The sequence below is a fragment of the Paenarthrobacter nitroguajacolicus genome (genome assembly GCF_031455195.1).
GTDB classification, from domain to species: domain Bacteria; phylum Actinomycetota; class Actinomycetes; order Actinomycetales; family Micrococcaceae; genus Arthrobacter; species Arthrobacter nitroguajacolicus_D.
This window is the reverse complement of sequence record NZ_JAVDSH010000002.1, coordinates 1-112,541: the sequence shown is the minus strand read 5'-3', so window position 1 is coordinate 112,541 and position 112,541 is coordinate 1. Positions and strand designations below refer to the sequence as shown.

Here is a 112,541-nt window from a genome sequence, read left to right as displayed (position 1 = left end):
GGCATCGTTGGCTTCCATCACCCTGGCGTTGTCCACTGCGGCCTCGAGCTACGCGGAAGTCGAGCAGGGCAACACCCAGCGCTTCACCTATTAGGAACCGCCAAGCCCGAACAACGCAGTGCTGTGCACTCCTGTGGGGCCGGATGTCTTCCCCCTTATCCATCCGGCCCTACAGGTCATGGCGGCCCTGCAGGTCATGGCGCGTCTGGTTCGTCCTCAGTGGGCGTCGCTTCCTTTAGGGCTCCAGGGTGCCCTGGTGGAACCTCAGGCGCCATTGGCCGCGGTCCAGCATCCAGATCGAGCTGCGGAGGGCCGAGCCCGTGTGGGCGTAGCTGCGGTAGTTCAGCAAGATGGTGGTGTCACCGAGGCGGTCGGCGCTCAAGAGCTCCAGCTCTCCCGGTTCGCCGGGGTCCTCCTCCAACGCCACCATCATGGCGTCCCGCGTCCAAAACCGGCCCGAGCTGCCAATTTCGGCGAAGTCCGGATGCAGCAGCACTCCGATCCTGCCAATGTCCGCCCTTACGTCAGGTCTCAGCAGTTCCCGTTCCAGGGAAAGTACAGTTTCTTCCGGCGAGAGCTCCGGGGCCGATGCATCATCTTCCAGTTCGCTGAAAAGATCAGCTTGGCCGAAGATGCCTGCCTCTCCGAAGAGCGTCGGTTCGAAGTGAGGTCGGGAACTCCGGGAGGGCGCGGCAACAGCGCTCGGGGACGAGGCCGTCGCAGCGGCTGCCCTGCTGGTGGTAACCGTCGCGGAGCTTGCTGCAGTCCCGATCGACGTGGTCCCGGAGGTCCCGGAACCTGCGGTTACTTTTTCGTCCTGCCCCTGGGCTCCGACCCCGGGAAGTTGTCCTTCGCGCCGGCTACCCTGGGGGTCCCCGCCAGTGGCTGACTGGTCTTTGGCCCCTGGGAAACCTGGCCCGACCCGGGGCGCGACGCCCTGCTGATAGGCCGTGGCCACAGCCCGGGCCCGCTCATCGGCCGCTTCGTTGAGATCGTGTCCTGCGTGGCCCTTGACCCACTCGAAGGTGTATTTGCGGCCAATGATCGCCTGGTCAATATCCTTGAGGAGGTCGACGTTGAGGACCGGCTTGCCGTCTGCCTTCCGCCAGCCCTTGCGCTTCCAGCCCGGCATCCATTTGGTGATGCAGTTGATGACGTACTGGCTATCGCACAGGATCAGCAGTTCCTCGTGGGGAACATGCGCGGTGGAGCGGAACAGGTCCAGCACTGCCATGAGCTCGCCTTGGTTGTTGGTGCCGTGGGGCCACCCTCCCGCGCGCCAACAGGAGTCGTCAACGTACCAGGCCCAACCGGCCGGCCCAGGATTGCCGAGGGCGGACCCATCGGCGGCAGCAATAATCGTCATACCGTTAATCCTGCCAGAACCCACAGACACTGAAACCGTGGTAGGCAGCAAAACGGCGGCCCGCACCAGAAGGTGCGGACCGCCGTCGTTAGCTCTGAAACGTGATGTTCAGCGAGGGGGCTTAGAAGCCGCCCATGCCGCCCATGTCGTCGCCGCCCGGAGCCGGAGCGTTCTTCTCGGGCTTGTCAGCCACTACAGCCTCGGTGGTCAGGAACAGACCAGCGATGGAAGCAGCGTTCTGGAGAGCCGAGCGGGTGACCTTTACGGGGTCGTTGACGCCGGCAGCCAGAAGGTCTTCGTAGACGCCCGTGGCAGCGTTCAGGCCGTGGCCGGAAGGCAGGCCGCGAACCTTGTCGACGACAACGCCCGGCTCGAGGCCAGCGTTGAACGCGATCTGCTTCAGCGGAGCGTCGATGGCAACCTTGACGATGTTGGCACCGGTTGCCTCGTCACCCTGCAGGGTGAGGTTGGCGAATGCCTTGGCGCCTGCCTGGATGAGGGCAACGCCACCACCGGCAACGATGCCTTCTTCAACAGCAGCCTTGGCGTTGCGGACTGCGTCCTCAATGCGGTGCTTGCGTTCCTTAAGCTCAACTTCGGTTGCGGCACCGGCCTTGATGACTGCAACGCCACCGGCCAGCTTGGCCAAGCGCTCCTGCAGCTTCTCGCGGTCGTAGTCGGAGTCGGAGTTCTCGATCTCGGCACGGATCTGGGCCACGCGGCCTGCGATCTGCTCGGCGTCGCCGGCACCTTCAACGATGGTGGTCTCGTCCTTGGTGACAACAACCTTGCGGGCGGTGCCGAGGAGTTCCAGGCCAGCGTTTTCGAGCTTGAGGCCAACTTCTTCGGAGATGACCTGGCCGCCGGTGAGGATGGCGATGTCGGCCAGCTGCGCCTTGCGGCGGTCACCGAAGCCCGGAGCCTTGACGGCGACGGACTTGAAGGTGCCACGGATCTTGTTGACGATCAGGGTGGCCAGGGCCTCGCCCTCGATGTCTTCGGCGATGATCAGCAGCGGCTTGTTGGACTGCATGACCTTCTCCAGAACCGTGACGAGTTCCTTCACGTTGGAGATCTTGGAGTTGACGATCAGGATGTACGGGTCTTCGAGGACCGTTTCCTGGCGCTCTGCGTCGGTGACGAAGTAAGCGGAGATGTAGCCCTTGTCGAAGCGCATGCCCTCGGTGAGCTCGAGCTCCAAGCCGAAGGTGTTGGATTCCTCGACCGTGATGACGCCTTCCTTGCCCACCTTGTCCAGGGCTTCGGCGATCAGGCTGCCGATTTCCGGGTCACCGGCGGAGATGGAAGCCGTGGCTGCGATCTCTTCCTTGGTTTCGATTTCCTTGGCGGAAGCCAGCAGTTCGTTGATGACTGCTTCAACAGCCTTCTCGATGCCGCGCTTGAGGGACAGCGGGTCGGCGCCCGCGGCAACGTTGCGCAGGCCTTCCTTCACCAGTGCCTGTGCGAGGACGGTTGCAGTGGTCGTACCATCGCCAGCGACGTCATCCGTCTTCTTGGCAACTTCCTTGACCAGTTCTGCACCGATCTTCTCGTAAGGGTCGTCCAGCTCGATCTCCTTGGCGATGGAAACGCCATCGTTGGTGATCGTGGGGGCGCCCCACTTCTTTTCGAGGACGACGTTGCGTCCACGCGGGCCGAGGGTGACCTTAACGGCGTCAGCGAGGATGTTCAGGCCCCGCTCGAGGCCGCGGCGTGCCTCTTCATCAAATGCAATGATCTTGGCCATAACGGCGGTAGTCCTTTCGGGACAGTCGTTAAGAAGGTACCTGTCAGATGCGGTGCCCGCGACGGACGGTCCTTTGCTTGCGGCCTATGTATGCCCCGCGCTCCGAACCTCACCACACCAAGGTTTTTCTTGATCCTCCAGCGATCCGGCAGCCGTTCGGGACCGGCGTAAGCCGAGCCATACTTAGCAGTCGAACCGTAGGAGTGCTAAATCAATAATTAGCACTCGACCGGGGAGAGTGCAAGCAGGAATGCGTCTTTGCGACGGAAACCAAGGGGGTTTCAGCCATGAGCTGAGCCGATGAAGTGCCAGCCTCCAGCGAAGCTAGGCGACGTGCACTCCTTCTGCCTGCGGCCCTTTCTGGCCCTCCCCCAATTCAAATTCCACCCGCTGGCCCTCCTCGAGGGCCCGGAAGCCATCCATCTGGATGGCAGACCAGTGTACAAAGACGTCGTCGCCGGACTCATCAACAGTGATGAAGCCGTAGCCTTTTTCGGCGTTGAACCATTTGACGGTTCCCAATGCCATGATGCCCACACTTTCGCAGTAGCCAAGACCGGTTGCCGGGATCTCCGTACCGGAATCAATCCACTGTAACCACAGTCACTATCACGGCGCTGCCGGTGAGGGGCAGGGCGTCTGTTTTGTTATTGAGGCTTAACCGAGTTGGGGCTTGGGAGTGCTTCTACAGCGGTCCGCTACTGGTATCCGGGGCCGGCAACAACCACCAGGGGCTGCTGGATCTCCGGGGATTCCACGATCGACTGGATGCGCAGCAGGGCACCCAACGCCTCGGCGTTGGCCTTCTGCGCAGGACTGTTGTAGAAGATCACGGACGTCTGCTGCGGCAGGCCGCCCCAGTTGCCAACCGTGCTCAGCGGCCATCCATCGCCCTCTACCAGGCCAGCCACCCGGCCTGCCAGGCCAGCCGTGCCAGCGCCGTTGTAAACCGCAACCGGGGTGGTTTTGTCCACCGCAGCCGAGAACGGGGTCTCCGACGGAACGTTGGACGGTGAAGCCTCCGGGCTCGGTCCGCCGGAAGCTGCGGGAGCTGATTCGCTGGGCGCCACAGACGGTGAGGCATCAGTCTGCTGGGGCGCCGGCGTCGAGACGTTCGAGGAAGCGCTGGGGCCCACAACACCGAGGTTTGGAAGGATCAAGAACGCCACCAGGCCGAGCACCAGAGCGACGGCTCCAACGGTGAGGACCGGCCACAAGGTGGGGCGGGCAGTCTCCTGGGCGTCGCGGTGAACGCCCTGGCGATTGGTGTTCTGCGGAACCTGGTCGAATTCATCCCTGGCATATTTGGTCATGGTGAAGCGTTGTCCTTGCTGGTTGCTGCTGACAGATCAGCCTGGCGATTTACGCGTCGGACCCCAAGCGACGTGCCGTCCGCGCACGTTGGCGGGACGTACGTAGTCTACGCAATCTCTTGACGAGCATGGGATCGTGGGCCAACGCGTCCTCGGTATCGATCAGCGCATTCAGGATCTGGTAGTAATGGGTGGCGGAGAGATCGAACAGCTCGCGGATAGCCTGTTCCTTGGCCCCGGCGTACTTCCACCACTGCCGTTCAAGTGCCAGCATTTGCTGGTCCCGCTCACTCAGTGGGGATTCGCTACGGGTTTCAGCCGCGAGGTCCTCAAGCGAAAAACCTGTCGCCTGCGGCGCCATAGGTTCCGGTGCTGGTTCCGCCACGGCACACTCCTTCGACGCTTGGTGGGAAATTGTCCTACCCCTATGTTACGGGCGAATAACAACGCTGTCATTCGCCCCGGTTGGCGGACGCGGGGGACAATGGCGTGATGACTGGCGAGGATGCACTGTTTGAACTTGAACCGGCGGGCGTGGCGGATACCAACTTTGCCGGACTGATTGACAGCCCGTTGGAGGAGCTCATGGCGCCTGACTGGGCGGACGCCTTGCGGCCCGTAGAAGACCAACTGCGCGCCGCCCTCGCGTTCGTCGCCGGCCAGGCCGCCAATGGAAGCCAGGTCCTCCCGGCGGCTGACAATCTCCTGCGCGCCTTCAAACAACCGCTCGCCGACGTCAAAGTACTCATACTCGGCCAGGACCCGTACCCAACCCCCGGACACGCCGTCGGCCTTTCCTTTGCCGTTTCACGGAGCACGCGCCCCATCCCGCGGAGCCTCGCCAATATCTACCGCGAACTTCACGACGACCTCGGCCTGCCACCGCGGGTCCATGGCGACCTCAGCGCCTGGACCAGCCAAGGTGTCCTTCTGCTGAACCGTGTCCTTAGCGTTGAAGCGGGAAATGCCGGCTCCCATCGCGGCAAGGGCTGGGAGGACATTACGACGGCGGCTGTCACCGCCGTCGCCGACCGAACCACCGGCGCCGGGCAGCAACGCCCACTGGTGGCTATCCTGTGGGGGAAAGACGCCGAGGGCGTGGTGCCGCTGCTCAAGGGAGCGCCGTCGGTCGTATCGGTCCACCCCAGCCCACTGTCGGCGTCGCGGGGCTTCTTTGGCTCCAAGCCGTTCAGCCGGGCCAATGAACTTCTGACACAGCAGGGAGCCGAGCCGATCTACTGGGAACTGCCGGTCCTGTGACCCTCCTCCACGAACCGTCGCCTTTTCCCGCGCGGGACGTGAACGAGCGCGTAACGTTCGACTCGCACCCAGCAGACGTCCAGCGCATTAGCTTAGGCTTGCCTATATGGCCGCTCTCCCCGTCACCTCGTCCGCTACCCGCAATACCCGCCCACAGGTCAACCTGACCGTGCTCAGGAAAGAACTCCTTTCCCCACACATGGTCCGGATTGTGGCCGGTGGGCCAGGTTTCAGCGATTACGCAAACAACGACTACGTGGACCGCTACGTCAAAATCGTTTTTCCCCAGCCGGGCGTCGACTACGACTTCCCGCTGGACCTCTGGACCATCCGCGAGACCATGCCGCGCGAGCAATGGCCGCACACCCGGACCTACACCATCCGGTGGGTCGACGTGGCGGCCCAGGAGTTGGCGATCGACTTTGTTGTCCACGGCGACGAGGGACTCGCCGGCCCGTGGGCTGCAGCAGCCGAACCAGGCGAAACGCTGGTCTTCACGGGCCCTGGCGGTGGATTCAATCCCAACCCCGACGCCGACTGGTATCTTTTCGCGGGCGACGACGCCGCCATCCCAGCGGTTGCCGCATCCGTGGAGGCCCTTGCCCCTGACGCGCGCGGCGTTGCCTACTTGGAGGTGGATAGCGAGGCGGACATCCTACCGATCGCAGCGCCGGCTGGACTGGAACTGCACTGGCTGCTGCGCCGCGGCGTACCTGCCGGATCCAGCGACCTCCTGCTGGAGGCACTGAGGAACACCCAGTGGCTGCCCGGCCAGGTGGACGTCTTCGCCCACGGCGAGCGGGGCTACATGAAGGGCCTCCGGGAGATCTTCTTCGTCCAGCGCGGCCTGGAACGTTCGCAGGTTTCTTTGTCCGGATACTGGGCACAGGGGCGTGTCGAAGAGGTCTTCCAAGCTGAGAAGAAGCTACCCGTAGGGAAGATCTAGCAACTCGAGTTTGCGTACAAGTAATGCCCTTAAGAAACCTTCTTAAGGGCATTACCTGTACTGGAACTCCGGAGGTCAGCGCCGGCGCACCCTGCGGCGTTCATTGCTGGACAGGCCCTTTGTGAGCGGCCTGGCCAGGTTGTCGCCCAGCACGATGCCCGCGGCCACACCCAGCACAATCGCTCCGGCATTGAGCATCCCGCCCGCGCCGGCCAGGAAGTCGCCCCCTTCTACTGTGAGGGCATACATCGAACGGAAGATCGTCAGGCCCGGCAGCAGGATCAGCGCCGCGGGCACAGCGACGACCAGCTGGGGGGCGCCCAGTTTCAGCGCTACGACACGCGCAAGCAAGCCGATGATCACCGCCGCGACAGCAGGCGACAAACGATCGCCAAGACCAGCTTGGCCGACCCCCCACAAAACGAAGAAGCCCACTATGCCGACTGCCGCCGTCGGAATCAGCAAACGCGTTTGGGTTTGCTCCGTGACGCCGATGGCAACCACCGCGACGGCGATGAGGACGGCGCGGCCCCACAGCGGATACGCGTCGGGGAATGTTTGCGTGACATCCAGGACGGCGCTGCCCATCAGGGTTCCCACCACGACAGCGACGCCGATACCTGCCACGATCGCACCAAAGGTGAGCAGCGTGGAGAGGAACCGACCCGCAGCCGTGACCGGGAAGCCGTTGATGGCATCCTGTACCGCCGAAACCAGCCGGCCCGTTGGCAGCAGCAGAAGGATTCCGCCCGCCACCACAATGGAAGGAGCGATGTCCACACCTGCCCAGCGGAGCATCAAGGCAATGAAGGTGACAAGAAACGCGCACGCCATGGTGTTGAAGAAGTCCGCCGTCCTCCACCTGGCCAGTTGTCGGGAAAGCAGGCTGATCAGGATGTTGGAGCAGAAGGCCACTGCTGATGCGCCCAGCCCACCGCCCAAGACGCCAACGAAGACAGCTGCGAAGATACCGAACGCAATAGTCACCATCCATCGAGGGAAGGGCTTGGCGCTGCGGATAATCTCGTTCAACCGGCGCACGGCTTCGTCGCGGCCCACTCCCCCGGCCACGATGTCGGTGACCAGTTGGTGCACCTGCGCCAAGCCTGCGTAGTTGTTTGTCCAGGAGCGCACCACGCGGAGGAGCGTGATGGGCGTCTGGTCCTTGGGCGCATAGTTGATGGCCACCGACTGGTTGGTGATGTCCACTTCAACGTTCTTCAGGCCCAGGGCAGCCGTGACGGCGATCATGCTCGTCTCGACTTCCAAGGCACCAGCGCCGTATCGGAACATGACTTCAGCAAGGTGCAAGGCGAAGTCGATGGTCTTGCGGGCGGATGCATCAACACCAACCACCTGGATGGTGGGGTTGGCATAGGGGCTGCCCGCCAGCCGGTCCACGATGTTCATGGGCGCCGTCGGCGGGCTATCGCCTTGCACCAGGCGCATAAGCATGCGTTTGGCGTTGACGTTCTGCCGGACCTGCGACGGCCTAAGCGGCTGGGTCTTGGGCAAGCCGTCCGTGTGGGGCCTGCTACCGGACCCCTCGGGGCGTTCAGTCACGCGGTGATCCTCCCCTGCGCTTGTGTGATTAGTGGTTCCTCCGGAGTCTTCCTACGACCGGCAATTTCTCAAGTGGCAATCTTCCCAGTACTGTCTGGGCGGCTCCTGCAAGCTTCCTGGCCAGGCGGTAGGCGTTGAACGTGAGCGGGTTCACCGGTGCCACGAAGTCGCCAATCAGCTGGACCACCTCGCCGCCAAACCCCTTTTTGAATTCATACCCACCGTGACCGGTGTCGTCCTGGCCTTGGATGCCGAACGTGCCATAGAAGTTGTAACGCGAGTACCCGTTGTTGAGCGCGTGGAGCATCATGCCCCAGTACAGGGACGTAGCGCCGTTGAAATAGATGTAGTCCTGCACGGTGCCGCCGATGACGCACGTCAGTTCGTCGCCGGAGCACGCGAAGTGGATGGCCGCCACCGTAGCCACCCCCACGGAATCGGGGAAACGCTCGATGTCCTTGAGGCTGCGCTCGTAGCTGTCCACGAGGTCCTGGACCACCTTGACGCGGTTGGCCTTCTTCTTGCTGCCGGTCTCCTCGACCTCGCGTTTCAGTTCGGCCAGGGTCTTGGATTCAGCTTCGAGTCGCTCGGTGATGGACGCGCGGTACTCGGGAATGTTGATCTTGGCCATCATGAGCTTGGTGAACTCATCAGAGGTGTTCCGGAGGAGTTGCTCGTAGTACTCCCGTTCGCGGTACGTGAAGCCCTTCTCGTCGCCGGCGGTGCTCAGCGCATTGTAGAAGTCGTCCAGCGTCTCCAGCGTGGCCTGTTCCAGGTAGACGCCGTTCTTCTCGGCCTTCCGGATGGCCTTGCGCGTGCGGTAGTTCATGCCCATGATGAGCTCTTCGGAGTCCGCGAACCCATCGAGCTGCTTGATGAACATCCAGTTGATGTTGGCGAAGTTCATGTCGAAGCCCTGGTGTTGGAAGCCCAAGCCCTCAAGTTCCTTGAGCAGCGGGCGGTTGTCCTCAACCTCCGGGTGCTCGGCGCCGTCTTCGTCACGGGCGATGTAACGAAGGTTCGGCGAGATCCGGAGTTCGGCCGCCTTCTTCGAGGCGGCATGCTTCTTCAACTGCTCGACGGCGAAGCGAACCACGGCGGGGTCGCTGTAGTCCATCAGTGGTCCCTTGGCGCAGTCTGCGGTCTTGTAGCCAAAGCGGTTGGACGTGTAGACGAGCTTCCCCGCCGCAATGAGGCTCCCGCCGCGGGTTACACCGAAGAGTTCGACCTCCTGGCCACGTGCGCGTTGGAAACGCGTCAGGTCCATGGACTGGATGAAGCTCCCCTGCGGGTGTCCCTTGGCAAACGTCTCGAAATCAGCGTCACTGAGAATCACGAATTCCATGTCGGTTCCAGCCTCGATCGGAGTCAAAGAAATTACCTCACCTAGATTAGATTTGCGCCCGTTGGTGGCCGGGGCGGGCCTGTGGTTGGCTTGCTGGCTGGGGCTGTCCGTCAGTAGAACTGACCACCGGTGCGCATGGTTTCGAGCCTTCGGAACACCTTCTCCGCACCCTTGAGCCACAGCGTGTAGCGGACAGGGCCCAGCACGAGGTCGTAGCAGCCCACGAAGTCCGTGACGGTCTTGGTGAAGCTTGTCTTGAAAGATCCCAGGCCGTAGAGCGGGTGGCTCTTGTCCTTGATCCTGGCAGCAGGGGGCGTGCCACAAAAGTCGTATTCCACGCAGCCGAGCTCCTGCATGCGCTGGATCGCCGCCCACTGGACCAAGTGCGAGTCGCCATACTGTTTGCGGTTCTGCGTGGAACCGCCATCCTTGTAGGTTGCCTTGGAACCGTAGTTGATGACGAAAGCGCCAACGCTGGGCGCGCCGTCCTCGTAGACGAAGAAGAAGTGTCCCTGGCCCCGGCTGCAAAACTCTTCCCAGAACGTGGCGTAGTACTCGTAGCTTCGCAAGGGCATGGCGCCTTTGGCGTTCATGGTGTTCTGCATCAGGGCGTAGAGCTTCCTGTAGCTGTCCTCGCCCGGCTCCGCCTCCACAACTTCGCAGCCCTCGCGCTCCGCCCTTCGGACAGCGTTGCGGGCGCGGGACGAGATGCTGCGCAGCACCTCGTTGGCCGGGGCGGAGATGTCCAACAGCGCAGTGGAATCGTTGGATTGGATGTTCGGGGCCTTAACCAGGCCAGCGGCCCGCAGTTGGGCAGCCACCTCAGGTGAGTCCACGACGTCAGGCTCTATCTTGATGGTGAAGACGTTCATCTTCTGTTCCCGCGCCAACGCCGCCACCGCCCTGAGCATGGGCTCGATCTCATCCGCCGACGCAGCGTCCGGGCCCTTGATCAGGTACCAGAGCCGTCCCAGTACAGGGAACTTCTTCTCCAGCAGCAGGTTGTAACTGGAGTAGCCGGCGGCCTCTATCACCAGGCGGCGGACCAGCCAGCCGTTGCCATCCTTGACTGCGGCGTAGGCGTCCGACTGCAGCATGTTGCCGCCGTTCGGATTGGCCGTGACGTGCTTGTCCCAGTTATCGGTTTCCTCGGCGGTGGCAAAGCGGGCAGTAAATTCTCGCAAGGTGGCCGTGTCCAATCTCAGGGTTTTGGTGCAGTGTTCAAAAGCGTGATGCGCATGCGGACATGCAGCCCCAAGTCTATCGGGCCGAGAAAAATCGTCAGGTTCCGCACTACAACCGGATCTGATCCGCGCTTTCCAACCTGATGGCCTTCGGCGCTTTCCCGAGTTCGCGCTGGCCGCTGGCCAGACGGTCCGCGTTCACCAACCGGCTGAGGCTGAGCCCGGTCAAATCCGCGATCTCCCCAATGGGAACCTGGAATGTCCGGAACGGACCCAACGGTGGCGGTTCACCTTCCAGGAGACGCTGGTCAATTGCCCTCTTCAGCTCCACCTTGCCCAGCAGCGGAGACTGGTCCAAAACGAACCCGACGGCGGCGAGCTTGGCATCGCTGGTCCACGCCGCGATCTTCCAGAATTTCCGTGGAACCTGGACACCCCGGTACGGAGGATCGTCATCAAGCAAGACCGGCCCGGTAAACACACTGAGCTTGGCGTCGTAGGCGTCGGCATGTCCCAGCACATGGTCCTCCAGGCCGACCCAGAGTTCCTTGCCTTGGTTGAAGTCGTCTACCTGTGGCGCTGCATTGGTGAAGGAAAAGGTGGCCTGATTCGCTTTCTTGGCCGTTGCAGCGTCACCCCAGACGGGGTCCAAACGCCGCACCAAATGCCCGCGATCGAAGGCGTTGTTCTTGTAGACGTCCGGACCGGCCTGCTGTTCCCGGGGAATCCTGTCATCGAAATGCCAGGTCCCCTCCCGGGCCAGTGGGTTCAGTTCCTTGCCGTTGATGTTGACCCCCACGATCGCCGCGAGCTTCCGGGAAGCCCGGAAACGCACGGAGAAGTGGATGTAGTCCAAAAGAATCGTCGTTGCCGACGGACTGGGCAGTTCAAGGCGTGCCCGCAAAAAATCCCTGTCGTATCCCCCGCTCATGGATACAGCATGGCACTAGGGACTGACAGTAAACAGACTCAGCATTCGACGACGTTGACGGCCAGGCCGCCCATCGCTGTTTCCTTGTACTTGTGGGACATGTCCTTGCCTGTCTCACGCATGGTCACGATCACCTCGTCCAACGAGACCCGGTGCGTCCCATCACCCCACAACGCCATCTTCGCCGCGTTGATCGCCTTCGCCGCAGCAATCGCGTTCCGCTCAATACACGGAATCTGCACCAACCCGCCAATCGGATCACACGTCAGCCCCAGGTTATGTTCCATCGCGATCTCCGCCGCGTTCTCCACCTGACCCGGGGAACCACCCATCACCTCAGCCAAACCCGCAGCAGCCATCGACGACGCCGACCCCACCTCGCCCTGACACCCCACCTCAGCACCCGAAATCGAGGCCTGCTCCTTATACAACACACCCACCGCACCGGCAGCGAGCAGGAACTTCACCACCACATCATCCCGGTCCTGCTGGGTGGCCTTGTCCATGCCCGGGGCGTAATTCAACGCGTAATACAACACCGCCGGAATAATACCCGCCGCACCATTGGTCGGAGCCGTCACCACCCGGCCGCCCGAAGCGTTCTCCTCATTGACCGCCAACGCGATCAGGTTCACCCACTCCTGCCAATACTTCGGATCGTTCCGGTCCTTGTCCTCCTTCAGGAGCCGCTCCAACCAGTCCGGTGCACGACGCTTCACCTTCAAACCACCCGGCAACACACCCTCACGCTTCAACGAGGTCTCAACACAGGCCTCCATCACCTGCCAGATATGCAAAAGACCCTCCCGGATCCCCTCCTCGGACCGGGACGCCCGCTCGTTGATGAACATGATGTCGCTGATCCCCAACCCCTTGGACGCGCACCTGCCCAACAACTCCGCCGCCGTCCTAAACGGCAACGGCAACTCCTTCTTGGACTCCTCCAACTCAGCCTGAGCCGCGTTCTCCTCACCCTCACGGACAATGAACCCACCACCGACCGAAAAGAACGTCGCCTCCTTCAGCACATTGCCCCCGGCATCGGACACAGCAAACCGCATCCCATTCGTATGCCGCGGCAACACCGTCAACGGATGAAGAACCATATCCTCCACCGCATACGGCAACTCCACGCCGCCACCCGAGGCCCCCGCCAGGTTCAACACACCGGTCTCAGCGATCGCCGCAAGCCGCTCCTCCACTTCCTCGGGAAGGATCAACTCCGGGTGGAACCCCTCCAACCCCAGCAACGTCGCCGTCATGGTCCCATGCCCACGACCCGTCGCAGCCAACGACCCATACAGGTCCACCCGCAACGACGCCACCGAATCCAGGACACCAGCGTCCCGCAACTCACCAGCGAACACCGCCCCAGCCCGCATCGGCCCCACCGTGTGGGAACTCGACGGACCAATGCCTACAGAGAACAGATCGAAAACACCAACAGCCATAGCCGTGATTCCTTCATAAAACTTGAGATGTCCCGGCAGATGGTCCTGCCGGATGGCCACTCCCGCTTGTGGCGGGCGGCGACCGAAGCACGACGCCGGATGGCCCCCAAAGGCGGCAACCCGGCGTCGCGAATTATTCAGTTACTACGAACCACGCTACGCCCACTGGGCTTGCGTGGCGGGATCCCTAGGACAGGTCTCCACCATTCTTGGAGGCGTATTCCTCGGCGGAGAGCAGCGGGCCGTCCTCAGTGGCGGCCACCTTGAACAGCCAGCCAGCGCCGTAGGGGTCGTTGTTGATGAGCGCGGGGTCGGAAACAACGGCGTCGTTGGTTTCCGTGACCTCGCCGGTGACGGGCGAGTACAGGTCGGAGACCGATTTGGTGGACTCGACTTCGCCACAGGTTTCGCCTGCGGTGACGGTGGAACCTACCTCGGGCAGGTCAACGTAGACAATGTCGCCCAGGGCGTCGGTGGCAACCTCGGAGATACCAACAGACACCGAGTTCCCTTCGCCGCGGGAAACCCACTCGTGCTCGTCGGAGTACTGAAGTTCGGGCGCTACTTTGGGCATTCTGTTTCCTAACGTGTGGTGAACGAAAAACTGGCTACTTTTGACGCTTGTAGAACGGCAGGGCTACGACTTCGAAGGGCTCGGCCTTGCCGCGCAGGTCGATGTCCAGCGCAGTTCCAACTTCGGCAAACTCGACGTCGACATACGCCAACGCTACCGGGTAGCCGAGCGTCGGGCTGGGTTGGCCGGAGGTCACCTCGCCAACAACAACCCCGTCCTTCAAGACCGGGTAGTGGCTGCGGCCAGCGCGGCGGCCGAGGCCCTTAAGGCCTACGAGCTTGCGGCCGCTGGTGGAACCGGCACCCTCTGCCTTCAAGGCAGCCAACGCTTCCTTGCCAACGAAGTCGCCTTCCTTGGACAGCGCAACGACGGGCCCGAGTCCCGCGGCGAAGGGGTTGCCTTCACGGGAAAGTTCGTTGCCGTAGAGGGGCATGCCTGCTTCGAGGCGGAGGGAGTCACGGGATGCGAGGCCGGCCGGGATGAGCTCGCCTTCCTCCGCGACGGCGGCAATGGCCTGCCACAGGGCTGCGGCGGATTCGTTGGGCACGAAGATCTCGAAGCCGTCCTCGCCGGTGTAGCCGGTGCGTGCCAGGAGCAGGTCCTGGCCGCTCCCTGCGACCAGGAAGGTCACCTCGACGGCGGCGTAGTACTTCAGTTCCGTCACCAAAGAGTGCTGCTCCGCAGGCACCAGGCGCAGAAGGATTGCTTCGGCGAGGGGACCCTGGACGGCGATGAGTGACGTCTTGGAGGAGGCATCCTCAACAACGACATCGAATCCGGCGGACCGCTCCTGAAGGGCGTCAGCCACTACCTTCGCGTTGCCCGCGTTGGGGACTACAAGGAACTTGTCCTCGCCTTCTTCGGGTGAGGGGCGTCGGTAGGTGATGAGGTCGTCGATGATGCCGCCGTCTTCCTGGCAAATCAGCGAGTACTTGGCCTTACCGATGGCCATGGCGGAGATTTTGCCCACCAGTGCGTAGTCGAGGAAAGCGGCGGCCTCAGGCCCGGTGACCCAGACTTCGCCCATGTGGGAGAGGTCGAACAGGCCGGCGGACTTGCGGACGGCGTGGTGCTCGGCCAGCTCCGAGGAGTACTTGAGCGGCATTTGCCAGCCGCCAAAGTCGGTGAAGGAGGCGCCGAGTTTCTTGTGCTCTTCAAAGAGCGCGGTGTAGTTCTCAGTCATTTGCAGGAACCCCTTAGTTCTCGAAGGCTTCGATGGGCGGGCAGGAGCAGACCAGGTTGCGGTCGCCGGCTGCGCCGTCGATGCGGCCCACGGGCGGGAAGTACTTGTCCTGCTTCAGGTGGTGGACCGGGAAGGCGGCCTGCTCGCGCGGGTAGGCACGATCCCAGTCGGAATTCACGACGGCGGCAGCCGTGTGGGGTGCCCGGCGAAGCGGGGAGTCCTGCACGGAGAAGTCGCCGTGGGCAACCTGGTCGATTTCCTTGCGGATGGTGATCATGGCTTCGATGAAGCGATCGATCTCCACCAGGTCCTCGGACTCGGTGGGCTCCACCATCAGTGTGCCCGCAACCGGGAAGGCCAGGGTGGGGGCGTGGAAGCCGAAGTCGATGAGGCGTTTGGCCACGTCCTCGGCAGTGACGCCCGTCTTGGCGGTGAGTTCGCGGAGGTCCAGGATGCACTCGTGGGCTACGAGTCCACCTTCACCGGTGTAGAGCACGGGGAAGTGCTCGTTGAGGCGCGATGCGATGTAGTTCGCAGCAAGCAGCGCGGACTTGGTGGCTTCGGTGAGGCCTTGGCCGCCCATGAGCTTCACGTAAGCCCACGAGATCGGGAGGACACCGGCGGAACCGAACCGGGAAGCCGAGATCGGGACGTCGTTGCCTTCAGTCCAGGAAGCGGCATCGCCCGGCATGAACGGGGCGAGGTGTGCCTTGGCCGCGACCGGGCCAACACCCGGTCCGCCGCCGCCGTGCGGGATGCAGAAGGTCTTGTGCAGGTTCAGGTGGGACACGTCGCCGCCGAACTTGCCCGGCTGCGCGAGCCCGACGAGTGCGTTGAGGTTGGCGCCGTCGATGTACACCTGGCCGCCGGCCTCGTGGATGGCATCGCAGACTTCGCGCACGTCGGCGTCGTAAACACCGTGGGTAGAGGGGTAGGTGATCATGATGGCCGAGAGCGCGTCCCGGTGGGCTTCGATCTTGTTCTTGAGGTCTACGTGGTCGATGGTGCCGTCAGGAGCGGTCGCCACCACCACGACCTTCATGCCGGCCAGCACTGCCGACGCGGCGTTAGTGCCGTGGGCGGAAGCAGGAATCAGGCAGACGTTGCGCTGATCATCACCGTTGGAGAGGTGGTAGCCGCGGATGGCCAGCAGGCCCGCGAGCTCGCCCTGGGAACCGGCGTTGGGCTGGATGGAGACCTGGTCGTAGCCGGTGATCTCGGTCAGCTGTGCCTCGAGGTCGGTGATCAGCTCACGCCAGCCTTCGGTCTGGGAATCCGGAGCGAACGGGTGAATGGACGCGAACTCCGGCCAGGAGATGGCCTCCATCTCTGCCGTGGCGTTCAGCTTCATGGTGCAGGAGCCCAGCGGGATCATGGTGCGGTCCAGCGCGAGGTCGCGGTCGGAGAGCTTGCGGATGTAGCGGAGCAGCTGGGTTTCGGAGCGGTGCGTGTTGAACACCGGGTGCTGCATGAACCCGCTGGTGCGCTCCACTGAAGCTTCCAGGGCAAAACCTTCAGCGGACTCCAGTACCGAAGCGCCAAAGACGGACGCGACGTCGGCAACAACCGCCGCCGTCGTCGTCTCGTCTACAGAGATGCCCACCAGATCGGCGTTAACGCTGCGTAGGTTGATGCCCTTGGCTTCGGCAGCAGCGACGATCCCGGCAGCATTGCCCGGAACGCGGACCGTGATGGTGTCGAAGAACGAACCGTGGAGAACCTCGACGCCGGCAGCCTTGAGGGATGCTGCGAGCGTGCGGGCATGGCTGTGGGCGGTCTCGGCAATCGCTTTCAGGCCCTCGGGGCCGTGGTAGACCGCGTACATCGAAGCCACGATGGCGAGCAGTGCCTGCGCGGTACAGATGTTGGACGTGGCCTTCTCGCGGCGGATGTGCTGCTCGCGGGTCTGAAGGGCCAAGCGGTAGGCGGGGACACCGGCGTCGTCCTTGGAAACGCCCACCAGACGGCCGGGCATGGAACGCTCCAGGCCCTTCTGGACCGCCATGTAGGCAGCGTGCGGACCGCCGAAGAACAGCGGCACGCCCAGGCGCTGCGCGGAACCGACGGCAATGTCGGCGCCCTGCTCACCTGGAGGGGTGATGAGCGTCAGGGAAAGGAGGTCGGCGGCAACGGTGACCAAGGCGCCGCGTTCCTTGGCTTCGGCAATGACGGCGGAGTGATCGAAGACGCGGCCGGAAACACCGGGCTGCTGGAGGACGACGCCGTTGATGGCGCCTTCCGGGAGACCGAGCGAAAGGTCCGCGACCTCAACCTCAAAGCCGAGGGCTTCGGCGCGGCCCTTCACGATGGCGATGGTCTGAGGGAGGCAATCTGCGTCCAGGACCGTCTTGCCGTCCTGGGCGGCCTTGTTCTTGTTGGCCCTGCGCATCATCAGGACGGCCTCGGCCACGGCGGTTGCTTCGTCAAGAAGCGAGGCGTTGGCGATCGGCAGACCAACGAGGTCCTGGACCATGGTCTGGAAGTTCAGGAGTGCCTCGAGGCGGCCCTGCGAAATTTCCGGCTGGTACGGGGTGTAAGCGGTGTACCAGGCCGGGGACTCAAGGATGTTGCGGCGGATGACCGGCGGGGTGACCGTGTCGTAGTAGCCCTGGCCGATCATCTGGACCGCGGTCTTGTTCTTGGAGGCGAGCTTCCGCAGCTCGGCCAGGACCTCGACTTCGCTCAGCGCGTTCTGCAAGGTGAGGGCGACGTCCTGGCGGATGTCGTTCGGAACGGCAGTGTCGACCAGCGAGTCAACAGAGTCGTAGCCAACGGACTTGAGCATGGTCTCAATGTCGGCTTGGCGGCGGGCGCCGATATGCCGATCGACGAAGGTGGTGGAGGCAGAACTAACCGTCACGAAGGAACTCCAATACTTGGGCGGCGTTTGGGTACGCCACAGCGGCTCGGGTTCCTCCCCGCTCTGTATTGGACCTGAGAGTTTCCGCGTGTTGTCCGCACAACGAATCGCTTGCACCGTCGGTGAGCACAGCATCCTACGCCGGTGGCATGGAGTGCCTGCTGCTTTCCAGAGTTGCCTCGCCGCGGCGGTGCGTGGGCCTGAGAGATTCCTGGGGAGGGTTTGCTCCTACGGCGCCTGCATCACGTGCCTGCAGGACTCTCCCGCCGCAGATCAAAGGCATGTTCAGTTGTCTTTGGGCGCCACGCTGGGCACGCCACAAGTCTTAATTGTCCTACGTGCAAGGCCCTGCGGCAAATGGAATAGGCGTCACTTCCGCAGGCGGTCCAGGACCCCCAGCAGGATTTCGACGTCGGCCTCCCGGCTGGCGTCGCCGGTCCCCTGCCCACCTTCGAACATCGCGTTGAAATAGAGGCCGTCGCCCATGTAGCTGACGGCCTTGGCGATCTCCGGTCCCACGTCTTCGGCCAGGACATCCAGCCACTGCTGCTGGATTCCTGCGAAGCGCCGCCTCGTTTCCTCATGGGCTACTTCAGCGAGCCTGGTGGCGGCGACGAAGGCCCTGTCCATGGGTGTATCGGCCCAGAGGGAGGACCGGATGAAGTAGGCGGCTGAACCATCCGGCGCGGCCTTCATCTGCTCGATATCTTCCTGTGCCAACTCATCCAGGCGTTCCAGCAAGGCACTGATCAGCGCTTCCTTGTTCGGGAAGTGATACAGCAGCCCACCCTTGGAGACGCCAGCCCTCTTGGCGACGGCATCCAGGGTGGCGGCCCGCTCCCCTACCTCGATCAGCAGGGATTCGTAGGCATCCAGGACGGCGTCCCGGGCAACTGGTTTTCGTGGCATGTGTACATCATTCCCTAAAGAATCGCGGGGGTCGTATTTGTAACTATACCGTCTGGACGGTACAGTTAGAGGCATGTTCTCGCCGTCCTCAACCCAAGCACCCCGTTCCGCCGCCCCCTTGACGGGCCCGGCTGCACCGTGGCGCGACTGGATGGCCTTGGCACTGCTGATGTTTCCGGTGCTGCTGGTGGCCGTCGATAACACCGCGCTCACTTTTGCCCTGCCGGAAATCGCCCGCTCACTGGACGTGGGCGGCATACAGCTCCTTTGGATCGTTGATGCCTACCCGCTGGTGCTCGCCGCGCTCCTGGTCTCCATGGGCAACCTCGGAGACCGGATAGGACGACGCCGGTTGCTGCTGATCGGCAGCACAGGCTTCGCTGCGGTTTCGGCTGCTACGGCATTCGCGCCATCCGCCGAGTGGCTCATTGCCGGGCGCGCTGCACTCGGCGTCTTCGGCGCCATGCTGATGCCATCCACGTTGTCCCTGATCCGGAACATCTTCACCGACCCCAACCGTCGCCGGCTCGCAATCGCCGTGTGGGCTGCCGGGTTCTCCGGTGGTGCCGCCCTCGGCCCGATCTTCGGCGGCTGGCTGGTGGAACACTACTGGTGGGGCGCCGTCTTCCTGGTGGCAACCTTTCTCCTGCTGCCGCTGCTCGCCTTCGGCAGAGTCCTGATCCCCGAGTCCAAGGATGCAAACCCCGGACGCGTGGATGTCCCGAGCATCGCTTTGTCGATTTTCACCATGGCTCCGTTTGTCTACGGCATCAAGGAATTCGCGGTGCACGGCTTGGGGCCAACAGCAGCGGTGTTCATGCTCTTCGGCTTGGTGATGGGTGTTCTCTTCGTCCGTCGCCAGCAGAAGATTGACAGCCCAATGCTGGATGTCAGCCTGTTCAAAAACAAGGTGTTCAGTACGGCGATCATTGCCAACGTACTCTCGCTGTTCTCCATGACCGGCTTCATCTATTTCTTCGCCCAACACCTGCAATTGGTTGAGGGGCAGTCCCCCATGGAGGCAGGTATCGCTATGATCCCCGCGCTCCTGGCAACAGTCATCGCTGGCCTGCTGGTGGTGCCCCTGGTCAAAAAGATCCGGCCGGGCTACGTAGTGGCTGGCGGGTTGACGCTTAGTGCCGTTGGGTACTTCGTAGCTGTCGTAGGCGACCACAGCAGCGGCCCAGTGTTCCTCCTGTCGGCACTCACTGTGCTTGCTGTCGGCGTGGGCGCTGCGGAGACCATCTCCAACGACCTCATCCTGGCCTCCGTACCGGCTGACAAATCCGGAGCGGCGTCAGCCATCTCCGAGACCGGTTACGAGTTGGGTTCGCTTTTGGGAACGGCGGTCCTTGGCTCCATCCTCACCGCTTCCTACCAGCACAACCTGGTCATACCGGACGGTGTGGCCGGCCATGCCGCCGAGAAGTCCGGGGAAACCCTGGCCGGCGCGGTTGACGTTGCTTCCACGCTCCCAGACCCCTTGGCCGAAGCGCTGACAGCCGCCGCACGCGTCGCCTTTGACTCCGGCGTCCACATCACTGCGGCGATTGGGCTGGTACTCATGGCCGGAGCGGCAGCCCTTGCCGCCGTCGTACTCCGGCGTGTCCCCAAGGCGCAATAGCCAACAACGGGCAAAACAATCCGTCCACCCAAGGAGGCCGGGTCGCTGAGCGGCCCGGCCTCCTTGATATTTGAGTACCTAAACGGCGCTGTTGAGGGAGGTACCGAGGCCCAAGCCGCGGGTGATTCCACCCGTGGTTGCGGCGGCCAAGGCTGAAAGGTAGTCGTTGCGGCGGCGGGCCGTGATACGGGATTCCGGTTCGAAAACCTGGTCGGGCGAATCGGCGTAATGGGCCGCCAGGCCGTCGCGCATGAGCCGGATCCCCTCAGCCCGCTGCTGCGAGACGGCGGCATGCGTGGAACCCAGTTCCTCGGCAAGCTCCTTCACGGACCGTCCCGCGAGATAAATCTCCTGGACCACGAAGCGCATTTTTTCGGGGAGGGCATCGACGGCGGCACGCAGGTACTTGATCCGCTCATCAGCCAGCACCGAGTGTTCCGGGGAATCCGTGGGGGACGCAACGGTGTCCGCCACCACCTCATCCAGTGAAGTCAGCGTCCGGGATGCGTCCACCAGGGCAGCTTCAACATGGCTGCGCTCGACACCCAGGGCCGAAGCCATCTCGGCGATGCTGGGACCCCGTCCCAGCATGCTGGTCAAGGTCTCCTGGACGCCCAAGGTTTCCTTGATCCGCTTGCGGGCCGACCGCGTAGCCCAATCTCCGGCTCGCATCTCGTCCGCGAAGGCACCTACGATGCGGCGGCGCGCGAAAGCACCGAACGGAACACCGAGGTCCGGATCGAAGGAATCAGCAGACGTTATCAGGGCAACGGCACCGACAGAAGCAAAATCATCGCGCGATAAATGCGACGCGCGCGCGCAAAGGTCAGAGACCAGGTAACCAACGAGCGGAAGGTGCTGCAACACCAGCTCGTTGCGCTGTTCGCGATTCAAAAGTGAGTCCCCCCATGAGACCGGATTATTGAGTTGCAAACCCGACTTCTTTGCCGTTTCGCCGATGTCCAGAGACCAATCAGAGCATCGTTGTTGAGCGTTCAATCAGGTACGTATTCAGTGAACATACCACCTCAAAAGCTCCCTGCGTGTACGCTCGACAGAAGTAAAGATAAACCCTGCCAAATTGTGATTTTGGCGGGACAAAAAATGAATTGGGGAACCGTGGGGGCGGACGAGCTATCGGCAACGCTGTGGCGCGAACGGAGGCAGCTGGACTTCCTGCTTTTCCTCCTCGAAACACAGCTCCTGCATCTCCGGGCAGGCAACTGGCACCGGTTGACCTTCACCGCGGCCGAACTCGAAAAAGTCCTGGAAAATCTGCGTTTCGAATCCCTCGCACGCGGCGTGGAAGCCTCCGCGCTGGCCGCCGAATGGAAAGCCCCGGATCAATCCACCCTTCCGTCCCTTATTTCGCTGGCGCCCCCGGGACTGTGGCCGGAACTCCTCGACGATCACCGCCGGGGACTGACTGCGTTGTTGGCAGGAATTGACCTTGCCGTTGCCCGGAATGTCGAGCTGTTGAATGCTCCGCCGGACATGGCCCCGGTACCGGCGTCGGGCACCGATGAGGCACTGGTTAGCGACGTTGCGGACCTGGACCTCCTGGCCCGTGATTCGAACATCCAACGCGCCTTGGCTGCAGTGCGCTCGGCTACCCTGCCCACACTCCGCGATTTCCTGGACGTGGGCTGACTCCCGCTCACGCTCCATCACATCCCGGCGCCTTCCGCCCAACCCTCACTCACATCCCGGCGCCTTCCGCCCAACCCTCCATCGCATCCCGGCCCCATCCGCCCAACCCTCACTCACATCCCGGCCCCATCCGCCCAACCCTCCATCACATCCCGGCCCCATCCGCCCAACCCTCCATCACATCCCGGCGCCTTCCGCGGTAGACGCCCATCCGTGACCCGCATTGACTGCGCCACCATGGGTGGCGAGCTCTTCCCGCGGATCCCAAGGCCCGGCGTCGGCCTTCCCCTGGCGGACGCGCCCGGCCCAACCAGGCGGAACGTGAGAGAGCGTCCGGCCCAACCAGGCGGAACGTGAGAGAGCGTCCGGCCCAACCAGGCGGAACGTGAGAGAGGGTCAGTCTTTGGGGGCAGGGGGACGGAGGGCCGCCAGGAGTTCCTCGGCGTCGGGGCCGGCCTGGGTTGCTGCCAGGTTTGCTGCGGCTATGGCTTCCACCACCTCGCTGCGTTGGATGGACACGCCCCGGGGTGCCTCGATTCCGATCCGAACGCCGTCGCCGCGCCCTTCCATGACGGTGATGACAATGTCGTCCCCGATCATGATCTTTTCGCCCGGCTTACGCGTCAGTACCAGCATGGTTTCAATCTACCCTTCCGAGGACGGGTGCGGTGGCGGGTTTGCCTTCCACCCAACCGACAGGAAGGTCCAGCGTATCCACCGTTTGCGGGCTCGCGGTTTCCGAGGCACCGATGACGGCGAGCGCGTCAACGCCCGCGGACTCCCCTGCCAGCACACGCTGGAGGGCCTGCACCCAGGCCTTCGTGTCTTCTGGTTTGTGCCTGGCATCGACCACCACCCACACTTGGTCGGCGGCCAGGAGTGAGATGTCGGCCCCATTTGACGGGACGTCCCCCGGGCGGCCCAGCCCGAACGCAACCACAACGGTCTGCCCCGTAAGGACGGCTTGGGCGCGCGCCGCCGTCGTGCCCTGCCTTCCTTGGATGTGGAGGTGACCGAAGGCGGTGAGGCGGCCCGCGGTGCGGACGTCTGAGCCGCCAGCAGCTATGGACATTTCCAGGGCCGGTCCAAGCGCATCGTCGCCGAGGCCCAGGAGGACGATGAGGTTACCGTCGCCCGTCATGGGTTGGGGAACCTTTCGTACGGGTTCAGCGGCCGACGGCGGCAGGGTCGCCAATGCGGGTACGGACGCGACCGGTTCAGCCGGTTGAAGTTCTTTGCCGAGTTGTTCCAGCAGGCCTGCGAAGTCCGGGGATGCGGTGGAGACCGGTGCGGGAGCGGGCTTGTGCATCTCGAGTTCGGCGGCGTCGGCACGTTCCAGGAGGGCCGCGATTGCCGGCCCGTGAAGTTCGTGAAGGGGACCGGGTGCACTCAGCGGCGCTTGGCGATCAGCGGGAGCCGGGACATCATCGGAAACCTCCACTGTGGCTTCGAACCTGGCTGCGGCGAACAATCCCACGATGCCCGGATTGGTGACCTTCTCGGCGGAGACTATGCGCGCGCCCGGCCCATACTGCTTGAGTGCCTTGGCGCGAATGGCTTCGAGCGATGCACCACTAAGCTTGTAGCGCTTCTGCATGGCGCACCACCCCCACCGTTTCGATACGGATGTTCGCCGACGTCACTTCGCGGTAGGAGAGAACGGGGACACCGCCGTCGGGGGCTGCCACCAGGCGTCGGATCGCCGGGCGCAGGGCAGGTGCGCAGACCAGCACGGCTTCCCGACCGGCAGCGGCGGCACCGTCCGCGGCGGACTTCAACGAGTTCAGGACGCTGTCCAACTTCGCCTGGCCCATGACAATCTGGGTGCCGCCTTCACCTGGACGCATGTCCTCCAGCATGGACTGCTCCAGCAGGGGATCGATCATGATCACGTTGAGGACTGCCCCGTCCATGTACTTGTCCGCCAGCACCGGACCCAGCGCGTGCCGAGCGGATTCCACCAGCGATTCCGGGTCGGTGGATACCTTGGCCCGCAACGCCAGTGCTTCATAGATCCGCGGGAGGTCGTTGATGGGGACCTGCTCTTCGAGGAGTCCCTGGAGCACGCGCTGGATTTCGGCCAAGGACAGCAGGGCAGGCGTGAGTTCTTCCACGGCGGAGGGGCTCTGCTTCCGGACCCCTTCGGTGAGCACCCGGACGTCTTCGCGGGTCAGGAGCCGGGCGGCGTTCGCGGAGATGATGGAGGACAGGTGCGTGACCAGGACCGAAACCCGGTCAATCACGGTAGCGCCGGTCATTTCGGCACTGTGCCGCATTTCCGTTGGGACCCATTTGCCGGAGAGTCCGAACACGGGTTCCACGGTTGCGGTTCCCGGCAACGCGTCCAGGAATTCGCCCAGGGCAAGCAGCTTGCCCGACGGCGCCACTCCCCTTCCAGCCTCGACGCCGGCGATGCGGATGGCATAGGTGGACGGCGGCAGGTCCATTGCGTCGCGTGTGCGGACCGGAGGGACCACGAGTCCCAGTTCCATGGCGATCTTGTGCCGGAGTGACCGTACCCGGGCCAGCAGGTCATCGGAGGCACCCGAAACAATGTCCACCAGGTCCGGTGCCAGCAGGATCTCCACAGGATGGACGCGCATGTCTTCCATGAGCCGCTCGTTGGGATCCTCCTCCCCCGTCAGGGCTGCAGCGCTCTCCGCCTCCTGGGTTTCGGTTTGGAGCTTTTGGGCTGTGGCTACACGCCTCGAAGCGAGGACCAGCAGCGCGCCCACTACCACGAACGGAAGGATGGGCATGCCGGGAATGAGGGCCATGCTGCCGGCCGCCAGTCCTGCGATCAGCAGGGCGTTGGGTGACTGCATGAGCTGCGAGGACGCGGTGCGGCCCATGTCTTCTTCGGCATTGGACCGGGTGACGATCATGCCGGTGGATACGGCCATGAGCAGTGCGGGAATTTGCGTGACCAGGCCGTCGCCCATGGTCAGGAGGCCGTAGGTGTTCAGGGCATCCCCGGCATCCATGCCGCGCTGCAGCACGCCGATGGCGATACCGCCCACGAAGTTGATGATGATAATGATGATGCCCGCAATGGCATCACCTTTCACGAACTTGGACGCACCGTCCATTGCGCCGTAGAAGTCGGCTTCGGCGGACACTTCGGCGCGCCGCCGCCTGGCTTCGGCGTCGGTGATGAGTCCGGCGTTGAGGTCCGCGTCGATGGCCATCTGCTTGCCGGGCATGGCATCCAGGGTGAAGCGTGCGCCCACCTCGGCCACACGTTCGGCACCCTTGGTAACCACCACGAACTGGATGACCACCAGGATCAGGAACACCACGGCGCCGATGATCAGCGAACCACCAACCGTGACCTTGCCGAACGCCTCGATGACCTGGCCCGCGAAGCCCTGGCCCAGCACCAACCGCGTGGACGCCACATTGAGTCCGAGCCGGAAAAGCGTGGCAACGAGCAGCAGCGATGGGAAGACGGAGAAGTCCAAGGGCTTTTTCACGAACATGCTGGTCAGCAGGATCAGCAAGGCCAAGAGGATGTTGCACACGATCAGGAAGTCCAGCAGCGCGGCCGGCAGCGGAACAACCAGCAGCAGCACAATTCCTACGATGCCAACCGGCACGGAAAGCCGGGCGAACTTGTTGTTCTTCATGCCTGCATACTTTCTTTCATCTGATGAATTCCCCGTGCAGTTCCGCGTTTCTTCAGTGACATCACGAACGCCAGCACTCCGGCGACCGAGCGGTACAGCTCAACCGGGATTTCCTGGCCCAGCTCGCAAGCGGAGTGCAGGGCCCGTGCCAGCGGGATGTCCTGGACCATGGGCACACCCTTGGCTTCGGCTTCCTCCCTGATGCGCGCAGCGATCAGCCCCGCCCCTTTCGCCACGACGCGTGGTGCCGATTTGCCGGCGTCGTACTTCAACGCGACTGCCACGTGCGTCGGGTTGACCAGCACGACGTCCGCGTCACCAATCGCGCCGATCATGCGGTTGCGGCTCATGCTTAGCTGGCGTGAGCGGCGCTGGGACTTGATCAGGGGGTCGCCGTCGGTGTTTTTGTTCTCGTCCTGGACTTCCTTCTTGGACATCCGGGTTTTCTTGCGGTTACGCCGCATCACCACGAAGATGTCCGCGGCGGCCAGCACCAGCCCCGCGGCCACGGCGAACTGGATGAGCGCCCCAATTCCACCGGCAGCGGCTGCCAGGACACCGGCAACGGGCAGTCCGCCAGCGGTCAGCAGCACCGGCATCAGGCCCTGCACCACGGCGTACAGGACAAGACCGACGACGGCGGTCTTCAGCAGCGCTTTGACGCCTCCCCACAGTGCCTGGCCACCAAACATCCGTTTGAAGCCGGCGAGCAGGTTGAAATGCTCAAACTCGGCCCTGAACTTCTTGAAGCGGATACCGCCCTGCAGCGCCGAGCCTGCAAGCACCACCACGGTGACAACCAGGAGCAACGGCCCCAGGATTCCGGCCAGGGACCCCAGCCCTGCCTCCAGTGCAGCAACGGCTTTGGCGGGATCGGGCTGCGCGATGACGCTTTTCACGGTGAAGAGCTGGTCCACGGCGGCGTTCGAGGCGTGATCGATGGTTTCCGGGAGCATCGCGGCGGCGGCTCCGACTGCCAGCCAGGCCATGAGGTCCTGCGACCGGGACAGCTGCCCCTTCTCCCGGACTTCGCGCATGCGTTTGTCGGTGGCTTGTTCAGTCTTCTCCTGCGAATCCGCCACTAGCCCACCCCCATCAACGTGTTGGCGGCCTGCTCGGCCAGGGTGGCCACGAGCCGGGGCAACGCCAGGAACAGGAAGCCTGCCAGTGCCAGGGTGATGAAGATCTTGAGCGGAAAGCCGAGCGAGAAGGCGTTGAGTGCCGGCGCCACGCGCGTCAGGAGTCCCAGTCCGACGTCGGCGAGCACCAGGACCACAAGGAGCGGACCGGCGATCTGCACGGCGGCGAGGAACATGCCTGTGACGGCGCCGATCATGGCCTCAATGGGCTGGCTGAGGTCGATGCCACCAGCCAAAGGCAGGGCGTTGAAGCTACCCATGAGGCCGCCAAGGACCATCTGGTAGCCGTCCGAGGCGAAAAGGAGTGCAAGGGCGGCCATTTGGAGGAGCCGGGTGAACTGGGCACCATTGACCATCATTTGCGGGTCGAACGCCTGGGCCATTTGGAAACCGCTGAAGAGGTCCACCAGGCTGCCTGCGGACTGGATCGCTGCGAAAATCACCATCACCAGGAAGCCCAGGACCAGGCCGGTGACCAGCTCAAGGACCACGGCCATGACGAATCCTGCCGTGTCCGACGGGACGGCTCCGGACGAGAGCCGCTGGGAGACGGCCAACCCCAACCCGATCCCGAGCATGGCCTTGATGCGGGTGGGGATGGCGTGGTGGGCGAACGGCGGAGCAACCACCAGGAAGGCTGTCATGCGAACCGATGCCAGCAACAGGACCTGGATCCACGACTGGTCCACGGGGATGTCCACCTCACGCTCCGCCGATCAGGCCGGGGATGCGGGCGAATAGCTCGTTGGTGAAGGCAACCATTTCGGAAATCATCCAATGGCCGCAGACCACCAGTGCGATCGCCACTGCAACAGCTTTGGGAACGAACGACAACGTGGCTTCCTGCAACTGGGTGATGGATTGCAGGAGCGAAATCGCCAGCCCCACCACCAGCGCCGTAACCAAGGTGGGCGCTGCGAGCTTAGCCGCGACGATCATGGCCTGGAGGCAAATATCCAGGACTGCATTGGTATCCATCAGCCGCTCGAATAGCTCTGGATCAGGGACGTGATCACCAGTCCCCAACCGTCCACCAGGACAAACAAGAGGATCTTGAACGGCAGGGAAATCATCACCGGCGGGAGCATCATCATGCCCATGGACATGAGCGCTGCGGAAACCACGAGGTCGATGACCAGGAAGGGGATGAAAATAACGAAGCCGATAATGAACGCGGCACGCAGTTCCGAAATCATGAAGGCCGGGACCAGCGTCTGGAACGGCACGGATTCAGGGTTCGCGGGGTTGTCCATCTTCGCAGCCCGGGTCATCAGGGCGATGTCCTCCTCCCGGGTGTGGGCCAGCATGAAGTGCTGAAGCGGGGACCAGCCCGCGGACATGGCACCGTTAAAATCCAGCCCGCCGTTCAGGTACGGCTGCACTGCCGCCGTGTTGATGTCCGAGACCACGGGCCACATGACGAACAAGGACAGGAAGAGCGCCAATCCCGCCAGGACCTGGTTGGGCGGGATAGCCGGCAAAGACAGTGCATTCCGGGTCATGGCCAGCACCACGAAGATCTTGGTGAAGGACGTCATCATCAGAAGCAGCGCGGGAGCTACGGAAAGCAGCGTGATCCCAATCAGGGTTACTACCGCTGTGGATGGTGTCCCGTCCAGGCCGTTGATGTCGATGCTGACATTCCCGGAACCGGGTGTCGCAGGCGGGGTTGGCGGCGTGGGCTGCGTGGGATCGATGGGGGTCGCCTGGGCGGCTGCCATTCCAAGCAACAGCAAAGCACCCGTGAGCAACAAAACCGCCGCGGCAGACAGCAACTGCGGCAGGGCGCGCTGGCGTACGGCAGGAAATGGCCGGCCCGGCAGGCCGAACCCAGCAGTTCGGATCAATTGCGGCGTCCCCGGATGGCATCCGAGGCTTGCCGCCAAGTGGAAGCGGACAGGATGGAACCGTGCATCGGGTGCTCGGGCATCTGCCCGCGACGGTGGAGTTCGCTCCGACGCCGGAGCACAGGAAGCGAACCCGTGACCGGCTCAGGGAGCGGGCCCGTGACCGGCTCTGCACGCACCACGGGCTGCGGCTGGCTCGATGCCTGCCGGAACAGCTCCGCGAAACTCCCGGCCGGCTGGCCGTCCACTGCCTCAACGGGCTCCGGCGCTGCGGCAGGCGCGTCGCCGCTGTGGAGCACCGTCACCGCATGTTCCGTGACGCCCAACAGGAAACGCTTGTCCCCGGCATCGACCACTACGACAGACGCTTTCTGCCCTACCACCTGACGGCTCACAACCGTCAGCGCGGCATCCGCGCGTCGGCGGCCTTTACCTTTGCCCAGGCGCTTCTGAACGAGCCAGATGAAGCCCAGCACGGCGCCGAGGGCCACGAACACCCGCAGCCCGAGGATAAATGAGTCCATCTACAGTGTTCCCTCGACCCCGTCCAGGATGCGGGTGATGCGGACGGCATAGTCCTGGTCCACCACCACAACCTCACCGTGGGCGATCAACCTGCCGTTCAACAGCACGTCAGCGGGGGCACCGGCGGACCGGTCCAGTTCAATGACCTTCCCGGGTTCCAGTGCCAGGGCGTCCCGCACGGACATCCGGGTCCGCCCGATCTCCACGGTCAACGCCATTTCAACACTGCTGATGAGGCCCAGCCGGGCAGCCAGGTCGTTGCCCTGTCCACGCGCGCCGGCATCAGTGCCCGTACCGTTGTCCCGCACGCGGACAGCGAACCAGCCAAAGGGGGCACCGCCGTCGTTCAGTTCAAAAACGGCCGTGTCGGGGTCCGACAGGAGCCCCGCGGCGTCCTCCTCGCGCAACTCCCCCAGCACGCCGGCGTCGAACGCTGACGCGGCCTGTTCAAGGGCGGGACGCAAGACGTCGCCGGCCCGCACGGCATGCTGGACTGCACCACCCAGCCCGGCCCCGCCCGCGGCGGCAAGGAACGAACGGTCCACCAGCAGCAGTGCGAAATCGGCCGTCAGGGCTCCGACGAACGTCGCTGTGACGGCCGGAGAAGCATAGGCGGCCGCATCCTGTGCCGGAACGATGCCGGCGACGCGGAGGGTGGAGGCGCTGGGCAGGTGCAGCGCCAGGCGCTCGGCGGCAGCCGCCTGCAGGGTCAAAATGTTGCTCATCGCTGATGCTCCTCGGTTGTGACGATGACTGCGGCGGCGCGGGAGCCGTTGCGTGCGGCCGCGGCGGTGGCCAGGCGGGTGCCGTTGATGGTGACATCGAACGGCCGGTTCTCAAGGTGCGGCAGCGGCAGGACATCCCCGACGGCGAGACCCAGGATCTGTGCGGGCGTCACCGGTGCGGCGGTCAACTGGACGGCAACGTCCACCGGTACCTGCGCGAGCTGGGTGCGGACCAGCGCTTCGTTGTCCACGCTGTGGACTGTGGGGTTCACGTCGCCCAGCCTGGACAGCAGCACGTCGGCAGGAACTGCCAGAGTGGCCGCGCACTGGGTTTCACCGACGTTGACGCTGAAAGACGCCACGATCATGAGCTCGGAAGGTGCGGCTGCCTGCGCGAACTGCGAGTTGTACTGGATGCCGTCCATCACCACGGCCTGCGTCAGGAGATTGCCAAGCGAATACCGGAGATCCTCCAGCACTTCCTCCACCATCCTGGAAATCAGCGCATGCTCGATCTGCGTGAACTTCCGCTCCGGGACGGCGGTTTCCGTTGATCCCCCCAACATCCGGCTCAGCCACGACAGGGCGGCCGTTGCAGGGAACTGGATAACCAGGCGGGATTCGCTGCCGTCGATCCTGCAGAGCACCATGGACGTGACCGACGGGAGGGACGCTGAGTATTCGTCGTAGCTCTGCATGCTCAGTTGTTCCAGCGTGGCAGTGGACTTCAACCGGACCTTGGCTGTGAGCTGCGTGCCCCACTGCCTGGCGAACGTTTCGAAAGCCACTTCCAGGACCCGGCTATGCTGGCGCGGCAAAGTGGTGGGTCGACGGAAGTCGTAGACATCCACGGTGCGCTGGCGTACCGCCGCGCGATCTTCCTGTTCTCCCACGGACGGCACTATCGGCACGTCGGAGGGGCGTGTAAGACGTTTCCTGGTACGACTATTCCGCGGCTACTTCGCAGCTTTCGCGGCGGCCGCCGATTCCTTGGTTTGGGCTTCGATCGCGCCGGGAATCAGCGCGCGCACATCCTCCGGGCTGGAGGACAACAACACCACGTCCACGCGGCGGTTCAACTCCATGAGCTCCTCGGTGGAGTCGTCCGTCACCTGGCGTGCGGCACCAAAAGCCACAGCGCCGATCCGACCAGGCGGCATGCCGGCGTCGTCCACAAAGTACCGCAGGACGTTCACTGAACGGGCGGCCGAGAGCTCCCATGTGGAAGCGTAGGCAGTGATTCCCTTGGCCGCATGGCCCTCCACCATGACTTCGAGCCCGGATCCCACCACGGTTGGTGCGATGGTCTTCAGGATCTCGAGGGCACGGTTGGTCAGGTCCGGCATGTCAGGCTGGAAGAACGTCTGGGAGCCCACCAGCTTCACGGACAGTCCCCGCTCGCCGACGTCGAACTGCACGTTCTTACCCAGGCCCTGGGCATCCAGTTTGGCTTTCATCTCATGTTCAAGGGCGGTGAGCTTGTCGGCTTCCTTGATGGCCAAATCCAGCGCCGAGAACCCTTCGCCGTCCGAAGCAGCGAGCTCCGCCGGGACCACAACGCCGGTAGCCGTGTCCACTTTCTGGCTGATCTGCGAACCAAAGCCCGTAGCCAGCGAATTGCGCAGCTTCTCAAACTTGTCCTGGTCCACCGAAGACATGGCGAACAGGACAATGAACATGCACATCAGCACCGTGACCATGTCCATGTAGGAGGCCATCCAGCGTTCGTCGACGTGGTGCTCCTCGGGCTGGGAGCCCCGTCTCCTGCGGGACCTCATGCTGCCCTGGACGCCGGCAACTTACCGGACTTGCCGGCGTCGTCGGCTGTGCCCTTGGCGTCCTTTGACTTGCTCTTCGCCGCGGCCGGGGCCATAGCCCGCAGCCGTTCGGCCAGGAGCAAGGGCTGGGTGCCGTTCTGCACGGCAAGCAGGCCCTCCATGAGGAGCGTCATGCGCTCGATTTCCAGCTCGGACAGGCGCTTGAGCTTGGCGCTCAACGGCAGCCAGATGAAGTTCGCGGACAGCAGACCCCAGAGGGTGGCCACAAAGGCCGCCGCGATCATCGGTCCCAAATGGTCGGGCGAGGAAAGGTTTTCCAGGACGTGCGTCAGGGAGACCACCGTGCCGATGATGCCGATAGTGGGCGCGTACCCACCCAGGGCGGCGAAGAACTTGGACGAGACGTGGTCGGCACGCATCTTGGTGTCGATTTCGTCCTCCATCAGCAGGCGCAGCTCCTCGGCATCCGTCCCGTCGGCGATGTTCTGGAGCGAGCGCTGCAGGAACGGATCCTTGGCGTTGTTCGCCTCCTCTTCCAAGGAAAGAAGGCCCTCACTGCGGGCCTTCTCGGCAAGGCGGACCAACTCGTCGATGCTTTCCGTGGGCTTTGCGGGTTTGCCGAGGAAAGCCTTGGGAACGTCCTTGAAGGCCTTGATGACATCCGCCAAGGTGTTCCCGGCGAGGCCTACCGCGATGGTGGCACCGAAAACCAGGATCATTGGCGCCGGCAAGAGCAACGACATGAGGTTCGCGTGCTCCAGGGTGACCATGGCCACCACGGATGCGAAGGCCAGGAGCAGGCCAAGAATTGTCATCGACTACGTTCCGTTCGGGTGGTTGTTCGTGCCAGGCCCATCTTCCGTGCCGGGCTCGGGCTCGGGCTCGGGCTCGGGCTCGGGCGACCGGACCAGGCTCAGCGGATACCCTGTGACGGCGGGAAGATCGTGGGCACGGCGAAGGACACTGGCACGGTAGTTCGCGATCAGCTCCACCACCTCGGCGAGCGATTCCCGCACGACGTAAGCGGCGCCGTCGAGAGTCACCAGATGGGTGTCCGGACTCTCGTGGATCCGTTCAAGGATGTCCGGATTCACGGCGAAGCGTGTGCCGTTCAGGCGGGTGACAACGATCATGGGCCGTTTCTGGTCAGGGTATGGCTGGAAGTGGTGCTGTCCCCTACTGTCGGCCGGACCGGGCCGGGCGTTAGCTTGCGTGCTGCCTTCTCCCGCCCTTGTTCGAATATCCCGCGCAGCAGGCTGCTGGAATCCGAACAAGGACGGAACCCGGTTAGCGCTTCAGGTTGCTCAGTTCCTGCAGGACCTCATCTGAGGTGGTGATGATGCGGGCGTTCGCCTGGAAACCACGCTGGGCCACAATCAGGTTGGTGAACTCCTGGGACAGGTCCACGTTGGACATCTCCAGCGAACCCGAAGTCAGCGACCCAAGTCCGCCTTCACCGGCAACCCCAAGCTGGGCGGCGCCCGAGTTGGCCGTGGCAACGTACGCGGAGCCGCCCGCTTTCTCCAAGCCTTCGGGGTTGGTGAAACGCGCCAGTGCCACACGCGCCAGGACTTCCTTGGCGCCATTGCTGAAGGAACCCACCAGTGAACCGTCGCCAGCCAAAGTGAACGACTCGAGTTCGCCCGCTTCCGCGCCGTTCTGGCCGGTAACGGAGAGGGTGCTCATCTGCGCGAAGCCGGTGACCGCGCCCATGTTCACCGTGATTCCGCCAACCGTCATGGTCCCGCCGGACGTCAAGGCGCCGTTCGCGAAGGCCAACGTGGCTGTTCCCCTGGCTCCGTTGGCGTCCGCACCGGCCACATTCCAGCCCGTGGCAGAACGGCTGAACGTCAGGGTGAGGCTGCGCTCCGCTCCGTTGGCGTCGTACACCTTCACCTGGCGCTCAACGGAGGTGCCCACTGCGGCGTCGGACGGCAGGTTGCCGCCCAGGGTGGCGTTCGTCGTGGCAACTGCCGGGGCGGTGGTGCCCGGCGACAATGTGATGGGTCCGGTGGCCCCGCCCGGGTTGACCACACCGTTGGTGGCCGTCCAGCCTTGGAGGATGCCGCCGTCGGGACTGACCAGACGGCCCGCAGCGTCCATCTGGAAGTTGCCCGCGCGGGTGTAGTACTGCTGGGTGCCCTTGCCGGTGACAAAGAAACCCTCCCCGGAAATCATCAAGTCCGTGCCGCGGCCGGTGCTCTGCGACGATCCCTGGCCGAAGTTGGTGCTCACGCCAGCCACCCGAACGCCGAGACCGATCTGCGCAGGGTTGGAACCGCCCACGTCCTGCTGCGGTCCCGCTGCACCCTGCGTCATCTGCGAGAGCGTGTCCTGGAACTGGGCGGACGAGGACTTGTAGCCGGTGGTGTTCACGTTGGCGATGTTGTTGCCGGTGACGTCGAGCATGGCCTGGTGGGCGCGGAGGCCGGAAATTCCGGAGTACAGCGAACGGAGCATGGTGTTGCCTTTCTTCGGTTTGGTTCGGGGTAAGTGTTTTTGGGGATCAGGTGGTCTTCGTGGGCTCAACGGGTGTTTGTGCCGTCATGCCGGTGATCAGGTCCAGGGGCACTTTGGCGTCGCCCACGGTCACAGTGGGGACACCATCAGCAAAGGACACCGCACTGGCGACACCGGCACCCTTGGTACCGTCGGCGAGCGTGTAGCTCACCTCCGTTCCGATGATCTGCGCCGCAGCGGAACGCATCTGCAGCGAGAAACTCTCCTTGGCCCCGGCTGTCAGCTCGGTCATCTTCTCCATCATGGAGAGCTGCACTGACTGGCTCATCATCTGGTTGGTGTCCATGGGAGCACTGGGGTCCTGGTACCTCAACTGGGTGACCAGCAAGGACATGAAGACCTCCGAATCCATTGCCTTGACCGGGGTCCTTGGTGCGCTGCCCGGCGCTGCGCCGTTGTTGGCCGCGATTGCGGGAATAGTTGTCATGCTCGTCTCCTTCGTCAGACCAGGATGTCCAGGCGGTTCGGGGTACTCAGGCCGCGTACGACGCCGGGTGGCAGCTGCGGTTGGGCATCGGCACCTTCGGGCCCGCCCTCGCCAGGTTGCGGCGTGCCGGAGTGCGCGCCGCTGGAGCCGGGTTCCCCGGAGCCGGGCTCGCCGGAGCCTCGGGGCCGGGTGTCCGGGTCTCGTGTTCCGTTCCCGGGTCCTGCGCCCTGCCCTGTTCCTTGGCCGGGATCTCTTCCGTCACCCTGGCCGGGGTCCTTTCCGGCGTCAGGTGGGCTGTTTTGCGAGGACAGGCTCAGGCTCGCCCCGGAGTCTTCGAGGCTTCGTCGGAGCTCCGGAAGGACATGCCGAACCGCGTCCCTGCCCGCGTCCCCCGGTGCGAACAGTTCGATCCGCACGCCCGCCGCGTCGATGTGGGCCCTGACCGTGAGGGGTCCCAGGTCGTCCGGGGCAACGCGCAGCGTCATCACGTGTTCCCCGGGTGCCGCCGACGCCAGCGAAAACAGTGGCGCGGCGAGCTGGGGTGCGAGAGCCGGCTGGGGCTGGCTGGCCAGGGGCACGGGTGCCGACGGGACCGTGTTGAGCTGTGGGGGTGCAGCCTGGGTCGGGGTAACTTGTGCGGCCTGCGTGACTTGGAGTGCCTGCACGGGGCCCGATTCGATGCTTCCCTGCTGGTTAGACGGCAGGAAGCGTCTGTCGTGCAGCGATCCGTCGAATTGGGGGGCCGACGACAGCGCCGAAGCAGTGCCCAGCCCTACCCCGGCACTGGATGAAGGAGCGGGCTGAGTCGGCTGAGGGCCGGAGGCAGCGACAAGCCCAGCCGTCCCGGCGAACCCTGCGCTCCCAGCGAGCCCTGCGGCCCCGGCGAGCCCAGCGTTGCCAGCGTTGCCAGCGAGCCCGGCGCTCCCTGCGCTCCCAGCGAGCCCGGCGGCCCCGGCGCTGACAGCACCCGGCACATCCCCAGCCAAGCCGCTCGTCCCGGGCACGCCCGATTCGGGGGTTTGCTGCGAAACAGGCCGTGCGCCCGGCACACCCGGCAGCGAGGCATCGGATTGAAGAGCACCAGAAGGCGCAGGAAGGGCATCAACCGCAACCCCGAGGCCAGCAACCACGGCCTGGGACGTGGCCATTTCGACGGCTTGCTGCCCATTAGACGGTAGGAATCGTCTAACCGGCAGCGAAGCGTCTAAATGGGTGGCCGAAGGAGTCCCGGACACGCCGACATCACCCTCAACCCCGGCCAGTCCCGACACCCGGGCCAGTCCCGACACCCCGGCCAGTCCCGACACCCCGGCCAGTCCCGACACCCCGGCAGCCACATAAACACCAGCGGGCCTGGCAGACGCAAGCACGCCCGGCTCGGGGGCTTGCTGCGAAACAGGCCGTGCGCCCGGCACACCCGGCAGCGAGGCATCGGATTGAAGAGCACCAGAAGGCGCCGGAAGGGCATCAACGGCAACCCCCAAGCCAGCAACCACGGCCTCGGACGTGGCCATTTCGACGGCTTTCTGCCCATTAGACGGTAGGAATCGTCTATCCGGCAGCGAAGCGTCTAAATGGGTGGCCGAAGGAGTCCCGGACACGCCAACAGCACCCTCAACCCGGGCCAGTCCCGACACCCCGGCCAGTCCCGACACCCCGGCCAGTCCCGACACCCCGGCAGCCACATAAACACCAGCGGGTCCCGCAGACGCAAGCACGCCCGATTCGGGGGTTTGCTGCGAAACAGGCTGCGCACCCGGCACACCCCGCAGCGAGGCATCGAGTTGGGCAGGTGCCGGAGCGGCAAGAGCAGCCAGACCGGCCGTAGGCTCATCCGATTCGATGATTCGTTGCGGATTCGATGGCTGGGACCGCCTCATGGGCAGCGGAGCGTCGAAGTGGGCAACGGGATCCACGTCCGGGCTGGACGCGAGCCCGTTCATTTCGTGGCAAAGATGCGACGTGAACGGCTGCGTATCCAGAGCAGGCTGTGCATCGTTGGGAAAGGAACCTGGCACCGGCTCGGAAGCCATCACTGCGTGGAACGCTCCAGCGCTCGACGTCCCGCCGGCGGAGCCCGCAAGCCCGGCACGTCGGGCGCCAGCGCTTCCGGCCCCGTGCACTCCCCCAGCGTTTTCGGCACGGGAAGCCCCGGCACCTGCCCCAGCCAACGCTCCACGCCCAGCGGGCCCACCAGCCGGACCCCCAACCACCGACGACATCAGGACACCCCGGCCGGGACAATCCGGCGGATCGAGGTCAGGTTGGAGTACTTTTCCCAGGCGTCCCGGACCTGGATGGTCTGTCCGGGCACGGGTGCGTCGATGGCTTTCCCGTTGCCCAGGTAGATGGAAATGTGCTCGCCGCCGTAGCTGACAAGGAGGTCCCCGGGCTTCGCTTCGGCCAACGAGGCCACAGGGGTTCCTTTCTGCATCTGGTCACTGACCACGCGGGGCAGTTCCACACCCAGGTCCTTGAAAACCCGTTGCACGAAGCCCGAACAGTCCATGCCGACTGCCGGGTTGGTTCCTCCCCAGACGTAGGGCACACCGATGTACTTCTTGGCTGCTGCAACCACGGCGTCACCGGACGCCGTGCCGCCGCTGGAGCCGGCTGCCGCCGCCCCGGTGGCCGCCGTCGTGCTTCCAACACCCGCACTCGCAGCAGTTGCGCTGCCAACAGCCGGCAACAGGGAACCCAGGCCCGACGCAAGGGAGGAGGACGTGCCCATTGCGCTGCTCAGCGCGGAAGCGAAGGACGCGGCGTCGGACGTAGAGGAGGCGGAGGAGGCTGAGGAGGGCGCGGTAGAACGGGCGGCGGGTGAAGTCAGCTGCTGCAGGGACGCTTCGATGTTCTGGATCCGGCCGATGGCGTCGGTCATGCTCACGGGGTGGCCTTCCTGTGCCATGAGGTGGATGCGATCTCGTCCAGTACGCCTTGTTCCGCGTTGAGCAGTGAGGCAACGAAGGCCGCGTCGTGACGGACTTCGAGCTTCTCCAGCCCCACCGCCCTGCGCTTGGCTTCGGTGTATTCGGCGCGGGCGGCGTCGGCGTCCGCCTCGGCGCTGGCTACCAGGGCATCGAGTTCGGCGAGCATGCTCTGCGAGGACGCCCGGGCCGCTGCGATGGCCAGCAACGACGCCGAATCGCCGGCGTGTCCGTCAGACTCGGCAAGGACCTCGCGGGCTTCAGCGCGCCGGACGCGCAGTGACGCTGATCGTGAGTTGGCTGCGGCCAGCCCGCTTTCCGCGGACGTTTGTTCAGCCTGCCGCAGCCTCAACAGCCCGGCAAGGGAAAATTGTCGGTTCACGCCGCTCCTTCAAGGTGTCCAAGGTTTGCTGTGAGCTGGGCCAACGCGTCCCACGACCGGCTGTTGGGCGTCGATTCGCCCATCGGCTGACGCAGGAACTGGTTGATCGCGGCCTCGTGGTCAAGGGCTGCGTCCACCAGCGGGTTGCTGCCGTGCCGGTACGCGCCGACGTCGATCAGGTCCTGCGCGCCGCGTCTCGCCGCCAGGACGCGCCGGAGGGTGACGGCGAGCGCGGTGTGTGCGGCGGGGTTGACTTTGGAGGCCACGCGGGACACGGAACCGAGGACGTCGACGGAGGGAAAGTGTCCGGTGACGGCAAGTTTCCTGTCCAGGACCACGTGTCCGTCCAGGATGGAGCGGGCGGCGTCAGCGATAGGTTCGTTGTGGTCATCGCCGTCCACCAGAACGGTGTAGATGCCGGTGACGGAGCCCGCTTCTGCGGTGCCGGCGCGTTCCAGGAGCCGGGCCAGGACGGAAAAGGTCGACGGCGGGTAGCCGCGTGTCGCTGGCGGCTCACCTGCGGAGAGGCCAATCTCGCGTTGGGCCATGGCCACACGGGTGAGGGAGTCCATCATGAGCACCACATCCTTGCCGGCTTCGCGGAAGGACTCGGCGATGCGGGTGGCGGTGACGGCAGCCCGGAGCCGCATGAGGGCGGGTTCGTCGGAGGTGGCAACCACCACTACGGAGCGGGCCAATCCTTCGGGACCGAGGTCGTCTTCGAGGAATTCGCGGACTTCACGGCCGCGTTCCCCCACCAGGGCGATCACGGAAACTTCGGCGTCGGTGCCACGGGCCACCATGGACAACAGCGAGGACTTGCCCACGCCGGAACCGGCGAAGAGCCCCATGCGTTGGCCGCGGCCCAGGGTGGTCATCGTGTCGAGGACGCGGACTCCGGTCTGCAGGGGCGTGTCGATGCGTGCCCGGCTCATGGCGTTCGGTGCTTCCTGATCCAACGGCACCAAGCGGGAGGGGGGAAGCGGGCCCTTGCCGTCTATGGGTCGGCCCAGTGCGTCGAGCACCCGGCCGAACAGCCCGGCACCGGTGGGTACAAGCATGGGAGACCCCGCGGCCCGTGCGGGTGTTCCGGCCGCGACGCCGGTCAACCGGCCCAGGGGCATGCACCGCACCGTGCCACCCACTGAGGCGACCACTTCGGCGTCGAGCGCTTCCGCTCCGGAGCCGACCGTCACAAGCTCGCCCACCGCGCAGTGCAGACCGGCGATCTCCAGCCCCAGTCCCAGCACGGATGTCACGGTGCCGACGCGTTGCGGGGCGGAGGCGGCCAGAGCTGCACGGAAGCGGTCGGCGTGGGTGCGGTAGGCCGTCACTGGTGGACCTCGAGCAGCGCCCGCCTTGCCCGCTCCAGCGCGGTGCTGATTTGGGCGTCAATCCATCCGTTTGGATACTCCCCGATGGCGTCGCCGGGGCTGAGCGTGGCATCGGCTTTCAGCTCCACACCGGCAATGTCCGCGACACCTGAGGCCTGAAGTGCTGCGATGTCGCGGGGGTGGAGGCGCACTGCAGTGACGGGTTCGACGCCGGTGCTGCCGCCGGCTCCCAGGGCCCGGTTCAGTGCCGCCCGGGCCGTGTCCGCGCCATGGGCGAGCTCGTGTCCGAGGATTGCTTCGGCCAGTTCCAGCGCACTGGCCGCCAGCACGTCCTGCATCTGGCCCAGGGTGACTTCCTGGCGCTGCTGTGCCGCCTGTGCTGCAGCCTGCAGGACCTCCACCGAACGGGCCAGGGATACGCGGCCGGCGTCGAGCGTTTCCTCGTGTTCAGCCCGCAAGCGCTGCTGGAGCTGGAGGTGTTCGGCGGCGGCTGCCTGTATGCCGGCGGCGTAGCCTGCCGCGTGGCCTTGGACAAAGCCCCGGTCGATGTCGTTGGAACGGTCGGTGGGGCTTACGGAGGGGAATGTGATGCGAGTGAAGGGCTCAGTAGACAAAGTCGTCCTCGTCCCCGCGCCGGACCACGATCGCGCCTTCGGCTTCGAGTTCGCGGATGGACCGGACGATCTCCGCCCGGGCTTCTTCCACCTGCGAGGCGCGAACGGGACCGGAGGCAGCCATCTCGGACTCGAGGATTTCAAGGTTGCGGCCGGACATGTTGGCTCGGACGGTATCCAGCACTACGGCGGGGGCGCCCTTCATGGCCACGGCCAGGATGTCGGCGCTGACACCGCGGAGGATCCGCTGGATGTCCCGCGGTTCCAGCTTCACGATGTCCACGAAGGTGAGCATGCGTGCCCGGACCTCGGTGGCGAGCTCGGGATCGAGCGTGCCCAGGCCATCCAGGACGGAGCGTTCGGTGGTGATGTCGGACCGGTTGATGATGTCCACCAGTGGTTGGATGCCTCCGACGATCTCGTTGGACTTCCGCTGCGACATGACCGCGCCGGCCCTGGCTTTGAGGGTCTCGGCCACGATCCCTACGGCTTCCGGCGAAGCTGAACCCATGGTCGCGATGCTGCGGGCAACATCGATGCGCTGGGTGTCGCCGAGGCCCGCCATGACGGCGGAGGCCTTCCCCGGCCGCAGGTGGGCAAGGATCAGCGCAATGGTTTGTGGGAGCTCGCCATCGATCAGGGCCAGGATTTGCCCGGGGTCCATCATTTCCAGGAACTCAAACGACTTCCCGGCCATGGTGGACGCGAGCCGGTCCATGAACCCGGCGGCTTTGTCCGCGCCGAAGGACGCTTCGAGGAGTCCGACGGCGAATTCCTGGCCGCCGCGGGCAGTGCGGCGGCCGCTGACGGCCAGGCCGTGGAATTCGTTGATCACATGGTCCGCGACCACGGAAGACACACGGCGGAGCCGGACGATTTCGGCCGCGATGTCTTCGGCTTCGGATTCGGAGAATTGGGCCATGACGGCTGCTGCGCTGGCCGGGCTCATCTGCATGAGCACCACCGCTACTTTTTGGACCCCGTTCAGGGCCGAGGCTTCGGGGACCACCTGGCTCATACGGATTGCCTTTCATCCATGAGTCCGCGCAGGTACTCGGCGGTGCGTGCCGGGTTGTCGGCCACCATGGCTTCGATTTGGGCGCGCTTCAGCTCGCCGTCGAGGGCCTCGGAGCCTGGCAGCGGCAGGGCCGGGGTGGGCTGGACCGGGGCCTGGGGTTGGATGGAGGTCAGCTCGATCGCGGTGGTCGGCGGGCCGGTGAGGGCCGCCGTCGGAAGGGCTTCCGGGAGGGCGTCGTAGTCCATCCGCTCGCCCAGGTCCACAGGCTCGCGGCGTTGGCGGCGTTTGAGGGTGATGAGCACAACCACGATCAGGGCGATGGCTGCCAGCATGATGCTGCCTGCCAGGATGAGGGTGTTCATCAGGGCTGCGTCTTTGGCAGCTGCGGCGTCGGCTTGCGCGGCACCGAGTGCTTCGGCGGCTTTGTCGGCGGCCGCGGTGCTGAATGGCAGCACCTCAACAGTGACAACGTCACCCCGTCCGGCGTCGATCCCTGCGGCTGAGGTGACCAGGGCACGCACTGAGTCCACGTTCACCCCTCCAGCGGCGGCCTGGTTGATCGCCACGGAGATGGTCTGGCGTTTCACGGCCCCCTGCGGGATGGTCCGGTCTTCGGTGACTTTGTTGACGGCGTTGTTCTTGGTGGTATCGCTGGAATCGTAGGATCCGTTGGCGTTGGTGCCACCGGGCACGGCGATGTTGTCCGGGCCGAGGACGCCCGCGGCCCCGCCACCAGTACCGGTGTATTTTTCGGTCTTGGTGGATTCACTGAGCGCAGGGGTGTTGGCGGCGGGGCTGAACGTTTCGCTGCGCTGCTGGGCGGACTCGGCGGTGACATCGGCTGCGACGGCGACGGTGGCGTTGCCGGGGCCCACCACCTTGTCCAGGACTGCCTTGACGGCATCCGAGGTGCGTTGCTGGTAGTCGGTAGCCTGCTTGGAGGAGGAACCTGTGGCCCCGCCGCCCACGGTGGAGAGGACGTTGCCCTGGGAATCCACCACCGAAACGTTGGTTGGTTTGAGGTTTTCGATGGCCGCCGAGGTCAGGTGCACAATGGCCTGCACCTTGTCAGCGGACAGGGTGGTGCCCGGCTGGGTTTCAACGAACACCGACGCCGTGGCCTCAGGGGTGGTGTCCACGAACACGGACTTTTCGGGAATGGCGAGCCGGACAGCTGCGCTCTTCACGCCCTCCATCGCCTGCACCGTGGTGCTCAGTTCGCCCTCCAGCGCCCTTTTGTAGGTGACGGACTGTTGGAATTCGGAGGATGTGACACCCAGTTTGTCCAGCAGCGAATATCCGGTGGCAGCAGCGGACGGGAGCCCGGCCGCAGCCGCCTTCAGCCGTTCGTCGTACACCTTGTCCTCCGGGACCAGGATGGTGGAACCGCCGTTGCTGAGCTCGTAGGGGATGTTGTCTTTCCGGAGCTGCTCCACGATGCTGTTGGCGTCGGTGTCTTTCAAACCGGAGAACAGTGGTGAGTAGGCGGGCTTTCCCAACCATGCCGTCAACGCGACGCCACCGAGCACCAGCACGGCCACGCCCAGGATGGCGAGGGTGCGCTGGGCGGGGCTGAACGCCTGGACCCCGCTACCGAGCTTACGGAAAAACTGGGAAATCGCCGGTGGCATCAGGCCTGCATCCTCATGATCTCGTTGAACGCGTCAGTACCTTTGTTCCGGACGGCGGCCACCAGTTCAAAGGTCACCTGAGCTCGGGTGGATGCAAGGGTTGCTTTGTGGATGTCGTCCAGGTTGCCGGTCACCGCGGACACGGCCAGTTCCTTCGACGCAGATTGCAGGGACTGCAAATTGTCGACGGCGCCGGTCAGCGCAGCTCCGAAGTCGCCGCCGGTGGTGGCTGGCGCCGCCGGGCTTGCGTAGCCGGTTCCGCTCACGCCTTGGATGGCTGTTATGGGGCCGATGGCCATCAGGACTTTCCTATCTCAAGGGCCGCGAGGTATGTTTCGCGCGCACGGTCAACCATTTGGGCGTTGGCCTGGTAGCCGCGTTGGGCGATGATCAACGTACCCATTTGCTCCGCCATGTCGATGTCCGGGTACCGGACGTTGCCGTTGGCATCGGCCAAGGGGTGGTCCGGTTGGTAGACAATCCGGCCTTCGCCATTTCCCAGCGGCGTGCTCTTGACGTACACACCGTCGCCGTTGGTGCCCTCCGCAGCCTCGACGTAGCGTGCACGGAAAGCTTGCCCGCTGGTCCTGGACGCGTTGTTCATGTTGGCGAGGTTGTCCGAGACTGCATCCAACCATTTGCGGTGGACTGTCAGCGCGGAACCGGCGATACCGATTGCGTCAAACGTCATGAGTTGGTCCTCAGCGCAGTTCGGAGGGACGTGAATTCGCCGGCCACTGCCCTTGAGGCGAATTGGTACCGCAGCACCGTGTCAATGTTGGAGAGGGTTTCAGTGTCCAGGTTGACGTTGTTGCCGTCGGTCCGGGTGGGCTCATCGGACGGGGTGATGGAGGCATTGACGTTGCCGTCGCCTGAACGCACCGAGGCGGCCAGTTGGTCTTCGAAGGACACTCTTTTGGCCTGGTAATTGGGCGTGTTGACGTTCGCGATGTTGTTGGCGATGGTCCGCTGGCGCAAGGAAAGCGCGTCCAAGGCGCTGGCCAAGGCGGCGGAAGTCACGGATTCAAGCACAAAGTCCTCACCTGGTGGTGTCCTAGGCCAATCCGTGGCCATGCATCGAGCGATCCCTGCTCAGCAACAGTTATCGGCAGCGCCTGCGAACCCGTTAGGAAAACAGGTCCACAAAATTTGGCACGCTCGGTGCGCACTTCCAGATCCAACGTTGTGGGGCCCGTTCTGCGTGCCTTTGCGCTGAAATGGGGCGTAGACCGGGCCTCACACGCCGTCCGTCGGGGCGGCTTTCTTGTCCACGCTGGCCGTCAGTTGGTCGATGCGGTCCAAGGCTTCGCTGAGCCGGGCGACCGTTGCCCACAGCCTGGGGTGTTCCTCCCGCACGTTCTCCAGTTCGTCACCGGCCGACGTGAGCGAGGAAAGGTCGAAGCTCACATTGGTCCTGGCACCTGCAATCGCTGCCCTGAGCGCGCCGAAGGCGACCACGACATCGGCGATAAGCGCCGGATTTCCGTGCGAAGCAAGCCATCCGAGGTCCTCGATAGCTTCGATGGCCCGGTCGCCCAGGACAGCCGATGCTTTGGCCGCGTCGACGGATGCCCGGTGGATTGCTTCGTCGCGTTCCGGTCCTGGGTCCAGGCGGAAGGCGGCGCCGAACGACTTGGATGCGGCAGCGTCGTCGTCGGCCAACCGCAGTGCCGTTTCGCGCAGTGCCTTGGCCCGTCCATGCAACTCCTCCAACTCGGACCCCTGCTCCCCCTGAGCCTCCGTGTATCCGGCCACCATCGAGGTAAGCGACGCAGCGATGGCCAGCATCACCCCGGTTCCCGCGCCACCGCCGGGCGAGCCCGTGGACTGGGCGAGGGCCTCCGTCCACGCTTCCACCGTGGACGCCTGAGTTGTCACTGACCCGGAATCATTCATGGCACCAGTCTGCCCTTTGGCTTCCCAGCGTGCGTGGATTTCGCATCGATACACTGGCCGTACCGACGACGTCGAAAGAAAAGGGCAACCCATGACCATTGACCTCGAAGAGTTGTACAAGGACCTGCACGCGAATCCTGAACTCTCCTTCCAGGAAGTCCGAACTGCCGGGATCGCCGCGCAACACCTCCAGGATCTTGGCTTCACCGTGAACCGCAACGTGGGAAAGACAGGCGTGGTGGGGGTGCTGGAGAACGGCCCCGGCCCGGTGGTCATGCTCCGTGCGGACATGGACGCTCTTCCAGTCAAGGAAGCCACCGGCCTGGACTACGCGAGCACAGCGACAGGCGTCGATCATGAAGGCAAGGACGTTCCCGTCATGCACGCCTGCGGGCACGATGTGCACGTGACCTGCCTGGTGGGGGCTATTGAAGCACTGGCCGGGCAGCGGCAGGAATGGCAGGGCACCCTGATTGCGGTGTTCCAGCCCGCCGAGGAATGGGGTGGGGGCGCCCAAACCATGGTGGAGGACGGCCTCTACCACCAGGTTCCGAAACCCGATGTCGTCCTGGGCCAGCACGTGGCCCCGTTCCCGGCCGGATGGTTCGGCATCCGCCCGGGCGTCACCATGGCATCCGCGGACTCCCTTAATGTGACCCTGCACGGACGCGGCGGCCACGGCTCCCGCCCCGAAACCACCGTTGACCCGGTCCTTATGGCTGCCGCGGCCACGGTCCGGTTGCAGGGCATCGTTTCACGGGAACTCGCCGCCAGCGACTCCGCAGTGGTGACGGTGGGACAAATCCATGCCGGAACCAAGAACAACATCATCCCCGAGACCGCGAGCCTTGGGCTCAGCGTGCGGTCCTTCAGCAACACCACCCGGGATAAGATCCTGGGTTCCATCGAACGGATTATCCAGAGCGAAGCAACGGCTTCCGGTGCTGCCAAGGACCCGGAGTTCCATTACGAAGAGCACTTCCCCTTGACGGTCAACGATGAAGCCGCTGCCGCACGGGTCAAAGCCGCATTCCAGGCAACCTTCGGCGAAGGGCACATCATCGATCCGGGACCGGTGTCAGGCAGCGAAGACGTGGGAGCTCTGGCCAAGGCCGCCGATGCTCCCCTGGTGTTCTGGTTCCTGGGCGGAGCGGATCCTGCCCTCTTCCAGGAGTTCGCCACTACGGGCCGCCTGCCGGAGGACATCCCCTCCAACCACTCCCCGTACTTCGCGCCGGTGATCCAGCCAACCCTGAAGCGCGGAACGGAAGCACTGGTCACGGCGGCCCGCGAATTTCTCGGTTCCGCGCCCAGCTAGGTCAGCCGCGCACGTCGAGCAGCAGCGGCCTGTCCGAAGCCGAGCCCGAAGGAACGGCGTCGATGGCACTTAGCTGCGTGCCGGCGTCGTGCTTCAACCGCGTAAGCATGGCCACCGCGTCCGCCTGGGCATCAAGGATCCGACGGACGCGGTCGGCCAGGGCAGCGGGTAAGGGACCCGCGTCTGTCGGCGGCACCCACCGCGCTGCCGGACCACCCGAAACGGCAAGGGCAATGTCGTGTTCAAAACCGTCCAGGATCGCGGACCAGGCCTCAAGCGACTCCAAGGGCCCTGCCTGACGAAGCCGTAGACGCAGCCGGAGCGTCAGCCGACAACGCAGCCGAGGCCTCGTGCCAGCCTTGGCGGAGCGGCTCCAGCAGGCCGATGCACTCCTTGGTCCGTTCCACGTCCCGGTAAATGTTGGCGCCGATGAGGGATTCCATGGAGTAGTCGTAGATGCTCGCGAGTGAAGCCGCGCCATCCCAGGCATCGGTGCGCAGCGTGGAGCGCAGCTCAGCCACGATCGCCTGGGCATGCAGCAGGTTCTCCCGGGCCGTGTCCCAGCTGCTGCTTTCCTGCGCCAGTTGGGCGCGTTTGAGGTCGAGCAGGAGCCGATCGTAAAGCATGGTGAGCAGACGCGCCGGAGGTGCCGAGAGGATGGCGTCGTCGTTGTACCGGGAAAGTTGCTGGGCGCGGAGAGACATCATGCTCCTGAAGACTGCTTGGAGAGGCTGGAAATTTGGCCGGACAACCACGCCGACTGGGACTGGAGGCCGCCGAGCAGCACCTCCATGTTGGTATAAACGGATTGGAGGGTTGCGCGGCGGGTAATGAGGCGCTGATCCCAGTCCGCGATCCTGTTGCCAAGGTCGCGTACTTCAGATTCGCGGCCTTTGATCAGGCCGGACACCGCGCCCTTGTATGGATCAGAGGCGGCGGTGGCTGCCTCAGCGAGCCTGGCTGCCAACCCCTGAACGGCGGCTTGTGTGGCGGCGGGGTCCGCTGCGAGGGATTTGGCGAACTTGTCGGCGTCGAAGGTGAAGTCGCCAGCCTTGGTGATGTTGATTCCATACTCGGAGGGCGACTTCCCGTCGATAGGCCGGGACAGTGCTGTGAGTACTTGGTCGTTGACGGCGCGGACGGTGCTGTTGCCGGTGAAGATTCCTGCTTTGGGCACTGTGGCGCCCTTGGCATCCGTGGTCTTGGAAACGGCCGAGTAGATGGCAATGAACCCCAAGACATCGTTCACCGACTTGACCAGGTCCTCGGCCTTCTTGGTGATCCCGGGAACGTCGCTGGCCACCGTCACGGTCACGGGCGCGGTGGTCACAGCCGTGGCCGTGACCGAGACGCCGGGAAGAACGTCCGCGAAAGTATTCGTCCCGGATGTCAGGACCTGCGCGGCGGGCGTACCGGCATACAGTGTGGCTTTGGCGTCCTGGGCGGACTTCACGACGGCGGCACCCGGCTCCGCCATCAGGTCCACCGCGGTGCCGTCCCCCACTTGCGCGGAGGTGCCCTGGTAGGCGGTAAAGGCACCTGCTGCGCCCGCCGTGGTGGCAGTCAGCTGCAGACGGTAACTGCCGTTGCCGGCTGGAACCTTCACGGCGTGCGCGCCGGCGGAGGCTGCGTTGATCGCCGAGACCACGTCATCCAAGGAAGTCCCTGACGGGGCAATCTCGGTCTTCTTACCCGTGGAATCGACAATCGTGAGCTTTTCCGGCACGCCACCGTTCGAAGGCCACGAAGTCATGGCCGCGGTGACGCTGACTTGAGTCTGTGCCAGCTGTGTCACTGTCAGGTCGATCGAACCGGCGGTGGCCACCGTCGTGGTCTTCGCCGTGATGGCGGGTGAACTGCTGGTTGCGGTGAACAGGTTCAGGGCACCGGCAACCGTCCCGGCAACGGAGAGGTCCTTCAGCGCCGTGAGTTTGGTGTTGAAGGATTGCAGCGTGGAAATGATGGTCTGGTTGGACGCCAGCTTGGTCTTGAGCTGGGTCTGCGGCAGGGCTTCGACGGACATCAACGAGTTGATGATGTCGGTGGTTTTGAGGCCGCTGACAAGGCCATCGATAGCTGTTCCCACGCGTGTCCCTTCCGGAAGGCTCGTATTACTGGCTGTTCGACGACGGCCGGCCAGGATGGGGCCTGGCCGGCCGCCGTCGACTCATGCGGCTAAATGCTGTGAAGGCTTAGCGCAGGAGGGAAAGGACACCCTGGCCGGACTGGTTTGCCTGGGCCAGCATGGCGGTGCCGGCCTGGGACAGGATGTTGGCCTTGGTGTACTTGACCATTTCAGCTGCCATGTCCGTGTCGGCGATGCGGGACTGTGCAGCCTGCAGGTTTTCGCCGGAGACGTTCAGCGTCTTGATCGCGTGGTCCAGACGGTTCTGGTTGGCGCCAAGGTCCGAACGCTGTGCGGAGACCGTGGTGATCGCTGCGTCAATCGCGGTGATCGTGGTCTGGGCGGCGGCGTTGGTGCTCACGTCGAAGCCGGTGGCACCGGTGGCCGAGGACAGTGTGCCCGCAGCCGTTGCGACGTCGCCGAGGGTGACTGCAATGGTGTCGTTGGCTGTACCAGCGGTACCGACCTGGATGTTCTTGGAGCCGCCCTTGAGCAGGTCGATGCCGTTGAAGTTGGTGGACTGCGTGATGCGGTCCAGCTCCTTGCCCAGCGAATCGGCTTCATCCTTGATCGCGTCGCGTGCCGCCGTGTTGTTCGTGTCGGATGCACCCTGGACTGCGAGGTCGCGCATGCGCTGCAGTACGGAGTGGACCTCGCCGAGGGCGCCTTCAGTGGTCTGGATGAGGCTGATGCCGTCCTGGGCGTTACGGGCGGCAACCGCGGAGCCGCTGACCTGGGACTTGAGGCCTTCCGAGATGGCAAGGCCGGCTGCGTCGTCTGCAGCACGGTTGATGCGCAGGCCGCTGGAGAGCTTCTCCATCGACTTGGACAGGGTGTCCTGGGTGGCGTTCAGGTTGCGGTACGCGTTGTTCGCCATCAGGTTGTTGTTGATCTGCATGCCCATGTTGTTTTCCTCCATGATGTGGACTTACTGTGCAACAGCCCATCCGTGGGCCGTCACACAGCACTATCGACTGGCCATCGCGGACCCGTTAGGAAAAATCCCAAGGAAAGATTCAGGAACCATGCCGCCTAACCCCAGCCAGCCAGCGGCCGATAGCTAAAGGGGAGTTGGCGGGAGGTACGCCATCACACCCGCACCCGATACCGACCAGAACTGGAGTTGACCCCTGTGGCCATCCATGAACTGTCAGCGCTGCTCTGGCGCGAGCGCGAACTTCTGGATCTCCTGACCTTCAAGCTCGAAGAAGAGCAGCTGCTCCTGACAGCTGGCAAGTCCCGTTGGCTGCCCCACGGGACCCGGGAAGTGGAGCAGGTCCTGGAACGCGTTTCACAGGCAGGGCTGGCCCGTACGGTGGAGATCGCGGCCGTCGCCGCTCAATGGGGTGTCTCCCAGGATTGTTCCTTGGCCGAGCTGGCCGCCGCCGCGCCGGATCCCGCCTGGGCCGAGGTCCTCACGTCCCATGTCACGGCGATGCGCCAGCAGGCAGCGGCCATCAAGGAACTCCGAGATTCCAATGAACAATTCCTGCGCGCAGCCGTCCGTTCCACCCAGGAAACACTTGCCGACCTGAAACCCGCGGCCGGAACCTACGACTCCCACGGCCGGACCGGGGACCGATCGGCCTCGCACCTGGTCGACCGGCAATTCTGACCGTCCACTCAGCGAAAAGGACATCATCACGTGAGCACTTTCGGCGGACTCAACACGGCATACCGCGGCCTCACCGCGGCACAGCAGGGCATCAACCTGGCGGGCCAGAACATCGCCAACGCCACCACCCCCGGCTACACCCGCCAACGGCTGGACCAGTCGGCCATCGGCGCGCCCGCCCCGATTGGACTGAACCCCGCCACGGGCCAGGCCGGCCAAGGCGTCTCGGTGGACGGTATCGCGCGGCTCGGCAGCAGTTTCCTGGACGCCGGGGTTCGCAGGACCGGGGCGCAGTCCGGCTTCGCGGGGATCCGTTCCACGGAACTCCAACGGCTTGAAGACACACTGCAGGAACCCGGACCGCACGGAATTTCGACGGCGCTGCACACCTTTTGGGCATCATGGCAGGGAGTCTCCAACCACCCAGGCGAATCCGCTCCGGCGTCGGTCCTTCTTGAAGCTGCCTCTACCCTCAGCGAAACTGTCTCAGCCGGTTACAAAGCACTCGACGCCCAGTGGAGCCGGGTGCGTGGCGAAACCTCGGCCACCGTGGAAGAACTGAACGACACAGCAGGCAGGGTGGCCGACTTGAACGCCACCATCCGCTCGGTCCTGGCCTCGGGGGGTTCCGCGAACGAACTCATTGACACGAGGAACCAGCTGACGGAGTCCATAGCTGCGCTGGCGGGCGGCACCGTCCGGGAGAATCCGGACGGCACCGCCGACGTGTTCATCGGCGGCAACGCCTTGGTATCGGGGACGTCGCACCGCGCGCTGACTCTGGCGGGACAAACCTCCATGGGCGGCTCCGGACAGCCGGTTCAATTGGAGTGGGCGGACCGCTCCGGCCTTGCGGTTAACCTCGACGGCGGCCAACTCGCCGGAGCGGTCTCCCTCCTGGCCCCTGCGGCTGCGGGAAGCAAGGGAGCCGGAACAGGGGGCGCGATCGCCGAAGCAGCAGCGGCTTACAACGCCTTTGCCACCCAGATGATGAACGACGTCAATGCAGTCCACCGCACAGGCCAGACGGCCAGCGGTGCCGGCAACCTCGACTTCTTCACCAGCACGCCCGGCGTCCCCGTCGCACTGTCCCTCCGGGTGGTTCCCACCAGTGCCGCGGGCATTGCCACCGGCGCACCCGGGGCCGGCTCCCTGGACGGGAGCATCGCGGACGCCGTGGCCCAAATCGGCTCGAAGCCGGACGCACCTGACACCTTCTGGAACGGAGTGGTGGCTGGCATTGGCATGGCCTCCAGGTCAGCCCAGCAGCACTCGCAGCTGGCAGACGCGGCGACTGTCGCCGCCGTCGGACAGCGTTCCTCTGCCGCCTCGGTGAGCCTTGATGAGGAGAACGTCGCACTTCTCGCCAGCCAACATGCCTACCAGGCTGCGGCGCGCGTCATGACCGCTATCGACGAAGCCCTGGATGTCCTGATTAACCGCACCGGATTGGTGGGAAGGTAAGCCGTGCTCAATCGCGTCACCAACCAGATGATGTCAGCCTCCGCGCAGCGGAACCTCCAGACCGCCCAATCCCGACTCGCCGAGTTGCAGGAACGGGCCCAGACGCTGAAGAACATCAGCCGCCCATCCGACGACCCCGCGGGTGCCGCCCAAGCCATCGCCATGCGCGCCCAGCTCAGCGCGGCCACGCAGTACGGCTCCAATATCAGCGACGGCAATGGCTGGCTCGCTGCTGCGGACACGGCTTTGGGACAGTCCACCAACATCCTCAACCGCGTTCGCGACCTCGTGGTCCAGGCCTCCAACGGCACGCTCAACAGCAGCGCCAAGGAGGCCATCGCCGTCGAGATCGAAGGCTTAGGCAAGGACCTGCTGACCCAGGCCAACACGCAGTACTTGGGCCGCAACGTCTTCGCCGGCAGTTCGGACACTGTGGGCGCGTTCACCAGCACCACTCCCCCGACGTACATGGGCGCTGGAGGTGGTTCCGTGGAACGTCGCGTTGACGCGGCCCGGACAGTGCGCGTGGATTCCGACGGCGGTGCGATCTTCGGGGATGGCACCGGCTCCGTTTTCGCCTTGGTGAGTGACGTCGTCGCCGATATCCGTTCCGGCGCCGACCCCAACGCCCGGCTGGCCGCGATCGGCGACCGGATCAAGGCCGTGATCGACGGCCGCTCCGATGTCGGCATGCGGCAAACGCGGCTCGGGCAGGCCCAGGACTCGCTGGAGGGGATGAAGGCTACGCTGGAAAGTCAAAGGTCCCGTGTGGAAGACATGGACTTGGGAAAGGCGGTCATGGATTTGAAATTGCAGGAAACCAACTACCAGGTGGCACTCGCCGTTTCGGCCAAGGTGCTCCAGCCGACGCTCATGGACTTCCTCCGATGAACACGGCATTGGCGTTCGACACCCTCGCTTTTGCCTCCCCCATGCCGGGGCTGGAAGCAGCCGAGGGATTCTCCCTGCGCGGCATCGCCGGCGCAGAAGGTCTTTACGCCCTGGAAGTGGAAAAGCCGCGCGTGCGGATGTTCGTAGCTGATGCCTCCGTGTACGTTCCGGACTATGAGCCGGCCGTTCCGGCGGCGTCCTTGGAGGCCTTGGGGCTTGCCAGTGTTGCCAACGCGACGGTCCTGGTGGTGGTCAACCCGGCTCCGGAGAAGACCACCGTGAACCTCATGGCACCCCTCCTGGTCAACGCGGAGGGCACCTGCCTCCAAGTGATCCTGGACGGCGCCGTGTACCCGCTCCGGGCAGAGCTTGCACGCCAGGTGTAGTGTCCCGGCAGGTTGTTGACACGGTCTGCGCAGCGAAAAGGCGCTGCCGCAGCAGCGCCTTTCAGGTGGGTCAGTTCTTCGGTTCAGTCCAGGATGATGCCTAGACTTTCTCGCGGATGCGGTCGATCTTCGGTTCGGAAACCTCGAATTCCCTGCGACGGCGGGCCAGGAAGGTCCACAGCGTTCCTTCCGTCCGTGGACGGCTCGGTGCTGCGGCTTCTGTTTCCTTGACTGGCTCAGACGTGTGAGTCTCGGGCTTGCGCGCGGAGTCCTTCTTCGTGCGCCGCTCGAAGTCGTCATAGTACGCGTAGCACATACCCAACCTCCTTCAACGGCTGTCCCTTAATGGTCCTCGCTCTTGGTCCGTACGTCGACCCTTTTGCTCAGATTCGGACAGCCAACCGAGCAGCTTCCACGGCCAGGGTGGTCTCTTCAAGGATCAGGTCCGCGTTGATGGCAGCCCCGGCCATGCCCCCTGACGCTGCCGACGCCATGACCTGGCCCGTGAGGTCCGTGACGTTTCCGGCCGCCCACACCCCGGGGACCGAGGTAGCCCCGCCGGGCTGGCTCACTTCCACGTGCCGGCCCACGCCCATCGGGTGTTCCACCGTGGAGATACCCAAGGACTCAAGGATCGCGGACCGTGCCTCCACCCGCGGCCCGGCCACGAGTGCGTCCACGGGAACCACCTTTCCGGATTCCAGGACCACACCGGCCAACGCATCGTCGGCAACTTCCAGGGAACGGACCTTGCCCTCCACCACGGTGATGGAACGGGCCACGAGTTGCTCCCATTGCTCCTCGGTTGGCTCCACAATGTCGTTGAGGAAGAGCGTGATGGAGGGGCTCCACTGGCGGAACAGCAGTGTTTGGTGCAAGGCCATGGGCACGGATCCCAGGATGCCGATTGCCTTGTTCCTGACTTCCCACCCATGGCAGTACGGGCAGTGCAGGACGTCTTTGCCCCAGCGCTCCCGGATCCCCTCCACGTCGGGCAGGATGTCCACCACGCCGGTGGTCACCAGCAGGCGCCGGGCACCCACGGTGCGGCCGTCCGCCAGGTCCACCTCAAAGGCGGGCGGCCCAACGGTGCCCGGTTCCGCCGTCGTACGCTGCTCCCCCGTGGAACGCGCCGCGACGGCCTCCCCGCGCACGACGTCGGCCCCGTAATGGATTGCCTCCCGGCGGCCCAATTCCTGCAGCTCCATAGGGCTGATTCCATCCCTGGAGAGGAAGTTGTGCACTCCGGCCGCTGGCGCGTTCCTGGGTTCGCCGGCGTCGATCACCAGGACCGAGCGAAGGGCACGTCCCAAGCTGACGGCCGCACTTAACCCAGCTGCGCCACCACCAACCACCACTACGTCGTACTGTTCGGCTATCCGGCTGTTTATTGTTTGCTGACCCACTATGCCTCCACGTCATCGAAGCGGCCCTACGCCGCCTCTTCCATGGTTTGGCACGTCGCCTTCAAACGGCAAGGAAGTTTGCCACTATGGCAAACTGGATCCATGGCAACAGACTTCAGCCCCATGCTCGACGCCGTCGGTCCCCGCCTGAGGGCGATGCGGACGCAGCGCAATGTGACCCTCGCGGAAGCTTCGGAAGCCACAGGCATCTCCGTCAGCACCCTCTCCAGGCTGGAGTCGGGCCAACGGAAGCCGACGCTGGAGCTGCTCCTGCCCTTGGCGCGACTCCATCAGGTCCCGCTGGAGGAGCTCATTGACGCCCCGGAAACCGGCGATCCACGCATCCACCTCAAGCCGCACGTCCACCCTTGGGGCACGGCACTTCCCTTGACGCGACGACCCGGCGGCATCCAGGCATTCAAGATGGTGCTCAGGGGCGCCACCGGCAAGGAAACTCCTGAGCCGCAGTCACACGAGGGCTACGACTGGATGTACATCCTCAATGGCCGGCTGCGACTGGTCCTGGGCGGGAACGACTTTGTGCTCAAGCCTGGCGAAGTGGCCGAATTCGATACGCGAACGCCGCATTGGTTTGCGAGCGCCACCAAGGACCCGGTGGAGCTGCTCACACTCTTCGGTCAACAGGGCGAACGAATGCATGTGCGGGCACGCCCACAGCGCCAGGGCTAGGACGCGAGCCGTTCACGCTCGCCGCGTCGGGCGGTCCCGGGTTCGGGTTGGTTGATTTCGGCCCACACTTCATCGAGGGAGAGGCCCAGGACGTCGGCGATCGCGGCCACCGTGGGGAAGGCGGGGGTTGCTACCCTCCCGGATTCGATCTTCCGGAGGGTTTCAGGGGAAACCCTGGCATCCAGCGCGGTTTCGAGCATGGACCTCCCTCCCCTGGCGCGTCGCAAAAGGGCGCCGAGACGCTGTCCGCGCTCGGCCTCTGCGGGTGTGAGGGGCAGCCTGACCATGGCTCCAATTGTAATACCGGGATAATATGGCCGGGATAGTTATTGGTAATCCCGCGAAAGGCCTCCATGATCGAGATCCTGACCCCCACCGAACTGCTCCGAGCAAAGGATTCCGGCGCCCTGGTCGCCAACATCCTGTACACACTCAGGGACCGATGCACAGTGGGCACGAACCTCCTGGACATCAACCAATGGGCAAAGGAAATGATCCTTGAAGCGGGCGCACAGTCCTGCTACGTCGACTACGCACCGTCCTTTGGCCGGGGACCCTTCGGGCACTACATCTGCACCGGCGTTAACGACGCCGTCCTCCACGGAAAGCCCCACGACTACGCCCTTGCCGACGGCGACCTGCTGACCCTGGACCTCGCGGTTTCCCTTCGAGGCATTGCAGCAGACTCCGCGATCAGCTTCATCGTGGGCGACTCGAAGCCCGCCGAAAGCGTGGCGATGATTGAAGTGACCGAGCGCGCCCTGCGTGCCGGGATTGCCGCAGCCCGCCCGGGTGCCCGGATCGGCGACCTCTCCTACGCCATCGGTTCCGTTCTCACCGACGCCGGGTACCCGGTCAACGTCGAATTTGGCGGGCACGGCATCGGATCCACGATGCACCAGGACCCGCACGTACCCAACATGGGCCGCCCCGGACGCGGATACAAACTGCGCCCCGGACTGCTGCTGGCGCTCGAGCCGTGGGTCATGGCGGACACCGCGCAGCTTGTCACCGACGCCGATGGATGGACCCTGCGCAGCGTCACCGGCTGCCGCACGGCACACAGTGAGCACACCATCGCCATCACCAGCAACGGAGCGGAAATCCTGACACTGCCAACCCTCGGCAACTGAGCCGCCCGACCGGGTCGGAGAAGTCACATATGAATTGGATTCATTTTGGGCCTTGCGCCCGGGCGTGACACAAGCCATACTAAATGAACGCTATTCATTTAGTGACTGTCGTCTCACCGGAGTACATGCCACCATGATTGAACTTTCCCGCCTCGAAGCCCCTACCTCCTTGGCCAGCACCACGCAACAACCTTCGGCCATCTAGAAAGGGCCCCACATGAGCCAGACAATCCGCCGCAGCAGCATCGACGCTGCAGAGTCGCACAACATCAGCGGCAAGGGACTGAAGACGGGGCAGTTGGGGCTCCTCGCCGTCGTCGTTCTTGGCATTTCAACCATCGCCCCGGCGTACACCCTGACGGGTGCGCTCGGCCCGACCGTCAACGAAGTCGGGCTCCAGTTGCCCGTCATTTTCCTGATCGGGTTCATTCCCATGATCCTGGTGTCGCTCGCTTACCGGGAGCTCAACGCTGACTCCCCGGACAGCGGCACCACCTTCACCTGGGTCACCAAGGCCTTCGGCCCGTGGGTTGGCTGGATGGGTGGCTGGGGCCTGCTCGCAGCGAACATCATCGTCCTGTCCAACCTGGCAGGCGTCGCGGTGGACTTCTTCTACCTGTTCCTGGCCCAGGCCACGGGCTCACCCGAGCTTGCGGACCTGGCCTCGAACAAGCTCCTGAACGTTGCCACCTGCTTCGTCTTCGTGGCACTGGCCGTCTGGATCAGCTACCGCGGCCTGCACACCACCAAGATCGTGCAATACGGCCTGGTCGGTTTCCAGCTGCTGGTCCTGGGCCTGTTCGTCGCCATGGCGTTTGCCAACTGGTCCACCTCCGAGACCGCAATCCCGTTCAGCTGGGACTGGTTCGACGTGACCAAGGTGGAAACCTTCGGCCAAATTGCCGCTGGCATCTCGTTGTCGATCTTCGTGTACTGGGGCTGGGATGTCTGCCTCACGGTCAACGAAGAAACGGCCAACGGCAAGAAGACAGCCGGACTCGCAGGAACGCTCACCGCTGTCATCGTCCTGGGCATCTACCTGCTGGTCACCATCGCCACCATGATGTTCGCCGGTGTAGGTGACACGGGAATCGGCCTGAACAACGCCGAGAACCATGCAAACGTCTTCACCGCGCTGGCCTCCCCGGTCATGGGTCCGTTCGCCATCCTGATGTCCCTCGCGGTGCTGTCCTCCTCCGCGGCCTCCCTGCAGTCCACGTTTACGTCGCCGTCCCGCAGCCTGCTTGCCATGGCGCACTACGGCGCCCTGCCCGGGCGGTTCAGCCACATGAGCAAGAAGTTTTCGACGCCGGGCTTCGCCACCGTTGCTGCGGGCGTCCTGTCCGCGGGGTTCTATGCCGTAATGCACGTGATCAGCGAGAACGTCCTTAACGACACCATCCTGGCCCTGGGCCTGATGATCTGCTTCTACTACGGGCTCACCGCGATCGCCTGTGTTTGGTACTTCCGCAACAGCGTCTTCTCCAGCGCCCGGAACTTCTTCCTGCGGCTCGTTTGCCCGTTGCTGGGTGGCCTGGGCCTGTTCGTGGTGTTCATTCAGACCGCCGTGGACAGCTGGGATCCGGAATTCGGCAGCGGTTCGGAAATCTTCGGTGTGGGACTCGTGTTCGTGCTTGGCATCGGGATCCTGGCCCTGGGTGGCGTGGTCATGCTGGTTCAGGCCCGCATGCGTCCCGGGTTCTTCCGCGGCGAGACCATCCGTAAGGACACCCCGGCACTGGTAGTTCCGGAGTAGCCGGTCCGCACGGCTCGCGTTCCGCCGAGTTCGTGGGAAAGCGGCCAGCTCGCAGGGAAGTCTCCCGCGAACTGGCCGCTTTCCCGCGTTTTGGCGAGCCGCAGCCGTCCTGATCACCAGTGGTGGGCGACGTCCACCACCAGGCGGGACCCGCCGTCGGGCCCATCCAAGGTGAGAACCCTGAACGGAAGCCGGGCACGGACACCTAGCCCAACGCTGGTGGTTCCTTCGAAGCTGCCCGCGAAGACCACCTGCCGGAACGTCTGGTACCCGGAAACATTGGACAGTTCCGCCTTGGCTGCGGGTTCATAGGTGGGCTGGCCACTCTGGTTGTACGCCGGCGCCGTCACAACCACCTGCAGGTCCGCGTCCCCCAGCACCGGAATGGGGAAGCCGGTTGGGTCCTGGGTCACCACCGGAACATACTGCACGGAATAGCCGGCAACCTTCCCGGCCATATCGATCACCAGGCGGTCGAAGCACGGCTGCTGGCCGGTGCGGACGCCTGTGACGTTGGCGGCGCTCATATCGGGATCGGCCTTGGCCAGTGAACCCCACGAGATCCCGCAATACGTGGCGGCCGAGGCTGGTCCCGGCGCCACCAGACCGAGTCCGGCTGTTGCCACCACGGCCGCCAAACCCGCTCCCAATTTCCTCATTTTTTGTGCCCCCTTCAGGCGACGTTGATACTTCAACATTAGGAGGCTGGGAGGGGCTTGGGGCGGGTTGTGGCCACTTCGGCACGCAACCGTTAAAGGGTGCGCCGATCGGTTACGGGAGGGTCATGGCAGGGCACTGCAGGCGGTGTTCAAGGGCCGAAAATGGGGTCTCCATACCTTAGTTCGTGATCGAAGATAACGAGACCCCGGCGTTACCTAGCCTTCGCAGTCCTTGCAGTACTTCAAGCCATTCTTTTCCAAAGCCACCTGCGACCGGTGGCGGACCAGGAAACAGGAACCACAGGTGAATTCGTCGGACTGCTCAGGGACCACAATGACGGTCAGCTCTTCGCCCGAAAGATCAGCGCCGGGAAGGTCGATTCCTTCTGCGGTGTCGATGTCTTCAACGTCGATGACCGCGGTCTGGGCACCGCCGCCACGGGATGCCTGGAGGGCCTCAAGCGATTCAGCGGGAGACTCTTCTTCTGTCTTGCGCGGGGCGTCGTAATCAGTAGCCATTGAGTGTTCGCTTTCGTTGCTGCATAGTGCCTATTCCGGCACCTCAGTGATGCAGTTTAGGGCATGGCACCCGCAATGGACGAAAAGTGTGCCCAACGCAACATTCTCAGGCTTTCCGACACTGCCGAAGGCTATATTCCTTGCCTCGAAGCGTGGGATTGAATGGCCTGCGAACCTGCAACGGTCACCCCGCTGAGTGCCGGCAACCACGTCAAATCCGCAGCACCGGATCCGGGGCTCCCCGAGTCCGGCCCAGCGCAGTCCATCACGTAGGCGGCTTCAATCACGGAGCCCAGCTTGGCGAGCACGGTGGCGGCCCAGCCTCCAAGAGTCGATGCGATCATGCGGCCACGCTATCCACCGCGTGGTCCGGGGCGGTTTCAGGTACGTCACGGGCTTGTTAACTGTCAGGCCCGTCCGTGTTCACTCAGCCAGTGCCTGCTCCACGATGTACTCCGCGATGGCCATCGACGACGTTGCCCCCGGCGAAGGTGCGTTGCGAACCATCACCGTGTCCCGGCGTCGTGCAATCACAAAGTCGTCCACCAGCGAACCGTCACCATTCATGGCCTGGGCACGTACTCCGCGCGTAACAGGCAGGACGCTGGCACCCTCGAGCGAGGGCACGAAGCGCATTGCCTCGCGGATGAACTTCTTCTTGCTGATGACGGTCTGGAATTCCCGGGCGGCAGACGGCACGTTGTGACGGGCAAAATTCCAGAAGCCCGGAAAGAGCGTGTAATCAAGGACGTCGCGGACATTCACGTCTTTCCAAGCGTAGGATTCACGCCCAAAGGAGATAAACGCATTGGGGCCCAGCATCATTTCGCCGTCTATGCGTTTGGTCAGGTGCACGCCGAGGAAAGGATGCTTCGGGTCCGGCACCGGATAAATCAGGCCTTTCACGTGCTCCCTGGCTTCGCGCCCCAGAAGGAAGTATTGCCCGAAGAATGGCACTATCCGCGGAGTCGAGGGCTCTCCTGTTGCTTTGGCGAGGCGGTCGGATTGAAGGCCTGCGCACGTAACCACCAGGTCATAGTGTTCGTTGCCGTCTTTCGTGGCCACCACCACGCCGCTCCCCTGCTGTTCCAGCGACGTCACCTCCGTCCCAAGGCGGATGGTCCCGCCGACGGTGCGGACGTCGTCGGCGAGCGCTTCGGTAATAGCTGTGTAGTCGACGATCGCCGTTTCGGGTGAGTGCAAAGCAGAAAGCCCGACGGCGTTCGGCTCCACCTCGGGTATCTGGTCGCCGCGCAGCATCCGTGCTCCGGGGACCCCGTTGGCCGTGGCACGGGCGAAGATGCTGTCCAGGCGCTTCTGCTCTTCGGGCGTTTGGGCGATGACCAGTTTCCCGCAAGCCTCGTAAGGCAGGCCCTTGGCCGCGCAAAATTCCTGGAGCAGTTGCACTCCCCGGCGGCACAGCCGGGCCTTCAAACCGCCGGGTTCGTAGTAGAGGCCCGCGTGGACCACCCCTGAGTTGTGCCCGGTCTGGTGGGCCGCGAGGTGGTCTTCCTTCTCATAAACGGTGACCTGGACGTCGTCGAGCGTATTGCTGAGTTCCCTGGCCACCGCGATACCGATAATCCCGCCGCCAACCACCGCGGCGCGCTTGATGCTTCGTGTGGACATGGCACTCCTCGTCGTTGGGGTCGGTCCGCGTCAGTCACAGCATGTCATGCCGGCCCAGTGGCGGGTGCAGGCCGGGCACGCAGAAGGGGCGGCACACTGGTGCCGCCCCTTCTGTTTGGTGCGTGTAAGACTAGGCCGTCGGCTGGTCGAAACGCTGGCCGGCCGGGTTGGACGGCAGGAGCGAAAAGACCAACAGTGCCAGTCCGCCAAGGCCCGGAATCAGGCCGATGAGGACGAGCCAGCCACTGAAGTTGCCGTCGTGAAGGCGACGAACCAGCAGGGCGATGGACGGGATCAGGACGGCCAGGTAGAAGACGACAATCAGGATAAGCCCGACCACGGCGCCCGGCCCCGGAACGGAGTTTCCGCTGGAGTCGACCGTCGCACCTGCTGCACCGAGAATGCCGGTGAGCAACTGCAGCACGAAGCCAACGACGCCCAGAACCAGTGCAACCCACCAGTACTCACTGCGGCTGGCGCGGCCGCTGAAGGCGGTGTACTTCTTGAAGAAACGCTTGACTGCTGCGCCGATCGGGGCGCCGTAGTAGGGAGCCCACAGTGGTGGCTCGCCGGCTTGTGCGGCGTAGGGCTGGGTCTGTTGAGGTTGTTGCGGGTAAGTGCTCATTGGTATTTCCCCCGGGGTAGGTGTGAGGCGCTCAGGTGATGAGTCGTGCCTTATCGTAATGCCCCCGGAGCAAATAAAGCAGTTTGATGGACAAAGTTAACCCGGATTTAGTCTGTTGACGGATTATTTCCCCCAAACCCTCACTCACAAACCACCCCCATCCCCCAAACCCTCACTCACAAACCACCCCCATCCCCCAAACCCTCACTCAGCCATCGTTCGGATGTGAGCGAACGTCCAAACCAAACAGGCGGGATGTGAGAGAGCGCCCAAACCAAACAGGCGGGATGTGAGAGAGCGCCCCCATCAAACAGGCGGGATGTGAGCGAGCGTCCAGGGGCAGGGGACCCTTATTGAGCGAATTGCTTGCGGAGGTCCATTTTGCGGATCTTTCCGCTGGCAGTCCGCGGCATTTCTTCGACGAACACCACCGATTTGGGGATCTTGTACCTGGCCAGGCGACTCTCCAGGTGTGAGCGCAGCTGTTCCTCCGTAAGAGCGGCACCCTCACGGAGGGTGACGATGGCCCGGGGCACTTCACCCCATTTGTCGTCGGCAACTCCGATGACGGCCACGCTCCCCACCGAAGGCAGCTCCGCAATGGCAGCTTCCACTTCGGCCGGGTAAATGTTCTCGCCTCCGGAAATGATCATGTCCTTGATCCGGTCCGAGACGAAGAGGAAGCCTTCTTCGTCCTGGTGGCCCATGTCGCCCGAGCGGAACCAGGAAGAGTCCGCGTAACTGTCGGCGGTTGCCTCCGGCCGGTTCCAGTATTCCTTGATGACGTTGGGGCCAGACACTTGGATTTCTCCCACCGCGCCGCGAGCAGCAACACCGCCCAGGGGATCAGCGATCCGCACATCCGTGAAGAAATGCGGCAATCCCGCGGATCCGGCCTTTTCCTTCGACCGGGAAACCGGCAGCATGGTTGCCCCGGGCGCGGTCTCGGTCATGCCATAGCAACTGGTGAAGCCGATGCCGCGCTCCTCATACGCATCCAGGACACGCTGCGGAACGGCAGAACCGCCGCAGGTGAGCTTGTCCAGGGAGCTGAGGTCCGCCGTCGACCATTCCGGATGGTCGCAGAGCATCTGGAAGGTGGTGGGGACGCCGTTGAGCGTGGTGACTTTGTGCCGTGCCACCAGTTCCAGTACCCGTCCGGCGTCGAATTTTGCTTCGAGAACCACGGTGGCGCCCTTGAGCAGCATCGGCAGCAAGCCCATGTCCAGGGACGCCACGTGGAACAGGGGCGAGATCATGAGGGCCACGTCGTTGCGGTTCAGGTCCATGTCCACCACCGTGTTGATGCAGTTCCAGGTGATGTTGCCGTGCGTCAACAGCGCACCTTTCGGCTTGCCCGTGGTGCCGGAGGTGTAAAGGATCATGGCGCCGTCGTCCAGGGTCACCGGTTCGTCCAGGGCAACGGCGGCGGAGGCCCCAATCACCTCACCATAGTGCTCGACGCCGGATGGCAGCTCGTCAGCGGAACTGTCAGTGCCGTCGTCGGGCGCCACCACAAGACGGTGTGTTACCACTGTGTCTGTCACGGACGCGGACGCCACGACTTCCAAAGCGGAAGCGTTGACCAGGAGCCGCGCGCCGGAGTCTTGCAGTTGGAACTGCAGTTCCGGGGCAGCGAGCCGGGTGTTGAGCGGCACGAAGATGGCCCCGACCAGCCCGCAGGCAAAGAAGGTCTCCACAAAGGAGGGGTGGTTTTCCCCGAGATAAGCCACCCGGTCCCCCTTGGTCACACCCCTGGCGACCAGTGCATTTGCCAGGCGATCGGTGCGGGTGGAGAGTTCGTCGTAGCCCAGGACCCGGCTGCCGGAGACGAGGGCCGCTTTGCCCCCGGACTTGGCACGGCGGCGGTGCAGCCAGGATCCAACTCCGTTGTTGTCCATGGTCCGTACTCCTAACTGACCGTTGAAAGGTCGTTGTTCTTAGACTCCCGCGTCAGCAGGATGAAGACAATCGACACCAAGGACATTGCCGAGAGGAACACCACCACGGGGACGATGCTCTGCCCCGCGTCCTTGTAGAGGCCAGCCACGATGCCCGGGGTGAAGCCGGCACCGATCAGGGTGGCCAACTGGTAGCCCACCGCGGCACCGGTGTAGCGGTTGGTGGTGCCGAACTGCTCGGACACGAACGCGGCCAGCGGCCCGTAAAGCGAGGAATGCAGGATCAGGGCAACGGTGAAGGCCAGGAAGATCATGGCGATGTTGCCCGAGCTGAGCATCCCGAACATGGGGAACAGGTACAGGATGAACAAAGCCAACCCTGTGACCATCACTGGACGCCGTCCGAAACGGTCGGACAATCTTCCGCCCAGGAGGACGAACAGAATGGAAATGGCCGAGGCTCCCGCGAAGGCATAGAGCACGCCCTGCTGGGGTGCGCCCTTGGAGACCGCGTAGGTGACGGAGAATGTGGGCAGCACTACCTGTAGTCCGAACCCGGCGGCACCGGCGAACATGATCATGATCAGGGCCTTCGGACGCCGCAGCACTTCCAGCAGCGGGATCTTGCGCTTGGTTCCTTGTGCGCTTTCCTTGGCCACGGCTTCAGCGAAGATCGGGCTTTCGGAGACACGGAGCCGCACGAACATGCCGACGATCAGGAGCACGAAGGACAGCAGGAACGGCACACGCCAACCCCATGCAAGGAATGCGTCCTGCGGGAGGGCGGAGAAGATGCCCATGACCACTGTTCCCAGGACGGCACCCGTAGGCGCGCCTGCGTTGACGAACGACGCCGCGAAACCTCGCCGCTTGGGGTCTGAATGTTCCAGCGCCATGAGCGCGGCACCGCCCCATTCACCTCCGACGGCGATGCCCTGGCAGACGCGGAGGACCACCAGGAGCACGGCACCCCAAGGACCAATAACGTTCGCTCCGGGGATGAGGCCGATCAACGTGGAGGCAATGCCCATCATGGCCATCGAGACGATGAGCATCCCTTTTCGGCCGATCCGGTCACCGAAGTGGCCGAAGATGATGCCGCCCAAAGGCCGGGCGACGTAGCCAGCCGCGAAGGTGGCGTATGCAGCCACCACCCCAACCCATTCGTCCGTGCCGGCAAAGAAGACTTTGGGAAAAGCAACGGCCGCGGCTGTTGCGTACAGCAGGAAGTCGTAGAACTCGATGGTGCTGCCCAGATAGCTGGACAAGATGACCGTGCGCGCTTCTTTGCGCTTGGCGGCCGTGCTCGAAGATGCGAGCGCAGTGTGTCCTGACATGGCTGTTCCTTGGGAGAGGAGGGAAATTGCTGGTGGAGGGTTTACTTGTAGAAACGGGCGAGGAATTCCGCGACGACGGCGGGGCGTTCCTGGCCTTCGATTTCGATGGTGGCGTTGACCTTGATTTGGGCGCCGCCCTTGACTTCGGTGACCTCGGCGATGGTGCCGTTCATGCGGACTTTGGAGCCAACTTTCACCGGCGACGTGAAACGGACCTTGTCCAGGCCGTAGTTGACCTTGGTGGTAACCCCGTCCACATCGAACAGCTCTCCCCAGAACGGAATGATCAGGGAGAGTGTGAGGAAACCGTGAGCGATCGGGGCACCGAAGGGCCCGTCCTTGGCGCGCTCGGGGTCAGTGTGGATCCATTGCTGGTCGTCCGTGGCATCGGCGAACATGTTGATCTGCTGCTGCGTGATCTCACGGTAATCGGTGGTGCCCAGGTCCTTGCCGGACATGGTGAGCAGGGTGTCGAAATCGACGACGAGATTGGGCATCGTTGCCTCCTGTGTTGTTGTTTGCAGAGATTTAGCGGGTGAAGGCACTCTCGCCCGTGAGGGCGCGGCCGATGATGAGGGCGTTGATTTCGTGGGTGCCCTCGTAGGAATAGACAGCTTCTGCGTCGGCGTGGAAACGCGCGACGTCGGCGGCGAGCGTTATGCCGTTGCCGCCCACCACTTCGCGGGCCAATGCGACGGTTTCGCGCATCAGCAGGCTGGTCTGCATTTTGGCCAGGGCCGAGTCCTGGTCCCTCACGATCCCAGCGGCCTGCTGTTCAGTCAGCCGCACCACGAGTGAGAGGGATGCAGTGAGGTTGCCTAGCATCCGGGCCAGTTTCTCCTGCACCAGTTGGAAGGAACCGATCGACCGGCCGAACTGTTGGCGTTCCTTGACGTACGCCAGTGCGGCTTCGAACGCTCCGGCCTGTACCCCGGTGGCGATCCAGGCAACGTCCGAGCGCATGGCGCGCAACATCGCCGCAACGTCCTTGAAGGAGTTCACGTTGTGGAGGCGCATGGCTTCCGGGACGCGGACCCCGTCAAGGGTGATGTGCGCATTTTGCATCATCCGCAGGGACGTCTTGCCCGTGATTTTCTCCAGGCTTACCCCGGCGGCGGTTCGGTCCACGAGGAAGGCCTTGACCTGTCCATCGGCGACGTCCCGGGCAAACACACACAGCACATCCGCAGTTGAGGCGCCCCCAATCCAACGCTTGGCGCCGTCCAGAACCCATGTTCCGCCGTCGGAATCTTCTTCCAATCGGGCGGTGGTGGCCAGTCCTCCGGCGATGTCCGAACCGTGCTCCGGTTCCGTCAACGAAAAGACGCCCTTGAGTGAGAAGTCAACAACCCGGGGCATCCACTCTTTCTGCTGTTCCTCTGATGCGCCCACCCGGATCGCTGTCCGGAACAAACCTGCCTGCGCGGTGTACCAGGTGGCCAGGGAAGCATCGGTCCGGGCGAGTTCGAAGATCCGGAAACCCTGGTAGATGCCCCGGGCAGGAGTGTCGAAAGGTTCCATCAGCTCAAGGTCGATCAGCGGTTGCGCCAATTGCTGCGGGAACTCGCCCCGTTCCCAATACTCGGCCAGCAACGGCTTCGCTTCGGCGTCCAGGAAGGTCCGAAGCCGGGCCAACACTGTACTTTCCCCGGTAGTGAGGAGCGCTTCGGCGTCGTACCAGTCCCCCACGGCGTACAGCCGCTGTTCCAGCGCGGTCGTGGACATCTCAACCACCGAGCCCGAGTAACCGGACGGCGTTGTCCTTGAGGATTTTTGGGCGGACCTCGTCCTTCAACGGCAGGTCCGCGAAGGCGCCCAGCCATTTCTGTGGAGTGATCAGCGGGAAGTCCGTGCCGAACAACACCTTGTCCTGCAGCACACTGTTGGAGAGCCGGACCAGGGATTCCGGGAAGTACTTCGGCGACCAGCCGGACAAATCGATGAAGACGTTGGACTTGTGCGTCGCGATCGAGTTCGCCTCGTCCTGCCACGGCACCGAGGGGTGGGCCATGATGATCTGCAGCCCCGGGAAATCCGCAGCGACAGCATCGAGCAACAACGGGTTGGAGTAGGCCAGCTTGATCCCGAACCCGCCGGGAAGACCGGCGCCCATGCCGTTCTGGCCCGTGTGGAAAATGCACGGCAGGCCCAACTCCTGGAGCGTTTCCCAGAGCGGGTAGAACTGCTCGTTGGACGGGTCAAAGCCCTGCAAGGATGGGTGGAACTTGAATCCCCGGGCACCGAGCTCGACAGCTTGGTGCTTGGCTCCGGCGATCGCGTCCTCGCCCGTCCGCGGGTCCACGCTGCCGAAGGGAATCAGCACATCGTTGTTCCGCGCCGCGCCCTCGATCAGTTCCGGGATGCTGTTGGGCTCATGCTTGAGTTGGGTCCGTGCATCGACAGTAAAGACGACGGCGGCCATGTTCAGTTCGCGGTACACCTCGGCGATCCTGTCCAGCGACGGGGTCCGGTCCTCCGCTTTGAAGTACTTGGCCGAGGCCTCCGTGAGCGCATCTGGGAGCGATCCGTGGCCGCAGCTGTCCACTTCGAGGTGGACGTGCATGTCGATCGCATCCAAGGCAGCCGCGTCGATGCCCAGTTCGTAACGGGTGGCCATGATCAGCGGGCCTCAGCCTTGGCCGGTTCGGGCTGCAGTTCCTCGGGCAGCGGCAGGAATTCCTCGCCGTAGCCCTGCAGGTTTTCCTTGCCAAAGAGCGTGCCGGCGTTCTCCCGCAGTGCCTCGTAGCTCCAGCCCCCTTCGCGGTATTCGGTGCTCGCAGCTTCGGGGTGGGTCCAGACCTGCAGCCGGTCACCTCCGGCGCCGATCGCCTGCCCGGTAATCCCGGCAGCTTCGTCGGAGGCGAGGAAGGCAATCAGCCCGGCGACGTCGTCCGCCGTTCCGAAACCGAGGTCGTGGCGGAAGAAGGACGGCATCGCCTCGCCGCGCTCGTCCGCTTCCACGGCCTTCTGGAAGTAAGGGACCGTCTTGGTCATCGCGGTGGCGGCCACCGGGATCACGGAATTGACCGTCACGCCGGCCCTCTTCATCTCCAACGCCCAGGTCCGGACCATGCCTACGATTCCGGCCTTGGCGGCGGCGTAGTTGGTCTGGCCGAAGTTTCCGCGCTGGCCCGTGGGCGAACCGATGGTGATGATGCGGCCCGCAATGTTGTTTTCCTTGAAGTACGCGAACGACTCACGGACACAGGTGAACGTGCCTTTCAGGTGCACGTTAATGACCAGGTCGAAGTCCTCATCCGTCATTTTCAGCAGGCTCTTGTCCCGCAGGATGCCGGCGTTGGTGACCAGGATGTCCAACCGCCCGAACGTGTCCACTGCGCCCGCTACCAGCGCCTTGGCGGCATCCGTGCTGCCCACCGGGACCACGACGGCGGTGGCCCGGCCGCCGTCGGCCTCAATCTGCGCGACTGCAGCAGCTGCGGTTTCCTGGTTCACGTCATTAATCACGACGGCGGCACCCTGGCGGGCGAGTTCCCTCGCGTAAGCGAGTCCAAGACCCTGTCCACTCCCGGTGACGATTGCAACCTTGCCGTTCAAGCTCATGGCGTGCTCCTTCGCATGCAGTAACCGGCTGGAGCCGGTGGGGCCGATCCCACTGCGGCGTGAGATCCTTGTCATGATCAATGAGAATACGGATCATTGAAAAAGTCAACGATTGTTTTTCATTACTATTGGAGTTGTCATGGGCCCGCAAAGCACCGAAGTGGAAACCCCCCGCCTGGCCGCGGCCAAAATCGGCAGCGACGTGGGCCTGCTGCTGGCCAAACTGCACGCCACCGGTTCCCTCCTGAACAACAAGGCGCTGGCGGACTACGGCCTTCGCGAGCGGTCGTTCTCCGTGCTGACACTCGCCTGCAGCGGACTCGAACCCACCCAGCGCGAGCTGGCCGATTTCCTCAGCCTGGACCCCAGTCAGGTTGTCAGCCTGGTTGACGACCTGGAACACCGAGGCCTGGTCAAACGCGCCCAGGGTAAACAGGACCGACGCGCCAAGATCATCGTTTCCACCGCCGAGGGCCGCCGGATCCACAACAAGGCCCGGGCGGCACTTGAAGTCTGCGAACAGACGCAACTTGAGGGACTGAGCGAGGACGAGAACCTACAGCTCAGGGCGCTGCTCAAAAAGGCGCTGTGGGGGTAAGCCTCCATGGACATCTGCACAGTGCCTCTCGGGGACGGTATGCAACTGTCCATTTCGGCGGCCCGGCCGTTGTGTCAGGATCAGGGATCATGAACCTCCCGCTTTTTCACGATCCCCTCCAGGGCGCCGTCACTGTCGACGCGCAGCCCGTGCGTGATCCGCAGATTTACCGTCAATCCCACAACTCCAACCGCCAGGCACGCCCGGCAGCTCACGGGTCAAAGCCGAGCCGTAGCGCCCGTCAGCGCGAGGTGGCCAAAGTCGCAGATGACCTTCAGGCCCTCATGGCCAGGACCGCAGCCCAGCAGTAGCGAAGTGCGTTATTGGGCACCCCCCTCGGGTACATTCCCAGCATGGGCATCCACATTGGGACATCTGGCTGGAGTTATGACCACTGGGAGAACGTGCTCTACCCGCCTGGCCTTCCGACGGCCAAGCGTTTGGCTCACTACGTGGCCCGGTTCAACACCGTCGAACTGAATGCCAGCTTCTACCGTTGGCCTCGCGACACCTCGTTTGCCAGCTGGCGGAACCGCCTGCCACCCGGCTTTGCCATGTCGGTCAAGGCCCCACGAGGACTCACGCACGCCAAGAAACTGTACGGCCCGGAAGTGTGGGTGGAGCGGATCGTCCGCTGTTGGCACGAACTGGGCGACAAGAGGGCCGTGCTGTTGGTCCAGCTCCCGCCCGGTTTCGCCCGCGACGACGCCCGGCTCGACTACTTCCTGGCCGCCCTACCGGACTGGATCCGCGTCGCCGTCGAATTCCGGCACGACAGCTGGGACCACCCCGACGTGTATGCGCTGCTGGAACGCCATGAGGCCGCGTACTGCATCATGAGCGGCGCCAACCTGCCCTGCATACTCCGGGCCACCGCGCCGTTCGTCTATCTTCGGCTGCACGGCCCGGACCACCAGCATCTGTACGGCGGCTCCTACTCTGATGACGACCTGCGATGGTGGGCCGATCGGATCCGCGAGTGGAGCAACGCCGGCAAGGACGTGTACGCCTACTTCAACAACGACGGCGGTGGTAACGCCGTGCGGAACGCTGAGACTTTGCGGTGGCTGCTTGGGGCGGGCTGACGCTCACTTGTCGCTGCTACATTGGGCCAGTGACTGACGTGCACAACGTGACAAATGCCCTTGCCTCGATCTCCGATCATTGGCAGCCACACAGGCTGACCAGCATCAACGATTACGACATCAAACTCGTGAAAATCCAGGGCGAATTCGTTTGGCACACGCATCCCGATACGGACGAGTTGTTCATGGTGCTCTCCGGCGAACTGACAATCCAACTACGCGACCGCGACGTGATCCTCGGCCCTAACGATGTTTTCGTCGTTCCCCGAGGTGTAGAGCATTGCCCCAAGGCTGCAGCGGAAGTGTCGGCCCTCCTCATTGAGCCCAAAGGCACCGTGAATACCGGAGATGCAGGCGGCGAGATGACGGCAGAGTTGCAGGAGTTCGACGCCTGAAGTTTGACGATGGGGTAGACATGACGCAAAGATCCGGCCTAGCGGAATAAGCTGGCGAATGTGCGCCTCCCAGGATGGACAGCCTTAGCCGCAGTAGCCGCCGGACTGGGTCTTGCCCTCAGCGGTTGCGACAGGACGTTGGACCCGGACATCGGACAACGGAATACCGCCGCTGAGCAGGTCATCAGGGCCGCAAAGGACGGCGACCGGGAAAGACTGCTGGATCTCGCCCTAGTGTACATGCAGGACCGGGAGGCCGGGGCGGACTCCCTGATTGCCGCCGCCGTCAATCTCGACATCTCAACCTACAAAGTCGCGTACAGGGAGCACCACGGCGCGCCTGACAACCACGTGGTCATTGCCGGGGATGAGCAAGGCGATGACATGTCGTTTGAGCTCGCTTGGAACGACTCGAAATGGCAGGTGGCATTAGGGTCCGCAGGCCCGCCCAGGTCGCCGGTCTAAAATAAGGCCGTTCTAGCCCAAACGCCCGCGCACGATTTCGCTAACGGTTTTTCCGTCGAAGCGTCCTGCCACCTTGGCGGTAACGGGCTTCATCACGGCTCCGATGGACCGCATGGAGAGCTCCTGGCCGTCCGCCTTCAGGGCAGCGATAGCCTCGTCCACGATTGTTTCCACCTCTTCGCGGGTGAGGGCCTTGGGCAGGTAGGCCTCGATGATCTCCGCTTCAGCCACCTCTGCAGCGGCTCGGTCAGTTTCGCCCGCCTCAGTGTAGATGCGCGCGGTGTCGCGGCGCTTGGCAGCTTCCTTCTGCAGCAGCGAGGTGACCTGGACGTCGTCGAGCTCCACCGGAGTTTTACCTGATTTCTCCCGGGTGGTGATTTCGCCCAGGACGTTGCGGACGGTGGTCAGCGCCATTTTGTTGCCGGCCTTCATATGGTCGACGACGTCCGCTTTCAAGCGTTCTTTGAGTGACATGATGCTCCTTGTTTGGGTGTCCTCCTGCTATCTTCCCAGTTCGGCGCCCAGCGGTGCACTCAGGTGTTCAGGCAGTCCCAGGCGGGGTCTGCTCCGGCGGGTCCTTCTCGACCGGTCCGCTCACCACAACCTGGGCCGGGCTATGCAGGAGGTAGCCGTTGAGCCAGGAGAACAACGCACGTGCCTTTTGCTGGACTCCGGAGAGGAGGGCGAGGTGCACCAGCAGCCACGACAGGAAAGCGAAGGGACCCTGCAACTGCAGGCGTTTGCGCCCAAGCTCGGCCACCGCGGCTCCCCTGCCGACCATCGCCATGTATCCCTTGTCGAAGTAACTGAAGGGCTTCCGGGTGCCTCCGCGCAGGTCAGCGATGATGTTGTTGGCCGCCCATTTGCCTGCTTGTTGGGCCACTGAGCCCAGTTGGGGCAGTTTGGCTCCCGTGGAATCGGTGATGTTGGCTGCATCGCCCAGGACATAAACCCCGTCAACGTCGGGCGCAGTGAGGTCAGGATTCACGTCGACGCGTCCGCCCCTGCCCTGCGTCAGGCCGGAGTTGGCAATCAGGTCGCCGGCTTTCAGGCCGCCGGCCCACACCACTATCTGTGCAGGGACAGTGCTGCCGTCAGCCAACGTCACGCCGTCCTTGCGGACTTCGGTGACCCCGACGCCCATGTGCAGCTGGACCCCGATCTTGGTCAGGTGTTCCGTCGCGTAGCTTTGGGACTTGGTGGAGAACATGTTCAGGACACTCGGAACCATGTCCACCAGATGCACTTTGCAGCGGGCAGCGAGGGCCGGGGAGAAGTACTTACGCACAACGTATTTGACGTTCTCCGCCATGGCCCCGGCTGTCTCCACCCCGGTAGGGCCACCTCCCACCACCACAACGTCCACGGACCCGTCGGGGCTCCGGTCGGCCTGGTCCAGCAGCCGGGTCAGGCCTGTACCGAGCCTGGTGGCGTCGGTGACGGAGTACAGGGGAAACGCGAACTCCTCCGCGCCGGGCGTATTGAAGAAGTTGGGGACGGCGCCGACGGCAATGACAAGAACCTCTGCCCGCAGCGTACGGCCTTCCGCGGTGGTGACGGACCGCTCCGCCGCATCCACGGACTCCACTTTCGCTGTGAGGACCCGGACGGTCTTGAAGCGTCGGAATACCGAGCGGAGGGGTCGGGCGATAGCCGAGACTCCGATTTGCGAGGTCGCCAGCTGGTAAAGGAGCGGCTGGAACTGATGATAGTTGTTCGAATCGATGAGCAGGACGCGGACGCCCTTGCGGCCAAGCTCCTTGGCTGCTGCAACGCCCGCGAATCCGGCACCGACCACAATGACTTGGTATGAGTCCTCCATGCGAGCAACTTACTTCACGGGAGACCCAGGCGACAGGGGTCGACGTCGGCCACCTCGCGTTTAGTCTCTGGCCCGGTGGGTACGCAGTGGGTAGTGTTCTGAATTCGGCAACGCGTGCGGAAAGGTGATCTTTGGTGAACGAGGACGGACTGACGGACGCCGTGCAGGAGGCGGGGGCTGTGGAGTTGCTCCTGATCCGGCACGGTGAGAGCGAAGGCAACGTCGCCGCTACCGAGGCGCACCTGTCTGGAGCGGACATCATCGACGTTCCTGCGAGGGACCCCGACGTGAACCTCTCCGGAACCGGGCAGGAGCAGGCCAAAGCCTTGGGAACAGCCTTGGCCAGGATCGCTGAGGAGCTGCGGCCCGATGCTGTGGTGTCTTCCCCTTACGCACGCGCCCTGCAAACAGCGCAAATTGCGGTCGAAACGGCGGGCTGGCCCGCGAAAGTGCTCACGGATGAGCGCCTGCGTGACCGCGAACTGGGCATTTTGGACAGGCTTACCCGTCGTGGAGTGGAAAACAGGTACCCGGATGAAGCCGAGCGGCGGCTATGGCTCGGCAAGCTGTACTACCGGCCACCGGGCGGCGAATCGTGGGCGGACGTCGCCCTGCGGCTGCGCTCGGTCCTGGACGAACTCAACACCCTGGCGGCTGGCCGCCGGGTGATGCTGGTCTGCCACGATGCCGTGATCCTGCTGATCCGCTACGTCTTGGAGGGCATGTCCGAGGACGAAATCCTGGACCTTGCAGCGAGCACTTCGGTGCTCAACGCCTCGATTACCCGGTATGTCCGTCCCACCGGTGCAGGCCGTTGGGAACTGGAAAGCTTCAACGTGGCCGACCACCTGACCGAGCAGGGCGTGACGGTTACCGAACATTCTGGAGACGCCAGTGTCCACCCTCAATGACTTTGACGCGCCAACCCTGATAACTCCGTCCCTGCTGCGTGACTGGCCGCTACCGGCACCAGGAGACGACAAGTATTCACGCGGCGCAGTGCTGGTCATAGGTGGTGCGCGTGCCACCCCGGGCGCGGCATTGCTTGCCGGCACCGCCGCCCTTCGCGCAGGTGCCGGAAAAATTACGTTGGCTGTCGCCGAATCCGTGGCCGTGCAGCTGGGGGTTGCCTTTCCGGAGTGCGGGGCGCTGGGCCTGCCGGAAACCGACGACGGATCCTTGAGTGGTGAAGGCCTGGACCGGATATCTTCCTACTTGGAAAGCTCGGACGCCGTCCTGATCGGCCCTGGTCTCGACGACCTCGACTTGGCCGAGGCCATGCTTGGGGCGCTGCTGGAGCGGGAGGAACTCCGCGGTGACCCAAACGCCAACGGCGGCCCCGCCGTCGTTCTTGACGCTTATGCCCTGGGAGCGCTGACGAAGCTCGAAGACCACATCGAGCCGTGGCGGGGCCGGCTCATCCTCACCCCCAACCCCACGGAAGCCGGGATCCTGTTGGGCCGGGACGTGGACACGCTGGAAGGGGCCATTGTGGAGATCGCCCAACGCTTTGACGCCGTGGTGAGCTGCCAGGGCTACATTGCCGGGCCATCCACCCAGGACGCGGACAAGCCTGGACTCTGGAAGATCACCACGGGCTACGGCGGGCTGGGGACGTCGGGCAGCGGGGATGTCCTTGCCGGTGCCGTCACCGGGCTAAGGGCCCGCGGAACCAGCGATGCCCAGGCAGCGTGCTGGGGCACCCACCTTCACGCGGCCGCGGCCGATCGCCTGGCCAGCAAGCTCGGTCCCCTCGGTTTCCTGGCCCGCGAGCTAAGCGACCAACTTCCTGCCCTCATGCTGGAACTGAACACGTGAGCCCAGCCCCGGCGCCCAGCCTAACTACGCCGGTTTCAGCAGCTTTTCAGCAGCTCGTGCTCCATCACCGCGGTGCGGGACAGCGTCTTGTAACCCTCCTGCTCGAACAGGACTGTGATGACGTCGTCCTCGTGGCGCATCACCAGGCCCTGCCCCCACTCTTTGTGAATCACCGTTGATTGAAGCGGAAACGGCTCATCAGATGCTGGGGGCACGGCGTCCATGCCAGCCTGAGCTTCGGAACGGTCCGCGGCCTGGGTGCACGCATCGCAATTGCCGCACGACTGGGGCGAGTCCTCGCCGAAATAGCCGAGAAGGAACTGGCGCCTGCAACCGTCCGTCTCAGCGTAGGCACGCATCATCGTGAGCCGGGATTGGTCAACGCGTTGCCGGGCTTCGGCCAACTCGACGGCCCGCTCCACCACTGCGGGCAGCTTGGCCTTGGACGTGAGCCGAACGCCACGTTTTCCGGTGGTGACGGCGCTGGCCTCCTCCAGCTGGTTTACCAGCGCGGTGACCCGCCGCGGCGGGAATCCGGTGAGCTCTGCGAGCGCGCTCTTGGGCGCTGGCGACTTCGCATTCTTCACTACGGTCAGCACCGCCAGGAGTGCCTCGGGGTCTGGCGAGTGGGTGCCGAAGAACTTCCGTAACCCCAGGTCCTCCTCCCGGTAATGGAGTATGGCTGAGGCGGGCTCCCCGTCCCTGCCCGCGCGTCCGATTTCCTGATAGTAAGCGTCCAGCGACTCAGGGATGTCGGCATGCACCACGAACCTCACGTTTGCCTTGTCGATGCCCATTCCAAACGCCGTCGTGGCCACCACGACGTCCAGTTCGTCATCCAGGAACTGTTGGTGGATGCGTTCGCGTTCGGCGGCCGTCCTCCCTGCGTGGTACGCCTCGGCACGGAGTCCGGCCTCAGCAAGTTTGCTGCTGTACTTCTCCGTGTCCTTGCGTGTCGCGGCATAAAGCAGCCCCAGCCCGCCGGTCCTGGCCAATGCGGCGACCTGATCCACCACGGCTTTGCGTTTGCCTTTGTCTTCCTGATGGCGGACGACATCGAGGCTGATGTTGGGGCGGTCGAAACCGCGCACGAGGACCAGCGGGTCCGTCATGCCCAGCCGTTCGACGATCTCGTCGCGCACCGGCGGTGATGCCGTGGCGGTCAGTGCCAGCACCGGCGGATTGCCCAGGCGTTTGCGGACGTTTCCCAGGTCCAGATAGTCGGGCCGGAAGTCGTGGCCCCAGGACGAAACACAATGCGCCTCATCCACTACGAACATGGTGATGTCCATCGCAGCGATCCGGTCCACCGTCTCCTGCTTGGCCAGTTGTTCCGGCGCGAGGAAGAGGAAAGTGGCCTGGCCTGAACCCGCCGCGTCCCATGCGGCCTCCACTTCGGCATCACTGTGGGATGAATTGACCGCGACGGCGGCGCCCTCCCCCAGGTCGTCGGCCAGACCGTCCAGCTGGTCCTCCTGCAAGGCAATGAGGGGAGAAATCACGACGGCGGGTCGTCCCGTTTGGTTGTGAAGGTACTGGGCCGCCACCTGGTAGGTGGCGGATTTGCCGTACCCGGTTGGCATGACGGCCAGGACATCACGGCCCTCGACCAGGGCACTCATGCCGGCAAGTTGGCCGTCGCGCAAAGTTGGGAGGGAAAAGGAAGACGCCGCAAGGTCGGCGAGGGCAAGGTCATCGGACATTAAGAGGAAAGCTCCGCATAGGTGGTTCCTGCGGCCACTTGCATCAGCCGAGGTAACCAGCCTAGCGCGAGGCGAGGGCCGCCGTCGTCCACGTCCTTTCGTTTGTGGATAACTACGTAACCCTCGCCCCGGGGAACGTCGCTAGATGGGGTTTCCGAACTCGCGGATGGTTATTCCGGTGAAGGTCGCCGGGCCTCCGTCGGCGTAGAGCGCAATGCCGGTGTCACCGTCAACGAAATGCACCTGCTGCGACACCACGGTATGCCCGGAATTGACGAAAACCTCAACGCTTTGGGTATCGACAAAGATGCGCAGGTGCACCGACCGGGCACCGGTGTCGATGGGCGCGGCGGCGCGGGTGTAGGGCGCCAACGCATAGCCGTTTTGGTCCGACGGCGCACGGTCCACGTAAAGGTCTCCGCCGTACTTGCCTACATTGGTGTGCCGCGAACCATCGGGAGAACGCCCCACGGATACCCCCACATTCGTTGCGGCATCCCAGGAAATGTCGAGCTCCAGCTCATATGCGCGTCCGGCCCACGGCAGGACCACGGTTCCGTCCACGGTGAAATCAGGCAGGCCTACGGTTGCTGTCGCGTAGGCCTGGAGGGCGGCGATGGGAGCGCTCAACAGGCTGTACCAGCCACCAGGCTGGTGCTCCAGCCGAAGCTCCCGAACTATCGAGTTCTGCCCGTTATAGCCATCCGAGGCGTCCGTGGGGACGTCGCGGGCGGCGTACTTCCAGTTGTTCATCCAGGCGATAGCGAGCCGCTTTGTCTCGGGCGCTTCAGCGGCGGGCCACGTCACTGCGGCGTACCAATCCCACCCCCAGTCGAGCCACTGGGGCGTCAGGTTATCGGCTGTGAACGCCGTGCCATTCCAGGAACCAGTCCAATAGGCGTAGGTCATGGGCAGGCCAATGCTGTACGCATCCATGCTCGCAGCAAAGATCCAATGCCGGGTGCCGTCGTTGGCGGTCATCTCGAACAGATCGGGGCATTCGATCCCGCCGAGCGCATGGTTGGGGTAGTCGAAGTTGGAGGTCCATTTCCAGTCGCGCAGGTTCGGCGACGTATAGAAAGCTGCGTAGCGTGCCCGCCCGATGACGCACACCCACTCGTTGCGAGCGGTGTCCCAGTGGATCTTGGGGTCACGGAACCATTCTGCGTTCTCGATCGCGGCCGGCGTGGTAGCGGCGCGGCCATCGGTGTTCACGATCACCGGGTCGGGCAGGGCGGTGAAGGTGGAGCCGCCGTCCGTGGACCAATAGAGGTACTGCTCCTGGTACTTCCGGATCCCGTCGGTGGGCTTGGTCGCGAGGGCGATCACAGCCCCGGAGCCAAAGCCTGCAGTGTTCGCCGCATCCACCACTGCCGATCCTGACCACACCGGAAAGTCGGGCTGGAGCGGCATCACTACACCGTGGTGCGTAAACGAGACGCAATCGTTGGTGGTGGCGAGGTCCCAGCCGCCCTGGCCATTATTGATGCTGGAGTGCAGGTAGTAGAGCTGGTAGGCACCGTTGGTGTGGACCGGTCGTTGGGGATCACACAGCCAGCCTGACGGCGGAGTCATATGGTAAACGGCCCTGAGGGAGGGCACCGCCTGGGCCGTTCCGGCGGCGACGCCGCCCATGAGCAGCGCCAACGCGCCCGCTCCCGTCCCTTGCAGGACTGTTCGGCGTGAAAATTCGAGCGTCATGAAATGTTTCCTCTCAAGCATTCAGTGGCATGAGGGCGCACCAACGGGACCGGCCAGGTGTGGCCGGGCGCGCCAAAGTTACGCCGTCATAGGGCTGGAGAACATGTGCCGATGACGGTGACCGGGTCTGCCCGCTCGGCGTCGAGGGAGCGCGGTTTGTCATCGGTAGCTAGGACCATAGTGGCTTCCGGAGGCAGCGGTCAAGCGTTTTAGCACTCACAGAATTCTTTTGCTAAAACGCTTGATCAGTCGATGTGACCTGCGCTACCTTCGTGTTGATCAAACGCTTTAGCAGAATGGACATCAGCGCAGATGAAACGCTCAGTCTTCTTCCAGCCCACTGACGGATGGGTTGGGGACCTCATCCCCTTCGAGAAGGATGGGGAGTTTTGGCTCTTCTACCTTCATGAAGAACGGTCCGAGCCCAAGCCTGGAACAGCATGGAACCTGGTCACCACCAAAGACCTCACCCAGTTCGAAAACCACGGGGTCGCCCTGCCGCACGGAAACGAGGACGAACCCGACTTCAATGCCTATACCGGCAGCGTGATAGTTGACGGCGATGGCACACACCACCTGTTCTACACGGGCCAAAACCCGCGAAACCTGGGCCCGGATGGCGCTCCCCTCCAACTGGTCATGCACGCCACCAGTACAGATGGGATGCGGAGCTGGACCAAACATCCGGAACTCACTTTCGGCGCTCCGGAGGGCTACGAATCCGGCGACTGGCGGGACCCCTTCGTCTTCCGCGATGAGGCAAGCGGACTCTGGCGCATGCTGATAGCGGCCCGGCACTCCGGCGGTCCCGAACGCCGCCGGGGTGTGATCGCCCAGTGCGTCTCCCGGGATTTGATGACATGGGATTATGCGGATCCGTTCTGGGACCCGCGCCGCTACATCACCCACGAATGCCCGGACGTTTTCCAGTGGGGTGACTGGTGGTACATGGTCTACTCCGAATTCTCCGAGTCGTTTACCACCAGGTATCGCATGGCCAAAAGCCCGGACGGCCCATGGTCGGTACCCGAACTGGACAGCATCGATGGCCGCGCCTTTTACGCTTCGAAAAGCGCCGGCCGCGACGATCGGCGCTTCTTCTTCGGCTGGATTGCCAGCAAGGAAGGCAACACCGACGACGGTGCGTGGCAGTGGGCCGGCACCATGTCCGTACTGGAAGCCCGCCAGAACCCGGACGGCACTCTCGGCTTCGGATTTGCCGACGAACTCGTGGACAGCTTCTGGGAGGATGTGCCCGTAACGCTGCCCGTTCCAATGCCGGCCACCTTGGACGTGCCCGACAACTACTCCGCCATCGTCTCGGACGAGGAACTGCCCAGCCAGTTCTACGCGAAGGCCGTGTTCGACATAGCGCCCAACACCACCGAATGTGGACTGCTGCTCCGGTCAAGCGACGACGGCGACATCTCTTACGTGCTGCGCCTCGAACCCAAACGCGGCCGGCTCGTCTTCGATCGCTGGCCCCGGGAACTGACCGGCGACGCCCAGTGGCAGGTCTCGGGGGATGTGCCCTTCGACATCGCACTGGAACGCCCCTGCCACCTCGCCGCAGGCAAGCACACGCTCGAGGTGATGGTCGACGGCGACACGTGCGTCGCCGTCGTCGACCGCCAAGTGGCGCTGAGCGCAAGGATCTATGACCGCCCCAACGGGCGGATCGGCGTCTTCGCAGGCGAAGGCGCCGTCACCATTGCCGAACTTGAGATACGCCAACGCACCGACAACTGAATACCCCAACCCATCATTCCGACCAATCAAGGGAGATTGTCCCCATGAAGAAACTTTTCCGAGCGGCTGCTGTTGCAGCTGCCTGCGCGCTGGCACTGACCGCGTGTGGTGGCGGCGGCAACGCAGCCAACCCTGCCGACGTGAGTCCTACCGGCGAGATCAAGCCCCGCGAAATTTCCTGGTTGCTGTCCCGGCCCGCCGACGGCGCCGTCATCAACATCATGAAGAAGCTCGCCGATGACTACGCCAAGGACCACCCCGGCTTCGAGCTGAACCTCATCACCACCCCGGACCGGCCCTCCTACATCCAAAAACTCGAAACGTTGGCCGCTGCGAACAAGCTCCCTGAACTGTTCGACACAGACGCCACCCCCTTCGCCCAACAGCTCGCCAAGCAAGGCAAGATGGTTGACGCCGACAAACTGCTGAAAACCTTGGGAGTCTACGACGACTACCGCCCCGGGGCCCTGGACTACCAGCGGTTCGACGACGGCTCCCTGTACATGATTCCGTTCCAGTTCGAGCTCGAATTCATGTGGTACAACAAAGCACTCCTGCAAAAGGCCGGCGTTTCCGTTCCGAAGTCCCTCGATGACATCCCTGCCATGTGCACGGCGTTGAGAAAGGCCGGCATCACCCCCATTGCTCTGGACGGACAGGACCAGTGGCCGTTGGAACGCTACGTCGCCTACCAGCCGTTCCGTGAAGCCGGGCCGGAGTTCGTGCAGAAACTGAAGAAGGGCGAGGCCTCATTCGCCGATCCGGCAGGGAAAAAGACGGTGGGGTGGCTGGCCGAACTTGGCAAGGCCAACTGCTTCCAGGACGGATTCTCGGCCCAAGGCTATTCGGACGCCCAGAACCAGTTCACCTCCGGCCAGGCAGCCATGTACAACATCGGAACTTGGGAACTCCCCAGCCTTGCCACCGACAAACTGAACCCTGCCGTGCGGGACGACATCGATTTCTTCACCCTTCCCACCACGGAGAAAGCGGTGACGTCAGCGAACGAGTACGTCTCGCCGTCGGGTATTGGCATGGCCGTAAACTCCAAGACCTACGATCCGCTGGTCAGCGACTTTCTGAAGTTCGCCCTGGGGAAGTATCCGGCGGAATACGCCGCAACCGGCGCCCTGTCCCCCACCACCACCGTCCAAACCGCGGTGCCAGCGAACGCCACGCCGCTCTACAAGAAGGCCCTCGATGCCGCGAACGGCCTCGGGAGCAAGCAGGCCATGCCGTGGGATACCCAGCTGGATCCGACCACCAACGGGCGGCTGCAGCAGGAACTCGTCCTCCTTGTCCAGGGAAACATCACCCCCGAACAGTTCACGCAGACGATGGATGACGCCATCAAGCAGAACGCTCCCAAGTTCTTCAAGTAAACACAAGCGCGGGGGGCTGCAAAAGCCCCCCGCCGCGAAAGGCCCACCATGCTTCCCAACAGGTCAAGGACATCAGTCCTGGTGTTCCTGCTCCCGCCACTCCTGCTCTATTGCGCAGCCGTTCTCTTCCCGATCCTCCAGTCCCTGTTCCTGAGCTTCTTCTCGTGGAACGGCATCAGCGACATGGAGTTCGTCGGGCTGGCGAACTACGTCAGGATGCTCACTGCTGATGACATTTTCTGGCGCTCATTCTTCAATGCCCTGCTTTACCTGGCCATCTGCCTGGTCCTGCAACTCGGCGGCGCGCTGGTGGTTGCCAGCCTGTTGACCTCCCTGCGCCGCGGCCGGGAACTCATCAAGACGCTCTACCTGCTGCCCGCCGTCATCTCGACCGTAGCCATCGCGTTCCTCTTCGTGCGCATTTACTCGATCGACCCAGTGGGCCTGCTGAACCAGTTGCTGCACTGGGTAGGCCTGGGGTCCCTGGAGCGGGCGTGGCTCTCTGATGTGAACACCGTCCTGGCAGCTGTGTCCGCGCCGGAAGGCTGGCGCTTCACGGGTCTCTACATGCTCATCATTTATGCGGCCCTCATCGCCGTACCCAAGGAGCTCGAAGAAGCGGCGGTCCTCGATGGCGCTTCCAAGTGGACGCTGTTCACGAAGATCCGGTTCCCGTACATCCGCCCGGTATGGATCACCACCACCATCATGGCCACCACCTATGGCCTGCGTGGGTTCGATATCCCCTACCTGATGACCAACGGAGGCCCGGGTCAATCGTCCGAGCTGCTGACTACCTACATGTACAAGACAGCATTCACCAGTACCGATTTCGGGTACGCAAGTACCATCTCCGTGTTCATCGTGATCGAGTGCCTCGTCGCCGTCGGCCTCATCCTGTTCATGCTCAAGCGGAAGGCAGACTCATGATCGCCCAGACAGCCCCGGCCAGCACCCCCACCGCCGCGCCGCCGGCACAAGTATCCAAGCCTCGACGCCGCAAGCCCAGCCTGTACCGGACCCTGTCACGGGTCCTGATCATGCTCATCGTGATCGTCCAGGTCTACCCACTCGCATGGCTGTTCCTCACCAGCCTTCGCACCGAACAGGACTTCGCCACGGGAGACCCGTTTGCCCTGCCAGGTTCCCTCACATGGGAGAACTACGCACGGGCGTTCGAAACGGGAGACCTGGGCCGGAATATCCTGAACAGTTTCATCGTGACCATGGGTGCCAACGTACTCATTGTCTTGTTTGGGATGATGGCCGCCTACGCCATCCAGGTTTTGGGCTTCCGTTTCAGCAGGTTTGTGCGCGGCCTGTTCCTGGTTGGGATTATTGTTCCCGTCCAAATCGCACTTGTCCCGCTCTTCATCGATTACTCAACCGTGAATCTGCTGGACACCTACCAATCGATGATTATCCCGCTGGCCGGGTTTGCCCTGCCGATGTCGATATACCTGTTCTCATCCTTCTTCGAGTACATTCCCCGCGAAACCTACGAAGCCGCTTCCTTGGACGGCGCCGGACCATACCGGATTTTCGGTCTCATCACCCTGCCGTTGTCTTTGAACACAGTGGTCACAGTGGTCCTGGTCAACAGCATCTTTATCTGGAACGACTTCATCTTCGCCAACACCTTTGTCCTCTCGGAGGAATTGAAGACCATTCCGTTGGGCCTGCAAAACTACATCGGGGCCATGGGCAAGGTTGACTGGACGGCCACCTTCGCCGCCGTGTGCGTGACCATCACGCCATTGCTCCTGGTTTTCCTCGTCCTGAATAAGGCAATGATCCAGGGCCTTGAAAGCGGGGCGACCAAGGGATGACCGCTAACACAGGCGGATATACTCCTGGTGGAGGACAGATGATTTCGCAGGAGAAAAATCCAGGCAACGCGGCCACCCCCGGCGTTCCTGTCAAAATGGACCGCGCCCATCCAGTGACCCTCCGCGAAGTCGCAGAAGCAGCCGGCGTTTCCACGGCCACAGTTTCCCTGGTAATCAACAAGAAAAAGAACGCGCGCATCGCAGACGAAACCCGCCAGCGCGTCAACGATGCCATTCGACAGCTTGGATACCGCCCCAATGCGATGGCCAAGAACCTCGTCAGTGGAACCTCAAAGTTCATCGGGCTGGTTGCCGACGGAGTTGCCACCACCCCCTTCGCGGGCCAAATCATCCACGGGGCGCAGGACGAAGCCTGGAAGCACGGGTACGCGCTCCTGATCGCCAACACCGAAGGCAACCTCGACCTGGAAAAAGACGCCATCGCCATGATGCTGGAGTACAAGGTCCGCGGCATCCTGTACTCCACCTGGTTCCACCGGCCCACTGCTGTTCCGTCGACGTTGCGGGAATCCGACTTTGTCCTGGTCAACTGCTTCTCGCCGGATTCACCATCTGCCCGGGCGGTGGTCCCTGATGAAGCCCAAGGCGGCCAATCAGCAACGGACATCCTCCTCCGTGGAGGCCACCGCCGCATCGCCTTCATCAACACCACAACCCCCGCCCCGGCGAAGGACGGACGGCTCGCAGGCTACCGTGCAGCGCTTGAGGCCGCGGGCATACCGTTCGACCCCGCCCTAGTTCTTGAGGCCTACCCGGACCAGGAAGGCGGTTACGGCGCTACCGCAGAGCTCTTGAAACGAGACGTATCCGCTGTCTACTGCTACAACGACCGCATGGCCATGGGCCTGTACGACGGCCTACGGGAGAACGGACTGTCCATCCCGGGCGACATCGCCGTGGTGGGGTTCGACAACCAGGAAGTCATCGCGGCTCACCTTCGGCCGCCGCTGTCCACCGTATCGTTACCCCACTACGAACTGGGGGCGGCCGGTGTCCGCATGCTCCTGGGCTTGGAGGCAGCCCCGGACGGTGCTGCCTTGAAAATCGAATGCCCGGCTGTTGAACGTGCTTCCGTCGCCGTTCACTCGGCGGCATAGACGGGGTTATCCGCCTGCGACTTGGCACGTACACCTCCACGTGCCTAAGGTAGAAATCGTAAGCCTACTTAGCTTTTTTGCCCGAGTTGCATGATGAAGGACCAGGAGGACCACCATGACTGACCAGTACACCTTCCGAAACCCGGTCACCGCCTACGAGCACATCTCCCCGCCCAAGCAGCACCAGCCTGAGCCCGGCCTGGACGCGGAACTGACGCCGAAGGCGGACCTAGGCGAAGAAAGCTACCGGGGAACGGGGCGTCTGGAAGGACGCAAAGCGATCATCACCGGGGCCGACTCCGGCATCGGAGCCGCTACCGCCATCGCCTTCGCACGCGAGGGAGCCGACGTCGTTCTTTCCTACCTGCCCGAAGAGGAAGAGGACGCCGCCAGGATCGCCAACCTCATCGAAGCCGCGGGCCGCAAGGCCGTGAAAGTTCCCGGCGACCTCAAGGACTCCAGCACCTGCCAGGAACTCGTGGACACCGCCGTCGCCGTGTTGGGCGGGGTAGACATTCTGGTCAACAACGCCGGCAAGCAGGTGGCCCAGAAGGAGCTCGCCGACATCACGGACGAGCAGTTCGACCACACGCAGAAGACCAACGTGTACGCGATGTTCTGGCTGACCAAGGCCGCGCTCCCCCACCTGCAGCCAGGCTCAACCATCATCAACACCACGTCCATCCAGGCATACAACCCCTCGCCGACGCTGGTGGATTACGCCACCACCAAGGCAAGCATCAACAACTTCACCAAGGGCCTGGCGCAGCAACTTGCGCCCAAGGGGATCCGGGTGAACGCGGTGGCTCCAGGACCGATCTGGACGCCGCTGCAGGTCAGCAGCGGACAGCCGAAAGAGGAACTGCCTGAATTCGGCCAGTCGACTCCTCTGGGTCGCGCCGGCCAACCGGCCGAACTCGCCCCTGCCTATGTTTTCCTCGCCTCGCCTGAATCCAGCTACGTGGTGGGCGAGACGCTGAATGTCAACGGCGGTACCCCCACACCGTAGGACTGCTTCAACTGAATGACGACGCCGGTGCCTCCCCAATGTGGGGAGGCACCGTTTGCGTTTGGTGGCAAAAAGTCTTGAGGTTTTCCTGAGGGACTGTTGCGGTTTTGCAGGATTGGTTCTTGAGGGTGGCCCGGCACAGTAGTTCTTGTCAGCCAGAGAGGCTGGAAGAACTGGCCGGCCGGTCTCACGGTGGCCTACCGAAAGGACACTGATTCCCATGGCCATCAGCCTCAAGACCACCTCCGGCAAGATCCTCGCTTCCGTCGCACTGGTCGGCACCGCAGCCGCCGTGGCCGGCATGGGAACCTACGGTGCGTTCACCTCCTCCACCTCCGCCTCCCAGGCAGTCACCGCAGGAACGGTCACCATCGCCCTGGGCACCGGCGCCAACAACACCCTCAACGTACCCGTCGCGGGCCTGCTGCCCGGCGACAAGGTCGAAAAGCTCGTCACCCTGGCCAACACCGGCAACTCAGACCTGAACAACGTCACCCTCACCACCTCCGCCGGCGCCACCGGGTCCCTGCTCACCACCGACACCACCAACGGCCTGCAGCTGACCATCGAAAACTGCTCCGTTGCCTGGACCGGTTCCGCAGCCCCCTACACCTGCGCCGGCACCAAAACCACCGTCCTGGCCTCCGGCCCCGTGATCGCCGCGAACAAGGTCCTGAACAACCTGACTTCCCTGACGAACGCCAAGACCGACAACCTCAAAGTCACCACCGCCTTCCCCACCACCGCGGACAACACCTTCCAAGGCGCCACCTCCACCATCGCCTTCTCCTTCACCGGCACCCAACGCACCGAAACCACCAAGTAACCCCAAGCCCCGGGGGCCGGCCCGTTTGCCCTTTAGGCCGGTCCCCGGTCCACGTCCGAAAGGAAGTCCAGGAGATGAGCGCACCGCGAAGCAACCGTGAAGGCCTCGACCTGGACCGACTCCGCAGCTTGGCCGATGACCTCGGCGATCCCGCACCCGCATTGAGGTTCCTCACCAAGTACCTGTCAATGCTTCACGAACGCGTAGAGCGAATCGTCGAGGCCGTGGAGCAGGGTGACGAGGAGGAGACAACAACAGCCGTCCTCAGCCTGAAGATCAGCTCCGCCATGGTTGGAGCCGTCGAAACCGAACACCAGTGCCGGGCCATCGAATCCATGATCCGGGAAGACCATTTCGACTACGCTGCGGACGCGCTTCCGGCCCTGCGGCAGACCGCGGACCGGTGCGTCGCAGCCCGATCGGACCTCATCAGTGCAGCGCACACCTCCATGACACGGCACAGTGGATTCTTCCGGGCCTGAGGGTTTGGCCAGGGATAGGACCTAGTTGATGATCTCGCCGCGCTCATCGGCGAGGATCGCGCCCAGGCGTTCCTTCCAGGCACTCAGCGCCTCCGGGGTCAGCCGGGTCCAGTCGGTCACTTCGCCGATCACGCGGAGAGGAGCAGTGCTCCGATACGAACGGGTGGGGTTGCCCGGGAACTTCTTGTCTGTCACGTTTGGATCATCCTCGAAGGGCCCGGTCGGTTCCACGGCGTAGACACGTGGCTCACCGTCCCCGGCTGCAAGTTCAGCGGCAAGTCCCGCGCCGTCCCGCAGCGCCGTGAAGTAGATGTGGTTCATGACCACTTCCGGACGGTAGTTGGACCTGTAGCCCGCCGTCAGGAGATCGCCGTCGCGCAGGTCTGCTTTGGTGCCGTGGAAGAAAGGGCCATCGTCATGTGGTTGACTCACGGGTCCAGCCTAATCCCGCGACGTGAGAGACCGGGGTCACATCGGCGAACGCGGGACGGACTGTCCACGCTGACGGCTAGGCTGGCCGTATGCCTTCGCCCTGGACACTCCTCATGGCACTGCACGCCATCGCCGCAGGCAATATCAGCGCCCACCAACGCTTCATGACCGGGAGTTACTTTGGCCTTGTCGGAGCCTTCATCGGTGTCGTCGCCGTACCTGACAGGCGGCTCCCCCAAATGGCAATACACGACCTGCCAGGCCTCACTCTATGGACGGGAGCCCTCGCACTCACCGCCGGGCTGACCGTTGCCGGCCTGCTGCAGCTGCGCCAAAACGCCGGCGCCCGGGTCAGCATCCGGAAGTAGGGATACAGTGGCACGGTGAACTTCGCCGAAGCCGCCGACGGCACCAGCCTCGCCTGGACTTCAGAGGGCGACGGCGAACCGATGCTACTCATCGCCGGACAGGCAACGGCCATGGACGGTTGGGGCCCGACGGCGGAACTTCTGTCCCGCTTTTACCGCATCATCCGCTTCGATCACCGCGGGATCGGACAAAGTGGCCGGGGCGATGCGGGCCGGTACACCACCCGTCTACTTGCCCAGGACGCAGCAGCTGTCCTCGCGGCCGCCGACGCAGGTGCGGCACATGTCTACGGCCACTCGATGGGTGGGCGCATTGGCCAATGGCTGGCCATCGATCATCCGGAGCAGATCCGCACCTTGGTCCTTGCCGCAACCAGTGGGGGAAAATGGCCGGACGCAGAAACCCAACCAGGCAAGGCCGCCCTTGAAGCGCTGGTGAGCGGCGACGTGGCCCGGCTGGAACCGCTGTTCTTCGATGCCGACTGGGCCCAGCGCAATCCTGACGCGACGCATGCTTTCTTCAATTCCCCGGCTTCGGCGTGGGCCAAAGCCCGGCATTTCAGAGCGAGTCGGGAGCACGACGCCTGGAGTGAACTGAGCAACATCACGTCGCCTACTCTGATACTTCATGGCACTGATGACCGGCTCACGCCATTGCCCAATGCCCGGCTCCTCCGTCGGCACATTCCACGGTCGGTTCTGGTGAGGGTGCCCGGCGCTGGTCATGGGCTGCACTTGGACCACCCCGAAACCGTCGATTGGATCCGGCAGTTCATTGCCCGCACAACGTGAGCCCAGGTCTCTCTCGCTGTGCCGCTCATGCGCCCGTCAACTTCTTGCCGCCCTGACCCTTGTTATTGGACATCCGGTCCCACAAAGTGAAAGTCCAGCGTACCCCCGAGTGTCCCTACGTTGCCTCGGTCCGTCGTCCTCAGGGCCTTCTTCTCTGACTGCATGGTTCCCTCTAGGCAGCCGAGGAGGCTCCTGCCTTCTTGAAAGCACGTTGTCAACGTGCAGGCTCTGCATCTCAGACACGAAAAACCCCTCCGTTCCGGGCAATATCGCCGGAACGGAGGGGTTCGTGGAGCCCCCTGTCGGATTCGAACCGACGACCCCCGCTTTACAAGAGCGGTGCTCTGGCCAACTGAGCTAAGGAGGCGTAACAACACAACAGCGCCGCCGAAACAACGCTAGACAAGGTTAGCCCACACCCTCCCCAGCAACGAAATTAGAACACCCGCCGCAACCCTGGGAGGACCAAACAAACGGCGGCCGGCCCCCAACAAGGGTGACCGGCCGCCGTCGTAATTCCGCGAAGGCTTAGCCCTTGGCCGTGATGGCCGTCTGGATCTCAGCGTTCAGGTCGGTGGAGCCGTCCCACTGCTTGCCGTCGACGAAGACGGTAGGCGTGCCCGTAACGCCGATGGCCGCAGCTTCCTGCGTAGCAACCTTCACCCAGGGGCGGTACTGCTTGCTGTCGATGCAGGAGTCGATGTTGGCCGCCCCTACCTCGGTGGCCATGGCCTTCAGGTCCTTATCAGAGATGCCTGCGCTGCCTTCGGCCGGCTGGCGCTCAAAGAGGAGGTTGAAGAAGTCCGCGTACTTTTCCGGAGAAGTGTTCACCACGCAGGCAGCAGCGTTGGCCGCGCGCGAGGAGTAGTTGGTGGTGGACTGCTGGTCCAGGAAGCCGAGTGCACGGTATTCGAGGGAGATTTTTCCTTCGTTCCGGAGGTTGGTCAGCGACTCACCGTAGGTCGTCTCGAACCGCTTGCAGACCGGGCAAATGAAGTCGATGTAGGCAACCACCTTGACCGGCTTGCCGGCCTCGGCTTCGCCACCGGGAACGGCTACTGTAGCGGGCTTGCTGGCAAGGGGTGCCGGCACATCGGACACATTCACGGTGGCGGGTTCAGACTTCACAACATCGCTGTTGGCCAGCAGGGTGACGCCACCGTGCACGTTGCCGTTGGCCGGCGTGGGGCCGTTGTCGGCAATCGGCGCGTTGTTCTGGACGTTGCCAACAACCACGAACGCCACCACCGCGATGATGACAACAATGGCAACCACAATGCCCCAGCCGACCAGAAGCTTGTTCCGCTTCTCCTTCTTCAACTGCTCTTCGCGGATTGCGCGCGCTTTTTCCCGGGCCTGGGCGGTGCGCTCAGCCTTGGACAGGCGGGATTCGTTTGCGGGGCTCATCAGTTCCTCGGGTTACTCGACGTCGTAGTGAATAGCTAGGGCAACGGGGACAGTTTACGGGAGCGAACTTGGAGCTCTACCGCACACCATCCCGCCCGGTTGTTGAACGATCAACTGCCGGTGAAGATTCCGCTAGTAGGCTGGGAGTTGAGTCACAGCAACCCCAGGGAGCGTTAATGCAGGATCCGGCAAGCGAAAAACTCAGTACCGAACAAGCCCCCAAGGCTTCTCCAACCAAGAAGCCTACGGCCAGCACGTTCGATTTCATGGTGGTCTCCAACAGGTTGCCTGTGGACCGTTGCAGCAGCGACGGCAACGACGACGGCGGTGACGGCTGGCGCCGTTCGCCCGGCGGCCTGGTCACGGCGCTGGCCCCCATGATGACAAAGTCCGACGGCGCATGGGTGGGTTGGCATGGCGCTCCCGACGAGACCGTGCGGCCCTTCAGCCACGAAGGCATGGACCTGGTCCCGGTCCAGCTCAGCAGCCACGAAGTTGAACTGTATTACGAGGGCTTTTCCAACGCGACCATCTGGCCGCTTTACCATGACGTCATCGCCCCGCCGGAGTTCCACCGTACGTGGTGGGACTCGTACCGGACCGTCAACAAAAAGTTCGCCGACGCCGTCATACGGCACGCCGCGGACGGTGCCACTGTGTGGGTCCAGGACTACCAGCTCCAGCTGGTGCCGCGCCTGCTGCGCGAGGCCCGGCCGGACCTGAAGATCGGCTTCTTCAACCACATTCCGTTCCCACCGCCGGAGATCTTCGCGCAGCTTCCGTGGCGCCGCGAAATCATCGACGGCCTGCTGGGTGCAGACCTCCTGGGTTTCCAGCGTCCCAGCGATGCCGGCAACTTCATGCGCTCTGCACGCCGGTTCCTGGGCGCCAGCGTCAAACAGCAGCAGGTCCATGTGAAGGGTCCTGACGGCGAAGTCACGCACATCGCCCGGGCACAGGCCTTCCCCATCTCCATCGATGTGGACCAGATCCGGGAACTCGCCGCGAACCCGGACATCATTGAGCGGGCCAAGCAGATCCGCCGCGACCTTGGCGACCCAACTACCATCCTTTTGGGCGTCGACCGCTTGGATTACACCAAGGGAATCGGCCACCGGCTGAAGGCTTTCGAGGAACTCCTGCGCGAAGGCAGCATCAAGGTGGAGGACGCCACGCTGATCCAGGTTGCCAGCCCCAGCCGGGAGCGCGTTGAGCAGTACAGGCTGCTGCGCGAGGAAATCGAAGGCACCGTGGGACACATCAACGGCACGTACGACACCATCCAGAACACTGCTGTCCGCTACCTGCACCACAGTTATCCGGTGGAGGAGATGGTGGCCCTGTACCTCGCCGCGGACGTCATGCTGGTGACTGCACTGCGTGATGGCATGAACCTGGTGGCAAAGGAATACGTGACCGCCCGCCAGAATGACGACGGCGCCCTGGTCCTGAGTGAATTCGCCGGTGCAGCCGATCAGCTCAAGCAGGCTTTCCTGATCAACCCGCACGATATCGACGGGTTGAAGTCCGCCATCCTGCGCGCAGTCAACCTGCCACCCAAGGAAGCCCGCCGGCGCATGAAGCTGATGCGCAAGCAGATCCTGGACCACGACGTCGATCACTGGTCGGCTGAGTTCCTGGCTGCCTTGGAGGAGAAGGTGGTCCGCGATGACAGCTGAGAACCTGTCGCTGAAGCCTGAGTTGCTGGACGCCATCCGACGCATCGCGGACACCGAACATCTCCTGGTGGCCCTCGACTTCGACGGCACGCTCTCCCCCATCGTGGACCGCGCTGAAGACGCCCGCCCACTCCCGCGGTCCGCCGCAGCTTTGGCGGAACTCGCCGAACTTCCGCGCACGACGACGGCACTCATTTCGGGCAGGGCACTGGACAGTTTGCGGCGGGTCGCCTCACCTCCGGCCACCACGCTGCTGGTGGGGAGCCACGGGGCTGAAGTTTGGCTCGGCGAGGGCTCGCAAGGTTTGGAGCTGGACGATGATCAGCGCGCCACGTTGGCTTCCGTCCGGGAGGTCCTGGGCGAGATCGTGGACGTCGCTCCGGGCACGGTGCTCGAAGACAAGCCCGCCGGTGTCGTCCTTCACACGCGGATGGCCGACGACGACGTAGCGGAAGACGCTGTGGAAGCTGCTACCCGCGTGCTGGGTGAGCGTCCCGGCGTGTATCTGAAGACGGGCAAGCGGGTGCTGGAAACATCGGTAGTCCACGCTTCGAAGGGTGAGGCCGTGGAGTTCCTCCGGCAGGCAACCGGCGCGACGGCCATCCTGTTCGCCGGGGATGACGTGACCGACGAGGATGCCCTGGGCCGGCTGATGGGGGACGACGTAGGCATTAAGGTCGGTCTCGATTTCACCCAGGCGCAGTACCGCGTGGAAGCTCCTGTCCACGTGGCGGAGCTGTTGGAGGCCCTCCTGAGGGAGCGTCGCCGGGTGGTCGCCGCAGCCTAGCCGGTGACCAACCACACATGTGACCTCTGTAACATTTAGGTCATTCATCCAAAAGTCTGACATACTCTTGGATGTGATGTGACGCACAGTACCGTGCGACGTCACACGATCCTCCCCGGCCATTGGCCGGGGAGTTCAACTGAAGAAAATGAACCATTCACAACGGATCGTCCGGCACGTACCTGCCGGTGAAGGGATTGATAACTGTGGCTACAGTTACTTTTGATAACGCTACGCGTCTGTACCCGGGCACAGATAAGCCCGCCGTCGATAAGCTCAACATCGACATCGCCGATGGCGAATTCCTGGTCCTCGTTGGACCCTCCGGTTGCGGTAAGTCCACCTCGCTGCGCATGCTCGCAGGTCTCGAGGACGTCAACGCAGGCCGCATCCTCATCGGCGACCGCGACGTCACCGACGTTCCGCCGAAGGACCGCGACATCGCAATGGTCTTCCAGAACTACGCCCTGTACCCGCACATGACCGTTGCGGACAACATGGGCTTCGCCCTGAAGATCGCCGGCGTTTCCAAGGAAGAGCGCGCAGAGCGTGTCCGCGAAGCCGCCAAGCTCCTTGACCTTGAGCAGTACCTGGACCGCAAGCCGAAGGCTCTCTCCGGTGGTCAGCGCCAGCGTGTTGCCATGGGTCGCGCAATCGTCCGTAACCCCCAGGTCTTCCTCATGGATGAGCCGCTCTCCAACCTTGACGCCAAGCTCCGCGTCCAGACCCGTACGCAGATCGCGTCCCTGACCCGCCGCCTCGGCGTCACCACGGTTTACGTGACGCACGACCAAGTTGAGGCCATGACCATGGGTGACCGCGTCGCCGTCCTGAAGGATGGCCTGCTGCAGCAGGTTGACACCCCGCGCAACCTCTACGACCGCCCGCAGAACGTCTTCGTTGCAGGCTTCATCGGCTCCCCGGCCATGAACCTCCTTGAACTCCCCGTGGTTGATGGTGGCGTCCAGTTCGGTGGAACGGTTTACCCCGTGCCGCGCGACGTCCTCCAGGAAGCTCACGGCCAGACGGTCACCGTCGGTTCCCGTCCGGAAGACCTCGAGACCGTCGGCAACGGCGAAGGCCTGCAGGTTGAGGTCGACGTCGTCGAAGAACTCGGCGCCGACGCCTACGTCTACGGCCACACCATCCTTGATGGCAAGAGCCACGACATCGTTGCCCGCGTCGATGGTCGTCGCCCCCCGATGAAGGGAGAGTCCATCTTCGTTCGTCCGCAGTCCGGCCACGTGCACCTGTTCGACACTAAGACGGGCCTCCGCCTGGGCGACTAGCCCGACGCTGACGCGTCTGTACGTTCCGCATTTTGATAGCGGCCCGACCCTCCCGGTCGGGCCGCTCTCGCGTTAACCTTTCTCCCAGAAAGAACGGCATGAACACGACAGATACCCTGATCCCCCGCCCCTCGCACGTCGAACTCCTGGACAGCCCTGCCTTCACGCTCGCCCCCAACGCCCGGATTGTGGCCAGTGATACTGCCGTGCCCGTCGCTGAACAGCTTGCCTCACTGCTCCGCCGCGGCACCGGTTTCGAGCTGCCCATAGCGGAGGACACACTCCCTGGTGACATCCTGCTTGAGCTGGTGGAAATGTTCGACGGCGGCCCGGAAGCGTACTCCCTCGCAGTCACCGAAGATGCCATCCGGCTTACGGCCTCCACCGACGCCGGCCTGTTCAATGGGGTGCAGACACTGCGCCAGCTTTTCCCCGCATCCATCGAGGGAACCCCGCCGAGCGCCGATGGCACCTGGGTGATTCCCGCCGTCGATATCGCTGACGCGCCGCGTTTCGCCTACCGTGGCCTCATGCTGGACGTTGCCCGCAACTTCTTCACTGTGGAGGAGGTGAAGGAGCAGATCGACGTGATGACGCAGTTCAAGCTGAACGCACTGCACCTGCACCTTACTGACGACCAGGCGTGGCGCATCGAAATCCGCACCCCGGATGAAAATCCGTCAGGTCTTGACTATGCCAACCTCACCGCAACTGGTGGTCAGGGCGCCGTCGAGGTCCCCACGGCCGTGCCTGCGCGCGGCAACTCCGGCTTCTACACCCAGCAGGATTTCAGGGACATCCAGGCGTACGCCGCCAGCAAGAATGTGCTGGTGGTGCCGGAGATCGACCTTCCCGGGCACGTCAACGCCGCCCTCGCAGCCATCCCGCAACTCAGCCCGGATGGCCAGGCCAAACCCATGAGCACCACGGCCGAGGTTGGCTGGTCAACCTTGAGCGCGGACCTGCCAACCACGTACGAGTTCGCCCGCGAGGTCCTCGGACAGCTCGCCGACATCACGGTAGGCCCCTACCTGCACATCGGCGGGGACGAAGCCCACGTCACAGCACACGACGACTACGTCACCATGGTTCAGCAGTTCGTCCGGATAGCCGCCGCGACGGGTAAGGCCGTGGTGGGCTGGAATGAGTTCGCCGCCGTCGAACTTCCGGAAGGCGCCGTAATCCAGTATTGGTACGGCAATGTGGAGACCACCGTGCGACAGGCCGAAAACAGCGGAGCGCCTGTCATCATGTCCCCCGCCGCTAACACCTACCTGGACCAGAAATATGATCCGGGCAGCCCCGTCGGCCTGTCATGGGTGGAGGGCGGCCCGTTCACTTGGTCCGAGTATTACAACTGGGACCCCGCCCAGGGTGGCCTGCTGGACCAGCAGATCCTCGGCGTCGAGGGCCCCCTCTGGTCAGAGACCGTGCGGAACAACAAGCAGGCCCAATGGCTCCTGTACCCGCGGGCCGTTTCACTGGCGGAAGTGGCTTGGTCCGGTCAGGAGGTCCGCAACGCCGGTGACTTCCGACGTCGGCTGGGCGCCTTGGGTGAGCGACTCACGCGGCAGGGCGTCGTCTTCCAGGAAGCGCCCGACGTCGAATGGTCGGCGAAGCCGGAATACCCCTTTCCAGGCACGATAGCCGCCAGCGACGCCGAGTACGGAACAATTGAGGCATGAGCGAGCAAAACGAAGCCCAGTGGCACGACGAACCGACCGACTACGGGCAGATCGGCAAGCTCCCCCGCACTGAAGCCGCAAGCGCGCAGGACACCGCACCTCCTGCCAGCGTCATCGGTTCACTGAACATCACCGCAGCCGCAGCGGATCCCGAGCTGCTGGACCTGCCGTGGCACATTGCTTTGGAGGATTGGCCGACCGAGAACCTGGCCGCACTCCCCCGCGGCATCTCCCGGCACATCGTGCGCTTCGCCCATTTGGGCGGCTCAGTGATTGCCATCAAGGAAACCTCCGAGCACGTGGCTCGCCACGAGTACCACATGCTCCGGAAGCTCGCACGGCTGGACGTTCCTTGCGTGGAGCCTGTGGCGGTCATCACCGGGCGCACCACTGCTGACGGCCGTCCGCTGAACCCTGTGCTGGTCACCCGGCACCTGAAGTTTTCCATGCCGTACCGTGCGTTGTTCTCCCAGATGCTCCGCAAGGATACGCTGACCCGTTTGATCGATGCCCAGGCGCTGCTGCTGGTGCGCCTGCACCTTGTGGGCTTCTATTGGGGCGACGTGTCGCTCTCCAACACCCTGTTCCGCCGTGATGCCGGCGCGTTCGCCGCTTACCTGGTGGACGCGGAAACGGGCGAACTCTACCCGGACCTTTCCATGGGCCAGCGTGAATACGACCTTGAGATCGCCCGCGTGAACATCGCTGGTGAACTGATGGACCTGCTGGACGGCGGACTCATCGAGGAGAAGGTTGACCCCGTAGCCACCAGCGAGCTGATCATGGACAGCTACCGCCGGCTCTGGACTGAGCTGACGGAGAAGGAGTCCTTTGAGCTTGGCGAACGGTGGCGTGTGGCCGCCCGCATCCGCCGCCTCAACGAGCTGGGCTTCGACGTGGAGGAATACGCCATCAAGACCACCGCGGACGGCTCCACCATCCAGCTCCAGCCCAAAGTCGTCGACGCCGGGCACCACCAGCGGCGGTTGCTTCGCCTCACGGGCCTGGACGCCCAGGAGAACCAGGCCCGCAGGCTCTTGAACGACATGGACCAGTTCCGGGCCGACAACAACCCCGACCTCGATGAGGAAATCAGCGCGCATATTTGGGTGAGCCAGATCTTCGAGCCGATCGTGCGGTCCATTCCGCGGCACCTGGCCGGAAAGCTGGAGCCGGCGGAAGTTGTCCACGAGGTCCTGGAACACCGTTGGTACATGAGCCAGAAGCAGGACAGGTACGTACCGTTGGCCGAGACCGTGCAGTCCTACCTGGACACTGTGCTGCAGCACCGCCGCGACGAGGCAGCCATCATGCTGAACCCGGACACTGAGTTGCTGAAGATCCTTGAAGTCGAGGTGGAGGAATCCGGCCGCTACGACGACGAGGACGAAGACGAGTACCCGGACGCCGACGACTAAGAATCGTCAAAACGGCCTCGACGCCGGCACTCAGGCGAGTGCCGGCGTCGAACTCTATAACTTAAGGTTCCAGGGTTTCGGCGAGCCCTGACAGGACAGGTTCGCGGCCCAGTTCGATGTGCGAGTACGCCAGGGAGTACGCCAGGTCCGGCCGGCCTTTCAAGATGGCGTTGCAGAGCTCGGTGTGCTCGTCGCGTTGGAGTTCATTGCTTCGGTTGTGCGCCAGCCCGAAGATCCAACGCATCCTGCCGAACAACGGCTTCACGGACTCGATCAGCAGCCGGTTTCCGGACAGGCGGACGATTTCGGCGTGGAGTTCTGCGCTGATTACAGCGACGTCCTCGGTCCGGTCCTCGTCAATGGCCGCTGTGGAGGCCTGCATGAGCTCCTCTAAGCGTCCGCCGTCGGCACCCTCCGCCACCCGCGTGGCAGCCATCCTGGCAGCGAACGTTTCCAGGCAGAGCCGGATGTCGAAGAGCTCATTGACGTCGGTGAGCGTCAGTTGCCGGACCACAGCGCCGCGGCGCGGGAAGGTCTGGACAAAACCGTCCTGTTCCAGGCGTTGGATGGCTTCACGCACGGGAATGCGGGAGACGTTGTACACCTCGGACAGTTCGCGTTCGCGCAAACGCATGCCCTGGGCGTACGTGCCTGTGACTATGCCTTCGAGCACCAGTTGGTAAACGTTCTCGGCGCGGGCCTCATCGTCACGGCCCGTTCCGGTTTCCGGCATCGCCTCAGCCACTGTCAAACCTTCCTTCACACCCTTGTACGCTTCATGTGCCGGACGGCGCCGGTCAGCGTTCCAACCGAGCATACACGGGAGGAAACAGCTCATTGGCCGGGCGGTTCCGGGCGTCCCGAACGCTGTAGGCCTGGCGCATCCTGCCGAACAATTCCTGGCCCTTCAGGCGCCAATAGTCCAGGTCCACCCCCTCGATCACGCCGTCAGCCATGATGGTTCGGCCAGCCACCACGGACAGCACGGCTTGGCGGGCTGTGCCGTTCAGGACAAGCGTACGGAGAGGGTCGTCGTGGACGCCGTCACGGATATCCCCCAAAGAGAAGGCCACCAAGTCCGCTTGCGCGCCGGGCTCCAACCGTCCCAGGTCGGGTCGGCGGAGGGCACGGGCACCGCCGAGTGTGGCTGCATCGAAGTATCCCGCGACATCGCCGGCGTCGTTGGTTCCGGCGAGGATTTTGGCGAGCTGCACCCCGGCGTCGATTCCGCGGATCAGGTCCGGTGGGAAGGAATCGGTGCCCAGCGAAATGTTGATGCCCGCTTTCTTGTAGGCATTGAAGGAGTCCAGCGTGCTGCCATAGCGCATGGACGTCAGCGGGCAATGGATGATGCTTGCGCCGCTGTCCGCCAGCCTGGCCAGATCGCCACGATCCTCACCATGCACCGCAGAATTCCTGTCCGTGTAGGTGGCGTGCGGAATCAGCAGCCGTTCGCCCAGCAGGCCCACCTGGTCAAGGAGCTCCAGCGGCGTCACCCCATGCCAGTCCAGGATGAGTTCACGCTCCACGAGTCCTTGCAAGGAGTGGAGGCGCACCAGGACACCCCTTTCTGCGGAGGCCGCCGCCGTTTCCTTCAGCAACCCGACGTCCAGCGTTTCGATCCGGCACGGCAGCAGGACAGCATTCACCAGCGGATCGTTGAGTTTCGTCGCGTGGTCAATGAAGCGCAAAGCATCCGCAAAGCCCTCACGGCCACGCTCGACGTCGAACATCACCGAACGTTCGCCGCTTCCCAGGACGACGTTCACGCCCGAGCGGTAGGCAGGACCCAGGAAGCCGCGCAGGCCCAGGCGTCGACTGGTGTCGGCCATTCCCACCAGCTCATCGAAGGGCTCGGCCCATTCGGAGTGCACTTCGGAAGCGATGGGCATGTAGGTGGTGATGCCGTGCAGGATTAGCTGGATCAGCGCGTACTCGCGGATTTGCTGACGCTCTTCGGCGGTGAAGACGTCCGCGCGGCGGTTCCGGAAGTAGTCCTCCGACCACTGGTGTCCTTTGGCTTGTTCCGGTCCGGCCCAGCTGTCCAGGATGAGGTGGTCGATGTCCGTGAGCGCGTCGAGGTCGATCAGGCCGGGCATCAGCAGCGCGTCACCAAGCCGGCGCTCTTCATCCACGGGCCCGGTGTAGTCATAACCAACGTACTCAATGGTGGAGCCCTCATACACAACGCAGGCGTCCTCAAGGAGTACGTGGTGTCCGTTGTGATGGCCCAGCACGTAGCGGGCGGTGACCTTGGTTGGCACGGGCAACTCCTTGTTGTTCCTGTCTGGCGCTGACTCTGCGCAAGAACTTCTCTGGTATTCCAAACAGTACATTATTTGTGATTTACATCGCATGGATCCTGATCTAGTCTATTTTGGTATACAAGAACTCCGGAGCGCGCTCCTCGGATCATGAATCGAGCAGAACCGTTGACCCAGTTACAGTCCATCGAACCGAATACCGGCAGCCCACCGCTTCCGCCGGCAACGACGCCGGAGTCCAAGGCACCTGCCGAGGCGCGCTCACTGCTCGCCACCGCGTGGATGCGAATCCGCCGCAGCAAGATCGCGCTCCTCAGCCTGTGCGTGGTGGTAGCCATCATGTTGTTCGCCATCCTGGCTCCCGTATTGAGCGCCATGTCGGGAAACGACCCCTTTACGTCGAACACCAGCCCGGAGGTGCTGGACGACTTCCAAACACCCGGGCTGCCGCTCCCGGGCTACATGTATCCCTCAGCCCAGCACTGGTTGGGCGTGGAGCCTGGCTTGGGCCGCGACCTCTTCGCCAGGCTTGCCCACGGCGGCCAGGTCTCCCTCACCATCGCTTTGCTGTCCACCGCTGTTTCCGTAGTCCTCGGAACAGTTCTGGGCGCGGCTGCCGGCTACTTTGGCGGCAAAACGGACGCGATCATCAGCCGCATCATGGACCTGTTCCTCGCGTTTCCGCATCTCCTCCTGGTGCTGTCGCTGACCCCTATCCTGCAGTCACGGCTCCGGGATACCCCGCTGGGCGAAGGTAGCTTCCTGCCCATGGCCTCACTGGTGATCATCCTTGGCTTCTTCGGCTGGGCCTACCTCGCCCGCATTGTCCGGGGCCAGGTACTGAGCCTCCGCGAGCGCGAATTCGTGGAAGCCGCCAGGTCCTTCGGGGCCTCGCACCTGAGCGTCCTGTTCCGGCAGATCATCCCCAACGTCATGGGAGTGGTGCTGGTGTACGCCACCATGCTGATCCCCACCAACATCTCCGCCGAAGCAGCTCTGTCCTTCCTCGGCGTCGGCGTCAAGGACCCCACACCGTCGTGGGGCCAGATGCTGAACGCCGCCCAATCGGGCAACTGGTACCTCAGCGATCCATGGTTCCTGGCCGTTCCCGGCGTCATGCTCATCGTCACTGTCCTGGCGTTCAACCTCCTGGGCGACGCCGTAAGGGACGCCCTGGACCCCAAAGCTTCCCGCCACTAAATCCCCGCATTCATCCCCGCATCACCACCCCCTCAAGGAGCATCATGAAAACCCCTGCAAGAGCCTTGGCACTTTCCGTGCTGATCGCCGTAGCCGCCACCGGTTGTGGCGCCGGACAGAACCAGCCCGCCAACTCCAACCCGGCCCAGTCAGTCACGGAACTTGCCCCGGTCGTGGTCAAGTCCGGCTTCAGCGGCAAGGGCGGAAACATCAATGTGCTGATGTCCTCCGATTTCCAGACCCTTGATCCTGGCAACAGCAACTACGTCCAGACGGCCAACGTCGGCCAGCTGTACTACCGGACGCTGACCATGGCCAAAGAAACGGCGGGCCAGCCGCCCACCGTGGTCCCGGACCTCGCTACGGACACCGGCAAGGTCTCCGACGATGGCCTCAGCTGGACGTTCACCCTCAAAGAAGGCGTGAAATTCGAGGACGGCACGCCCATCACCTCCGCCGACATCAAATACGGCGTGGAGCGCACCTTCGCGCAGGACGTCTTCACCCAGGCGCCGCAGGAGTTGAATGCAGCACTCGACGCCGGCGGGTACAAGGGGCCGTACAAGGATCCTTCCGCTGTACTCAAGGCCGTTGAAACACCCGACGAACGCACCGTGGTCTTCCACCTGAAGAAGCCGTTCGCGGAGTTCCCGGCGCTGGCTTCCCGTTCCAACACGGCCCCGGTTCCGAAGGCCAAGGACACCAAGCTGGACTACACCAACCACCCCGTGTCCTCCGGGCCGTACATGGTGGAGTCCTACAACCGCGGCAAGTCCCTGAAACTGGTCCGCAACCCGCACTGGGATCCTGCCACGGACCCCAACCGCTCGGCGCTCCCGGACACCTTCAGCTTCTCGCTTTCGACGTCCCAGGCCACCATCAGCCAGCAGTTGCTTGCCGACTCGGACCCCAACGCCATCACGCTCGACTCCAATGGCGCACTGCAGACTTCAGACTCCGCCAAGCTCGCAGACGCCAAAGTGAAGGACCGCGTGGCCTCCGGGCTGCTGGGCTGCAACGATGTGCTGAGCCTGAATACCCAAAAGATCAAGGACCCGGATGTCCGCAAGGCGATCGCACTGGCTTTGGACCGGCAGTCCATCCTGGTTCAGTACGGTGGCCGCCGCTTCGGGGAGCTCACCCAGAGTCCGCTGAACGCGAAGATGCGCGGATACGTGGAAACTGAGCTGGAGCTCGACCCCACCGGCAAGCCGAAGCTCGAGGAAGCCAAGAAACTCCTGGAAGGCAAGGACTATCCCAAGACCCTCACCTACGGTTACGCCAACAACCGCGATGCTTTCAAGAACACCGGCACCGTTGTCCAGCAGAACCTCAAGGCCCTGGGAATCGACGTGGAACTCGTGCCGATTCCAGCACCGAACTATTACTCGGTCCTGGCCAGCGAGCAGCTTCCGGACATGGGACGCTCCGGCTGGTGCGGCGGTGCCGACCCCGCATCGGTCCGCACCTCCGCTGACCCCCTGCTTGGGCCGAACAATGATGGCACCAGCTATGGCTTCTCCAACACTTCCCGGTACTTCGACCCTGTAGTGTCCAAGGCCATGTTCGAACTGCGCAACACGGACGGAACCTCGGAGGAACTTGGTAAGAAGTGGTCCGAGGCGTTCGGCTCGGCTTTGAAGACCTACCCGATCGTCCCGCTCATCCGCAGCCACACCAACAGCGTGGTCGGTTCCAACGTCCGCAACGCCCAAGTGGGTTACTTCTTCGGCGGCATCGACCTCTCGATCGTCGGCGTCGAGCAATAAACCGGCTTCGTCCAGAAGGAGAAGCGGGCCGCCTGCACCAGCGGGCGGCCCGCAACCACCACCATGATGACTTTCATTCTTCGCCGGACCGGATCGCTGGTAATGCTTCTCGCCGCGGTCAGTTTCATCACCTTCACGCTCTTCCAGCTGGGCCCATCCGATCCTGCCGCTGCTGCCTGCGGCCAGGAATGCACGCCCGAGCGCGTAGCCGAGGCACGGGTTGCCTTGGGCATGGACCAACCGTTCTTTGTGCAGTACTTCGACTACGTCCGGGGCCTGTTCTCGTCACGGATGATCGGCGCCCCCGGGGCCCAGACGCTGTGCGAGTGGCCGTGCTTGGGCAAGTCCTTCCAAACCAATGAGAACGTAGCCGACATCATTGCCCGGTCCCTCCCCTACACGTTCTCCATGGCCATCGGCGCCCTGATCCTGTGGACCATCACCGGCGTCGGGCTCGGCCTCCTGGCGGCCCTGCGCAAGGGTTCCCCGGTAGACAAGTTCATAGTGGGCGCAGCTTCTGTGGGCGTTTCCCTGCCCATCCCGGTCACCGGCCTGTTCCTGCTGCTCCTGTTCGTCAACCAACTGCACCTGTTGCCGTTCACCACCAACGAGATCAACAGCCCGTTCGGTCCCCACGGTCCCGGGGCCTGGGTGGCCAACTACCTGCTGCCTTGGATCGCGCTGGCCGTCCTCTTCAGTGCTTCCTATATCCGTGTTACCCGGACCAACATGATTGAGACGTTCGGCGAGGACTTCATTCGGACCGCCCGCGCCAAAGGCCTGGCGCCCCGCACCGTGACTTTCAAGCATGGTGTGCGTGCGGGCATCACGCCTGTGGTCACCATGCTGGGCATGGACATCGGCCTGCTGCTCGGTGGGGCCGTCCTCACCGAACAGATCTTCTCCGTCCCCGGCCTCGGCTTCACGGCAGTGCATGCTGCCATTTCCGGGGACCTCCCGGTCACCATGGCCATCACCATGCTCGCCGCGTTCTTCGTCATCGTCGCCAACGTCGCGGTGGACCTTGCCTATGCCGCCATCGATCCCCGAGTGAGGCTCCAATGACCCAGTTGAGTACAGCAACGGCAACAGCGAGCGCCGCGGCCGGCACCCCCTTCCTTGAGGTCCGCGGCCTCACCGTGAAGTTCCCTACGGACGACGGCGTTGTCTCCGCAGTGAACGGCATGGACTTCGCACTGGACCGGGGCCAGACCCTGGGCATCGTGGGCGAATCCGGATCCGGAAAATCCGTTACCAGCCAAGCGCTCATGGGCCTGCTCAAAGGCACGTCCGCGCAGGTCACCGGGCAGGCCATGTTCCAAGGCAAGGACCTGGTCAAGCTCCCCGAATCCGCCATGCGACAGTTGCGTGGCCGCAATATAGGAATGATCTTCCAGGATCCCCTCTCTGCACTGCACCCGTTCTATACCGTGGGACACCAGATTGCCGAGGCGTACTTGGTCCACAACAAGGCGAGCAAAAAGCAGGCCCGGGCGGCCGCCGTCGACATGCTGGGAAGGGTGGGCATCCCCAGCCCGGAGCAACGCTATGACGAGTACCCGCACCACTTCTCGGGCGGCATGCGGCAGCGGGCCATGATCGCGATGGCGTTGATCTGCGAACCCGAACTGTTGATCGCGGACGAGCCCACCACCGCACTGGACGTGACGGTTCAGGCGCAGATCCTGGACCTTATGTCCGAACTCCAGGAAGAAACCAACTCGGCGCTCATCCTCATCACCCACGATCTCGGAGTGGTTGCGGAGGTCTGCGACAACGTGCTGGTCATGTACGGGGGCCAATGCGTCGAGTCGGGGCCAGTGGACGGGATCTTCTACGACACCCGGCACCCCTACACGCTGGGGCTGCTCAACTCGATGCCCACCCTGAACGGCGCGGAAAGCCGGCTGAACCCCATACCGGGCCAGCCGCCGTCGCTCCTTGACCTGCCCAAGGGCTGCATCTTCAGTGCGCGATGCCAGTACGCCGAGCTCGCCGGCGACGGCGTCTGCGCCAGCCAGCGTCCCGAACTGCGGGTCGAGGACGGGCACGGCAAACGCTGCCACTTGAGCGGCCCGCAGATCATCACCATCCGGAATTCGCGTTAGGACCCGTCATGGAACATCAGCCAATTCTGCAGGTGGAGAACCTGCAAAAGCACTTCCCGCTGAAGCGTGGCCTCCTTCCCGGCTCCGCCAAGGGCTCAGTCAAAGCCGTCGACGGCGTGTCGTTCAGTCTGGCCCGGGGCCAGACTTTGGGGCTCGTGGGCGAGTCCGGGTGCGGTAAGTCGACCACCGGAAGGATGGTGGCGCGGCTACTGGACCCGAGCGGCGGACGGATCGTCGTGGACGGCGAAGACATCAGTGAACTGCGCGGAAAGGGCCTGTACAACTTCCGGCGGAAGGTCCAAATGATCTTCCAGGACCCGTTCGCCTCGTTGAATCCCCGCCAAACCGTAGGCACGGCGATCGCGGCGCCCATGGTGGCGCAAAAGATCAACCCGCCAGGTGGCCTCAAGAACAGGGTCAAGGAACTCCTGGACCAAGTGGGGCTGAAACCGGAGCACTACAACCGGTTCCCCCATGAGTTCTCCGGCGGGCAACGGCAACGTGTCGGTATTGCCCGGGCTATCTCCCTGAACCCGTCGGTGATCGTTTGCGACGAACCCGTCTCCGCCCTGGACGTTTCCGTGCAGGCGCAGGTAGTGAATCTCCTGCAACAGATCCAGCGCGACACCGGTGTTTCCTACATCTTCATCGCCCACGATCTCTCAGTGGTCCGGCACATTTCCCATGACGTTGCAGTGATGTACCTGGGCAAGATCGTGGAGCAGGGACCCCGCGACGCCTTGTTCAGCAACCCCCTGCACCCGTACACCAAGGCACTGTTGTCAGCGGTGCCGTTACCGGACCCGCGCGCCGCCCGGGAACAGGTAAAAATCAGGCTTCGCGGCGACCTTCCTTCCCCGGCCAATCCACCCAGTGGTTGCGTCTTCCGCACCCGTTGCCCACTGATCGGCACGCTTCCGGAGGAACAACGCCAGCGCTGCATGAACCAGATTCCCACACCGGCCACCCCAGACGCGCCCGCCTGCCACCACACGGGTATGGCCGCAACCGTGTTGGCCGGTGTGCAATAGATTCACTACCAAAGGAGCAAACATTGAACACCCTGATCCGCGCCGTTCGCCCGTGGGGGCATGAGCTCAGCGACGTCAGCATTGTTTCGGGCGAAACAGGCGGCAACATCACCGCCGTCGAACCTCATGACCCTGCCCGTGCAGTTCCGGAAGGCGTCACCGTGGTGGAAGGCCGTGGACGGCTACTCCTCCCGTCCTTCTCCGATGTCCATGTGCACCTCGATTCGACCCGAATCGGCTTGCCATTCCGCGAGCACACCGGTGGTCCGGGCGTGTGGACCATGATGATGAATGATCGCCTGAACTGGCGCAACGCCGAGGTCCCCCTGCAGGAACGCGTCAACGACACCTTGGGCCGGATGATCGCCCGCGGCACCACCCGGGTGCGCTCGTACGCGCAGGTGGATGTGGACTGCAGGCTGGAACGCTTCGAGGCGGTGGCTGCTGCCAAGGAGAAGTTTGCGGGTCACGCAGCCGTGGACATCATCGCTTTCCCCCAGGCCGGGTTGTTGTTGGAAGAAGGCACAGTGGAACTCATGGAGGAGGCGCTGAAGGCCGGCGCCAACGTCATGGGCGGCATCGATCCCTGCACCTTGGACCGGGATCCGGCGAAGCACCTGGACATCGTGTTCGGCCTGGCCGAGAAATACCAGGTTCCCATCGATATCCACCTCCACGAGCCGGGCGAGCTGGGTGTCTTCAGCACCGATCTGGTGCTAGAGCGCACCCGGGCGCTGGGCATGCAAGGCAAAGTAACCATGTCCCACGCCTATCAACTGGGCAGCGTCAACGAGGCCACTACACGCAGGCTCATTGACGCGTTCGCGGAGCTGGACGTTTCCTTGGCCTCGGTCGCTCCCTCCGCTGCGGGACAATTGCCCATCCCGCTCCTCACCGAGGCCGGTGTCCGTTTGGGCCTTGGCGAAGACGGCCAACGTGATTACTGGTCCCCCTACGGCAACACGGACATGCTGGACCGTACATGGCAGCTCGCGTTCACGCACGGTTTCCGCAAGGACGAGCTAATCGAGCACTGCCTGGCCATCGCCACGATCGGTGGCGCGAGCATCCTTGACCCCAGCGCTACCCGGCTCAAGGATACGGCCCACCGACCCGGCGTCGAAGTCGGCGATCCCGCCGACCTGCTCCTGGTGGACGGCGAAACGGTGGCCTCCACGGTGATGGACCGAGGCAAGGACCGTACCGTGATCCATGCAGGCCGGGTTGTGGCTGACCAGCTGGAACTCCTCTAGCCGCTACGAAACCCGCCCTGGTTCGATGCTCCTCGCCGTTGAGCGTGTGGAGTGCCGAACCAGGGCGGGTTTCTTTGCTAGCGGCTATTCGCTTCGTGCAGTTGGTGCGTCATCCAAAGGCGTCCACCACGTCACAGCTGGCGTGACCGTGAAGCGACGACCCGTGACCTGGCCGGGAGTGATCCGGATGAACTGGTCCTTCTGGCCGGCTTCCCACGGAAACAGCAGGAGCCCGATCGTATCCAGCACGTCCTGGGTCAGGTTCACCGCGGACGCCTGGCCCTTGACCACTACGCTCCACGCCACGCCGGTTTCGGAGTTCACCCCATCAGCCTCAATGGCCACCGGGGTGTCGCTGAGAGCCGCATGGAGCTTGGTTCCTTCGCCGGTTCTGAAGACCATGGTTCCGTGGTCCACTTTGTAGTTCACGGGGAAGATGTCGGGGTGATCGTCCACCCAAACAGCAAGCCTGCCCACTGAAACGCCGCGAAGGAGCTCCCAACATTCGTTGGTTTCAAGGACTTCCGTAGCGGGTGTGGCTGGCTGATTCGTCCCTGATGGTGAGTTCGTCATATCGCCGAGGATACGCCGCAGAGTACCCACCCAAAAGGCCTCCGCCTACCTCCGGAGCGGCCGTCCGCGGAGTCGCGTGGTTCCACCGGGCTCCGAGGCGCATCAGCGAACCGGTGATGGCTTCGCCTGGGTTTGCAGGGACACCTCGGCCGGTTCGACACTCACCAAGGGCCCACGAATGGCAAGGAAGCCTGCCCCGGCCAGCACAACGGCCTCGGCCGCGAGCACCCAGAACGTTACTTCCCACCCGCCCGTCATGGTGTGAAGCAACCCGGCGCCCAAGGGACCGAGCGAAGCGAGCGCAAAGCCGAACCCCTGGCTCATGGCCGAGAGTCGCCCGGCTGACTGCGGCCCCGCTGAGCGGATCACCACCAGTGCCATTGCCAGGCCAAAACCTGCGCTTTGGACAAACCCGAGTATGCCGACCATGAGGAACTGGAGCTCAACTGGTGCCACAAGCACCCCCACGAGCGCGAGGGCTACGGACATTCCGAGTCCGGGAGCCATGATGCGGAGTATCCGGGGACGGGCGGCCAAAACGGGAGCAAGGAGGCTGGCCGGCAACCCAGCGAGGCTGAACCATGCCAGTAGGGCCGCAGCGTCCGAAGGCAAAAGTCCCCGGGATACCAGGTACACAGCCAGCCATGACGTGATGGCGAAGTAGAGCATGGCCTGCAACCCGAAGAACGCCGTGACGGCCCATGCCGTGCGCTGCTTCCTGAGTGGACTGGCTGTACCAGGCACCTGGCCGGCTGTTCCGGCCGCGGCGGGTACCGGCGTCGTGCGTCCTCCGGAGCGGTGGATCAGGAAGGCTCCCAGCAGGGCCGGTACGGCCCAGACGGCAAGTGCTGACGGCAGGTTTCCGCCGAAGGCCCGCTCCAGTGGCTGGACCAGGCCAGCCCCGAGCGCGGCGCCCAGTCCGAATCCCATGGTGCAAAGACCCGTCCACCAGCCTGTTCCCCGATTGGCTTTGACGATCTGGGGAACCAGCACGCTGGCGGTCATGATGGCCATGCCAGCCAGGAAAGTGCCCGGGAGCAGGAGTGCGGGCACTGTCGCACGGACGATCAATGCTGCAGCCAACACCATGAGCGCCACCGCGACGGCCCGCCCCGTCCCCAGTCGTCGAGCGAGCCGCGGTCCGATAGGTCCCGAAATCCCGAAGGCCAACACCGGCAACGTCCCCAGTAGCGGGAGCAGCGCAGGATCGAGCCCGAACACTCCAGGCACCTGGTTCATCACCCCGGCGACCGTAGTAATGGCCGGCCGAAGATTAATGGACACCATCACGAGCGCGAGCAACATCAGACCCGCCATCGTCCTCGGACCCAGCCCCGCCCCACCCCGCCGCTTCTCACGCACGCAATTCTCCTCATAACATCTTTGGTATACCAAACAAGAGTATGGGCAGAACCGACGAATGTAAATGCGGTAAATGATGTGACCAGAGGATGAGAAGCACCAGCTTTGGAATACCAGAGCGGGGCGGATGGCCTTCGGGCCCGGCCCACCCAGATGTCGGACCTAGCCGGCCCTTAGATAGCCTTCCCTGGGTTCAGAATCCCCTGCGGATCGAACAGCTCCTTGATCCGCCGCTGCAGTTCACGCACGGGCTCAGGCTGCTCCAGTCCCAGCCAGCGCAGCTTGTACTGCCCTACGCCGTGCTCACCGGTGATGGTCCCGCCCATCTCGAGCCCAACACGAATGGACTCGTCCAAGGCTGCGTTGAGGCGTTGCAGGGCGTCGGCGTCCGTGGCCGGGTCTACCCGGTCCATCCAGAAGGTGGGGTGCAGGTTGCCGTCGCCGGCGTGGGCCACCACCTTGAGCCGGACCTTGAACCGCTCGGCCATCGCTTCGAGGGCGGCTACGAAGTCCACCAGCCGCGAGCGGGGGACGGCGATGTCTTCGCCTACCCGGAATTCGTCGTCCACTTCCACGCCGCGGCTGTTGCGTCGCAGTTCCACCAGCATTTCGGCTTCGGCGCTGGCTTCGGTGGTAACAGTGGCGCCGCCGTCGGCGAGGACCTGCCGTACGACGTCGGCTTCCGCAGCTGCACCGAAACCGTCAGTCTGGATAAGCAGCAGGGACTTGCCGCGTTTTTGGAGGTCTCCGCCGTGCAGTTCGTCCAGTTGCACCAGCGTGCCGTTGTCCAGGAGTTCCATGATGGCCGGCTGGACCCGCGCCCGTCCTACAGCGAGGACGCCCGCGGCGGCACTGCGGAAGTCCTGGTAGAACGCGGCGATAGTGTGGATTTCGCGCGGCAGGTATTTCAGGCGCACTGTCACACCCACTACGATGCCCAGTGTTCCTTCGGAGCCTACCAGCAGCGCGGTCAGGTCGTAGCCCGCGACGCCCTTGAAGGTTTGGTGGCCGGTGTGCAGCAGGGAGCCGTCAGCCATGACGACGTCCAGCGCCAACACGGAATCACGCGTTACACCGTATTTGGCGCAGCGCAGTCCCCCGGCATTCGTGGCTACGTTGCCACCGATGGTGGACATTTTGTAGCTGGCGGGGTCCGGCGCGTACATCAGTCCGTGTTCGGCCGCCGCCGCGTTCAGGTCGGCATTGATGACACCGGGTTCGACGACGGCGGTCTCGTCTTCGGGGTTGAGGTCCAGGATGCGGTTCATCCGTTCGAGGCTCAGGACGATGCACCCTTTAGTGGCGTGCGCACCGCCGGAGACGCCCGTTCCGGCGCCGCGGGCGACGATGGGAACCTGATGTGCGGCGCAGGCGCGGACGACGTGTTGCACGTCCGCCACGGATTCTGCCCAGACGACGGTGAGGGGCAGGTGTCGTTCCAGCATGGGGCCTTGGTCGGCGGAGTACGTGCTGAGGGTTTCATCATCCTGGGCCAGGTTGCCGGCGCTCAGGCCTGCTGCGAGATCCCGCAGGAATGCCTGCTGCGCTTCTGATGGCTGGGCTGCTTCCCCCTGGCCGAGTGTGCGTTTCTGTGATGTACCGGCCATAGCCATTTCGTCCGACAAGGTGTTCCCTCCACACGAGCACCGCGGACACGCCAACCCGGCAGTCTTCGCAGTGTTTTCTGTGCTCATAGTCTAGCCAGCGCGGCCCGGGATGGTTTTTGGCACAGTCATGCTAATTCCCATGACGACCCCTCCGGCCGCTATGCAAGCGTTTCCAGATAAAGTTCCGTATCGATTCCCCAGTAGAGCCCCTCCCGTACACAAACCCGCGCTGGTGGGTTCATAAAAGTGGAAGCGCTTTCAATATGCGGGACCGTCTCCTACGATGTGTCCATGTCCGTTGATTCATTGCTCTCAGTTGAGGCCTACGAGCCCACTGCTGCGTTCACGCAGCTAACGCCAGTCCATGACGCCTCCAACGCACACGGGTGGTGGCGTTCAGCAGTCATCTACCAGATCTATCCGAGATCCTTCCGTGACCTCAACGGTGACGGCGTGGGAGACCTGGCCGGCATCACGGCCGAACTCGGGCAGCTTGCCAGTTTGGGCGTGGACGCCGTGTGGCTGTCGCCGTTCTACCGCTCGCCCCAGAGGGACGCCGGTTACGACGTAAGCGACTACTGCGACGTCGATCCGTTGTTTGGCACCCTGGCGGACTTCGACGCCCTGATCGCCGAGGCCAACAGGCTGAACCTGCGCGTCATTGCGGACCTGGTTCCCAACCACTGCTCTGACCAGCACGTCGCATTCCAGGCGGCGCTCCATGCGGACCCTCATAGCCCCGAGCGCAACATGTTCATCTTCAGGGACGGCCAAGGACCTGACGGCAATGAGCCGCCCAACAACTGGCAGTCGCACTTTGGCGGCTCTGCCTGGACGCGCATCATCGAGGCGGACGGACGGCCGGGACAGTGGTTCCTGCATCTTTTCGATTCCTCTCAGCCGGACTTCAACTGGGACAATCCGGCGGTCCACGCTGAATTTGAACGCGTGCTCCGCTTCTGGCTGGACCGCGGTATCTCCGGCTTCCGCGTGGATGTTGCCCACGCGCTGGTTAAAGCGGCAGGCCTGCCCAACTGGGGTGGCCGCGCTGACGGCAACAGCTCGGACGGCTTCCCCGGCCAGGATGCTCCCATGTTCGGCCAGCCCGCCCTGCACGACATCTACCGGCGCTGGCGTTCCATCCTGGAAGAATACGGACCGGACCGCATCCTCTGCGCCGAAGCCAACGTGGACCCGCTCCCGCGGCTGGCGCAGTGGGTTCGCCCCGACGAAATGCACCAGGCGTTCAACTTCCCCTACCTGCATGCCGGCCTGGACGTGTACCGCCTCCGCCACACCATCACAGATTCCCTGGTATCGCTCGATGCTGTTGGGGCCCCGAGTACTTGGGTGCTCTCCAACCACGATGTCGTCCGGCACGTTTCCCGCTTCGGCTACGACGGACCTGGCCCCCGCGATGGCGACGGCATAGGGCCAGACGACCTACACCCCAACGAGGAACTCGGACGACGGCGGGCTGCCGCGGCCACCATGTTCATGCTCGGGCTTCCGGGCGGCGCCTACCTCTACCAGGGTGAGGAACTGGGCCTCCCCGATTCCACGAACATCCCCGCCGCCCTGCGGCAGGACCCTACGTTCAGCCGGACAGGCGGGGCGCGCATCGGCCGGGACGGCTGCCGCGTGCCGCTGCCGTGGCGGTCCGAGGACGCCAACGCCGGTTTCGGGGACGGCAGGGACCCTTGGCTGCCCCAACCCGAGTCCTGGCCCGCACTGGCGAGGGACAAGCAAGAGTCCGATCCGGCGTCGCACCTTAACCTCTACCGGGCGATGCTGGCCGAAAGGGCCGCCCTCCGGCTCGGTGAAGGATCCCTGGCATGGGTGGAGGACTACTGCAGCGGCTCGTCGCTCGCGTACCTCAACGGAAATATCCTGGTGGTCATGAATACGGGAGACCATCCCATGCCTCTGCCCCCTGGAGAGCTGATCCTTCGCAGCTCTGCCGCAGTGGGCGCTGAACCACAGGCTGCTGATCAAATAAGCTCGGGTGAGACAATCTGGCTTAAAGCCAGCTAACTTTTCTTCGAGGAGCGGGATGACCGGTATCAAGGACGTTGCCGAACGTGCAGGTTTGTCCGTAGCAACGGTCTCCCGCGCCCTGAGCGGCAAAGGCAGCGTATCCCCGGCCAGCCGCGAACGTGCCCGGACCGCCGCATCCGAGCTTGGGTTCGTTCTGTCCTATCACGCATCCAGCTTGGCATCCGGCCGGACCCACAACGTTGGCCTGGTGGTGCCCTCTGTCCACCGCTGGTTCTTTTCAGCGGTGGTGGAGGGCGCCTCAGCGGCACTGTTGGAAGCGGGCTACGACCTCACGCTCTATAACATCGGGGAGAACGCAGCCCATCGCCAGAGCGTCTTCAGCGATTTCCTCCTGCGCAAGCGTGTGGATGCGGTCATAGCGGTCTCCTTGGAACTCAGCGAAAGCGAGCTCCAACAACTCCACGCAGTGCACCGCCCGATCGTGGGCATCGGCGGGCCATTGCCGGGGGCCTCCACCATCAGGATCGACGACACGGCGATTGCACGGCAGGCCACCAACCACCTCATCGGCCTGGGACACACCAAGATCGCCCACATCACCGGTCATGAGGCCTACGACCAAGACTTCCACCTGCCGGGAACCCGCCGCAGTGGTTTCGAAAAGGCAATGAACGACGCCGGATGTCCCGTCAGGCCCGAGTGGATCGTTTCTGCGGATTTCACCATTGAAGGCGCCTATGCCGCCGCACGGCAGTTGCTCGCCGGCGAGGAGCGGCCAACCGCCGTCTTCGCAGCATCGGATGAAATGGCGATCGGCACCATCCTGGCCGCCCGCGACTTCGGGTTGCGCGTCCCGGACGACATCTCCGTCATGGGCATCGATGGACACGATCTTGGCACCGTCCTGGGTCTGACCACCATCGACCAGGACGCCAAGGGCCAGGGGGCGTTGGCAGTCCACACCCTCCTTGGGGCGATCACCAACGGCACGGCCCTGGAAGCCGCCGACACGCAGCACCCCACCAGACTTGTGGTGCGCACCAGCACCGCCGTTCCACCGGCGGACGCCGGCTAGTCCGCCGTCCCTCCTGCTACAGCAGCCGTTCCATCACCAGCTCCAGCTTGGACGGGTCCTGCGGATAGGGCCGGCTCGCCCCGGTAGCCCGGAATCCATGGCGGCTGTAGAAGGCTTGGGCGCGCGCATTGTCCTCATGGACGCCGAGCTCAAGACAATCGGCGGCCAGGGACTCACCGGCGACCCTGCACGCCTCGTTCAGGAGTTCATCGGCCAACCCCAACCCGCGGTGTTCAGGCGCCACGTAGACGCTAATGAGCATCGCCCTCAGCGCAGCTCCCGGCTCCTGCGGATGTTTCAGCACAACCCTCATCAGACCGGTAAGCCGGGGGTCACCACCGCCACCATCCGCAACCAACGTGACGCTACCCTCCCCGCACATTGCGGCCGCCCGTTCCTGCCATTGGGCATCCGTCTGCCGGCGCGCCGCGTCCAGGCTCTCAAGGTAAGCCATCGGAGTGTCAGCGAGCATCTCCATCCGGACGTTCTTCAGCAACAACCAATCATCGGCCTGGAGTTGCCGGACCCTAGGCAACGGCTCCGCCCATGAATCTCACATAGCGCTGGAGCACGCGAGGCCAACCCTCAACGTAGGAAGCCCGAGATGCCGAAGGATCCTCGGCGCCTTCCCAACCGTCGTGGACCAGACGGACCTCCGTGCCGTCGTCAACGGCACGGAACGCAACACGGATCTCCGTGGACCACAGGGGTGTGCTCGCCGGGTACCAGCTCGCATGGAAGGACAATGGAGGCTGCCAGTCATCAATGGTGCCCCATACAGAGGTGCGGCCGTCCTCGGCGGTCTCCAGGATCAGGTTCTCCTCGAACTCCACATGCGAACCGACACCAAATACGCTTTCTTCCTCCATGGGCCACCACAGGTGGGGATGGTCGGTAAAGCCTTGGAAGGCATGCGATACGTTCGATGGAACCACCACAGTCACCACCAGGGGTTCCAGCTCGTTGCTGGACTGCTCGGATGGCTCGGGTTCGGACACTGGGTGGCTGAAGAGGTTTTCCATGACCACCCACTCTACCGGCGGCCGGAGAGACATGTGTGGGTTTAAATGGGTGGAGCCCCGACCGTCGTGGTCGGGGCTCCCCTGTTAATGTGTGTCCGGCGGTGTCCTACTCTCCCACACCCTCCCG

115 protein-coding genes, 1 tRNA gene and 1 riboswitch (1 of these 117 running past the window's edge) are annotated in these 112,541 nt (G+C 63.7%); of the genes, 43 read left to right on the top strand and 73 right to left on the bottom strand.

Annotated elements, in window-relative coordinates:
• Positions 1–94, top strand: partial view of a WXG100 family type VII secretion target gene (locus tag J2Y68_RS04335; protein ID WP_211712852.1) — the 3' portion only. It extends 197 nt beyond the left edge of the window; the window shows 94 of its 291 coding nt (coding positions 198–291); its start codon lies beyond the left edge, outside the window; the stop codon is at positions 92–94.
• Positions 95–235: 141 nt separating this feature from the next.
• Here J2Y68_RS04335 and J2Y68_RS04330 read toward each other — a convergent pair whose 3' ends face one another.
• The 5 genes from J2Y68_RS04330 to J2Y68_RS04310 form a co-directional block, all read right to left on the bottom strand.
• Positions 236–1,366, bottom strand: a complete 1,131-nt coding sequence (locus J2Y68_RS04330) for a ribonuclease HI family protein (protein WP_309990203.1) — start codon at positions 1,364–1,366, stop codon at positions 236–238.
• A gap of 121 nt (positions 1,367–1,487) precedes the next feature.
• A complete protein-coding gene (gene groL / locus J2Y68_RS04325; protein ID WP_172324129.1) occupies positions 1,488–3,113 on the bottom strand; it encodes a chaperonin GroEL in 1,626 nt (541 codons plus the stop codon).
• A 324-nt stretch (positions 3,114–3,437) separates the two neighbouring features.
• Positions 3,438–3,641 (bottom strand): cold-shock protein, encoded by a 204-nt coding sequence (locus tag J2Y68_RS04320; RefSeq protein WP_091467554.1) that lies wholly within the window; start codon positions 3,639–3,641, stop codon positions 3,438–3,440.
• Between the two features lie 170 nt (positions 3,642–3,811).
• Entirely contained in the window at positions 3,812–4,426 is a 615-nt protein-coding gene (locus J2Y68_RS04315; protein ID WP_309990199.1) for a LytR C-terminal domain-containing protein, read from the bottom strand.
• 49 nt (positions 4,427–4,475) lie between these two features.
• Complete coding sequence (locus tag J2Y68_RS04310; protein ID WP_397334646.1) at positions 4,476–4,811, bottom strand: DUF3263 domain-containing protein; 336 nt, start codon at positions 4,809–4,811, stop codon at positions 4,476–4,478.
• Between the two features lie 107 nt (positions 4,812–4,918).
• On the opposite strand from J2Y68_RS04310, the gene J2Y68_RS04305 reads away from it, so the two are divergent.
• Together J2Y68_RS04305 and J2Y68_RS04300 are read left to right on the top strand one after the other, a co-directional pair.
• Entirely contained in the window at positions 4,919–5,686 is a 768-nt protein-coding gene (locus J2Y68_RS04305) for a uracil-DNA glycosylase (RefSeq protein ID WP_309990196.1), read from the top strand.
• 106 nt (positions 5,687–5,792) lie between these two features.
• Positions 5,793–6,632: a siderophore-interacting protein gene (locus tag J2Y68_RS04300; RefSeq protein WP_309990194.1), complete on the top strand. Its 840-nt coding sequence runs from the start codon at positions 5,793–5,795 to the stop codon at positions 6,630–6,632.
• Positions 6,633–6,707: 75 nt separating this feature from the next.
• On the opposite strand, the gene J2Y68_RS04295 is transcribed toward J2Y68_RS04300, so the two are convergent.
• From J2Y68_RS04295 to J2Y68_RS04255, 9 genes are all read right to left on the bottom strand, one after another.
• Positions 6,708–8,195 (bottom strand): threonine/serine exporter family protein, encoded by a 1,488-nt coding sequence (locus J2Y68_RS04295; protein ID WP_309990191.1) that lies wholly within the window; start codon positions 8,193–8,195, stop codon positions 6,708–6,710.
• 28 nt (positions 8,196–8,223) lie between these two features.
• Positions 8,224–9,540 carry a peptidoglycan bridge formation glycyltransferase FemA/FemB family protein gene (locus J2Y68_RS04290; protein WP_309991616.1) on the bottom strand — a complete coding sequence of 439 codons (1,317 nt, stop codon included), beginning with the start codon at positions 9,538–9,540 and terminating at the stop codon, positions 8,224–8,226.
• A gap of 110 nt (positions 9,541–9,650) precedes the next feature.
• Entirely contained in the window at positions 9,651–10,739 is a 1,089-nt protein-coding gene (locus tag J2Y68_RS04285; RefSeq protein WP_309990188.1) for a lipid II:glycine glycyltransferase FemX, read from the bottom strand.
• A 94-nt stretch (positions 10,740–10,833) separates the two neighbouring features.
• The gene (locus J2Y68_RS04280) at positions 10,834–11,655 is read right to left on the bottom strand and encodes a DNA/RNA non-specific endonuclease (RefSeq protein ID WP_309990185.1); all 822 of its coding nucleotides are present in this window, start codon (positions 11,653–11,655) and stop codon (positions 10,834–10,836) included.
• Positions 11,656–11,693: 38 nt separating this feature from the next.
• Positions 11,694–13,106 (bottom strand): L-serine ammonia-lyase, encoded by a 1,413-nt coding sequence (locus J2Y68_RS04275; RefSeq protein WP_309990182.1) that lies wholly within the window; start codon positions 13,104–13,106, stop codon positions 11,694–11,696.
• Between the two features lie 187 nt (positions 13,107–13,293).
• Entirely contained in the window at positions 13,294–13,680 is a 387-nt protein-coding gene (gene gcvH, locus J2Y68_RS04270) for a glycine cleavage system protein GcvH (protein ID WP_211712838.1), read from the bottom strand.
• Positions 13,681–13,714: 34 nt separating this feature from the next.
• Positions 13,715–14,863: a glycine cleavage system aminomethyltransferase GcvT gene (gene gcvT / locus J2Y68_RS04265; protein WP_309990178.1), complete on the bottom strand. Its 1,149-nt coding sequence runs from the start codon at positions 14,861–14,863 to the stop codon at positions 13,715–13,717.
• Positions 14,864–14,876: 13 nt separating this feature from the next.
• Positions 14,877–17,723, bottom strand: a complete 2,847-nt coding sequence (gene gcvP, locus J2Y68_RS04260; RefSeq protein WP_309990175.1) for an aminomethyl-transferring glycine dehydrogenase — start codon at positions 17,721–17,723, stop codon at positions 14,877–14,879.
• A gap of 178 nt (positions 17,724–17,901) precedes the next feature.
• Positions 17,902–17,999, bottom strand: a riboswitch (glycine riboswitch).
• 93 nt (positions 18,000–18,092) lie between these two features.
• On the bottom strand, positions 18,093–18,632 hold the full coding sequence (locus J2Y68_RS04255) for a TetR/AcrR family transcriptional regulator (RefSeq protein WP_309990172.1): 540 nt from the start codon (positions 18,630–18,632) through the stop codon (positions 18,093–18,095).
• Between the two features lie 73 nt (positions 18,633–18,705).
• Here J2Y68_RS04255 and J2Y68_RS04250 point away from each other — a divergent pair, with 73 nt between their 5' ends.
• The gene (locus tag J2Y68_RS04250; RefSeq protein WP_309990170.1) at positions 18,706–20,256 is read left to right on the top strand and encodes an MFS transporter; all 1,551 of its coding nucleotides are present in this window, start codon (positions 18,706–18,708) and stop codon (positions 20,254–20,256) included.
• A gap of 78 nt (positions 20,257–20,334) precedes the next feature.
• Here J2Y68_RS04250 and J2Y68_RS04245 read toward each other — a convergent pair whose 3' ends face one another.
• The gene (locus J2Y68_RS04245) at positions 20,335–21,150 is read right to left on the bottom strand and encodes a sigma-70 family RNA polymerase sigma factor (RefSeq protein ID WP_309990167.1); all 816 of its coding nucleotides are present in this window, start codon (positions 21,148–21,150) and stop codon (positions 20,335–20,337) included.
• A gap of 210 nt (positions 21,151–21,360) precedes the next feature.
• Between J2Y68_RS04245 and J2Y68_RS04240 the strand changes: the two genes are divergently transcribed.
• Positions 21,361–21,906 carry a flagellar protein FlgN gene (locus J2Y68_RS04240; protein ID WP_309990165.1) on the top strand — a complete coding sequence of 182 codons (546 nt, stop codon included), beginning with the start codon at positions 21,361–21,363 and terminating at the stop codon, positions 21,904–21,906.
• Positions 21,907–22,302: 396 nt separating this feature from the next.
• On the opposite strand, the gene csrA is transcribed toward J2Y68_RS04240, so the two are convergent.
• The 26 genes from csrA to J2Y68_RS04110 form a co-directional block, all read right to left on the bottom strand.
• Positions 22,303–22,542, bottom strand: coding sequence for a carbon storage regulator CsrA (gene csrA / locus J2Y68_RS04235; protein ID WP_211712831.1), 240 nt, complete (start codon positions 22,540–22,542; stop codon positions 22,303–22,305).
• 4 nt (positions 22,543–22,546) lie between these two features.
• A complete protein-coding gene (locus J2Y68_RS04230; RefSeq protein WP_309990161.1) occupies positions 22,547–23,503 on the bottom strand; it encodes a hypothetical protein in 957 nt (318 codons plus the stop codon).
• Complete coding sequence (locus J2Y68_RS04225; protein WP_309990159.1) at positions 23,481–25,532, bottom strand: flagellar biosynthesis protein FlhA; 2,052 nt, start codon at positions 25,530–25,532, stop codon at positions 23,481–23,483. Before J2Y68_RS04225 ends, J2Y68_RS04230 begins: the two co-directional genes overlap by 23 nt.
• Positions 25,529–26,614, bottom strand: coding sequence for an EscU/YscU/HrcU family type III secretion system export apparatus switch protein (locus J2Y68_RS04220; RefSeq protein ID WP_309990157.1), 1,086 nt, complete (start codon positions 26,612–26,614; stop codon positions 25,529–25,531). The genes J2Y68_RS04225 and J2Y68_RS04220 overlap by 4 nt, the downstream gene beginning before the upstream one ends.
• Positions 26,614–27,372, bottom strand: coding sequence for a flagellar biosynthetic protein FliR (locus tag J2Y68_RS04215; RefSeq protein WP_284985911.1), 759 nt, complete (start codon positions 27,370–27,372; stop codon positions 26,614–26,616). Before J2Y68_RS04215 ends, J2Y68_RS04220 begins: the two co-directional genes overlap by 1 nt.
• A gap of 1 nt (position 27,373) precedes the next feature.
• Positions 27,374–27,649 carry a flagellar biosynthesis protein FliQ gene (gene fliQ, locus J2Y68_RS04210; protein WP_159708780.1) on the bottom strand — a complete coding sequence of 92 codons (276 nt, stop codon included), beginning with the start codon at positions 27,647–27,649 and terminating at the stop codon, positions 27,374–27,376.
• Complete coding sequence (gene fliP / locus J2Y68_RS04205) at positions 27,649–28,392, bottom strand: flagellar type III secretion system pore protein FliP (RefSeq protein WP_309991613.1); 744 nt, start codon at positions 28,390–28,392, stop codon at positions 27,649–27,651. Before fliP ends, fliQ begins: the two co-directional genes overlap by 1 nt.
• A 122-nt stretch (positions 28,393–28,514) precedes the next feature.
• Positions 28,515–29,042, bottom strand: a complete 528-nt coding sequence (gene fliO / locus J2Y68_RS04200) for a flagellar biosynthetic protein FliO (RefSeq protein ID WP_309990150.1) — start codon at positions 29,040–29,042, stop codon at positions 28,515–28,517.
• Positions 29,043–29,768, bottom strand: coding sequence for a flagellar motor switch protein FliN (fliN, locus tag J2Y68_RS04195; RefSeq protein ID WP_309990147.1), 726 nt, complete (start codon positions 29,766–29,768; stop codon positions 29,043–29,045). It abuts the gene before it with no gap.
• Complete coding sequence (locus tag J2Y68_RS04190; RefSeq protein ID WP_309990144.1) at positions 29,765–30,661, bottom strand: flagellar motor switch protein FliM; 897 nt, start codon at positions 30,659–30,661, stop codon at positions 29,765–29,767. The genes fliN and J2Y68_RS04190 overlap by 4 nt, the downstream gene beginning before the upstream one ends.
• Positions 30,662–30,724: 63 nt before the next feature.
• Positions 30,725–31,546 carry an OmpA/MotB family protein gene (locus tag J2Y68_RS04185; protein ID WP_309990141.1) on the bottom strand — a complete coding sequence of 274 codons (822 nt, stop codon included), beginning with the start codon at positions 31,544–31,546 and terminating at the stop codon, positions 30,725–30,727.
• The gene (locus tag J2Y68_RS04180; RefSeq protein WP_309990139.1) at positions 31,543–32,361 is read right to left on the bottom strand and encodes a motility protein A; all 819 of its coding nucleotides are present in this window, start codon (positions 32,359–32,361) and stop codon (positions 31,543–31,545) included. The genes J2Y68_RS04185 and J2Y68_RS04180 overlap by 4 nt, the downstream gene beginning before the upstream one ends.
• 3 nt (positions 32,362–32,364) lie before the next feature.
• Entirely contained in the window at positions 32,365–32,679 is a 315-nt protein-coding gene (locus J2Y68_RS04175; RefSeq protein WP_309990136.1) for a flagellar FlbD family protein, read from the bottom strand.
• A 154-nt stretch (positions 32,680–32,833) separates the two neighbouring features.
• Positions 32,834–34,006, bottom strand: coding sequence for a flagellar hook protein FlgE (locus J2Y68_RS04170; protein WP_309990134.1), 1,173 nt, complete (start codon positions 34,004–34,006; stop codon positions 32,834–32,836).
• 46 nt (positions 34,007–34,052) lie between these two features.
• The gene (locus J2Y68_RS04165) at positions 34,053–34,493 is read right to left on the bottom strand and encodes a flagellar hook assembly protein FlgD (RefSeq protein ID WP_309990131.1); all 441 of its coding nucleotides are present in this window, start codon (positions 34,491–34,493) and stop codon (positions 34,053–34,055) included.
• A 14-nt stretch (positions 34,494–34,507) separates the two neighbouring features.
• Positions 34,508–36,436, bottom strand: coding sequence for a flagellar hook-length control protein FliK (locus J2Y68_RS04160; RefSeq protein ID WP_309990128.1), 1,929 nt, complete (start codon positions 36,434–36,436; stop codon positions 34,508–34,510).
• Between the two features lie 278 nt (positions 36,437–36,714).
• Positions 36,715–37,374 carry a C40 family peptidase gene (locus J2Y68_RS04155; protein WP_309991611.1) on the bottom strand — a complete coding sequence of 220 codons (660 nt, stop codon included), beginning with the start codon at positions 37,372–37,374 and terminating at the stop codon, positions 36,715–36,717.
• Positions 37,375–37,376: 2 nt separating this feature from the next.
• Positions 37,377–37,802, bottom strand: coding sequence for a flagellar FliJ family protein (locus J2Y68_RS04150; RefSeq protein WP_309990125.1), 426 nt, complete (start codon positions 37,800–37,802; stop codon positions 37,377–37,379).
• Complete coding sequence (locus J2Y68_RS04145) at positions 37,799–39,136, bottom strand: FliI/YscN family ATPase (protein WP_309990122.1); 1,338 nt, start codon at positions 39,134–39,136, stop codon at positions 37,799–37,801. The genes J2Y68_RS04150 and J2Y68_RS04145 overlap by 4 nt, the downstream gene beginning before the upstream one ends.
• The gene (locus J2Y68_RS04140; protein WP_309990119.1) at positions 39,133–39,750 is read right to left on the bottom strand and encodes a FliH/SctL family protein; all 618 of its coding nucleotides are present in this window, start codon (positions 39,748–39,750) and stop codon (positions 39,133–39,135) included. Before J2Y68_RS04140 ends, J2Y68_RS04145 begins: the two co-directional genes overlap by 4 nt.
• Positions 39,740–40,768, bottom strand: coding sequence for a flagellar motor switch protein FliG (gene fliG, locus J2Y68_RS04135; protein WP_309990117.1), 1,029 nt, complete (start codon positions 40,766–40,768; stop codon positions 39,740–39,742). The genes J2Y68_RS04140 and fliG overlap by 11 nt, the downstream gene beginning before the upstream one ends.
• Positions 40,765–42,399 (bottom strand): flagellar basal-body MS-ring/collar protein FliF, encoded by a 1,635-nt coding sequence (gene fliF, locus J2Y68_RS04130; RefSeq protein WP_309990115.1) that lies wholly within the window; start codon positions 42,397–42,399, stop codon positions 40,765–40,767. Before fliF ends, fliG begins: the two co-directional genes overlap by 4 nt.
• Positions 42,399–42,698, bottom strand: coding sequence for a flagellar hook-basal body complex protein FliE (locus tag J2Y68_RS04125; RefSeq protein ID WP_309990111.1), 300 nt, complete (start codon positions 42,696–42,698; stop codon positions 42,399–42,401). Before J2Y68_RS04125 ends, fliF begins: the two co-directional genes overlap by 1 nt.
• Entirely contained in the window at positions 42,698–43,090 is a 393-nt protein-coding gene (locus J2Y68_RS04120) for a flagellar basal body rod protein FlgC (protein WP_309990109.1), read from the bottom strand. The genes J2Y68_RS04125 and J2Y68_RS04120 overlap by 1 nt, the downstream gene beginning before the upstream one ends.
• Complete coding sequence (gene flgB, locus J2Y68_RS04115; RefSeq protein ID WP_309990106.1) at positions 43,087–43,431, bottom strand: flagellar basal body rod protein FlgB; 345 nt, start codon at positions 43,429–43,431, stop codon at positions 43,087–43,089. The genes J2Y68_RS04120 and flgB overlap by 4 nt, the downstream gene beginning before the upstream one ends.
• Before the next feature lie 204 nt (positions 43,432–43,635).
• Positions 43,636–44,295 (bottom strand): cyclodeaminase/cyclohydrolase family protein, encoded by a 660-nt coding sequence (locus J2Y68_RS04110; RefSeq protein ID WP_309990103.1) that lies wholly within the window; start codon positions 44,293–44,295, stop codon positions 43,636–43,638.
• Between the two features lie 91 nt (positions 44,296–44,386).
• Here J2Y68_RS04110 and J2Y68_RS04105 point away from each other — a divergent pair, with 91 nt between their 5' ends.
• Positions 44,387–45,613: an amidohydrolase gene (locus tag J2Y68_RS04105; RefSeq protein ID WP_309990102.1), complete on the top strand. Its 1,227-nt coding sequence runs from the start codon at positions 44,387–44,389 to the stop codon at positions 45,611–45,613.
• Position 45,614: 1 nt separating this feature from the next.
• Here the strand turns inward: J2Y68_RS04105 and J2Y68_RS04100 are convergent, their stop codons facing one another.
• From J2Y68_RS04100 to J2Y68_RS04085, 4 genes are all read right to left on the bottom strand, one after another.
• Entirely contained in the window at positions 45,615–45,899 is a 285-nt protein-coding gene (locus J2Y68_RS04100) for a hypothetical protein (RefSeq protein WP_309990099.1), read from the bottom strand.
• A complete protein-coding gene (gene fliS / locus J2Y68_RS04095) occupies positions 45,886–46,320 on the bottom strand; it encodes a flagellar export chaperone FliS (RefSeq protein ID WP_309990095.1) in 435 nt (144 codons plus the stop codon). The genes J2Y68_RS04100 and fliS overlap by 14 nt, the downstream gene beginning before the upstream one ends.
• Positions 46,317–47,699, bottom strand: a complete 1,383-nt coding sequence (gene fliD, locus J2Y68_RS04090) for a flagellar filament capping protein FliD (protein WP_309990092.1) — start codon at positions 47,697–47,699, stop codon at positions 46,317–46,319. Before fliD ends, fliS begins: the two co-directional genes overlap by 4 nt.
• A 106-nt stretch (positions 47,700–47,805) precedes the next feature.
• Complete coding sequence (locus tag J2Y68_RS04085; protein WP_278251948.1) at positions 47,806–48,642, bottom strand: flagellin N-terminal helical domain-containing protein; 837 nt, start codon at positions 48,640–48,642, stop codon at positions 47,806–47,808.
• A gap of 228 nt (positions 48,643–48,870) precedes the next feature.
• Here J2Y68_RS04085 and J2Y68_RS04080 point away from each other — a divergent pair, with 228 nt between their 5' ends.
• Genes J2Y68_RS04080 through J2Y68_RS04065 form a run of 4 tightly spaced genes read left to right on the top strand, consistent with a single transcriptional unit; the run spans position 48,871 to position 52,094 of the window.
• Positions 48,871–49,353, top strand: a complete 483-nt coding sequence (locus tag J2Y68_RS04080) for a flagellar protein FlgN (protein WP_309990087.1) — start codon at positions 48,871–48,873, stop codon at positions 49,351–49,353.
• Positions 49,354–49,383: 30 nt separating this feature from the next.
• Positions 49,384–50,817, top strand: a complete 1,434-nt coding sequence (flgK, locus tag J2Y68_RS04075; protein WP_309990085.1) for a flagellar hook-associated protein FlgK — start codon at positions 49,384–49,386, stop codon at positions 50,815–50,817.
• A gap of 3 nt (positions 50,818–50,820) precedes the next feature.
• On the top strand, positions 50,821–51,708 hold the full coding sequence (gene flgL, locus J2Y68_RS04070) for a flagellar hook-associated protein FlgL (protein WP_309990081.1): 888 nt from the start codon (positions 50,821–50,823) through the stop codon (positions 51,706–51,708).
• Positions 51,705–52,094 (top strand): flagellar assembly protein FliW, encoded by a 390-nt coding sequence (locus J2Y68_RS04065; RefSeq protein ID WP_309990078.1) that lies wholly within the window; start codon positions 51,705–51,707, stop codon positions 52,092–52,094. Before flgL ends, J2Y68_RS04065 begins: the two co-directional genes overlap by 4 nt.
• A gap of 100 nt (positions 52,095–52,194) precedes the next feature.
• Here the strand turns inward: J2Y68_RS04065 and J2Y68_RS04060 are convergent, their stop codons facing one another.
• Both J2Y68_RS04060 and J2Y68_RS04055 read right to left on the bottom strand, forming a co-directional pair.
• Positions 52,195–52,410, bottom strand: a complete 216-nt coding sequence (locus tag J2Y68_RS04060; protein WP_309990075.1) for a hypothetical protein — start codon at positions 52,408–52,410, stop codon at positions 52,195–52,197.
• A 67-nt stretch (positions 52,411–52,477) separates the two neighbouring features.
• A complete protein-coding gene (locus tag J2Y68_RS04055) occupies positions 52,478–53,500 on the bottom strand; it encodes an NAD(P)/FAD-dependent oxidoreductase (protein WP_309990072.1) in 1,023 nt (340 codons plus the stop codon).
• A 102-nt stretch (positions 53,501–53,602) separates the two neighbouring features.
• Here J2Y68_RS04055 and J2Y68_RS04050 point away from each other — a divergent pair, with 102 nt between their 5' ends.
• The gene (locus J2Y68_RS04050; RefSeq protein ID WP_309990069.1) at positions 53,603–54,190 is read left to right on the top strand and encodes a helix-turn-helix domain-containing protein; all 588 of its coding nucleotides are present in this window, start codon (positions 53,603–53,605) and stop codon (positions 54,188–54,190) included.
• Here the strand turns inward: J2Y68_RS04050 and J2Y68_RS04045 are convergent.
• Complete coding sequence (locus tag J2Y68_RS04045) at positions 54,187–54,477, bottom strand: helix-turn-helix domain-containing protein (protein WP_309990067.1); 291 nt, start codon at positions 54,475–54,477, stop codon at positions 54,187–54,189. The genes J2Y68_RS04050 and J2Y68_RS04045 overlap by 4 nt on opposite strands.
• A 66-nt stretch (positions 54,478–54,543) precedes the next feature.
• Here J2Y68_RS04045 and map point away from each other — a divergent pair, with 66 nt between their 5' ends.
• On the top strand, positions 54,544–55,323 hold the full coding sequence (gene map, locus J2Y68_RS04040) for a type I methionyl aminopeptidase (protein WP_309990064.1): 780 nt from the start codon (positions 54,544–54,546) through the stop codon (positions 55,321–55,323).
• 217 nt (positions 55,324–55,540) lie between these two features.
• Positions 55,541–57,079 (top strand): APC family permease, encoded by a 1,539-nt coding sequence (locus J2Y68_RS04035; protein WP_309990062.1) that lies wholly within the window; start codon positions 55,541–55,543, stop codon positions 57,077–57,079.
• Positions 57,080–57,192: 113 nt separating this feature from the next.
• Here the strand turns inward: J2Y68_RS04035 and J2Y68_RS04030 are convergent, their stop codons facing one another.
• The 11 genes from J2Y68_RS04030 to J2Y68_RS03980 all read right to left on the bottom strand — a co-directional run bounded on the left by J2Y68_RS04030 (position 57,193) and on the right by J2Y68_RS03980 (position 67,313).
• Positions 57,193–57,738: an AMIN-like domain-containing (lipo)protein gene (locus J2Y68_RS04030; protein WP_309990059.1), complete on the bottom strand. Its 546-nt coding sequence runs from the start codon at positions 57,736–57,738 to the stop codon at positions 57,193–57,195.
• Positions 57,739–57,954: 216 nt separating this feature from the next.
• Entirely contained in the window at positions 57,955–58,257 is a 303-nt protein-coding gene (locus J2Y68_RS04025) for a DUF4193 domain-containing protein (RefSeq protein ID WP_211712788.1), read from the bottom strand.
• A 131-nt stretch (positions 58,258–58,388) separates the two neighbouring features.
• Positions 58,389–58,601: a hypothetical protein gene (locus J2Y68_RS04020; protein ID WP_309990056.1), complete on the bottom strand. Its 213-nt coding sequence runs from the start codon at positions 58,599–58,601 to the stop codon at positions 58,389–58,391.
• Positions 58,602–58,680: 79 nt separating this feature from the next.
• Positions 58,681–59,886, bottom strand: coding sequence for an L-2-hydroxyglutarate oxidase (gene lhgO / locus J2Y68_RS04015; RefSeq protein ID WP_309990053.1), 1,206 nt, complete (start codon positions 59,884–59,886; stop codon positions 58,681–58,683).
• A 130-nt stretch (positions 59,887–60,016) separates the two neighbouring features.
• Entirely contained in the window at positions 60,017–60,511 is a 495-nt protein-coding gene (locus J2Y68_RS04010) for a DUF805 domain-containing protein (protein WP_309990051.1), read from the bottom strand.
• 350 nt (positions 60,512–60,861) lie between these two features.
• On the bottom strand, positions 60,862–62,412 hold the full coding sequence (gene menE, locus J2Y68_RS04005; protein ID WP_309990048.1) for an o-succinylbenzoate--CoA ligase: 1,551 nt from the start codon (positions 62,410–62,412) through the stop codon (positions 60,862–60,864).
• A gap of 11 nt (positions 62,413–62,423) precedes the next feature.
• Positions 62,424–63,749, bottom strand: a complete 1,326-nt coding sequence (locus tag J2Y68_RS04000) for an MFS transporter (protein ID WP_309990045.1) — start codon at positions 63,747–63,749, stop codon at positions 62,424–62,426.
• A gap of 41 nt (positions 63,750–63,790) precedes the next feature.
• Positions 63,791–64,246: a MaoC family dehydratase gene (locus J2Y68_RS03995; protein WP_309990042.1), complete on the bottom strand. Its 456-nt coding sequence runs from the start codon at positions 64,244–64,246 to the stop codon at positions 63,791–63,793.
• 31 nt (positions 64,247–64,277) lie between these two features.
• Positions 64,278–65,474, bottom strand: a complete 1,197-nt coding sequence (locus J2Y68_RS03990; protein ID WP_309990041.1) for an acyl-CoA dehydrogenase family protein — start codon at positions 65,472–65,474, stop codon at positions 64,278–64,280.
• Position 65,475: 1 nt separating this feature from the next.
• Complete coding sequence (locus J2Y68_RS03985) at positions 65,476–66,366, bottom strand: amidohydrolase family protein (protein WP_309990039.1); 891 nt, start codon at positions 66,364–66,366, stop codon at positions 65,476–65,478.
• Between the two features lie 2 nt (positions 66,367–66,368).
• On the bottom strand, positions 66,369–67,313 hold the full coding sequence (locus J2Y68_RS03980) for an SDR family NAD(P)-dependent oxidoreductase (RefSeq protein ID WP_309990037.1): 945 nt from the start codon (positions 67,311–67,313) through the stop codon (positions 66,369–66,371).
• Between the two features lie 139 nt (positions 67,314–67,452).
• On the opposite strand from J2Y68_RS03980, the gene J2Y68_RS03975 reads away from it, so the two are divergent.
• The 5 genes from J2Y68_RS03975 (at position 67,453) to J2Y68_RS03955 (ending at position 69,856) form a co-directional block, all read left to right on the top strand.
• Positions 67,453–67,911: a MarR family winged helix-turn-helix transcriptional regulator gene (locus J2Y68_RS03975; protein ID WP_309990035.1), complete on the top strand. Its 459-nt coding sequence runs from the start codon at positions 67,453–67,455 to the stop codon at positions 67,909–67,911.
• Positions 67,912–68,000: 89 nt separating this feature from the next.
• Positions 68,001–68,222, top strand: a complete 222-nt coding sequence (locus J2Y68_RS03970; protein ID WP_309990032.1) for a hypothetical protein — start codon at positions 68,001–68,003, stop codon at positions 68,220–68,222.
• 42 nt (positions 68,223–68,264) lie between these two features.
• Positions 68,265–68,996, top strand: coding sequence for a DUF72 domain-containing protein (locus J2Y68_RS03965; RefSeq protein WP_309990029.1), 732 nt, complete (start codon positions 68,265–68,267; stop codon positions 68,994–68,996).
• A 29-nt stretch (positions 68,997–69,025) separates the two neighbouring features.
• The gene (locus J2Y68_RS03960; protein ID WP_309990026.1) at positions 69,026–69,391 is read left to right on the top strand and encodes a cupin domain-containing protein; all 366 of its coding nucleotides are present in this window, start codon (positions 69,026–69,028) and stop codon (positions 69,389–69,391) included.
• A gap of 60 nt (positions 69,392–69,451) precedes the next feature.
• A complete protein-coding gene (locus J2Y68_RS03955) occupies positions 69,452–69,856 on the top strand; it encodes a hypothetical protein (protein ID WP_309990023.1) in 405 nt (134 codons plus the stop codon).
• A 12-nt stretch (positions 69,857–69,868) separates the two neighbouring features.
• On the opposite strand, the gene J2Y68_RS03950 is transcribed toward J2Y68_RS03955, so the two are convergent.
• Both J2Y68_RS03950 and J2Y68_RS03945 read right to left on the bottom strand, forming a co-directional pair.
• Positions 69,869–70,330 (bottom strand): GatB/YqeY domain-containing protein, encoded by a 462-nt coding sequence (locus J2Y68_RS03950; protein ID WP_309990021.1) that lies wholly within the window; start codon positions 70,328–70,330, stop codon positions 69,869–69,871.
• A gap of 67 nt (positions 70,331–70,397) precedes the next feature.
• Positions 70,398–71,678, bottom strand: a complete 1,281-nt coding sequence (locus tag J2Y68_RS03945; protein ID WP_309990018.1) for an NAD(P)/FAD-dependent oxidoreductase — start codon at positions 71,676–71,678, stop codon at positions 70,398–70,400.
• A gap of 134 nt (positions 71,679–71,812) precedes the next feature.
• Here J2Y68_RS03945 and J2Y68_RS03940 point away from each other — a divergent pair, with 134 nt between their 5' ends.
• Positions 71,813–72,589, top strand: a complete 777-nt coding sequence (locus J2Y68_RS03940) for a histidine phosphatase family protein (protein ID WP_309990016.1) — start codon at positions 71,813–71,815, stop codon at positions 72,587–72,589.
• Positions 72,573–73,496: an NAD(P)H-hydrate dehydratase gene (locus J2Y68_RS03935; protein WP_309990013.1), complete on the top strand. Its 924-nt coding sequence runs from the start codon at positions 72,573–72,575 to the stop codon at positions 73,494–73,496. The genes J2Y68_RS03940 and J2Y68_RS03935 overlap by 17 nt, the downstream gene beginning before the upstream one ends.
• 35 nt (positions 73,497–73,531) lie before the next feature.
• On the opposite strand, the gene J2Y68_RS03930 is transcribed toward J2Y68_RS03935, so the two are convergent.
• Both J2Y68_RS03930 and J2Y68_RS03925 read right to left on the bottom strand, forming a co-directional pair.
• Positions 73,532–75,199 (bottom strand): RecQ family ATP-dependent DNA helicase, encoded by a 1,668-nt coding sequence (locus J2Y68_RS03930; protein WP_309990010.1) that lies wholly within the window; start codon positions 75,197–75,199, stop codon positions 73,532–73,534.
• Positions 75,200–75,340: 141 nt separating this feature from the next.
• Complete coding sequence (locus J2Y68_RS03925; RefSeq protein WP_309990008.1) at positions 75,341–76,900, bottom strand: glycoside hydrolase family 32 protein; 1,560 nt, start codon at positions 76,898–76,900, stop codon at positions 75,341–75,343.
• 312 nt (positions 76,901–77,212) lie between these two features.
• Between J2Y68_RS03925 and J2Y68_RS03920 the strand changes: the two genes are divergently transcribed.
• The 8 genes from J2Y68_RS03920 to J2Y68_RS03885 all read left to right on the top strand — a co-directional run bounded on the left by J2Y68_RS03920 (position 77,213) and on the right by J2Y68_RS03885 (position 85,295).
• A complete protein-coding gene (locus J2Y68_RS03920) occupies positions 77,213–78,649 on the top strand; it encodes a family 43 glycosylhydrolase (RefSeq protein WP_309990006.1) in 1,437 nt (478 codons plus the stop codon).
• Positions 78,650–78,693: 44 nt separating this feature from the next.
• Complete coding sequence (locus tag J2Y68_RS03915) at positions 78,694–80,031, top strand: ABC transporter substrate-binding protein (RefSeq protein WP_309990004.1); 1,338 nt, start codon at positions 78,694–78,696, stop codon at positions 80,029–80,031.
• A 48-nt stretch (positions 80,032–80,079) separates the two neighbouring features.
• On the top strand, positions 80,080–80,961 hold the full coding sequence (locus J2Y68_RS03910; protein WP_309990001.1) for a carbohydrate ABC transporter permease: 882 nt from the start codon (positions 80,080–80,082) through the stop codon (positions 80,959–80,961).
• The gene (locus J2Y68_RS03905) at positions 80,958–81,860 is read left to right on the top strand and encodes a carbohydrate ABC transporter permease (RefSeq protein ID WP_309989999.1); all 903 of its coding nucleotides are present in this window, start codon (positions 80,958–80,960) and stop codon (positions 81,858–81,860) included. Before J2Y68_RS03910 ends, J2Y68_RS03905 begins: the two co-directional genes overlap by 4 nt.
• Positions 81,861–81,898: 38 nt before the next feature.
• The gene (locus J2Y68_RS03900) at positions 81,899–82,978 is read left to right on the top strand and encodes a LacI family DNA-binding transcriptional regulator (protein ID WP_309989997.1); all 1,080 of its coding nucleotides are present in this window, start codon (positions 81,899–81,901) and stop codon (positions 82,976–82,978) included.
• 115 nt (positions 82,979–83,093) lie between these two features.
• On the top strand, positions 83,094–83,987 hold the full coding sequence (locus J2Y68_RS03895) for a glucose 1-dehydrogenase (RefSeq protein ID WP_309989995.1): 894 nt from the start codon (positions 83,094–83,096) through the stop codon (positions 83,985–83,987).
• A 220-nt stretch (positions 83,988–84,207) separates the two neighbouring features.
• A complete protein-coding gene (locus J2Y68_RS03890; protein ID WP_309989992.1) occupies positions 84,208–84,813 on the top strand; it encodes a TasA family protein in 606 nt (201 codons plus the stop codon).
• 74 nt (positions 84,814–84,887) lie between these two features.
• The gene (locus J2Y68_RS03885) at positions 84,888–85,295 is read left to right on the top strand and encodes an Hpt domain-containing protein (protein ID WP_309989990.1); all 408 of its coding nucleotides are present in this window, start codon (positions 84,888–84,890) and stop codon (positions 85,293–85,295) included.
• 21 nt (positions 85,296–85,316) lie between these two features.
• Here J2Y68_RS03885 and arr read toward each other — a convergent pair whose 3' ends face one another.
• On the bottom strand, positions 85,317–85,727 hold the full coding sequence (gene arr / locus J2Y68_RS03880; RefSeq protein ID WP_309989987.1) for an NAD(+)--rifampin ADP-ribosyltransferase: 411 nt from the start codon (positions 85,725–85,727) through the stop codon (positions 85,317–85,319).
• 89 nt (positions 85,728–85,816) lie between these two features.
• On the opposite strand from arr, the gene J2Y68_RS03875 reads away from it, so the two are divergent.
• Both J2Y68_RS03875 and J2Y68_RS03870 read left to right on the top strand, forming a co-directional pair.
• Positions 85,817–86,095 (top strand): DUF2306 domain-containing protein, encoded by a 279-nt coding sequence (locus tag J2Y68_RS03875; RefSeq protein ID WP_309989984.1) that lies wholly within the window; start codon positions 85,817–85,819, stop codon positions 86,093–86,095.
• Positions 86,096–86,110: 15 nt separating this feature from the next.
• Positions 86,111–86,887 carry an alpha/beta fold hydrolase gene (locus tag J2Y68_RS03870; protein WP_309989982.1) on the top strand — a complete coding sequence of 259 codons (777 nt, stop codon included), beginning with the start codon at positions 86,111–86,113 and terminating at the stop codon, positions 86,885–86,887.
• Positions 86,888–87,177: 290 nt separating this feature from the next.
• On the opposite strand, the gene J2Y68_RS03865 is transcribed toward J2Y68_RS03870, so the two are convergent.
• Both J2Y68_RS03865 and J2Y68_RS03860 read right to left on the bottom strand, forming a co-directional pair.
• Positions 87,178–87,254, bottom strand: a tRNA-Thr gene (locus J2Y68_RS03865).
• A 161-nt stretch (positions 87,255–87,415) separates the two neighbouring features.
• Entirely contained in the window at positions 87,416–88,294 is an 879-nt protein-coding gene (locus J2Y68_RS03860) for a DsbA family protein (protein WP_309989979.1), read from the bottom strand.
• Positions 88,295–88,470: 176 nt separating this feature from the next.
• On the opposite strand from J2Y68_RS03860, the gene J2Y68_RS03855 reads away from it, so the two are divergent.
• From J2Y68_RS03855 to J2Y68_RS03835, 5 genes are all read left to right on the top strand, one after another.
• Positions 88,471–89,973, top strand: coding sequence for an alpha,alpha-trehalose-phosphate synthase (UDP-forming) (locus J2Y68_RS03855; protein ID WP_309989977.1), 1,503 nt, complete (start codon positions 88,471–88,473; stop codon positions 89,971–89,973).
• Entirely contained in the window at positions 89,963–90,760 is a 798-nt protein-coding gene (gene otsB / locus J2Y68_RS03850; protein ID WP_309989974.1) for a trehalose-phosphatase, read from the top strand. The genes J2Y68_RS03855 and otsB overlap by 11 nt, the downstream gene beginning before the upstream one ends.
• A gap of 206 nt (positions 90,761–90,966) precedes the next feature.
• Positions 90,967–92,049: an ABC transporter ATP-binding protein gene (locus tag J2Y68_RS03845; RefSeq protein WP_142936539.1), complete on the top strand. Its 1,083-nt coding sequence runs from the start codon at positions 90,967–90,969 to the stop codon at positions 92,047–92,049.
• A 98-nt stretch (positions 92,050–92,147) separates the two neighbouring features.
• A complete protein-coding gene (locus J2Y68_RS03840; protein WP_309989971.1) occupies positions 92,148–93,734 on the top strand; it encodes a beta-N-acetylhexosaminidase in 1,587 nt (528 codons plus the stop codon).
• Positions 93,731–95,152 carry a DUF4032 domain-containing protein gene (locus J2Y68_RS03835; RefSeq protein WP_309989969.1) on the top strand — a complete coding sequence of 474 codons (1,422 nt, stop codon included), beginning with the start codon at positions 93,731–93,733 and terminating at the stop codon, positions 95,150–95,152. The genes J2Y68_RS03840 and J2Y68_RS03835 overlap by 4 nt, the downstream gene beginning before the upstream one ends.
• A gap of 61 nt (positions 95,153–95,213) precedes the next feature.
• Here J2Y68_RS03835 and J2Y68_RS03830 read toward each other — a convergent pair whose 3' ends face one another.
• Both J2Y68_RS03830 and J2Y68_RS03825 read right to left on the bottom strand, forming a co-directional pair.
• Positions 95,214–95,897, bottom strand: a complete 684-nt coding sequence (locus tag J2Y68_RS03830; protein WP_309989968.1) for a GntR family transcriptional regulator — start codon at positions 95,895–95,897, stop codon at positions 95,214–95,216.
• A 52-nt stretch (positions 95,898–95,949) separates the two neighbouring features.
• Positions 95,950–97,416 (bottom strand): chlorohydrolase family protein, encoded by a 1,467-nt coding sequence (locus J2Y68_RS03825; protein ID WP_309989966.1) that lies wholly within the window; start codon positions 97,414–97,416, stop codon positions 95,950–95,952.
• A gap of 150 nt (positions 97,417–97,566) precedes the next feature.
• Here J2Y68_RS03825 and J2Y68_RS03820 point away from each other — a divergent pair, with 150 nt between their 5' ends.
• The 6 genes from J2Y68_RS03820 (at position 97,567) to J2Y68_RS03795 (ending at position 104,777) form a co-directional block, all read left to right on the top strand.
• Positions 97,567–98,616 carry an ABC transporter permease gene (locus tag J2Y68_RS03820; protein ID WP_249183973.1) on the top strand — a complete coding sequence of 350 codons (1,050 nt, stop codon included), beginning with the start codon at positions 97,567–97,569 and terminating at the stop codon, positions 98,614–98,616.
• A gap of 44 nt (positions 98,617–98,660) precedes the next feature.
• Entirely contained in the window at positions 98,661–100,385 is a 1,725-nt protein-coding gene (locus J2Y68_RS03815; protein ID WP_309989962.1) for an ABC transporter substrate-binding protein, read from the top strand.
• A gap of 63 nt (positions 100,386–100,448) precedes the next feature.
• Positions 100,449–101,450 carry an ABC transporter permease gene (locus J2Y68_RS03810; RefSeq protein WP_309989959.1) on the top strand — a complete coding sequence of 334 codons (1,002 nt, stop codon included), beginning with the start codon at positions 100,449–100,451 and terminating at the stop codon, positions 101,448–101,450.
• Positions 101,447–102,493 carry an ABC transporter ATP-binding protein gene (locus tag J2Y68_RS03805; protein WP_309989956.1) on the top strand — a complete coding sequence of 349 codons (1,047 nt, stop codon included), beginning with the start codon at positions 101,447–101,449 and terminating at the stop codon, positions 102,491–102,493. Before J2Y68_RS03810 ends, J2Y68_RS03805 begins: the two co-directional genes overlap by 4 nt.
• 8 nt (positions 102,494–102,501) lie before the next feature.
• On the top strand, positions 102,502–103,524 hold the full coding sequence (locus J2Y68_RS03800) for an ABC transporter ATP-binding protein (RefSeq protein WP_309989952.1): 1,023 nt from the start codon (positions 102,502–102,504) through the stop codon (positions 103,522–103,524).
• Between the two features lie 23 nt (positions 103,525–103,547).
• Positions 103,548–104,777 carry an amidohydrolase family protein gene (locus J2Y68_RS03795; protein ID WP_309989949.1) on the top strand — a complete coding sequence of 410 codons (1,230 nt, stop codon included), beginning with the start codon at positions 103,548–103,550 and terminating at the stop codon, positions 104,775–104,777.
• Between the two features lie 84 nt (positions 104,778–104,861).
• On the opposite strand, the gene J2Y68_RS03790 is transcribed toward J2Y68_RS03795, so the two are convergent.
• From J2Y68_RS03790 to J2Y68_RS03780, 3 genes are all read right to left on the bottom strand, one after another.
• Positions 104,862–105,350 carry a pyridoxamine 5'-phosphate oxidase family protein gene (locus J2Y68_RS03790; protein WP_309989946.1) on the bottom strand — a complete coding sequence of 163 codons (489 nt, stop codon included), beginning with the start codon at positions 105,348–105,350 and terminating at the stop codon, positions 104,862–104,864.
• 102 nt (positions 105,351–105,452) lie between these two features.
• Positions 105,453–106,655 (bottom strand): MFS transporter, encoded by a 1,203-nt coding sequence (locus tag J2Y68_RS03785; protein ID WP_309989943.1) that lies wholly within the window; start codon positions 106,653–106,655, stop codon positions 105,453–105,455.
• A 230-nt stretch (positions 106,656–106,885) separates the two neighbouring features.
• Positions 106,886–108,319, bottom strand: a complete 1,434-nt coding sequence (locus tag J2Y68_RS03780; protein WP_309989940.1) for an FAD-binding oxidoreductase — start codon at positions 108,317–108,319, stop codon at positions 106,886–106,888.
• A 291-nt stretch (positions 108,320–108,610) separates the two neighbouring features.
• Between J2Y68_RS03780 and J2Y68_RS03775 the strand changes: the two genes are divergently transcribed.
• The gene (locus J2Y68_RS03775; protein WP_309989938.1) at positions 108,611–110,353 is read left to right on the top strand and encodes a glycoside hydrolase family 13 protein; all 1,743 of its coding nucleotides are present in this window, start codon (positions 108,611–108,613) and stop codon (positions 110,351–110,353) included.
• 19 nt (positions 110,354–110,372) lie between these two features.
• On the top strand, positions 110,373–111,392 hold the full coding sequence (locus tag J2Y68_RS03770) for a LacI family DNA-binding transcriptional regulator (protein WP_309989935.1): 1,020 nt from the start codon (positions 110,373–110,375) through the stop codon (positions 111,390–111,392).
• A gap of 16 nt (positions 111,393–111,408) precedes the next feature.
• Here J2Y68_RS03770 and J2Y68_RS03765 read toward each other — a convergent pair whose 3' ends face one another.
• Together J2Y68_RS03765 and J2Y68_RS03760 are read right to left on the bottom strand one after the other, a co-directional pair.
• A complete protein-coding gene (locus tag J2Y68_RS03765; protein WP_309989932.1) occupies positions 111,409–111,888 on the bottom strand; it encodes a GNAT family N-acetyltransferase in 480 nt (159 codons plus the stop codon).
• Positions 111,889–111,919: 31 nt separating this feature from the next.
• Positions 111,920–112,414, bottom strand: coding sequence for an SRPBCC domain-containing protein (locus tag J2Y68_RS03760; RefSeq protein WP_309989929.1), 495 nt, complete (start codon positions 112,412–112,414; stop codon positions 111,920–111,922).
• Between the last annotated feature and the right edge of the window lie 127 nt (positions 112,415–112,541).

Coding starts and splice junctions, on each gene's coding strand:
- J2Y68_RS03905 (WP_309989999.1), top strand. CDS start 80,958: ATGATCGCCCAGACAGCCCCGGCCAGCACCCCCACCGCCGCGCCGCCG.
- J2Y68_RS04160 (WP_309990128.1), bottom strand. CDS start 36,436: ATGAACGGGCTCGCGTCCAGCCCGGACGTGGATCCCGTTGCCCACTTC.
- J2Y68_RS04255 (WP_309990172.1), bottom strand. CDS start 18,632: ATGCCACGAAAACCAGTTGCCCGGGACGCCGTCCTGGATGCCTACGAA.
- J2Y68_RS04170 (WP_309990134.1), bottom strand. CDS start 34,006: ATGCTCCGTTCGCTGTACTCCGGAATTTCCGGCCTCCGCGCCCACCAG.
- J2Y68_RS04045 (WP_309990067.1), bottom strand. CDS start 54,477: ATGGTCAGGCTGCCCCTCACACCCGCAGAGGCCGAGCGCGGACAGCGT.
- J2Y68_RS03840 (WP_309989971.1), top strand. CDS start 92,148: ATGAACACGACAGATACCCTGATCCCCCGCCCCTCGCACGTCGAACTC.
- fliQ (WP_159708780.1), bottom strand. CDS start 27,649: ATGGATACCAATGCAGTCCTGGATATTTGCCTCCAGGCCATGATCGTC.
- J2Y68_RS03775 (WP_309989938.1), top strand. CDS start 108,611: ATGTCCGTTGATTCATTGCTCTCAGTTGAGGCCTACGAGCCCACTGCT.
- J2Y68_RS03975 (WP_309990035.1), top strand. CDS start 67,453: ATGGGCCCGCAAAGCACCGAAGTGGAAACCCCCCGCCTGGCCGCGGCC.
- fliN (WP_309990147.1), bottom strand. CDS start 29,768: ATGAGCAACATTTTGACCCTGCAGGCGGCTGCCGCCGAGCGCCTGGCG.
- J2Y68_RS04315 (WP_309990199.1), bottom strand. CDS start 4,426: ATGACCAAATATGCCAGGGATGAATTCGACCAGGTTCCGCAGAACACC.
- gcvT (WP_309990178.1), bottom strand. CDS start 14,863: ATGACTGAGAACTACACCGCGCTCTTTGAAGAGCACAAGAAACTCGGC.
- J2Y68_RS04050 (WP_309990069.1), top strand. CDS start 53,603: ATGGCAACAGACTTCAGCCCCATGCTCGACGCCGTCGGTCCCCGCCTG.
- J2Y68_RS03945 (WP_309990018.1), bottom strand. CDS start 71,678: ATGGAGGACTCATACCAAGTCATTGTGGTCGGTGCCGGATTCGCGGGC.
- J2Y68_RS04225 (WP_309990159.1), bottom strand. CDS start 25,532: ATGAAGAACAACAAGTTCGCCCGGCTTTCCGTGCCGGTTGGCATCGTA.
- J2Y68_RS03965 (WP_309990029.1), top strand. CDS start 68,265: ATGGGCATCCACATTGGGACATCTGGCTGGAGTTATGACCACTGGGAG.
- J2Y68_RS03995 (WP_309990042.1), bottom strand. CDS start 64,246: ATGCCCAATCTCGTCGTCGATTTCGACACCCTGCTCACCATGTCCGGC.
- J2Y68_RS03815 (WP_309989962.1), top strand. CDS start 98,661: ATGAAAACCCCTGCAAGAGCCTTGGCACTTTCCGTGCTGATCGCCGTA.
- J2Y68_RS04035 (WP_309990062.1), top strand. CDS start 55,541: ATGAGCCAGACAATCCGCCGCAGCAGCATCGACGCTGCAGAGTCGCAC.
- J2Y68_RS03800 (WP_309989952.1), top strand. CDS start 102,502: ATGGAACATCAGCCAATTCTGCAGGTGGAGAACCTGCAAAAGCACTTC.
- J2Y68_RS04330 (WP_309990203.1), bottom strand. CDS start 1,366: ATGACGATTATTGCTGCCGCCGATGGGTCCGCCCTCGGCAATCCTGGG.
- J2Y68_RS04020 (WP_309990056.1), bottom strand. CDS start 58,601: ATGATCGCATCGACTCTTGGAGGCTGGGCCGCCACCGTGCTCGCCAAG.
- J2Y68_RS04250 (WP_309990170.1), top strand. CDS start 18,706: ATGTTCTCGCCGTCCTCAACCCAAGCACCCCGTTCCGCCGCCCCCTTG.
- menE (WP_309990048.1), bottom strand. CDS start 62,412: ATGGACAACAACGGAGTTGGATCCTGGCTGCACCGCCGCCGTGCCAAG.
- J2Y68_RS03820 (WP_249183973.1), top strand. CDS start 97,567: ATGAATCGAGCAGAACCGTTGACCCAGTTACAGTCCATCGAACCGAAT.
- J2Y68_RS03885 (WP_309989990.1), top strand. CDS start 84,888: ATGAGCGCACCGCGAAGCAACCGTGAAGGCCTCGACCTGGACCGACTC.
- J2Y68_RS03785 (WP_309989943.1), bottom strand. CDS start 106,655: ATGTTGCTCGCGCTCGTGATGGTGTCCATTAATCTTCGGCCGGCCATT.
- J2Y68_RS04085 (WP_278251948.1), bottom strand. CDS start 48,642: ATGGGCATGCAGATCAACAACAACCTGATGGCGAACAACGCGTACCGC.
- J2Y68_RS03860 (WP_309989979.1), bottom strand. CDS start 88,294: ATGAGCCCCGCAAACGAATCCCGCCTGTCCAAGGCTGAGCGCACCGCC.
- J2Y68_RS03805 (WP_309989956.1), top strand. CDS start 101,447: ATGACCCAGTTGAGTACAGCAACGGCAACAGCGAGCGCCGCGGCCGGC.
- J2Y68_RS04000 (WP_309990045.1), bottom strand. CDS start 63,749: ATGTCAGGACACACTGCGCTCGCATCTTCGAGCACGGCCGCCAAGCGC.
- J2Y68_RS03835 (WP_309989969.1), top strand. CDS start 93,731: ATGAGCGAGCAAAACGAAGCCCAGTGGCACGACGAACCGACCGACTAC.
- J2Y68_RS04125 (WP_309990111.1), bottom strand. CDS start 42,698: ATGGCCATCGGCCCCATAACAGCCATCCAAGGCGTGAGCGGAACCGGC.
- J2Y68_RS04180 (WP_309990139.1), bottom strand. CDS start 32,361: ATGACAATTCTTGGCCTGCTCCTGGCCTTCGCATCCGTGGTGGCCATG.
- fliP (WP_309991613.1), bottom strand. CDS start 28,392: ATGGCAGCCGCCCAGGCGACCCCCATCGATCCCACGCAGCCCACGCCG.
- J2Y68_RS04240 (WP_309990165.1), top strand. CDS start 21,361: ATGAATTGGGGAACCGTGGGGGCGGACGAGCTATCGGCAACGCTGTGG.
- J2Y68_RS04185 (WP_309990141.1), bottom strand. CDS start 31,546: ATGAGGTCCCGCAGGAGACGGGGCTCCCAGCCCGAGGAGCACCACGTC.
- fliS (WP_309990095.1), bottom strand. CDS start 46,320: ATGATGTCTCTCCGCGCCCAGCAACTTTCCCGGTACAACGACGACGCC.
- J2Y68_RS04120 (WP_309990109.1), bottom strand. CDS start 43,090: ATGACGTTTGACGCAATCGGTATCGCCGGTTCCGCGCTGACAGTCCAC.
- J2Y68_RS03910 (WP_309990001.1), top strand. CDS start 80,080: ATGCTTCCCAACAGGTCAAGGACATCAGTCCTGGTGTTCCTGCTCCCG.
- fliG (WP_309990117.1), bottom strand. CDS start 40,768: ATGAGCCAGGTGGTCCCCGAAGCCTCGGCCCTGAACGGGGTCCAAAAA.
- J2Y68_RS04230 (WP_309990161.1), bottom strand. CDS start 23,503: ATGCAGAAGCGCTACAAGCTTAGTGGTGCATCGCTCGAAGCCATTCGC.
- J2Y68_RS04305 (WP_309990196.1), top strand. CDS start 4,919: ATGACTGGCGAGGATGCACTGTTTGAACTTGAACCGGCGGGCGTGGCG.
- J2Y68_RS04290 (WP_309991616.1), bottom strand. CDS start 9,540: ATGGAATTCGTGATTCTCAGTGACGCTGATTTCGAGACGTTTGCCAAG.
- J2Y68_RS03990 (WP_309990041.1), bottom strand. CDS start 65,474: ATGTCCACGACCGCGCTGGAACAGCGGCTGTACGCCGTGGGGGACTGG.
- J2Y68_RS04175 (WP_309990136.1), bottom strand. CDS start 32,679: ATGATCGTTGTCACCCGCCTGAACGGCACACGCTTCGCCGTGAATCCG.
- J2Y68_RS04155 (WP_309991611.1), bottom strand. CDS start 37,374: ATGACCGACGCCATCGGCCGGATCCAGAACATCGAAGCGTCCCTGCAG.
- otsB (WP_309989974.1), top strand. CDS start 89,963: ATGACAGCTGAGAACCTGTCGCTGAAGCCTGAGTTGCTGGACGCCATC.
- J2Y68_RS03985 (WP_309990039.1), bottom strand. CDS start 66,366: ATGGCCACCCGTTACGAACTGGGCATCGACGCGGCTGCCTTGGATGCG.
- fliO (WP_309990150.1), bottom strand. CDS start 29,042: ATGGACTCATTTATCCTCGGGCTGCGGGTGTTCGTGGCCCTCGGCGCC.
- gcvH (WP_211712838.1), bottom strand. CDS start 13,680: ATGCCCAAAGTAGCGCCCGAACTTCAGTACTCCGACGAGCACGAGTGG.
- J2Y68_RS03890 (WP_309989992.1), top strand. CDS start 84,208: ATGGCCATCAGCCTCAAGACCACCTCCGGCAAGATCCTCGCTTCCGTC.
- J2Y68_RS03790 (WP_309989946.1), bottom strand. CDS start 105,350: ATGACGAACTCACCATCAGGGACGAATCAGCCAGCCACACCCGCTACG.
- J2Y68_RS03915 (WP_309990004.1), top strand. CDS start 78,694: ATGAAGAAACTTTTCCGAGCGGCTGCTGTTGCAGCTGCCTGCGCGCTG.
- J2Y68_RS04110 (WP_309990103.1), bottom strand. CDS start 44,295: ATGAATGATTCCGGGTCAGTGACAACTCAGGCGTCCACGGTGGAAGCG.
- J2Y68_RS04320 (WP_091467554.1), bottom strand. CDS start 3,641: ATGGCATTGGGAACCGTCAAATGGTTCAACGCCGAAAAAGGCTACGGC.
- lhgO (WP_309990053.1), bottom strand. CDS start 59,886: ATGTCCACACGAAGCATCAAGCGCGCCGCGGTGGTTGGCGGCGGGATT.
- J2Y68_RS03780 (WP_309989940.1), bottom strand. CDS start 108,319: ATGGCCGGTACATCACAGAAACGCACACTCGGCCAGGGGGAAGCAGCC.
- J2Y68_RS03770 (WP_309989935.1), top strand. CDS start 110,373: ATGACCGGTATCAAGGACGTTGCCGAACGTGCAGGTTTGTCCGTAGCA.
- csrA (WP_211712831.1), bottom strand. CDS start 22,542: ATGCTGGTACTGACGCGTAAGCCGGGCGAAAAGATCATGATCGGGGAC.
- J2Y68_RS03925 (WP_309990008.1), bottom strand. CDS start 76,900: ATGACGCTCGAATTTTCACGCCGAACAGTCCTGCAAGGGACGGGAGCG.
- J2Y68_RS04105 (WP_309990102.1), top strand. CDS start 44,387: ATGACCATTGACCTCGAAGAGTTGTACAAGGACCTGCACGCGAATCCT.
- J2Y68_RS04275 (WP_309990182.1), bottom strand. CDS start 13,106: ATGGCTGTTGGTGTTTTCGATCTGTTCTCTGTAGGCATTGGTCCGTCG.
- J2Y68_RS03895 (WP_309989995.1), top strand. CDS start 83,094: ATGACTGACCAGTACACCTTCCGAAACCCGGTCACCGCCTACGAGCAC.
- J2Y68_RS04025 (WP_211712788.1), bottom strand. CDS start 58,257: ATGGCTACTGATTACGACGCCCCGCGCAAGACAGAAGAAGAGTCTCCC.
- J2Y68_RS03950 (WP_309990021.1), bottom strand. CDS start 70,330: ATGTCACTCAAAGAACGCTTGAAAGCGGACGTCGTCGACCATATGAAG.
- J2Y68_RS03855 (WP_309989977.1), top strand. CDS start 88,471: ATGCAGGATCCGGCAAGCGAAAAACTCAGTACCGAACAAGCCCCCAAG.
- J2Y68_RS03930 (WP_309990010.1), bottom strand. CDS start 75,199: ATGTCCGATGACCTTGCCCTCGCCGACCTTGCGGCGTCTTCCTTTTCC.
- J2Y68_RS03810 (WP_309989959.1), top strand. CDS start 100,449: ATGATGACTTTCATTCTTCGCCGGACCGGATCGCTGGTAATGCTTCTC.
- J2Y68_RS04030 (WP_309990059.1), bottom strand. CDS start 57,738: ATGAGGAAATTGGGAGCGGGTTTGGCGGCCGTGGTGGCAACAGCCGGA.
- J2Y68_RS03900 (WP_309989997.1), top strand. CDS start 81,899: ATGATTTCGCAGGAGAAAAATCCAGGCAACGCGGCCACCCCCGGCGTT.
- J2Y68_RS04300 (WP_309990194.1), top strand. CDS start 5,793: ATGGCCGCTCTCCCCGTCACCTCGTCCGCTACCCGCAATACCCGCCCA.
- J2Y68_RS03760 (WP_309989929.1), bottom strand. CDS start 112,414: ATGGAAAACCTCTTCAGCCACCCAGTGTCCGAACCCGAGCCATCCGAG.
- J2Y68_RS03980 (WP_309990037.1), bottom strand. CDS start 67,313: ATGAGCTTGAACGGCAAGGTTGCAATCGTCACCGGGAGTGGACAGGGT.
- J2Y68_RS03920 (WP_309990006.1), top strand. CDS start 77,213: ATGAAACGCTCAGTCTTCTTCCAGCCCACTGACGGATGGGTTGGGGAC.
- map (WP_309990064.1), top strand. CDS start 54,544: ATGATCGAGATCCTGACCCCCACCGAACTGCTCCGAGCAAAGGATTCC.
- J2Y68_RS04280 (WP_309990185.1), bottom strand. CDS start 11,655: ATGAGCGGGGGATACGACAGGGATTTTTTGCGGGCACGCCTTGAACTG.
- fliF (WP_309990115.1), bottom strand. CDS start 42,399: ATGCCACCGGCGATTTCCCAGTTTTTCCGTAAGCTCGGTAGCGGGGTC.
- groL (WP_172324129.1), bottom strand. CDS start 3,113: ATGGCCAAGATCATTGCATTTGATGAAGAGGCACGCCGCGGCCTCGAG.
- J2Y68_RS04165 (WP_309990131.1), bottom strand. CDS start 34,493: ATGACAACTATTCCCGCAATCGCGGCCAACAACGGCGCAGCGCCGGGC.
- J2Y68_RS03875 (WP_309989984.1), top strand. CDS start 85,817: ATGCCTTCGCCCTGGACACTCCTCATGGCACTGCACGCCATCGCCGCA.
- J2Y68_RS03970 (WP_309990032.1), top strand. CDS start 68,001: ATGAACCTCCCGCTTTTTCACGATCCCCTCCAGGGCGCCGTCACTGTC.
- J2Y68_RS04065 (WP_309990078.1), top strand. CDS start 51,705: ATGAACACGGCATTGGCGTTCGACACCCTCGCTTTTGCCTCCCCCATG.
- J2Y68_RS04010 (WP_309990051.1), bottom strand. CDS start 60,511: ATGAGCACTTACCCGCAACAACCTCAACAGACCCAGCCCTACGCCGCA.
- J2Y68_RS04060 (WP_309990075.1), bottom strand. CDS start 52,410: ATGTGCTACGCGTACTATGACGACTTCGAGCGGCGCACGAAGAAGGAC.